General features: G+C 42.2%; 90 protein-coding genes (2 of these 90 cut by a window edge). 51 read left to right on the top strand and 39 right to left on the bottom strand.

Features of this window, described 5'->3' with window-relative positions; genetic code table 11:
• Positions 1 to 2,714: the 3' portion of a TonB-dependent receptor gene (locus FIU21_RS05135; protein WP_004360255.1), read on the top strand. 25 nt of this gene lie to the left of the window's left edge; 2,714 of the gene's 2,739 nt are visible here — the last part of the coding sequence; its start codon lies beyond the left edge, outside the window; it ends in the stop codon at positions 2,712 to 2,714.
• 571 nt (positions 2,715 to 3,285) lie between these two features.
• Here FIU21_RS05135 and fusA2 read toward each other — a convergent pair.
• Positions 3,286 to 5,448 carry an elongation factor G2 gene (gene fusA2 / locus FIU21_RS05130; RefSeq protein ID WP_004360256.1) on the bottom strand — a complete coding sequence of 721 codons (2,163 nt, stop codon included), beginning with the start codon at positions 5,446 to 5,448 and terminating at the stop codon, positions 3,286 to 3,288.
• Between the two features lie 204 nt (positions 5,449 to 5,652).
• Between fusA2 and hemW the strand changes: the two genes are divergently transcribed.
• On the top strand, positions 5,653 to 6,921 hold the full coding sequence (gene hemW / locus FIU21_RS05125; RefSeq protein ID WP_004360257.1) for a radical SAM family heme chaperone HemW: 1,269 nt from the start codon (positions 5,653 to 5,655) through the stop codon (positions 6,919 to 6,921).
• Positions 6,922 to 6,977: 56 nt separating this feature from the next.
• Positions 6,978 to 7,304 carry a hypothetical protein gene (locus tag FIU21_RS05120; RefSeq protein WP_004360258.1) on the top strand — a complete coding sequence of 109 codons (327 nt, stop codon included), beginning with the start codon at positions 6,978 to 6,980 and terminating at the stop codon, positions 7,302 to 7,304.
• Between the two features lie 614 nt (positions 7,305 to 7,918).
• Here FIU21_RS05120 and FIU21_RS05115 read toward each other — a convergent pair.
• The gene (locus tag FIU21_RS05115) at positions 7,919 to 9,139 is read right to left on the bottom strand and encodes a uracil-xanthine permease family protein (protein WP_004360259.1); all 1,221 of its coding nucleotides are present in this window, start codon (positions 9,137 to 9,139) and stop codon (positions 7,919 to 7,921) included.
• 202 nt (positions 9,140 to 9,341) lie between these two features.
• Here FIU21_RS05115 and FIU21_RS05110 point away from each other — a divergent pair, with 202 nt between their 5' ends.
• From FIU21_RS05110 to FIU21_RS05080, 7 genes are all read left to right on the top strand, one after another.
• Positions 9,342 to 10,646, top strand: a complete 1,305-nt coding sequence (locus FIU21_RS05110) for a serpin family protein (RefSeq protein ID WP_004360260.1) — start codon at positions 9,342 to 9,344, stop codon at positions 10,644 to 10,646.
• A 779-nt stretch (positions 10,647 to 11,425) separates the two neighbouring features.
• Positions 11,426 to 13,426 carry an ABC-F family ATP-binding cassette domain-containing protein gene (locus FIU21_RS05105; protein ID WP_004360261.1) on the top strand — a complete coding sequence of 667 codons (2,001 nt, stop codon included), beginning with the start codon at positions 11,426 to 11,428 and terminating at the stop codon, positions 13,424 to 13,426.
• Positions 13,427 to 13,652: 226 nt separating this feature from the next.
• Complete coding sequence (locus FIU21_RS05100; RefSeq protein WP_004360262.1) at positions 13,653 to 15,686, top strand: M13 family metallopeptidase; 2,034 nt, start codon at positions 13,653 to 13,655, stop codon at positions 15,684 to 15,686.
• Between the two features lie 367 nt (positions 15,687 to 16,053).
• Complete coding sequence (locus FIU21_RS05095; RefSeq protein ID WP_004360263.1) at positions 16,054 to 16,941, top strand: homoserine O-succinyltransferase; 888 nt, start codon at positions 16,054 to 16,056, stop codon at positions 16,939 to 16,941.
• Positions 16,942 to 17,085: 144 nt separating this feature from the next.
• Positions 17,086 to 19,224 (top strand): peptidase U32 family protein, encoded by a 2,139-nt coding sequence (locus FIU21_RS05090; RefSeq protein WP_036886265.1) that lies wholly within the window; start codon positions 17,086 to 17,088, stop codon positions 19,222 to 19,224.
• Positions 19,225 to 19,253: 29 nt separating this feature from the next.
• Positions 19,254 to 20,420, top strand: coding sequence for a zinc ribbon domain-containing protein (locus FIU21_RS05085; RefSeq protein ID WP_231291332.1), 1,167 nt, complete (start codon positions 19,254 to 19,256; stop codon positions 20,418 to 20,420).
• Between the two features lie 491 nt (positions 20,421 to 20,911).
• Positions 20,912 to 23,407, top strand: a complete 2,496-nt coding sequence (locus tag FIU21_RS05080; protein ID WP_036886268.1) for a TonB-dependent receptor — start codon at positions 20,912 to 20,914, stop codon at positions 23,405 to 23,407.
• A 430-nt stretch (positions 23,408 to 23,837) separates the two neighbouring features.
• Here FIU21_RS05080 and FIU21_RS05075 read toward each other — a convergent pair whose 3' ends face one another.
• The 4 genes from FIU21_RS05075 to FIU21_RS05060 form a co-directional block, all read right to left on the bottom strand.
• Positions 23,838 to 24,284 (bottom strand): NanQ anomerase/TabA/YiaL family protein, encoded by a 447-nt coding sequence (locus FIU21_RS05075; RefSeq protein WP_004360267.1) that lies wholly within the window; start codon positions 24,282 to 24,284, stop codon positions 23,838 to 23,840.
• Between the two features lie 151 nt (positions 24,285 to 24,435).
• On the bottom strand, positions 24,436 to 25,668 hold the full coding sequence (locus FIU21_RS05070) for an IS4 family transposase (protein ID WP_172891309.1): 1,233 nt from the start codon (positions 25,666 to 25,668) through the stop codon (positions 24,436 to 24,438).
• Between the two features lie 336 nt (positions 25,669 to 26,004).
• Positions 26,005 to 26,706 carry a hypothetical protein gene (locus FIU21_RS05065; protein ID WP_004360268.1) on the bottom strand — a complete coding sequence of 234 codons (702 nt, stop codon included), beginning with the start codon at positions 26,704 to 26,706 and terminating at the stop codon, positions 26,005 to 26,007.
• 39 nt (positions 26,707 to 26,745) lie between these two features.
• Positions 26,746 to 28,212, bottom strand: coding sequence for an SLC13 family permease (locus FIU21_RS05060; RefSeq protein ID WP_004360269.1), 1,467 nt, complete (start codon positions 28,210 to 28,212; stop codon positions 26,746 to 26,748).
• A gap of 127 nt (positions 28,213 to 28,339) precedes the next feature.
• On the opposite strand from FIU21_RS05060, the gene FIU21_RS05055 reads away from it, so the two are divergent.
• The 9 genes from FIU21_RS05055 to FIU21_RS05010 all read left to right on the top strand — a co-directional run bounded on the left by FIU21_RS05055 (position 28,340) and on the right by FIU21_RS05010 (position 38,458).
• Positions 28,340 to 29,470, top strand: coding sequence for an ABC transporter substrate-binding protein (locus FIU21_RS05055; protein WP_036886302.1), 1,131 nt, complete (start codon positions 28,340 to 28,342; stop codon positions 29,468 to 29,470).
• Positions 29,471 to 29,491: 21 nt separating this feature from the next.
• A complete protein-coding gene (locus FIU21_RS05050; protein ID WP_004360271.1) occupies positions 29,492 to 30,502 on the top strand; it encodes an iron chelate uptake ABC transporter family permease subunit in 1,011 nt (336 codons plus the stop codon).
• A 423-nt stretch (positions 30,503 to 30,925) separates the two neighbouring features.
• Positions 30,926 to 33,067 carry a M3 family metallopeptidase gene (locus FIU21_RS05045; protein WP_036886304.1) on the top strand — a complete coding sequence of 714 codons (2,142 nt, stop codon included), beginning with the start codon at positions 30,926 to 30,928 and terminating at the stop codon, positions 33,065 to 33,067.
• 63 nt (positions 33,068 to 33,130) lie between these two features.
• Entirely contained in the window at positions 33,131 to 33,754 is a 624-nt protein-coding gene (locus tag FIU21_RS05040) for a murein L,D-transpeptidase catalytic domain-containing protein (RefSeq protein ID WP_004360273.1), read from the top strand.
• A gap of 23 nt (positions 33,755 to 33,777) precedes the next feature.
• Positions 33,778 to 34,314 (top strand): hypothetical protein, encoded by a 537-nt coding sequence (locus FIU21_RS05035; RefSeq protein ID WP_004360274.1) that lies wholly within the window; start codon positions 33,778 to 33,780, stop codon positions 34,312 to 34,314.
• Entirely contained in the window at positions 34,311 to 36,995 is a 2,685-nt protein-coding gene (locus FIU21_RS13285; RefSeq protein ID WP_081445978.1) for a Tex family protein, read from the top strand. Before FIU21_RS05035 ends, FIU21_RS13285 begins: the two co-directional genes overlap by 4 nt.
• A 5-nt stretch (positions 36,996 to 37,000) precedes the next feature.
• Positions 37,001 to 37,504 (top strand): STM3941 family protein, encoded by a 504-nt coding sequence (locus tag FIU21_RS05020; protein WP_004360276.1) that lies wholly within the window; start codon positions 37,001 to 37,003, stop codon positions 37,502 to 37,504.
• 40 nt (positions 37,505 to 37,544) lie between these two features.
• Positions 37,545 to 37,823 (top strand): hypothetical protein, encoded by a 279-nt coding sequence (locus FIU21_RS05015; RefSeq protein WP_036886272.1) that lies wholly within the window; start codon positions 37,545 to 37,547, stop codon positions 37,821 to 37,823.
• A 137-nt stretch (positions 37,824 to 37,960) separates the two neighbouring features.
• A complete protein-coding gene (locus tag FIU21_RS05010) occupies positions 37,961 to 38,458 on the top strand; it encodes a hypothetical protein (RefSeq protein WP_231291333.1) in 498 nt (165 codons plus the stop codon).
• A 93-nt stretch (positions 38,459 to 38,551) separates the two neighbouring features.
• Here the strand turns inward: FIU21_RS05010 and FIU21_RS05005 are convergent, their stop codons facing one another.
• From FIU21_RS05005 to FIU21_RS04980, 6 genes are all read right to left on the bottom strand, one after another.
• A complete protein-coding gene (locus FIU21_RS05005) occupies positions 38,552 to 39,412 on the bottom strand; it encodes a hypothetical protein (protein WP_081445979.1) in 861 nt (286 codons plus the stop codon).
• Between the two features lie 234 nt (positions 39,413 to 39,646).
• The gene (gene rplT, locus FIU21_RS05000; protein WP_004360279.1) at positions 39,647 to 39,991 is read right to left on the bottom strand and encodes a 50S ribosomal protein L20; all 345 of its coding nucleotides are present in this window, start codon (positions 39,989 to 39,991) and stop codon (positions 39,647 to 39,649) included.
• A gap of 36 nt (positions 39,992 to 40,027) precedes the next feature.
• Positions 40,028 to 40,225 carry a 50S ribosomal protein L35 gene (gene rpmI / locus FIU21_RS04995; protein ID WP_004360280.1) on the bottom strand — a complete coding sequence of 66 codons (198 nt, stop codon included), beginning with the start codon at positions 40,223 to 40,225 and terminating at the stop codon, positions 40,028 to 40,030.
• Between the two features lie 117 nt (positions 40,226 to 40,342).
• Positions 40,343 to 41,023: a translation initiation factor IF-3 gene (gene infC, locus FIU21_RS04990; RefSeq protein ID WP_036886276.1), complete on the bottom strand. Its 681-nt coding sequence runs from the start codon at positions 41,021 to 41,023 to the stop codon at positions 40,343 to 40,345.
• A 308-nt stretch (positions 41,024 to 41,331) separates the two neighbouring features.
• Positions 41,332 to 41,424, bottom strand: a complete 93-nt coding sequence (locus FIU21_RS04985) for a smalltalk protein (protein WP_155716391.1) — start codon at positions 41,422 to 41,424, stop codon at positions 41,332 to 41,334.
• Between the two features lie 355 nt (positions 41,425 to 41,779).
• Positions 41,780 to 42,295, bottom strand: a complete 516-nt coding sequence (locus FIU21_RS04980; RefSeq protein WP_004360282.1) for an HU family DNA-binding protein — start codon at positions 42,293 to 42,295, stop codon at positions 41,780 to 41,782.
• Positions 42,296 to 43,262: 967 nt separating this feature from the next.
• Here FIU21_RS04980 and FIU21_RS04975 point away from each other — a divergent pair.
• The 10 genes from FIU21_RS04975 (at position 43,263) to FIU21_RS04930 (ending at position 52,699) form a co-directional block, all read left to right on the top strand.
• The gene (locus FIU21_RS04975; protein ID WP_004360283.1) at positions 43,263 to 44,210 is read left to right on the top strand and encodes a hypothetical protein; all 948 of its coding nucleotides are present in this window, start codon (positions 43,263 to 43,265) and stop codon (positions 44,208 to 44,210) included.
• Positions 44,188 to 45,123, top strand: coding sequence for a hypothetical protein (locus FIU21_RS04970; protein ID WP_004360284.1), 936 nt, complete (start codon positions 44,188 to 44,190; stop codon positions 45,121 to 45,123). Before FIU21_RS04975 ends, FIU21_RS04970 begins: the two co-directional genes overlap by 23 nt.
• Before the next feature lie 225 nt (positions 45,124 to 45,348).
• A complete protein-coding gene (locus FIU21_RS04965) occupies positions 45,349 to 45,708 on the top strand; it encodes a hypothetical protein (RefSeq protein ID WP_004360285.1) in 360 nt (119 codons plus the stop codon).
• A gap of 3 nt (positions 45,709 to 45,711) precedes the next feature.
• Positions 45,712 to 47,004, top strand: a complete 1,293-nt coding sequence (locus FIU21_RS04960; RefSeq protein WP_004360286.1) for an AAA family ATPase — start codon at positions 45,712 to 45,714, stop codon at positions 47,002 to 47,004.
• Positions 47,005 to 47,008: 4 nt separating this feature from the next.
• Positions 47,009 to 47,932, top strand: coding sequence for a DUF4435 domain-containing protein (locus FIU21_RS04955; protein WP_004360287.1), 924 nt, complete (start codon positions 47,009 to 47,011; stop codon positions 47,930 to 47,932).
• A 571-nt stretch (positions 47,933 to 48,503) separates the two neighbouring features.
• Entirely contained in the window at positions 48,504 to 48,914 is a 411-nt protein-coding gene (locus tag FIU21_RS04950; protein WP_004360289.1) for a hypothetical protein, read from the top strand.
• Between the two features lie 120 nt (positions 48,915 to 49,034).
• On the top strand, positions 49,035 to 49,304 hold the full coding sequence (locus FIU21_RS04945) for a hypothetical protein (RefSeq protein ID WP_004360290.1): 270 nt from the start codon (positions 49,035 to 49,037) through the stop codon (positions 49,302 to 49,304).
• A 79-nt stretch (positions 49,305 to 49,383) separates the two neighbouring features.
• Positions 49,384 to 49,629, top strand: a complete 246-nt coding sequence (locus tag FIU21_RS04940; RefSeq protein WP_254361429.1) for a hypothetical protein — start codon at positions 49,384 to 49,386, stop codon at positions 49,627 to 49,629.
• 88 nt (positions 49,630 to 49,717) lie between these two features.
• Entirely contained in the window at positions 49,718 to 52,033 is a 2,316-nt protein-coding gene (locus tag FIU21_RS04935) for a BT4734/BF3469 family protein (RefSeq protein WP_004360292.1), read from the top strand.
• 234 nt (positions 52,034 to 52,267) lie between these two features.
• The gene (locus FIU21_RS04930; protein WP_004360293.1) at positions 52,268 to 52,699 is read left to right on the top strand and encodes a DUF5675 family protein; all 432 of its coding nucleotides are present in this window, start codon (positions 52,268 to 52,270) and stop codon (positions 52,697 to 52,699) included.
• Between the two features lie 580 nt (positions 52,700 to 53,279).
• On the opposite strand, the gene thrS is transcribed toward FIU21_RS04930, so the two are convergent.
• The 5 genes from thrS to FIU21_RS04905 form a co-directional block, all read right to left on the bottom strand.
• Entirely contained in the window at positions 53,280 to 55,229 is a 1,950-nt protein-coding gene (gene thrS / locus FIU21_RS04925; RefSeq protein ID WP_004360294.1) for a threonine--tRNA ligase, read from the bottom strand.
• A gap of 414 nt (positions 55,230 to 55,643) precedes the next feature.
• A complete protein-coding gene (locus FIU21_RS04920; RefSeq protein ID WP_036886277.1) occupies positions 55,644 to 56,279 on the bottom strand; it encodes a tetratricopeptide repeat protein in 636 nt (211 codons plus the stop codon).
• Between the two features lie 4 nt (positions 56,280 to 56,283).
• A complete protein-coding gene (gene def / locus FIU21_RS04915) occupies positions 56,284 to 56,844 on the bottom strand; it encodes a peptide deformylase (protein WP_004360296.1) in 561 nt (186 codons plus the stop codon).
• 153 nt (positions 56,845 to 56,997) lie between these two features.
• Positions 56,998 to 57,417, bottom strand: coding sequence for a Holliday junction resolvase RuvX (ruvX, locus tag FIU21_RS04910; protein WP_004360297.1), 420 nt, complete (start codon positions 57,415 to 57,417; stop codon positions 56,998 to 57,000).
• Complete coding sequence (locus FIU21_RS04905) at positions 57,418 to 57,912, bottom strand: SPOR domain-containing protein (protein WP_004360298.1); 495 nt, start codon at positions 57,910 to 57,912, stop codon at positions 57,418 to 57,420.
• Positions 57,913 to 58,143: 231 nt separating this feature from the next.
• On the opposite strand from FIU21_RS04905, the gene FIU21_RS04900 reads away from it, so the two are divergent.
• Genes FIU21_RS04900 through FIU21_RS04890 form a run of 3 tightly spaced genes read left to right on the top strand, consistent with a single transcriptional unit; the run spans position 58,144 to position 59,036 of the window.
• Entirely contained in the window at positions 58,144 to 58,359 is a 216-nt protein-coding gene (locus tag FIU21_RS04900) for a YtxH domain-containing protein (protein WP_004360299.1), read from the top strand.
• 10 nt (positions 58,360 to 58,369) lie between these two features.
• Positions 58,370 to 58,723 (top strand): phage holin family protein, encoded by a 354-nt coding sequence (locus tag FIU21_RS04895; protein WP_004360300.1) that lies wholly within the window; start codon positions 58,370 to 58,372, stop codon positions 58,721 to 58,723.
• Between the two features lie 4 nt (positions 58,724 to 58,727).
• Positions 58,728 to 59,036, top strand: coding sequence for a hypothetical protein (locus FIU21_RS04890; protein WP_004360301.1), 309 nt, complete (start codon positions 58,728 to 58,730; stop codon positions 59,034 to 59,036).
• 610 nt (positions 59,037 to 59,646) lie between these two features.
• On the opposite strand, the gene FIU21_RS04885 is transcribed toward FIU21_RS04890, so the two are convergent.
• From FIU21_RS04885 to FIU21_RS04860, 6 genes are all read right to left on the bottom strand, one after another.
• Entirely contained in the window at positions 59,647 to 62,253 is a 2,607-nt protein-coding gene (locus FIU21_RS04885) for a zinc-dependent metalloprotease (RefSeq protein ID WP_081445980.1), read from the bottom strand.
• 26 nt (positions 62,254 to 62,279) lie between these two features.
• Positions 62,280 to 64,823, bottom strand: a complete 2,544-nt coding sequence (locus FIU21_RS04880) for a zinc-dependent metalloprotease (RefSeq protein WP_036886310.1) — start codon at positions 64,821 to 64,823, stop codon at positions 62,280 to 62,282.
• 52 nt (positions 64,824 to 64,875) lie between these two features.
• Entirely contained in the window at positions 64,876 to 66,312 is a 1,437-nt protein-coding gene (locus FIU21_RS04875) for a PKD-like domain-containing protein (RefSeq protein WP_004360304.1), read from the bottom strand.
• 147 nt (positions 66,313 to 66,459) lie between these two features.
• Entirely contained in the window at positions 66,460 to 67,176 is a 717-nt protein-coding gene (locus FIU21_RS04870; protein WP_231291334.1) for a DUF4843 domain-containing protein, read from the bottom strand.
• Positions 67,177 to 67,197: 21 nt separating this feature from the next.
• Entirely contained in the window at positions 67,198 to 68,652 is a 1,455-nt protein-coding gene (locus FIU21_RS04865; protein WP_036886313.1) for a RagB/SusD family nutrient uptake outer membrane protein, read from the bottom strand.
• Between the two features lie 69 nt (positions 68,653 to 68,721).
• Entirely contained in the window at positions 68,722 to 71,988 is a 3,267-nt protein-coding gene (locus FIU21_RS04860; protein WP_004360307.1) for a SusC/RagA family TonB-linked outer membrane protein, read from the bottom strand.
• Positions 71,989 to 73,049: 1,061 nt separating this feature from the next.
• Here FIU21_RS04860 and FIU21_RS04855 point away from each other — a divergent pair.
• Positions 73,050 to 73,367: a hypothetical protein gene (locus FIU21_RS04855; RefSeq protein WP_004360308.1), complete on the top strand. Its 318-nt coding sequence runs from the start codon at positions 73,050 to 73,052 to the stop codon at positions 73,365 to 73,367.
• Positions 73,368 to 73,807: 440 nt separating this feature from the next.
• Here FIU21_RS04855 and FIU21_RS04850 read toward each other — a convergent pair whose 3' ends face one another.
• The 10 genes from FIU21_RS04850 to mtaB all read right to left on the bottom strand — a co-directional run bounded on the left by FIU21_RS04850 (position 73,808) and on the right by mtaB (position 87,957).
• A complete protein-coding gene (locus FIU21_RS04850) occupies positions 73,808 to 74,815 on the bottom strand; it encodes a 4-hydroxy-3-methylbut-2-enyl diphosphate reductase (RefSeq protein WP_004360309.1) in 1,008 nt (335 codons plus the stop codon).
• A 209-nt stretch (positions 74,816 to 75,024) separates the two neighbouring features.
• Positions 75,025 to 80,571, bottom strand: coding sequence for an alpha-2-macroglobulin family protein (locus FIU21_RS04845; RefSeq protein ID WP_004360310.1), 5,547 nt, complete (start codon positions 80,569 to 80,571; stop codon positions 75,025 to 75,027).
• Between the two features lie 88 nt (positions 80,572 to 80,659).
• On the bottom strand, positions 80,660 to 81,280 hold the full coding sequence (locus FIU21_RS04840) for a radical SAM protein (protein WP_004360311.1): 621 nt from the start codon (positions 81,278 to 81,280) through the stop codon (positions 80,660 to 80,662).
• Positions 81,265 to 81,966 (bottom strand): peptidase associated/transthyretin-like domain-containing protein, encoded by a 702-nt coding sequence (locus FIU21_RS04835; protein ID WP_004360312.1) that lies wholly within the window; start codon positions 81,964 to 81,966, stop codon positions 81,265 to 81,267. Before FIU21_RS04835 ends, FIU21_RS04840 begins: the two co-directional genes overlap by 16 nt.
• Before the next feature lie 11 nt (positions 81,967 to 81,977).
• Complete coding sequence (locus FIU21_RS04830; protein ID WP_004360313.1) at positions 81,978 to 82,685, bottom strand: carboxypeptidase-like regulatory domain-containing protein; 708 nt, start codon at positions 82,683 to 82,685, stop codon at positions 81,978 to 81,980.
• Positions 82,686 to 82,696: 11 nt separating this feature from the next.
• On the bottom strand, positions 82,697 to 83,431 hold the full coding sequence (locus FIU21_RS04825; RefSeq protein WP_036886282.1) for a carboxypeptidase-like regulatory domain-containing protein: 735 nt from the start codon (positions 83,429 to 83,431) through the stop codon (positions 82,697 to 82,699).
• Between the two features lie 4 nt (positions 83,432 to 83,435).
• Positions 83,436 to 84,134 (bottom strand): carboxypeptidase-like regulatory domain-containing protein, encoded by a 699-nt coding sequence (locus FIU21_RS04820; RefSeq protein WP_004360315.1) that lies wholly within the window; start codon positions 84,132 to 84,134, stop codon positions 83,436 to 83,438.
• Positions 84,135 to 84,637: 503 nt separating this feature from the next.
• Positions 84,638 to 85,450, bottom strand: a complete 813-nt coding sequence (locus FIU21_RS04815) for a gliding motility protein GldB-related protein (protein WP_004360316.1) — start codon at positions 85,448 to 85,450, stop codon at positions 84,638 to 84,640.
• 123 nt (positions 85,451 to 85,573) lie between these two features.
• Entirely contained in the window at positions 85,574 to 86,611 is a 1,038-nt protein-coding gene (locus tag FIU21_RS04810) for a glycosyltransferase family 2 protein (protein ID WP_004360317.1), read from the bottom strand.
• Entirely contained in the window at positions 86,608 to 87,957 is a 1,350-nt protein-coding gene (mtaB, locus tag FIU21_RS04805) for a tRNA (N(6)-L-threonylcarbamoyladenosine(37)-C(2))-methylthiotransferase MtaB (RefSeq protein ID WP_004360318.1), read from the bottom strand. Before mtaB ends, FIU21_RS04810 begins: the two co-directional genes overlap by 4 nt.
• A 341-nt stretch (positions 87,958 to 88,298) precedes the next feature.
• Between mtaB and FIU21_RS04800 the strand changes: the two genes are divergently transcribed.
• Positions 88,299 to 88,484 carry a PG1828 family lipoprotein gene (locus FIU21_RS04800; protein WP_004360319.1) on the top strand — a complete coding sequence of 62 codons (186 nt, stop codon included), beginning with the start codon at positions 88,299 to 88,301 and terminating at the stop codon, positions 88,482 to 88,484.
• 726 nt (positions 88,485 to 89,210) lie between these two features.
• On the opposite strand, the gene FIU21_RS04795 is transcribed toward FIU21_RS04800, so the two are convergent.
• Entirely contained in the window at positions 89,211 to 90,077 is an 867-nt protein-coding gene (locus FIU21_RS04795) for a helix-turn-helix domain-containing protein (RefSeq protein ID WP_004360320.1), read from the bottom strand.
• 203 nt (positions 90,078 to 90,280) lie between these two features.
• Here FIU21_RS04795 and FIU21_RS04790 point away from each other — a divergent pair, with 203 nt between their 5' ends.
• The 6 genes from FIU21_RS04790 to FIU21_RS04765 all read left to right on the top strand — a co-directional run bounded on the left by FIU21_RS04790 (position 90,281) and on the right by FIU21_RS04765 (position 97,365).
• The gene (locus FIU21_RS04790; protein ID WP_036886317.1) at positions 90,281 to 91,552 is read left to right on the top strand and encodes a TolC family protein; all 1,272 of its coding nucleotides are present in this window, start codon (positions 90,281 to 90,283) and stop codon (positions 91,550 to 91,552) included.
• 19 nt (positions 91,553 to 91,571) lie between these two features.
• Positions 91,572 to 92,588, top strand: coding sequence for an HlyD family secretion protein (locus FIU21_RS04785; RefSeq protein WP_036886284.1), 1,017 nt, complete (start codon positions 91,572 to 91,574; stop codon positions 92,586 to 92,588).
• Positions 92,589 to 92,603: 15 nt separating this feature from the next.
• The gene (locus FIU21_RS04780) at positions 92,604 to 94,082 is read left to right on the top strand and encodes an ATP-binding cassette domain-containing protein (RefSeq protein ID WP_004360323.1); all 1,479 of its coding nucleotides are present in this window, start codon (positions 92,604 to 92,606) and stop codon (positions 94,080 to 94,082) included.
• 33 nt (positions 94,083 to 94,115) lie between these two features.
• Positions 94,116 to 95,174 carry an ABC transporter permease gene (locus tag FIU21_RS04775; RefSeq protein WP_004360324.1) on the top strand — a complete coding sequence of 353 codons (1,059 nt, stop codon included), beginning with the start codon at positions 94,116 to 94,118 and terminating at the stop codon, positions 95,172 to 95,174.
• Positions 95,175 to 95,180: 6 nt separating this feature from the next.
• A complete protein-coding gene (locus tag FIU21_RS04770) occupies positions 95,181 to 96,269 on the top strand; it encodes an ABC transporter permease (protein ID WP_004360325.1) in 1,089 nt (362 codons plus the stop codon).
• A 721-nt stretch (positions 96,270 to 96,990) separates the two neighbouring features.
• A complete protein-coding gene (locus tag FIU21_RS04765) occupies positions 96,991 to 97,365 on the top strand; it encodes a hypothetical protein (protein ID WP_004360326.1) in 375 nt (124 codons plus the stop codon).
• Between the two features lie 358 nt (positions 97,366 to 97,723).
• Here FIU21_RS04765 and FIU21_RS04760 read toward each other — a convergent pair whose 3' ends face one another.
• The 4 genes from FIU21_RS04760 to FIU21_RS04745 all read right to left on the bottom strand — a co-directional run bounded on the left by FIU21_RS04760 (position 97,724) and on the right by FIU21_RS04745 (position 102,099).
• Positions 97,724 to 98,236, bottom strand: a complete 513-nt coding sequence (locus FIU21_RS04760; RefSeq protein ID WP_004360327.1) for a hypothetical protein — start codon at positions 98,234 to 98,236, stop codon at positions 97,724 to 97,726.
• Positions 98,237 to 98,245: 9 nt separating this feature from the next.
• Positions 98,246 to 98,788 (bottom strand): hypothetical protein, encoded by a 543-nt coding sequence (locus FIU21_RS04755; RefSeq protein WP_231291335.1) that lies wholly within the window; start codon positions 98,786 to 98,788, stop codon positions 98,246 to 98,248.
• Between the two features lie 170 nt (positions 98,789 to 98,958).
• Complete coding sequence (locus tag FIU21_RS04750) at positions 98,959 to 99,219, bottom strand: SemiSWEET family transporter (protein WP_004360329.1); 261 nt, start codon at positions 99,217 to 99,219, stop codon at positions 98,959 to 98,961.
• Between the two features lie 189 nt (positions 99,220 to 99,408).
• On the bottom strand, positions 99,409 to 102,099 hold the full coding sequence (locus tag FIU21_RS04745) for a 3'-5' exonuclease (protein ID WP_004360330.1): 2,691 nt from the start codon (positions 102,097 to 102,099) through the stop codon (positions 99,409 to 99,411).
• A 208-nt stretch (positions 102,100 to 102,307) separates the two neighbouring features.
• On the opposite strand from FIU21_RS04745, the gene FIU21_RS04740 reads away from it, so the two are divergent.
• The 4 genes from FIU21_RS04740 (at position 102,308) to FIU21_RS04725 (ending at position 104,747) form a co-directional block, all read left to right on the top strand.
• Entirely contained in the window at positions 102,308 to 102,445 is a 138-nt protein-coding gene (locus FIU21_RS04740) for a hypothetical protein (RefSeq protein WP_155812498.1), read from the top strand.
• Positions 102,446 to 102,491: 46 nt separating this feature from the next.
• Positions 102,492 to 103,478, top strand: coding sequence for an acyltransferase family protein (locus tag FIU21_RS04735; protein WP_155812499.1), 987 nt, complete (start codon positions 102,492 to 102,494; stop codon positions 103,476 to 103,478).
• Between the two features lie 170 nt (positions 103,479 to 103,648).
• Positions 103,649 to 104,170 (top strand): DUF6155 family protein, encoded by a 522-nt coding sequence (locus FIU21_RS04730; RefSeq protein ID WP_004360332.1) that lies wholly within the window; start codon positions 103,649 to 103,651, stop codon positions 104,168 to 104,170.
• Positions 104,171 to 104,255: 85 nt separating this feature from the next.
• Positions 104,256 to 104,747: a 3'-5' exonuclease gene (locus FIU21_RS04725; RefSeq protein WP_004360333.1), complete on the top strand. Its 492-nt coding sequence runs from the start codon at positions 104,256 to 104,258 to the stop codon at positions 104,745 to 104,747.
• Between the two features lie 613 nt (positions 104,748 to 105,360).
• Here the strand turns inward: FIU21_RS04725 and pheS are convergent.
• A complete protein-coding gene (gene pheS, locus FIU21_RS04720) occupies positions 105,361 to 106,398 on the bottom strand; it encodes a phenylalanine--tRNA ligase subunit alpha (RefSeq protein WP_004360334.1) in 1,038 nt (345 codons plus the stop codon).
• Positions 106,399 to 106,539: 141 nt separating this feature from the next.
• On the opposite strand from pheS, the gene FIU21_RS04715 reads away from it, so the two are divergent.
• The 7 genes from FIU21_RS04715 to FIU21_RS04685 all read left to right on the top strand — a co-directional run.
• Positions 106,540 to 107,397 carry a DUF4348 domain-containing protein gene (locus tag FIU21_RS04715; protein ID WP_004360335.1) on the top strand — a complete coding sequence of 286 codons (858 nt, stop codon included), beginning with the start codon at positions 106,540 to 106,542 and terminating at the stop codon, positions 107,395 to 107,397.
• 75 nt (positions 107,398 to 107,472) lie between these two features.
• Positions 107,473 to 108,045, top strand: a complete 573-nt coding sequence (locus FIU21_RS04710; RefSeq protein WP_004360336.1) for a sugar O-acetyltransferase — start codon at positions 107,473 to 107,475, stop codon at positions 108,043 to 108,045.
• A 52-nt stretch (positions 108,046 to 108,097) separates the two neighbouring features.
• Entirely contained in the window at positions 108,098 to 109,108 is a 1,011-nt protein-coding gene (murB, locus tag FIU21_RS04705) for a UDP-N-acetylmuramate dehydrogenase (protein ID WP_004360337.1), read from the top strand.
• 317 nt (positions 109,109 to 109,425) lie between these two features.
• On the top strand, positions 109,426 to 110,220 hold the full coding sequence (locus FIU21_RS04700) for an MBL fold metallo-hydrolase (RefSeq protein WP_050759755.1): 795 nt from the start codon (positions 109,426 to 109,428) through the stop codon (positions 110,218 to 110,220).
• A gap of 802 nt (positions 110,221 to 111,022) precedes the next feature.
• Positions 111,023 to 112,273 carry a GTPase HflX gene (gene hflX, locus FIU21_RS04695; RefSeq protein WP_004360339.1) on the top strand — a complete coding sequence of 417 codons (1,251 nt, stop codon included), beginning with the start codon at positions 111,023 to 111,025 and terminating at the stop codon, positions 112,271 to 112,273.
• Between the two features lie 120 nt (positions 112,274 to 112,393).
• Positions 112,394 to 114,247 carry a DUF4954 family protein gene (locus tag FIU21_RS04690; protein ID WP_004360340.1) on the top strand — a complete coding sequence of 618 codons (1,854 nt, stop codon included), beginning with the start codon at positions 112,394 to 112,396 and terminating at the stop codon, positions 114,245 to 114,247.
• 47 nt (positions 114,248 to 114,294) lie between these two features.
• Positions 114,295 to 115,343: the beginning of a M16 family metallopeptidase gene (locus tag FIU21_RS04685; RefSeq protein WP_004360341.1), read on the top strand. The gene runs 1,882 nt beyond the window's last position; only the first 1,049 of its 2,931 coding nucleotides appear in the window; the start codon lies at positions 114,295 to 114,297; the stop codon falls past the right edge of the window.

Here is a 115,343-nt window from a genome sequence, read left to right as displayed (position 1 = left end):
TACTGATTATCTTTTGCTTAAAGATACAAGCTCAAACTGTCATTGAAGGCAGTGTGTTAAACGCACAGGGCAAGTCTGGAGATGCCATTGTTACTGTAACGTCAAAAGGGAATAGTAGAGTACTGGCATTTGCAGAGACAGACAGTAAGGGTGACTATCGTTTGGAGGTAAATTCACAATCCGATAGCTTAACAATTACCGCAGCTGGTATGTCTATAGGGCAGCAAGTTAAAATTGTTGCTAACCGTTCACAACGGTTGAACTTTCGAGTCACAGAAAAGGTACTACAACTTAAGGAAGTTGAAGTTCATGCTAAGAAGATACGACAAAACGGTGATACTCTTAACTATTCTGTTGGTGCATATCAACAGCAAGGCGATCGCACTATAGGCGATGTTTTAAAGCGTATGCCTGGTATAGAAGTATCAGATAATGGTAGTATAAAATTCAATGGGAAAAGTATCTCAAAGTTTTATGTTGAAGACATGGATTTGTTGCAAGGTCGCTATGGTCTTGCAACAGGAAATATCAATGCACAAGATGTTGGTTCGGTTCAAGTGCTCGAGAATCATCAACCAGTGAAAGCCCTACAGGGACGAACACCAACCGATGATGTTGCTATAAATCTGAAATTAAAAAATGCTGCTAAAGGTACAGTAGCAGTAAACACAATGCTCGGTGGTGGTGGTCAACAATCTGGTGGATGGGGATTCGGAATGCGTTCCCTATCTGATGGACAAAACCCTATTGGCAGAAATCCATTATGGACGGCAGAGGTTGTAGGTATGTACTTTGCAAAACGCAGGCAAAATATAACACTCTATAAAGGAAACAATATAGGTGATGATGTTTCCCAAGAATTAACTTCACATTATTCTGGTATCAATGATGTGGGGCTTGTTGCTTTCGCTCCACTGGGAGTTGTTACGCCATCTGGCAGTGGATTACCGCAGAAACGGACTTTTGACAATCAGTCACACATTGTATCAATGAACCACTTGGAGAAAATAGGCAAACAATCTGAAATAACTTTGAATATGTCATATCTCCATGCATCTATACGACAAGAAGGAATCTCAGAAGCCGACCGATTTTATAGTTCTAATCAACGACTATTGAGCAGCGAGTCGCTTATATTTATAACGCACATGAATAATCTTAGTACAAACTTAAGATACAATCGCAATGGTAAAAATAGTTTTATTGCCAATGTACTGAAGTTAGATGGAGAATGGACTAATGATAACGTACAGAGCCAACTTACCTCTGACCTAACAGGAGCTGTCCCCATCAACTATGGAGACAATCGGGTTTATCAATATTTCCATCGCCCTTCGCTAACAGTCAGTAACACAATGAATCTCATTCAGAATTATGGTAAACGTACACTTGACTTGCATTTCTCTGTTGGTTATGCCCAGCGCCCTAACACATTGATGGTTGATGTGGATTCGCTTTTGCCACAAACATCAGTCCATTATAATCAAGAATTGAAGTCACGCAACATAGCTGGTGACTTCCATACTAACTTTACCTTTCACTTAGGATCGTTCTCTCTGGACTATGGAATTTTAGCTAATGCCAGCTTGCATGGCATAAAGACCGATTTAAGCGGCTTTACTAATTTGACAGCAAATGGTAGTCAAAATCATACATCACAGTCGGTACTGAATGATTTATGGTATAACACTTATGAATTATCGCTAAATCAACAATACAAATTCGAACAGGCTGGCTGGCGCCTCTCTTTTACCTGCCCTCTAAACTTATACACACAAACTCTTGATGACCATATCACTAAGAACAGGAATAAATATACTCGCTTACTTGTAACACCATCGTTTACTGTAAATTATGAGTGGCGTGATTGGAGTGGTAACATCAATGCATCATACTATAAGAATGTCGGAGATCCTGGAAGTATTTATAGTGGTTATATAATGAACAACTACCGCACATTTCAGCGGTCGTATGTTAAACATTTATCGGAGACCAGTCGCTTCGCAACGAGTGTATCAGTTGGGTATCGCAGTGCTCTTACAGCTACCTTTTTCCGTATAAATGGTAGCTACGGGCACACTCGTGACAATCAAATTTATGGTTATGAGTATCGAGGTGCAACCAGTGTTGTACATGCTATTGATAAAAAAACATATACGGATAATTATGCTTTCGGCTTTGATGGTAGCAAAGGTTTTGATTGGTTACAATCAACCATTCGTGCTTTTGGAGGCTATAACTATAGTAAAAGTGAACGCCTCATTGCTCAGAATCTTTACCCCTTCCATTCTCGAACAATCAGTATTGGGGGCGGTGGTACTATCACTCCTCTTACATGGCTTAATATTGTTTTCACAAGCGGATATGTATGGAATGTGACATCCATAGATGCTATAAATAATAATTCTTCACAGACTGTTCGAACTGCAACTCAGCGTATCAAGTTTAATGTCTTTGTCACTAAGCAATTTACGTTTACTACTACAATAGAAGGTAATTACAATAATTTGACCGAAAAGAATAGGCACACATGGTTTGGAGATATGTTGTTTAAATACAAATTGAAACATATTGAATTAGACTTGCAAGCCAATAATCTTTTCAATCAACATCAGTACACAAGGGTTAACTATAGTGGTCTTGATATATATTCATCTACTTCGCAATTGAGACCTCTTAACATAGTTGGAACTATACGATTTAAAATATTATAGGAAAGGTATGAATAACTTGAATTATTCCTAATATACATTTATATTTGCAATAAAATAAACATCAGATTAATGGAACTAATACAAGGCTTATCTTTTTTAATAACACTCATTCTCATGCCGTTTCTATGCAGGAAACAACCGTTTCCTATTAAATTAATCTATATCACCTGCATGACCTTACTAACTCCGATATTCGGATATCCACTCTATCGGTACATTATAACTCACTAAAAGAAAGTTCTTTCTTTTATAGCAGTTTGTTTCTATATAAGGGAAAGTACTGCTATCTGGTAAAACTTAGCAACTCTTTTATATCGTGTTTAGTATGCGCACATGTGGTGCTAAGCCTTAGCACGATATGTGCGGGGCATCAACACAATATGTGCTAAGGCTGAACACAACAGCTAAAAATAGGCGGAGAAAGTCAACTTTGTAACAACTGAGAACCTATAAGCACATATCCATTATTCAATAATGACATACTAATAAACAGAAAAGAGGTTGATTCTAATGCTACATTGCATAGCCTTCGAATCAACCTCTTCGACTATATTAGTCTAAAATTGGAGAACTATTCTTCTTCTTCCTTCACTTCTGCCTCATGCTCAGCAATCAACTTCTGCTGAATATCATTTGGAACAAGCTCGTAACTTGCGAACTTTGTTGTGAAACTTGCACGACCACCAGTGAGAGAACTCAATGAGATACTATAGTTAGCAAGCTCCTTCAAAGGAATCTTTGCCTGTAACTTCTGATAACCTGCCTCAGAGTCCATACCCATAATCATGGCACGACGGCCCTGTAAGTCGCTCATTACGTCACCCATATAGTCACCTGGAACATACACCTCTAAGTCATAGATTGGCTCGAGAATCTTTGGTCCTGCAGCCTTGAAAGCATCTGAGAACGCATGACGAGCAGCCAAAGTGAATGAAAGCTCATTAGAGTCAACTGGGTGCATCTTACCGTCATAGACAATTACACGTACATCACGTGCATAGCTACCTGTCAGTGGACCACGCTCCATACAATCCATAACACCCTTTAAGATAGCTGGCATAAAGCGAGCATCAATAGCACCGCCGACAACAGAGTTGATGAACACGAGTTTACCACCCCAAGGGAGATCGCGCTCTTCACGTCCCTTGATATTCATCTTAAACTCCTGTCCGTTAAACTTATAGGTTGTTGGATCAGGCATGCCCTCTGCGTATGGCTCAACAATCAAGTGAACCTCACCAAACTGACCAGCACCACCACTCTGTTTCTTATGACGATACTCAGCCTTTGACTGCTTGGTAATTGTCTCACGATATGGAATCTTTGGTTCCTTGAAAGTAACCTGAAGTTTCTCATTGTTCTCCAAACGCCACTTCAAAGTACGGAGGTGGAACTCACCCTGTCCATGAACGATTGTCTGCTTCAACTCCTTACTCTGCTCAACAACCCATGTTGGATCTTCTTGACGCATCTTCAATAATGCAGCCATAAGCTTCTCTGTCTCCTGTGAGCTCTTAGCTTCAACAGCACGAGAGTATTTAGAGTTTGGATATTTAATGAAGTCAAAACGCTGGTCAGTACCCTTACCATTCAAGGTATTACCAGTCTTTACATCCTTCAACTTCACGGTACAACCTAAGTCACCTGCATTCAACTGATCAACAGGAATACGGTTAGCACCTGCACAAGCATAAAGCTGTCCCATACGTTCCTTTGAGCCACGGTCAGAGTTAGTCAAGTCATCACCCGACTTCACACAACCACTCATCACCTTGAAATAGCTTACCTCACCGATATGTGGTTCCATACCAGTCTTGAAGAAGTAGAGTGACTCTGGACCATTACTGTCTGGAGCAACCTCCTCACCACGAGTATTATGAATCTTAGGCATCTCATCAACGAAAGGAACAACATTACCCAAGAACTCCATCAGACGACGAACACCCATACTCTTACCTGCACATACGCAGAAAACAGGGAAGATAGAACGCGTTACAAGACCCTTACGGATACCTGTACGCAACTCATCTTCTGTCAATGTTTCCTCCTCAAAGAACTTCTCCATCAAGCCCTCATCATTCTCGGCAGCAGCCTCAACGAGCACTTTATGTAGTTCCATTGCCTTTGGCATCTGGTCAGCAGGAATATCCTCAATGATAGGTTCGCCACCTTCAGGCTTCCAGCTGTATTTCTTCATCAACAAAACGTCAATCAAACTGTTGAAACCAGGACCAGTCTCTATTGGATACTGTACAAGAACACACTTTGAACCATAAATCTCCTGCATAGTTGAGAAGATATTATCAAAGTCGCACTTATCTGAATCCAACTGGTTAATAAGGAAGATAACAGGCTTCTTGAGTTTCTCGGTATAGCGGAAATTGTTCTGTGTTCCAACCTCTGGTCCATACTGACCATTGATAAGAATAACAGCCTCATCGGTTACATTGAGGGCAGTAATAGCGCCACCAACGAAGTCATCACTACCTGGACAGTCAATGATATTCAGTTTCTTATTATTCCACTCAACATGGAATACTGTTGGGAACACTGAGTAGCCATACTCCTGTTCAACAGGGAAATAATCGCTAACAGTATTCTTTGCTTCTACTGAACCGCGTCGCTTAATGACACCAGCTTCGAACAACATACTTTCGGCAAGAGTCGTCTTGCCGCTACCGGCACTGCCAACCAAGGCAATGTTCTTAATCTCGTTTGTCTGATATACTCTCATATCTGATAGATTTAAGCTGTTAGTAATAATTTATTTCGTCTCAAGGGACAAGCCGTAGCTCATCAATTCTGCGGTCTAAGTTATACATTTTCATCGAAAGCACCAAAGTTTCTTACGAAAAAAACGAAATCTTTTAAAACTTATTAGTACATTTGCATTACTTCTTGTAAGGCATACATTAATATATACGCATATACACTTATCATGTTAGGATTATACATTCACATACCTTTCTGCGCCAGTCGCTGCATTTACTGTGGCTTCTATTCTACTGTGCCTACCAAGAAGAAGGACGAAAGGCTTTCTATAGAAGAACGCTATGTGAATGCTATCTGCCATGAGATGGAACTGCGTGCGGAGAAGAACAGCGACAGCTCTGGTGAAAGAATAGGCGGTTTGTCAACAATCTATTTGGGTGGTGGCACTCCTTCACAGCTTTCTTTTGAGAGTCTACAGAAGATATTCCAGACGGTAGACAAGGTATATCACATTGGTTTAGAATGGGATATAGCGAACAACACTTGTACCACAGCGACTCCTATCGAAGTCACAATGGAGTGTAATCCAGATGATGTAACGGAAGAGTTTGCACAGAACTTGCGTTCTCTTCCTATCAATCGTATCTCTATGGGAGCGCAGACTTTCTCAGATGAACGCTTACGCTTCCTACATCGTAGACATACAGCTGACGAGGTAGAAACTGCTGTCAAGCGTCTTAGAAGTGTAAATATCAAGAACATATCAGTAGACCTTATGTTTGGCTTTCCCAATGAGACACTTGAAGAATGGAAAGAAGACATTGAGCGACTGCTTGCTTTAGACATTGAACATATCTCTGCATATAGTCTTATGTACGAAGAAGGGACTCCCCTTTATCGCCTTCTCCAAGCGGGAAAGGTCAAGGATATGGACGATGAACTTTATCGTCAGATGTACGATACACTCATCGACCGCTTAGCCGAAGCTGGTTATGAGCAATATGAGATTAGTAACTTTGCCAAGCTCAAACTTCAAAGTTCAAACTTCAAAGTTCAAACCTCAAAGTTCAATGTTCAATGTTCAAACTTCAAAGTTCAAAGTCCCTACCGTTCTCAACACAATAGTTCGTATTGGCATAATGTCCCTTATATAGGCATCGGAGCCTCTGCCCATTCCTACAGCAATGGCAAAAGGAGTTGGAATATAGCAGATACCAAGGCATATATCGCTGCTATTGAGGAAGACAGACTCCCTTGCGAGGAGGAGATAATCGATGCAGACACACATTACAATGACATGATTATGACCGCCCTTCGTACATGTGAGGGAATAGATCTCTCAACGCTCTCTGCTGAATACCATACTTATCTCATGCGCCTTGCCAAGCCTTTACAACAACAAGGTTTGTTGAAAGAGGACAATGGTTGGCTCCATCTCACCCGTGATGGCATCTATGTTAGCGACTCCGTTATGAGCGATTTAATGAAAGTATAAGCCTATCATCACAATGCATCACCACCCATCACCCATCACCCAACACCCACAACCCCATGACCAACGAAGAATTTGAAAAGAAATGGGCAGAGAATCGCAAAGAGATTCTTGCCAACAACGAAGAGTATCAGCGTATTGCCCAGAGCTATAAAGGTTCGGGCTGGATTGATTATGTCATCTTAATAGCAGGTTTTGTCATCTGCGAGAACTATACCAAGACTATTGTCAACAGTATCGTACTCCAATATCTCCTTGCCCTTGTTGGCATGATCTTGATATGGTTGGGCTATCGCCTTATCAAAAGTCTCTTCAACAGCAAGCAAACCTTAGGAGAACTCGAAGAAAAGATAAAGCAACAATACAAAGATTCTATTAGTGATTAAACCACATACATGGTATGATTACCTCCAACAAGGTGGTTTTATAAAGGGGAATAAACTACATGACAAATGTAATTAGGTGCGACGTCTATCTGTCTTTTACAAACAGTTTATTCCCATACAATTGATTTATTTGTAAACTATTTTCGTACAGTTCAAAACCAATACATGCTCTTTTGGCTTCTTAAAGACGCCCAATTGACTTGCAAAAGATGCCCTTTAAGACCCTTATTAACGCCCTTTTGAAGTCCAATTAAGAACCTTTTATTTTACTGCTTTATAACCAATTGATTTCCTGCTGGTTACAAACCAGCTTCGTATATGTATTTTTGCCGTTAGCTATAGATGTTTTCCTCGAAATTATGTAATGATTTTTCAAATCCCATCTGCATATTTTCGAAGTCTAAAAAGAGATAATTTTCAATGTCAGAGGATGATAATAGGATAGAATGTTGACTATCTTAGCCAAGTTTTTGTTTAGTGAGTAACTTTGGTTCTTCCGTTAAAGCGAAACGAAAAGCGTCCACACATTTAACGGAAGAACCATGAATAGGACTTATAGATTAATCATAATTATGAATTATAGATTATGAATTTTGAATTAAAACCAATCATAATTATGAATTACCCTCGCTCTTTTTCTCCTTTGCAGGTGGCAAAATAAGGTTCAAGATAACGCCCACCATAGCTGAAAGACCAATACCACTGATAGAGAAGCTACCCTTCTGCAGCACAGCACCACCAATACCCATCGTCAGTGTAATAGATATGATAATAATATTACGTGTACGATTAAGGTCAACCTTATGCTGAACAAGGTTCTGAACACCTACAGAAGCAATAGTACCAAAGAGCAATAGCATGATACCTCCTAAGACTGCAGAAGGAATACTCTGCAGAAGCGCACTCAATTTTCCGATTACTGAGAAGACAATAGCTGTTGCAGCAGCAATACGGATTACCTGAGGATGAGTCACCTTTGTAATGCTCATCGCACCAGTTACCTCACTATAAGTTGTCACTGGAGGACCGCCAAAGAAGCAAGCAGCCAAACAAGCCAAGCCATCACCTAACATTGTACGATGCAAACCTGGTGACTTCGTAAAGTCTTTCTCCGCCACAGCACTTACCACATACACATCACCGACATGCTCAATCACAGGAGCGATCGCCACAGGAATCATATAAAGGAATGGTTCCCATGCAAACTGTGGTAACTGGAAATGCGCTAATGCAGGTGGAAGAGCGAACCAAGGCGCTGCCTCTACACCTGAGAAGTTGACAATACCCATTAGGGCAGCTACGCTATAGCCCACAGCAATACCGCAAATTACAGGTACTAACTTCATCAAGCCACGACCCATAGAGAGGACTGTCACAGCCGTTCCCAATGAGATAAAGGCTATAAGCCAGTTTGTTTTCGCCATGTCTACCGCTGCCTTTGACAGAGAAAGACCAATCAAAATGATTACCGGACCGATAACAACTGGTGGGAAAAGCTTATCCAATAGTTTCTTTCCTTGCCACTTAATCAGTGCTGACATCACAAAGTAAACAAGTGCAACACCAGCTATTCCTGCCAACGTTCCAGGCATACCCCACTGCTTTGATGCAGAGATAATTGGAGTAATGAAGGCAAAGGAAGAACCCAAAAAAATAGGAACCTTACCTTTCGTAACCAAATGAAAGATAAATGTTCCTAAACCTGCTGTGAATAACGCTGTTGCTGGGTCAAGTCCCACGAGCAAAGGGACGAGAACAGTAGCACCGAAAGCAACAAAGAGGAATTGTACTCCCACTATTGTCTTTCGCATCGGCGATAGTTGTAAATTACTCATGTATAGAATGATTTTTATTGGTATTTGTCAGAGATGTATTGCTACGCATTCAATTTGCAAAATTATAAAAAATGTATGTCATTGTGGTTGAAATAAGAGAAAAAAATGACTTTTAAGTAGAAAAAGAGTTCCTTTATGTATGATAGCACATTTTTTTTGTATCTTTGAGTCATCTTTTCTAAATCTAAACAGACAAATCGCAATGATGAAAAAACTTCTATATGTCCCTATCCTACTTTTATTAGTTTGTTGCACACAATCTAAAAAAGCTCTACATATACTTGAAAATACAGCTAAGGAGGCAACAACAAGTTCACAGCTGACACTTGAAGATGCTGCTAAAAAAGCCAAACCAGATTACGTTCTGTCTGAAGAGGAGACAAAGTTCGTCTCAAGTTCAAACACGTTCAGTCTGAAGTTGTTCCAACTATTAGCCAACAAGAACAGCAAGGAGAGTATAGTTTTATCGCCCATGGCTGTCGTTTATTCATTGGACATGATTAACAACGGTGCAAACGGAAAGACACAAGAGGTCATTTCGAAGGCACTTGGCTATACGGCTGATGACCTTGATGCCATTAACTCACTTAACAGAACAATGCTGATTGGTCAGAGAAAAGAGGAGACGAATGTAAATAATGAGTTGATGGGATATATGATTACTGCCAACTTCCTAATGCTACATGAGCAAACAAAGCTATTACCCGATTTTCAAGAAGCATTAGAACACTATTATTTTACCAATATTATCGACTCTGCCAACACTCCGAAGGGCAAAGAAAGTGCTAACAAACTTTGTAAAACAATCACCAAAGGTGAGATTCAATCCTTGCCTATCAACCTTACAGGACCTCGTGCCGCACAGCTTATCAATGCCGTTACAATTAAGACGGCTTGGACCTTACCGTTCGACAAAGATATCACAAAGCCTATGCCTTTCTTCACTGAGGATGGTAAAAGCAAGCAGGTCAATATGATGAGAAACTATGATACGATGCAAAAGTATCAAGGTTATACCACAAAGGATTATCAAGTGCTGCGTATGCCTTTAGAAAACGGCTTTAGTCTATATGCTGTCCTACCTCTAAAGAAGAATAACCTGCAGGATGTCATTCGCAAGTTAACAATCAAAGAATTGCATAAAATCTCTCAAAACACCAAAGCGTATGACTATGTAAACGTACTGTTTCCACGCTTTACCATCTCTGCGAATATTCCTATGAAACAGCTTTATGGTGAAATGGGCTTAGGTAATCTATTCTCTCGTGAAGCTGATTTTGGTAAGATGAGTACTCAACCACTTGCTGTTGACGATGTTTTCCAGCAAATAAACATGAATATTAACGAGGAAGGAATCAGTGCAAAAGCCATTCAAGTTATGCTATTTGCCAAATTATCAGCTATGGATAGTTCATCTACGTTCACCTTCAAGGCTGACCATCCTTTCCTTTATTACATCCTTGACAAATATAACAACATCTGTTTTATCGGGAAATATATGGGTTAAGGGTTCTTCCATTAAATACGTAGTTTGGAAATAGAAGCAAGGCTTACTCTTGCATGGTATGACTACGCTCAAATTAGATGGTCTTACAAGGGGGATAAACTACAAGGTGAAATGCAAATAGCCACGATGTCTATCCGACTTCTACCAACAACTTATTCCCACATTATGCCATTTGTAAACTATTTTCACACCCCACAACACCAATACATGCTCTTTTGGCTTCTTAAAGACGCCTAATTGACTTACTAAAGGTGCCCTTTTGAAGCCTTACTAACGCCCTTTTGAAGTCCAATTAAGCACCTTCCCCAACGCTACTTTATAACTTACAGACTCTCTGTAGATTACAAACCTACTTTTTATATGTATTTTCACCGCTATTCATAGAGGTTTTATTCGAAGTTATGTAATATTTTTTCAAAGCCTTGTCCAACTTTTGAAGTATTAAAATATTTGTCTTCATGAAAACAACTTGGCAATGATAACATTCTTGAGAAATAATATTGCTGATAATTACACAACTTCATTGCTTCTTTGTGTTATTTTTACTAACTTTGTACATTACATATAATGCAGAGAAAACATAGGTTTAAACTGACATTGTCATTAGAACCTATACATATTGTGGTCTGACAAGCGATTTGGCTTAAATAAACCTAAGATATGGTTTGTGAGGAGTTTAAAATAGTTCTTTATCCTTTAATATAAGGCTGTTTGGGAACTTTCTTATTCAAAAATAAAATATTATCTTTGCAAAGAACATTTAGGAAAGAAAAAAGAAAATGATATCAATAGACGGACTGACGGTGGAATTCGGCGTGAAGCCATTGTTTAAGGATGTTTCATTCGTCATCAATGAACGAGACAGGATAGCCTTAGTGGGAAAGAACGGAGCGGGAAAGTCAACGATGCTGAAGATTCTCTGTGGAATGCAGAAGCCTACGAGCGGCGTTGTGTCTGTACCAAACGATACAACAATCGGTTATCTACCACAGGTGATGAAGCTCTCTGACGATACGACCGTGAAGGAGGAGACGCGTAAGGCTTTCGCTGACAAGACGAAGATTGAGGAGAGGCTCAAGAAGATGGAGCAGGAAATGGCTGAGCGAACTGACTATGAGAGTGAGGGATACGCTGAGTTGGTGGAGCGCTTTACGACTGAGCACGAACGATATATGATGATGGGAGGAGAGAATTATGAGGCTGAGATTGAGCGTACACTAACGGGTCTCGGCTTCAGCCGTGATGACTTCGAGCGCCCTACACGTGAGTTCTCTGGCGGATGGCGTATGCGTATCGAGCTGGCGAAGATTCTTCTCCGTCGTCCTGATGTACTCTTGCTGGATGAGCCAACGAACCACCTTGACATTGAGTCAATCCAATGGCTGGAACAGTTCCTCTCACAGAGCGCCAAGGCGGTTGTACTTGTGAGCCACGACCGTGCGTTCGTCAACAACGTCACAAACCGTACGCTGGAGATAACCTGTGGACACGTGGAGGACTATCGTGTGAAGTATGACGAGTATCTTGTCCTCAGAAAAGAACGTCGTGAGCAGCAGCTCCGTGCGTATGAGAACCAACAGAAGGAGATTGCCGATACAAAGGCGTTCATTGAACGTTTCCGTTATCAGGCTACGAAAGCCGTACAGGTGCAGCAACGTATTCGCCAGTTGGAGAAGATTGTGCCTATTGAGGTGGACGAGGTGGACAATTCGGCTATGCGTCTGAAGTTTCCTCCATGCCTGCGCAGTGGAGATTATCCAGTCATTGCAGAGGGATTGGGGAAGACTTATCCAAGTAGACTACATAGTGACGGACCGGGTCAGACGGTCTTTGAGGGTGTCGACCTTATTATTAAGCGAGGTGAGAAAGTGGCTTTCGTCGGTAAGAACGGTGAGGGAAAGTCTACCTTCGTGAAGTGTATCATGGGCGAGATTCCTTTTGATGGTACGCTGAAGATTGGTCATAACGTACAGATAGGTTATTTCGCACAGAATCAGGCACAGCTGTTAGACGAGAATCTTACCATCTACGAGACCATCGACAGGGTAGCCACAGGCGATATGCGCTTGAGGATAAACGACTTGCTCGGTGCCTTTATGTTCGGTGGAGAGACGTCGGAGAAGTATGTCAAAGTACTTTCGGGAGGTGAGCGTTCACGCTTAGCGATGATAAAACTCCTGCTCGAACCAGTGAATCTTCTTATCCTCGATGAGCCAACGAACCACCTCGATATCGCTTCAAAAGAAGTATTGAAAGAGGCTATCAAAGCCTTTGACGGTACGGCAATCATCGTGAGTCACGACCGTGAGTTTCTCGATGGGTTGGTAAGCAAGGTGTATGAGTTCGGTGGAGGGAAGGTCAGAGAGCATTTAGGGGGTATTTATGATTGGTTAAAAAGCCCCCTCCAACTCCCCCGAAAGGGGGAGAGTGCAGAGAACCTCTCACTAACATCATCAAAATCTAATAATAACCAAAATGTTTCTCCCCTCCCTTCGGAGGGGTCGGGGGAGGCTTCTGGTGAGGCTTTGTCCTACGCTGAACGCAAAGAGCGACAGAAGAAGATTCGTAAGGCTCAGCGTGCTGTGGACGAGTCTGAGGCTAAGATAGCGAAGTTGGAAGCACGTAAGAGCGAACTCGATGAACTCCTGATGGCTCCTGAGAATGCCTCAAATATGGAACTCGTGACGGAATATACCAACCTTCAGCGTGAACTCGATGAGGAAAACGAACGATGGCTCATACTGTCGGAAGAATTGGAGACTTTGAACTTTGAACATTGAACATTGAGCTTTGAACTTTAAACATTGGACATAGAACATTTGTTTTGAACATTTGCTTTGAACATTGGACATTGCCTACATCGGTAATCATAATTATGAATTATGAACTTTGAATTATGAACTTTGAATTATGAACTTTGAATTATGAACTTTGAATTATGAACTTTGAATTATGAACTTTGAATTATGAACTTTGAATTATGAATTAAACCAAATATTTTTTACTATGCGTATCAAAAAACTTTTACCAATGATGCTCCTTGCATCTGCTCCCTTTACCGCTATGGCACAGGGTCAGGCAGGTATCAAGGCAGAGAACCTCGACAAGTCGGTACGTCCGGCTGACGATTTCTTCACGTTTGCCACAGGTGGATGGCAGAAACTCAATCCACTCCCTGGTGCTTTCTCACGCTTCGGCTCGTTCGACCAGCTACAGGAGAACAACAACAAGCGTATCAACACAATCCTCACTGATCTGCTAAAGAAGCAGGGTAAAGAAGGCACAACAGAGAGAAAGTTAGGCGACTTCTATAAGCTCGCTATGGACTCAGTGCGCCGTAACAAAGAAGGTGTGAGTCCTGTTAAGCCTCTGCTCAACGAGATGGAGAATGCAAAGAGTCTGTCTGACCTTCGTAGCCTTCAGCTGAAGTATGCAAGCTTCGGCTATGGTGTGCCAATGGGCTATTCCTTTGAGGCTGACGAGAAGAATGCGAAGATGAACATCCTCCTTATCTATCAGGACGGACTGAGCCTCGGACAAAAGGAGTACTATCTTGATAATGATAAGGCTACGACAGACATCCGTAATGCCTTCCGCCAGTTCATTGCTAATATGTTCCGCCTCTACGGATTCTCTGATGCTCAGGCAGAGGCTAAGCGTGATGCAGTGATGCGTTATGAGACAATGTTGGCTTTGATATCAAAGAGCCGTACGGAGTTGCGTGACGTTGAGGCCAACTATAATAAGATGACGCTCGCTGAGTTTAAGGAGAAGTATCCTAATATCCCACTTGAGCAGTTGGCAAACGCTGAAGGGATTAAGAGCGAGTATATCCAGACAATGGTTGTATGTCAGCCAGCCTTCCTTGCAGGTGTTGACAAACTGACATCTACAGAGACTGCTGAGGAACTCCGTGCACGTATGGAATGGAACGCAATCCTTGCTTCAGCTAACTATCTGAGTGATGATGTGCGTGCGGAATACTTCAACTTCTTCAGTAAGACGATGCGTGGTACAAAGGAAGACTATCCTCGTTGGAAGCGTGCTACACAGCAGGTGGAGAAGCAGATGGGTGAGGCGCTCGGCAGAATCTACTGTGAGCGTTACTTCCCAGCCACAAGCAAGAAGCGTATGGAAGACCTCATCAAGAACCTTGAGGTGAGTCTTGCTGAACGTATCAAGGCTCAGGACTGGATGAGTGAGGCTACTAAGAAGGCTGCACTTGAGAAACTCTCTACCTTCTATGTGAAGGTGGGCTACCCTAACAAATGGAAGGACTTGAGCCAGCTTACTATTGACCCTTCAAAGTCATATTATGAGAACGTGCTGACCTGTCAGAAGTTCTGGGCAGAGGATGCTATCAAGGAGAAGGCTGGTAAACCAGTAGACAAGGATAAGTGGCTGATGACTCCTCAGACAGTGAATGCTTATTATAATCCTACGACAAATGAAATCTGCTTCCCTGCAGGTATCCTTCAGTATCCATTCTTCGATCCTAAGGCTGATGATGCCTTTAACTATGGTGCCATCGGTGTGGTAATCGGTCATGAGATGACACATGGATTCGATGACCAGGGACGCCATTATGACAAGGATGGTAATATGACAGACTGGTGGACTGAAGAGGATGGTAAAAACTTCGAGGCTCGTACGGGTAAGTATGCTGACTTCTTCAGTGCTATCAAGGTATTGCCTGATCTCAATGCAAATGGTAAACTCACATTGGGTGAGAACCTTGCTGACCACGGTGGTCTTGAGGTGGCTTTCAATGCTTTTGAGAAGACACCAGAGGCAAAGAAGGGCAAGGTCATTATGGGCTTTACTCCAGAACAGCGTTTCTTCATCGCTTATGCAGGCGTATGGGCAAACAATATCACTGAGGCTGAAATCCGCAGTCGTGTGAAGAGCGATCCTCACTCTCTTGGCGAGTGGCGTGTGAATGGTGCTCTGCCTCATATTAATGCGTGGTATAAGGCATTCGGTGTGAAGGAGGGTGATAAACTCTTTATCCCAGAGAATGAGCGTCTGAAGCTTTGGTAAATGATGGGTGTTGGGTGATGAGTGTTGGGTGTTAGGTGTTGAGGGATTGACTCTTAGCTGATTATTACACCTATCTTCAATATTGCCCGTACCACTAAATCTATAAAATTAAAGGCTCACGGCTAAGCATTTCTTTCAGATTCGATGCTGATAGAAATGTTTAGAGTGAGCCTTTTGTGTTTATTTTGTTATAGGTTTATCGTGTCGGTTAGGATATGTGTGTACCTTATCCTATTTCTATTCATACTTTTATATAGGTAAGCCTTGTAGAATCTGTTATTAATTACTATCTTTGTAACCTATTTAAAGGAGAGAAAAAGAAGGATCGTATGCTTGTATGACCCTATAAAGATAAAGAAAACAGGATATGCCATTAAGATTGCCCGAGGGACTTCCCGCTATTGATATACTGAAGCGTGAGAATATCAACATAGAAGATATGCTTGCTAAAGAGGATGATAAGCGTCCACTCCGCATTGTCATACTCAATCTTATGCCATTCAAAGCTACGACTGAGACTGATTTCATACGTATTCTTTCCAATAGTCCGCTATTGTTAGATATCAACTTTATGAAGCTCAAAAGTCATGCTTCTAAGCATACACCTGCAGAACATATTGACCGTTTCTATCATACGCTTGAAGAACTCAGTGAGGAGAAGATTGATGGTTTGATAGTCACCGGCGCCCCTGTCGAGGGAATACCTTTCGAGGAGGTAGACTATTGGACAGAGCTACAGGAGATATTCAATTGGGCACGTGAGAATGTACGTTCAACGCTTTACATCTGTTGGGCAGCACAGGCAGGGCTCTATCATTTCTATGATATTCCAAAATATCCTTTGCCTAAGAAGATGTTTGGTATCTTCCCTACGATTCCTTTAAAACCCGAACAGCCTCTCTTCCGTGGCTTTGATGATGTCTTCCGTATGCCTCAGAGCCGTCATACAGAGGTAAGACGTGAGGACATTAAGCGGGTTGACGACCTTGAAGTTATTGCTGAATCGGAGGAGAGTGGAGTGTCTATCGTAAGGTCACGCAGTAGACGTGAGTTCTTTATCACTGGTCATTTGGAGTATGCCCCCAACACACTCGACACAGAATATCACCGTGACCTTGGTAAGCGTGACGATGTTGAAGTGCCAAAGTATTATTATCGTGAGGATAATCCAGATAAAGGTCCGCTTGTCACTTGGCGTTCACACGCTAATCTACTGTTTATGAATTGGGTGAGTTGGGTGTTAGATAGTGAATGATAGGTGATGATGAATGGTTGTTTTACTTAGCATCTATCACTCAAACAAAATGTAATCATCATCACCCAACAATTAACACTCATCACTCACCATCCTATAAACACTTCATCATCACCCAACAATTAACACCCATCACCCAACAATATGCAATCATCAACACCCAACACCCAACACCCGTCACCCAACACAATCGAACTCCTTGCCCCAGCCAAGAACCTCGAATGTGGAATGGCAGCTATTGAACACGGAGCTGATGCCGTATATATCGGTGCTTCCCGATTCGGAGCACGTCAGTCTGCAGGTAATAGTGTGGAGGATATCAGCAAGCTATGCGAGTATGCTCACCGTTATGGTGCCACGGTTCACGTGACTATTAATACGATTATCTATAACGATGAGTTTGAAGATACACTTACTTTGGTACGTGAATTGGTGGACGTTGGTGTAGATGCCTTCCTCCTACAGGATATGGGTTTGATGAGTAAGGTAAGGGAGATAGTGCCTGATACGGTAGCTCTCCACGCCAGTACACAATGTGATACACGCACATGGGAGAAGGCTCTATGGCTGAGTCAGCAGGGTTTTGACCGTGTCGTACTTGCTCGCGAACTGTCTGCTGAAGAGATAAATAATATTCATAAGCGTTTACCGGAACTTGAGTTGGAAGCCTTTGTACATGGAGCTTTGTGCGTTAGTTACAGTGGTGTATGTTATGTATCACAGTATAGTTTTGGGCGATCAGCCAATCGTGGTGCGTGTGCACAGTTCTGTCGATTGGCGTTTGATTTGAAAGATTCAGACGGAAAGACCATCGAACACCAGCGCCATCTTCTCTCATTGAAGGATATGAGTCAGATTGATAACCTCGAAACGCTTATGCGTTCGGGGGCTTGTGCCTTTAAGATAGAGGGAAGATTGAAGGATATCAACTATGTGAAGAATGTCGTTTCGGCTTATAGTAAGCGCATTGACGAGATTATCAGTAAGCATCCAGGCGAGTTCCGTCGTGCTTCTTTGGGACGTGTGCGCTATTCGTTTACACCCGATTTGAAGAAGACTTTCAACCGTGGTTATACGAATTACTTCCTCAAGGGTAGACAGGCAGATATCTTCTCACCCGATACCCCTAAGGCATTGGGCGAGTTTGTTGGTCGGGTAAAGGAGATAAGACGAGATAGTTTTAATGTGTCAAGTACTGCAAACTTTGCGAATGGTGACGGATTATGTTTCCTCTCACGTGACGCTGACAGTCAGTCGACACGCTTGGAAGGATTCCGTGTTAACCGTGCCGTTGGTAATAGGCTCTATCCTTTTAAGATGCCAAGAGGATTAAAGCCGGGTATGGGACTGTATCGTAATCAGGACCAAGCATTTGATAAGGAGTTGAGTGGTAAGACTGCTGAACGTAAGATTGCGATTAAGATTTGGTTTGGAGCCTCCCCCGACCCCTCCAAAGGAGAGGAGTGCCTAACGGATAGTCGTGGGACAATATGGGCAAAAGCAGAGGTGATAGATGATAGGATTAACCATATCTATCATAAATCGGAATCTAATGAATGTTCACAAGATTCTTCATCCACTTATAATTTTCACCAACGAATATCCAACGAACATCCCGTTAGGCTCTCCCCTTCCCTTGGAGGGGCTGGGGAAGGTCTTCAACTTGCCCAAAAGCCTCAACGTGATAACATCATACGTCAGCTCACTAAATTGGGCAATACGGTATATGAATGTTCTGAGGTAGAGATAGTTGACGGGGCTGACAAGTACTTCATCCCAAGCAGTATTCTTGCCGAACTTCGTCGTATGATGGTAGAGGAACTTGACAAACAGATACTGAATATGCAGCGTGTAACAATTCATCGGAAATCGGTGGATAAGGTGTCTGACCATAAACTACATATATTGATGGTGAATCCATCCCAATATCAGCAGTTACCTTATCTGTATAACATCTCCAATGATGCTGCCCGCAAGTTCTATGAACAGCAGGGATTACCCAAAGCAGAACCTGCTTTTGAGATTCAATATCCTACAGGTGCAACCAATGGTTCTGACTCATCAAACAAGGCATTCTCCATCAAGGGAGATAAAGAAGCGGTTTCTCACTTGTTAATGCAGTGCCGTCATTGCATCCGTTATTCACTCGGCTATTGTGTGAAACGTGGTGGACAGAAACCTACTTGGCGTGAACCGCTCTTCCTCGAACTCCCTGATAAGCGTCGTTTCCGCTTAGAATTCGACTGTAAGAACTGTCAGATGAATGTGTGCAACGTTACGTAATTGAAAATCATAACCCATAGTTTATCATCATGATTACGAATAAATGGAATCCCGAGGGAAAAGAACCTGCGCAGACTTCAATAACAAAGAAGACTAACAGCTGTGCTGGGCTACGCTGCGGTATCGTTGGAGGAATCCTCCTCTTACTACTTAGCTTCTTATTTACAGGTTGTTATCATAAGAAGACTCCTTCGTCTTTCCGCTTACCTGATAGTATTCAAGAGGCACAGATTTCTCGGCGAATAGAAGCAGAAGGCGACTCCATTTTGAAGGATAATGACAGTGATGACATAGAATGGAGTGGCACGCGAAGCAAGGTAGACTCCCTGGCTTTTCGTGTAAAACACCATTATTCGCAAGGATTTAACTTTATTGTAACGGCAGATTCATTGATGCTTCTTCGTCAACAACCAGAAGAGGCTGTAAACAAGATGGAAACAGATTCCTTCGCTGTGAAGAACGGAAAGGAAGTTGTTGTGGCTGATATTCGTATTCTTCCCATTGACAAGCAGGATTCTGTTTGGGTGCAGATTGCAACGGAAGACTATGCCTTTGGCTGGATTCATGAGTCTCGTTTGTTGAAACAAGTTGATCCAGCTGACCCTATTTCACAGTTTATCTCTACATTCTCGAACATTCACTTACTAATATTCTTGATTGTTATCTCAATCATGGGTGTAGGTTATTTGGCACGTAAGATATTGAAGAAGAACGCACATATCGTACACTTTAATGATATTAGTTCGTTCTATCCCACGCTGTTAGCCGTCATCGTGGCGCTTTCTGCAGCCTTCTATGCAAGCATTCAGCTCTTTGCCCCCGAGACATGGCGTGAGTTCTACTTCCACCCCTCTCTTAATCCCTTCTCACAACCCATATTACTCAATATCTTCTTAGTTCTTGTCTGGGCTATGCTCATCATCGGTATTGCTACGATTGACGATGTACGAAGACTTCTGAAGTCAGGAGAAGCCCTACTCTATCTTAGTGGTTTAGGTGCAGTATGTGCTGTGAATTACATCATTTTTTCTGTACTCACTTTATATTATATAGGCTATCCACTTCTCATTGCCTATATCTATTATGCCTTCCGCATCTATCTATGCAAGAGCAGCGAGACTTATTACTGTGGAAACTGTGGCGTACGCCTTCATAGAAAAGGAAGATGTCCACACTGTGGAGCTGTAAATGAGTAATAAAAAGTACGCGTTAGATAGAACTTTCAACAGACTTTACATCGGAAACAGACCTCCAGTAGTTTAGAATTTTATTTACATTTCGATAGCCGTTTTTACCTTATTCTTAGGGTAAAAACGGCTATTTTTATTTCCATTATAAGTAGCAAGCAATCAGATAGTTACAAAACAGCAAAGTAAAAGGTGCCTAATTAGACTTCAAAAGGGCGTTAGTAAGGATTCAATAGAGCGTCTTTAAGAAGCCTAAAGGGCATCTCTTTGAGCCCAATTCATCATGTATTGATTTTTACATAATGATAAAATCCTGACACATTTATAAGTGGTAGCTGATAGAATAAGTCCTTTCTTCATTCTAATCCAGTCCAACTTATATGGCTGTATCTCAACAGAATATTTGTAATATTCCTAATAAATTAGGATTGTTTATTATATTTTTTATGCTTACCTTTGTCATCATTAACGATTTATAAAAACATTAGAAATAAGATTATATGATTAAGTCTAAACTTAGTATTGCCCTTTTAATGGCGTCATCTTTACCGATAGGAATGCAAGCTAACAACATTATCGAAAGCGGAGATACTTCTCGCGTCTATGATATTGACGAAGTTGTCGTCATAGACCAACCAAAGGAGGCTTTCCGTCTGCGCCAGCAACCATTGAGCAGCACTTCTTTCAATGGTGATTTGATTCGTAGCCTCAATGTGCAGGATGTTCGTAATCTCTCTGTGTTTGTCCCATCATTCTCTATGCCTGAGTACGGAAGCCGTTACACATCTTCTATATATATGCGCGGTATCGGCTCACGTGTCTACTCACCAGCCGTGGGTATTTATGTAGATGGTATGCCAATCTTAAGCAAGAGTGCGTTTAATTTCCACACATACGATATCGACCGCATCGACGTTCTACATGGTCCGCAGGGTACACTTTATGGTATGAATACCGAAGGTGGACTGATTCGACTCTATAGTCGTAACCCTTTCCAATATCAAGGGACGGATGTAAAACTCTCTATTGGTTCGAAACTGCATCGTCAGATTGAGGCAAGTCATTATGAGAAACTGAATGATAAGATGGCATTCTCGGTAGCTGGCTTCTATGGAGGGCAAAATGGATTCTTCCGTAATCAGTATGATGGCTCACATGCCGACCTTATCAATGAGTTTGGTGGTAAGGGACGTTTCCTTTGGCGTCCAACAGACAGACTTAACTTTGACTTCATTGCTGACTATCAATATACTCGACAGAATGGCTTTCCATATGGTCAGGTGGTGACGGAAGACGAACTATCTTCTGCCACAATCACCTCACCACTTTATGGATTGAAGGTTGGTACGCAATCGCCTAACCAAAATCGTCAAGGCAATTACCGCCGTAATATCATCAGTACAGGGCTGGGTATTAAATATGCAGGAAACGGATTTGATATCAATTCGATGACTTCTTGGCAGTTCCTCCGTGACTATATGCTCATGGATATAGACTATCGTCCGCAGGACTTCATGCACCTTACACAGCGTCAATTAGGGAATACGGTGACAGAGGAACTTTCTATCAAGAGCCGTAATAATAGCAAGTGGTATTGGACCTTCGGTGCTTTTGGTTCTTATCAGTGGTTGAAGACAACGGCTCCTGTTTATTTCGACCAAGACATGAACAGCTACCTGTCTAAGAAGATTACCGACTATGCTTATAACGGTATGCTCAATGCGATGGCAAGGGGTATGGCACAGAGATTGATTGCAGGTGGAATGTCAGAGGAACTTGCCAATAAAACAGCACGTGCAAGCACGGCTGCAGCTATTGCTGCGGCAGGTGGAGTCAACATAAATATGACAATGGACCCTGTTCCGGGTGTCTTCCGTACGCCAACCCTCAACTTAGGTGTTTACCATGAGAGTAATATTGAACTTTCTGATCGCTTGATGGCGACTTTGGGGTTGCGCTATGATTATTCGCGCGTAAGCATTGACTATGAGACATCTGCACGTGTAGCATTGCAGGAAAGTGTGATGGGCATAACCATTAATCCTGTTATTACTTCAGCATTAAAGCATAGTGAGCATGATAATTTCAAACAGTTCCTTCCAAAACTTGGTTTGACTTATCGTCTTCAGGATGGTAGCAATGTCTATGCGACATGGTCAAAGGGCTATCGTGCAGGCGGTTATAACTTCGAGATGTTCTCTGATGTACTTCAGACTGAGACCTCACAAGCTGCCAATAAGGCACGTGCTGATGTGGATATTGCACATGATGAAGCTTACTATGAGCGCATTGCAAAGACAATCGAATATAAGCCAGAGACAAGCTGGAACTATGAGGTGGGAGCGCATCTCAATCTCTTAAACAACCAACTTCATCTTGACCTTGCTGCTTATTATATGCAGATTCGCAATCAGCAACTCTCTGTAATGGCTGGCAACTATGGTTTCGGACGTGTGATGACAAATGCAGGCCACAGTCATTCTTGTGGTTTGGAGGCAACACTCCGTGGTGTAGCCTTGGACAATAAACTATCATATGGTCTTAGCTATGGCTTTACAAGTGCTCAGTTTGATGAGTATAAGGACTCTATCGCTGGAGTAGGAACAGTTAATTATAAGGATAAGCGTGTTCCTTTCGTGCCACAGCATACACTGGGTGCCAATACTGATTACAGTATAGACGTTGATCCTGCAGCCTTGCTCGACCCATCAAATCGTTTCCATTTGCGTAGTGTCACAGTGGGACTCAACCTCTCTGCGCAGGGTAAGACCTACTGGGATGAACAGAACTCTATCGGTCAGAACTTCTATGCTGTCTTAGGTGCTCATGCCGATGCAGACTTTGGTCTGCTGCATGTCAACCTATGGGTGCGTAATCTGACAGATACGAAATACAACAGTTTTGCTGTTCAGAGTGCTGCTACTGGTACACGCTACACCTTTGCTCAGATGGGTAATCCATTCCAAATGGGTGTAGACTTTAGGGTGCATTTCTAATGAGAAAAAACCTCCCCCGACCCCTCCGAAAGGAGGGGAGGCAAATAGGACAAGGCTTGAAATAGGCTATTAAGATTTCAATCCTTGTTTTTGTAAAATCAAATAGGCAGGTTATAGATGTAAGGCATTAGCTCGTAACCAATTTATATAAAAGTAATTGACCTACAACTAAAGTACGAAGATTCACTCACTTTAGTTGTAGGTCAATTGTTTTTATTGCCAATATAAACCCTCCCAAACGTCAATTCGCTCTTATACTAATATCATATAAAGATGTGGTTAAGCCTCAACACCAAATGTGCTGAGCATTCGCACCAAGTGTGCTGGTCCTTAGCACCACATGTACGCAGCGTACATCCTTTTGAACTCCCCTCCCATTACTTCCCTTCGGTCAGTGACCTTCGGTTCGGAGGGGTTGGGGGAGGCTCCCCTACACCCTAATCTTCCCCACTAACTTTCTTTGTTTCCCTTCTCCAATGATAGGTGCATGGGCATCCTCTGGGAAGAAGATGGTGAATTGCCCTGGCTTAACATGGAAGTATTCCTTTGCTCCTTGTGTATAAAAGCCGCAATCTCGCTCAGGATTATAGGCAATATCAGGCTCATCTAAGTCAGATAAAGCTGTCCAGCCCATTGTCTCATCCTGTAATAAGGGTACTTGAATATCAATATAGTTCTTGTGGAACTCTAATCGTTGCGCTTCTTTACGCTTCAGTTCTACTTCGTCTAAATTGATGAAGAGGCCGTCAGCATCGAGGGTTATGCGTCCTGCTTCTTGTTGGCTGAAATCATGTTGGAGTATATACTCCAGCATTTCCTTCATTCTTGGATGTAAGCCGTAGTAGCGATGGCATGCGCTTAAATCTGCTATTATCATGTTCTTGGATTTACTAAATGTTATAGAAAACTGCTGCAAACATACGTATTTATTTTTATTGCTGTCCGATAAAACCTCCATATACTGCAATATCCTCTCTCAATCCTGCTGAAATAGGCATGATTAGTTCTAATTTCAAATTCCAAGCCCCCTAGAATAATGACAACTCTTCTGGTGGGGCTTTTACTTGGGTAATCAATCTATCCCAGTCTCTATGTGGCTGCTCAAAGAAACTTTGTATTGCGACATAACTCATAAGTAAAATTCTTATCATTGTTGCCAAGCCTGAGAAGCTCCAAGGTCTCTTTATTTTGTTCTTCACTAGGGTTATAAGCAGATTGGCTATAAGCGTAATCCATATTTGTATTTTTATAGCATTCGCACTCTCTCCATAGAAGTATCTTAGCGGGAAATTCTGTTTTATTTGTTTAAATAAGGTTTCTATTTGCCATCGTCTCTTATAGATAGCTATAATATCTTCTGCCGACATCTGAAAATCATTGGTCAGCAGTGATATGAATCTGATTTTCCCTTTCTTGGTCTTATCCTGATATGTGATTTTTCTTGCTTTATGGTAAATATCTTTTTCCTTTGTATGCTTATGGAAGAGAATGGTTTCTACGCGTACAACTCCATAATCTGTAGTCATCTGGTAATCCGTATCAGCAATCCTTTCAAAGCTAAGATTATTTTTCATCTTAGTTACATATATAACGCCTCTTTGAGTCAGTTCAGAGAACTTTTCATAGTTTATATAGGCTCTGTCAAAAGCAATCAGTTCCTCATTGGCGTATCGTTCTGGGATAAGTGCAAATTGATCATGACTAGCTGCAGATGTGAACTTGATATCGCTTGGAACATTCTCATTGGCAAATATCTCTGTATGTACTTTTATTCCACCCTTCTTCTTACCAGTTTTGGGATTACGTCCTACTCCTTTAAAGACCAGGTTAGAAAACAGACTGATTGTCGTAGAATCTATTATCTTTAGATTCTTCAGCCATTTGGGCTGTCCACAATTTCGGCTGTCCGAGTAAAGTTCATGGCGATATTTCTCATATAAGTTCATATAGATCGAACCGAATATCTCGGAATCTCGGCGTTTGTTTGCATCTGACAAGGTACTTCGACAAGGAAAATGCTTTAAACCAAGATGATTAAAGCGATTAACATTAGCAAAGAGAGAGGCCTTTATCTCACGCAGAGAGTCTAAACGCATCATTACTGCATAAAGCATGACGACAAGATGATGCCATGCATCAAACTTCTTTATATAGTGTTCACCTCCCTGAGCTTGGCTCAGAGAGAGAATTTTATCACGATTAAAATAGTTTAACAGTTGAACATATAGTGGCTGTCCGATAAAATGTGTACTTTTGTTCATCTTATTTCATTGTTTTATTTTGACAACTACAAAGGAAATAAGAAGGGCTGAATGTGCAAAACAATCAGCCCGTTTTTTTTATTATTCTGAATTAAAAAGATATGAACGCAAAAAAAGTTTTATCGGACACCAATAATTTATTTTCTGAAAACAAAGAATTAGCCTGCAAATAACGTGTATCTGAGAAATGAAAAAGGGGTACACAGAGCGTGTACCCCCTTTTGATAGGATATCTACAGATAGACGTCTTATCTTTGTGTGACGTCGTCTGACAAGTTTTATTGGTTGTAGCAGAGCTCAAGCGAATAAAATTCCGTCTTGCTTACTTACCCCTTACTACTTTTCCCAGCCATTCTTAGCGTACTTAGGATTGACAGAGAACTCCCCTGCCCCTACATCAAGGTCTCCGCTGTTCGGCACTCGGTATTGCCCCCATGCACATGGTTTAGACTTTTTTGTCTTGTTACTTTTCCATGTTCCTGCATATTGGTTGTTACAATAGGAGTCCGAATGACTATCAATATCATCATAAACGAACTTACCATCATTGGTTTCGTACCAATAGAACAGCAGATAACCAGTGAAGACACCGCTTCCCGTTTGGCTGGCTTCTTCTTCTAAATTATATTTCGCAATACTACACCCACGACGCGTGAACTGACCCTTCATAGAGTCGTCTACACCATACGTAGGATGTGTAAATTCCCTATTCTCAACGATATCAATGGTTCCACGGAAGTCACAACGATTGTTCTTGACAATGGTAATGCCGCTGACATCATATTGATTATCATCTATTCGTTGTACTTTTTGAAGGTCTATCGAGAACTTCTGATAGTCCGTTCCAATATAACCAATGTAAGGAACGCTCTTGTCAGACAATATATTTGAGAAGTCTGTCTCAGCACTTGTATTCTTACTATCACTTACCATAGAAAGAATCCACTTTGGAACATTAGCCTCCGCCTTCTTTTCTTGACAACTCGTGAAAGGTAATACAACCAAGAGTAGTGCTAAGTAATTAAACAACTTGCTCATAATATTCTGATATAAATATGATTATAGGGAGCGAAGACCTTATCCAAGGAAGTGTATCTGACCAATGAAATAAAGTAAGATGTAACCCAAGATAAGGGAAACAACACCGCTGGTCAGACCCACCTTAAGCATATCATTCTGCTTCACAAGTCCTGTTGAGTAAGCAATAGCATTCGGTGGCGTAGAGATAGGGAGACACATTGCAGTAGAGGCAGCAATGGCAATACCGATGAGGACAGTGCTTGTACCGCCAATACCATCGAGATTATGATCCATACCACGACATACTACAGCAAGGATTGGAACCAACAGCGCTGCAGTGGCTGTGTTTGAAATAAAGTTAGAGAGGAAGTAACAAATCAAACCAGAGATAGCAAGGATAACGATAGGACTCCAATTGCCGAATGGAATACTCTCGATAGCAGCATCTGCCAAGCCTGAACCGTTCATTCCCAAGCCAATAGCAAAACCTCCTGCAACCATCCAGATGACACTCCAGTTAATCTCCTGCATATCCTTTGCAGTGATAACACCAGTGATAGCGAAGATTGCCATTGGAATCATTGAAACAGTATTGGTGTCAATACCTGTGACATCCTTTGGAATTACCCATAGAAGGATTGTTACAATAAAGGTTATGATAACAACCCACATACGCCATCCACGGTGTACCTCACCATCAATCTTCAGATGAATAGTCTTCTGTGTGAATGGGAAGAAGTAAAGAATAATTCTCCATGACAACAAAAGCAGAACTATCACAAGCGGTGCCATGAAAGCCATCCAGTGCATGAAGTCAATATTCATATTAAGACCAGCTGGGTCATTGAGATATTTAATAGCAATAAGGTTCGGAGGTGTTCCAATCGGTGTTCCCATACCACCGAGGTTGGCTGCAATAGGAATAGACATTGTCAAGGCAATACGTCCCTTACCATTAGCAGGTAGCGCAGCAAAGACTGGAGTAAGGAAAGTAAGCATCAATGCGGCTGTTGCAGTATTTGAGATGAACATTGAGAAGAGTCCTGTAATAAGCAGGAATCCCAAAAGAACATTCTCACTCTTATTACCAAAAGGCTTAATAAGATTACGTGCCAAGAGCGTGTCAAGTCCCGACTTCGATGCCGCTATCGCTAAAATAAAGCCCGCAAGGAAGAGCATAATGATAGGGTCAGCAAAGGATGCCATGATTTCCTTTGAGTCAAGTAACTCACCTATACCGTCGCCTTTGAAGACTCCAAAAGCGTTTTTAGATACGGTGACGCACATGATAGACATAATACTCAGCGACGTTGCCCATGCAGGGATGCACTCTGTTAGCCACGATAAGGTGGCAAACACAAAGATTGCAATAACGCGTTGCTGTACTACGGTCAACCCATCAATGCCAAAACTGCTTGTGGGAAGATTCCAAATAATGGCTGTAACCACGAGGATGGCTAAAAGTTCCCAAACTTTTTTCATCTCAATGTGGTTACCAAGTTCGTTAGTCTTTTCTTCTGCCATGGTGTTAGTCGTTTAGTTTAATAGATTTAGATTGTTTAATAAATTTGTGGGCTAAAGTATAAAAAATATTCTTATCAAGCAAAAGAATCTTTCTTTTTTTGTATTTTTGCATGATAAATCTTTGTTTATGCGGCAATTATTAGTATTTACCCTCTCCGTTTTATTGTTTTTATCGTGTGGTAATCATCAAAAGCAAGTGGCTGATAAAAGCGATAAAGAAGAGAAAGGAGACAAAATAGAACTACAGTATGCTCGAAATATTACAATCGAACGTACGAAAGATTATGTAATTGTACGTTTGTTGAATCCTTGGAAAGCGGGAACCGTTCTACATACTTACTACCTTGTTGAACGCGGAAAGGATGTAAACGTTCCTGACGACGGAACAAAAGTGGTCATTCCCCTTCGCAAGAGTGTTATCTTCACGACAGCCCATGCAAACCTTGTTGAGATGCTTCATGCACAGAAAGCGATTGCTGGTGTTGCTGATTTGAAGTATATGATTATCCCTGATATTCAAAAACGTGCAAGAATAAGGGACGGTATTGTAGACTGTGGTGATGCGATGAAGCCTGATGTAGAGCAAATTATAGATCTAAATGCAGATGCAATACTACTTTCTCCCTTTGAAAACAATGGTGGTTATGGTCGTTTAGAACAGATAGGAGTACCCATCATTGAATGTGCCGACTACATGGAACGTTCTGCTTTAGGGCGTGCTGAATGGATGAAGTTTTATGGTATTCTCTTTGGGCGGGAGCAAGAAGCCGACTCCTTATTTGCTGTTGTTAAACAAAACTATAAGTCTTTAAGCCAAAAGGCAAGTCAAAGTAAGATTACTCGCAGTGTCTTACCTGACAGAAAAGTGGGTGCAGTGTGGTATCTACCAGGTGGCGAGAGCAGTGTGGGTTTACTATATAAAGATGCACATGGATGCTATGCTTATTCAAATGATAAGCATAGTGGAAGTCTTGCGATGCCTTTTGAAACGATTCTGGATAAGTTCGCACAAAGTGATTTTTGGATATTAAGTTATAATGGTAATTTCAATCGCCGAGTCTTATTGGCAGAATATCAAGGTTACGCAAAGCTAAAACCTTATCATACGAAGGAAATATATGGCTGTAAGGTAGATAGTAAACCCTACTTTGAGGAGGTCAGCTGGCGTCCCGATTGGTTGCTCTCAGACTTGATTCAACTTTTCCATCCCGACTTGAAGATTGCCCCACTGCGTTACTATCAGAAGTTAGAAGATTAATAGAACCGAAACGATAAGATAATGAAACGGAATATTCTTCTTTTTATATGCTTACCAACAAGTATCCTACTTCTATTTGGATTGAACCTTACAACAGGTTCTGTTCAGATACCCTTTGCTGATGTATTGGATATTCTGTGTGGTCGTTTTACAGGAAAGGAAAGCTGGGAATATATTATTTTAGAGAACCGACTCCCTCAAACACTCACTGCCATACTTTGTGGAGCATCGTTGTCAGTTTGTGGTTTAATGCTTCAAACAGCCTTTCGCAATCCTTTAGCAGGTCCAGATGTATTTGGTATCAGTTCTGGTGCAGGCTTAGGTGTTGCCTTGGTGATGCTATTATTGGGTGGAACTGTCTCTACTTCTATCTTTACTGTTTCAGGCTTTCTTGCCATTCTTACCGCAGCTTTCGTTGGAGCAATTGCTGTAACAGCACTCATCTTGTTCCTTTCCACTTTAGTGCGCAACAGTGTTTTATTACTGATAGTGGGTATCATGGTGGGATATGTTTCCTCTTCTGCTGTTTCTCTTTTGAATTTCTTTGCATCAGAAGAAGGTGTAAAAAGTTATATGGTATGGGGAATGGGCAATTTTGGAGCTGTATCAATGAATCATATCCCTCTGTTTTCTATTCTTTGTTTAATAGGTATTATTGCATCATTTCTATTGGTAAAGCCACTGAACATCCTACTCTTAGGACCACAATATGCAGAGAGTTTAGGGATTAGCACACGCCAGATTCGCAATATACTATTAGTAGTCGTAGGTCTGCTAACAGCCATCACAACCGCTTTCTGTGGTCCTATTTCATTTATCGGATTAGCTATTCCACATATAGCCCGCCTCTTATTCCGTACTGAGAATCATCAGATACTTCTTCCAGGAACAGTGTTGAGCGGTGCTGTAATCGCTTTGCTTTGCAACTTTATTTGTTATCTTCCTGGCGAATCAGGTATAATCCCACTTAATGCTGTCACCCCACTCATCGGTGCCCCCGTTATCATTTACGTAATTATTCAGCGTAGGTAATCGAATAAACTCAGAAGAATTAATGATAAAGTAAATCAATAATGTTCAAATTTCATAAGAGAAAATCAATATCGGAAGCTATTAACATTATACTATATGCGCTTTAAAGCTACACTTTATCATTCTTAGAGAGTACCTTATTCTGAATATTCTCATAAGGATAATGTTGGGTGGCGGGTGTTAGGTGTTAATGATGTGTAGATTCACAATGAACTTTATAGAAACCATTAACAACCAACATTCACCACCCAACACCCATCATTTCCCACCCCATTAATTTCATAATCTCGTTTTTTTTATGTAAGTTTGCGGTAAAATAGGTGATGAATGTTAGGTGGTAGGTGATAGGTGTTGATGATTACCATAATCTACACACCTTCAACACCCAACACCCATCACCCATCACCCACCAATATTATGAACATGAAACAGAATCTTAAAAATGTTGTGCTTGCCGCAGGACTTGCCTGCACAGCACTTACAGGTCAGGCACAGAAAGCAAGACCTAAGACCACACAGACGGTCAGCAATTCGCTTATGAAACAGAGTACGCTACCTTTCAACGCCCCTGATTTCAGCCGTATCAAGGGTGAAGACTATCTCCCTGCTATCAAAGCGGCTATCGCTGAGCAGAGAGCTGAGATAAAGAAGATTACAGACAATAAACAGAAACCTACCTTCGCCAATACCATCTTAGCTTACGAGCGGAGCGGAAAGGATCTGGAACGTATCTCAAACATCTTCTATGCGCTGGTATCGGCTGACAAGACACCTGAGATTGAGAAGGCGCAGGGAAGTATCGTACCACTGATGACGGAGTTTGAGAATGAGGTTAAGTTCAACCAGAAGTTCTTCCAACGTATCAAGTATGTCTATGACCATGAGTACAAGACGCTCAAGGGCGAGGATAAGAAGTTATTAGAGGTTGTCTACAAGGACTTTACGCACGCTGGTGCTCTCCTTCCAAAGGAGAAGATGGCACGTATGCAGGAGATTAACAAGGAATTGGCAAAGCTTCAGCAGGAGTTTGGCGATATGCTTCCTAAGGCTGCCAATGAGGCTACCGTATGGGTCAGTGACGTAAAGGAATTAGCAGGACTCAGCGAGACGGATATCGCTCAGTGCAAGAAAGATGCTGAGAGCCGTGGAGGGAAGGCACCTTACTGTATCGTGATTACGAATACCACTCAGCAGCCTATCCTTGCAAGTCTTGAAAACCGTGGCTTACGTGAGCGTGTCTACAACGCTTCTATTCATCGTACAGACGGCACAGGTGCTTACAACACCTTCCCTGTCATCGTGAAGATAGCTCGCTTGCGTGCGGAGAAGGCTCAGCTAATGGGTTACAAGAACTATGCTTCTTACTCGCTTTCAAAGACGATGGCAAAGAATACGGATAACGTCTATGCCTTCTTGCGTCAGATGATTGAGGCTTACAAACCTAAGTCGGAGACTCAGACAAAGGCTATCGAGGAGTATGCTCAGAAGACGGAGGGTGCTGACTTCCGCCTCCAGCCTTACGACCGCTTCTATTATTCGGCTAAGATGAAGAAGGATCAGTATAGTTTCTCAGATGATGACGTGAAGCCTTACTTCAATCTTGATTCCGTACTCGTGAACGGTATCTTCTATGCGGCTCATCGTGTCTACGGACTTAGCTTCCGCGAGCGTAAGGATATCCCTACTTATCACAAGGATATGAAGGTGTTTGACGTGATAGATGCTGACGGCAAGCAGTTGGCACTGTTCTACTGTGATTACTTCCGCCGTCCAGCAAAGCGTGGTGGTGCTTGGATGAGTGCTTTCCTCAAGCAGAGTGGCGACCGTCAGCAGAAACCGCTGATTTTCAACGTTTGTAACTATGCCAAGGCTCCTGAAGGTCAACCAACGCTCCTTACTTGGGATGAGACTCAGACGATGTTCCACGAGTTCGGACACGCCCTGCACGGTATGCTTTCTAACTGTAAGTATAACACACTGAGCGGTACTGCAGTATCACGTGACTTCGTGGAGATGCCTTCACAGTTCAATGAGTCGTTCGCAAGCATACCAGAGGTGTTCAATAACTATGCACGCCATTACAAGACCAACGAACCGATGCCAGATGCCCTGCGTGAGAAGATGTTGGGTTCGCTCAACTTCCTTTCGGCTTACGCATTAGGCGAGAACCTTGCTGCTACCTCTGTGGATTTAGCTTGGCATTGCCTCTCACCTTCTGAGGTTCCAACAGCTGAAGAGGCACCAGCCTTCGAGAAGAAGGTATTGGCTGATATGGGGCTGTTGAACAATCAGATTCCTCCACGCTACTCTACTTCTTACTTCAACCACATTTGGGGTGGTGGATATGCAGCTGGATATTACAGCTATCTGTGGAGTGAGGTATTAGCCGCAAACATTGCTGATTACTTCGAGGCTCATGGTGCACTGACACGTAAGGTGGGTGATGACTTCCGCCAGAAGATTCTCTCACGTGGTAATACACGCGACTTGATGCAGATTTTCTCTGACTTCACTGGCCTCAAAGCTCCTGATACAAAGGGATTGCTGAAGGCGAGGGGGATGTAAAGCCCCACCCAACCTCCCCGAAAGGGGAGGAGTGTTTTTCGTCACTTGCAAAAAAATACAGCAATGAAAAGCAAAACACAATCAAAAGGGGGGAGAGGCCGCTTCTTCTTTTTCTTTCTTCTCTCTCTTCTAATCCTCAACTTTAGCATAAAGGGCTATTGGAAAATAAAACCCTATTCATTCCAAAGCTATTTCAAAGATGTATGGGAAATCTGTCACGAAAAGGGGTATAACGAAGACTATTGCATCCTCGTAGACTTTTCGCGCCCATCGGGTGAGGACCGAATGGCTATCATCGACCTAAAGGCTTCATCCGTGCTTGACACTGGTCCTTGCGCACACGGTAGAGGAAAGGGAAACAGTGCATGGAAACCTGTTTTCTCAAATAAGGAAGAAAGCAGATGCTCAAGTCTCGGAGCTTTCAAGATTGCAGAGAAAGGCTATTCCGCTACTGTCGGGTTGCGTTTTGCCCTTGATGGGTTGGATGCATCAAACAGCAATGCACGTCGAAGAAACATTCTCATCCATAGTTCCCGATACGTGGGCATTATGCACCATCTCACATCTTATCTCCCACTCTCCGATGCTTCGTGGGGATGCTTCACTACAAGCCCTGCTATGCTGAAGAAAATCGAAGCCCTTTGTGACAAGAGCAAGAAGCCTATCCTGCTTTATGCATACGAATAATCTTGACAAACAAAAAGATTATAATGGAACTGAACCTGAAAAGAATCCTGACTTGTATAATCCTGACTGTGCTCACCACTCTCAGCACACATGCGCAGACCTTATGTGTCATTGACGGCACTCCCCTTCCCGACTCCCTCCTGCACGTCACCATCGACGAGATGCGGTCGGATTCGGCCAAAGAGATTGTGGCAAAAAGACTGGGACTTATTCCGCCCTACGCCATCGAATCCATACAGACATTCGTAGCAGAAGAGCAGATAAAGCAAGGGAAGAACATCACATTCTGTAAATCACCCAAAGATATCATCATCATGCGAACCAACTCGCTTGCAGAACTACAATGGGTAATAAACGGTAAACTAAGGAAACCACGAAAGAAGTTGACTATCATTGATTACAAACTCTCACCCCAACGTATAACGGAGGCTTTGCCAAAGGGTATTAAGCCCACGGACATAGGCTCTGTCAACATCATTACTTATGTAAACGATCCACGGATGGAAAAACATCCAACAATCGTGATTAAGACAAGACATAAATCTGTATCTAAAAGATGATTAGACAAACACCATACAGCAAGGAAAACGAACAAAAGAATAATAGCGAACACTCAGCAAATAGGGCTCTCCCCCTTTCGGGGGAGCCGGAGGGGGCTTCTGGTGCTTCCTTCATCTCCCACTCGCTTTCCCTTCCCCTCCAAAGCGTATCGGCAGTTCTCACCTTACTAAACGAGGGCTGTACGATTCCCTTCATCTCCCGCTATCGTAAGGAGCGGACAGGGGGGCTTGATGAGGTTCAGATAACTGATATCAGCGAACTTTATGACCGTTTGAAGGAACTCGGAAAACGTAAGGAGACCATACTCAAAACAATCCGCGAGCAAGAGAAACTCACACCAGAATTAGAAGCAAGAATCCACGCTTGTATGGATTCCACAGAGTTGGAAGATATCTACCTACCATATAAACCCAAACGCCGTACACGCGCGCAGATTGCCCGTGAACAAGGATTGGAGCCGTTAGCGTTGGCGATAATGAGAGAAGCCCAAAAACCTACAGCCCCCTCCGCCTCCTCCGAACCAACGGTCACTGACCGAAGGGAAGTAAAGGGGGGAGGAGCCCCACCCAACCTCCCCGAAAGGGGAGGAGTGCCTATGCGCACACGAGAGAATAAGGGCACTTTGAATCTTCCCCAACACCTCAGCAAAGAACTTGCAAACTTGTCTCTCCCCCTTTCGGGGGAGTCGGAGGGGGCTTTGGACATCATTGCCGAGATTGTCTCCGAGAACCAGCAAGCACGCAATACCGTCCGCACAGCTTACCAGCATGGGGCTGTCATCACATCAAAGGTCATCAAGAAGATGAAGGATACCGACGAGGCGCAGAAGTTCGCTGATTACTTCGATTTCTCCGAGCCTCTCCGCCGATGCAATAGCCATCGACTGCTCGCTATGCGTCGTGGCGAGGCACAGGGCGTGCTACGTGTAAGCATCACGATTGATGGCGAGGAATGTATCTCACGCCTCACTCGCCAATTCGTGCGTGGACACGGAGTTTGTCAGACCCTCGTCACTCAAGTCGTTGAAGACTCTTTCAAACGTCTTATCAATCCGAGCATTGAAAACGAATTTGCTGCCTTGAGCAAGGAGCGTGCCGACGAAGAAGCCATCAAAGTCTTTACCGAGAACCTCCGCCAGCTTCTCCTCTCTCCCCCACTCGGTCAGAAACGTGTCCTCGCCCTCGACCCCGGTTTTGCCAACGGATGTAAGATTGCTTGCCTTGACGAACAAGGTAACCTCCTTCATCATGAGATTATCTATCCACATCCACCACGTAATCAGGTAAGACAAGCCACGGAAGCCCTGCAAAGGATGATAAACACTTATAAGATTGAGGCAATCGCCATTGGCAATGGTACGGCAAGCAGGGAGAGTAAGGAGTTTGTGGAAAAAATAACGACCGAAACTACAACTACGACCAGCCCCTCCCCCTCACCCCTCCCCCATAGGGAGGGGAGTGATTACCGTCACTTGCTTGAAGAAAAACAACAGCAATTTACAGATAATACGTCTCCAATTAATAGCAAAACACAATCAGCAGGACATACTACTCCCCTCCCTATGGGGGAGGGGTCGGGGGAGGGGCCAGTTGGGCCAGTAGGGTTCGCGTCTTCCTTGTTCATCTTCCTTGTCTCTGAGGACGGTGCCTCCATCTATTCCGCCTCACCCGTGGCTCGCGAGGAGTTCCCCGATGAGGATGTAACCACACGCGGAGCCATATCTATCGGTAGACGACTTATGGACCCACTCGCTGAACTCGTGAAGATTGACCCGAAGAGCATCGGTGTTGGACAATATCAGCACGATGTCGACCAATCAAAACTTAAGCATTCACTCGACCAAACGGTGATGAGTTGTGTCAATCAGGTGGGAGTCAACCTCAACACGGCTTCCCTCCACTTACTCACCTACGTCAGCGGACTCGGTCCTGCCCTTGCCCGCAACATCATTGATTACCGACGTGAGCATGGTGCCTTTACCTCACGTGCCCAACTCAAGAAGGTGAAGCGTCTGGGTGATACTGCCTACCAGCAGTGTGCAGGCTTCCTCCGTATTCCCAATGCCAAGAACCCACTCGACAACTCCGCCGTTCATCCCGAGAGCTATCACATCGTTGAGCAAATGGCAAAGGACTTGAAATGTACGATAAAGGATCTCATTGGCAATAAGAAACTCTTGGCAGAAATTGATGTCAAGAGATACCTCACCTTCCCCCCCCCTCTCCGAAAGGAGAGGGGGAGTGCTGGAAACGGTTCGCTGAAAGATGGAGATAAATTAAAAAAGTCCTTACCCTCTTGTGAGCGCCTATGCGCTCCCCTCCTTTCGGAGGGGTTGGGGGAGGTTTCCCTCCACGACATCCTCACCGAGCTTGAGAAGCCTGGGCGCGATCCCCGTGGAGAGGTTGAAGTCTTCGAATTCGACAAGAATGTCCATACCCTCTCCGACCTCATCATAGGAATGGAACTCCCCGGTATCGTGACGAACATCACCAACTTCGGAGCCTTCGTCGACATCGGTGTTCATCAAGACGGACTCGTCCACATCTCTCAACTCTCCGACCGCTTCGTCACCGACCCCACACAAGTCATCCGCCTTCATCAGCACGTCCGCGTCCGTGTCGTTGAAGTCGATATGCGTCGCAAACGTATCGCATTGAGTATGAAGAATATAAAACAATAAAATATATGAATCAGACAAAGAAAATCCTTGCCTACTTAGGTTGTATCGCGTTTACCGCCTTGGGCGTATGGCTCCTTACCGTAAAAGACCCCACCACAAGTTATCCACTATGGACAATAAGAGTTGCTGGCATCCTCTCCATCATCTTCTTTGGTGGTGGCGGTTTGTTTATGGCTTATAAAAAGGTAAAACTTCTCATAAACCATAAGAAAGAAATAGAATTTACCGATAGAGGTATCTCTATCTGCGGAGCTGAGGAAATATTATGGAACGAGATAGCCGACTTCTCCCTAATACGTTTTAAAGGTAACAGGTTGATAACCATTCAGATGAAAGACCCTGAAAAGGTTATCGCAAACGAATCTTCATGGATAAAACGCAAGACAATGGAGTATAACCTCAAGACTATCAACGCCCTCTACTCCTTCCCTGCCTATATGATGGATGGGCGAGCTGAAGAAGCACTTACGCTATGCAGACTGAACATGGTAAAACATCAAAAGCCATAACAATTAACAACTCCCAACAGTTAGTAATAAGCTCTATAATATGGATGAAGATATATTACTATACATCAGCTCTATTATCTGCGCACTCCTCACAATCTATCAGATATTCAATCGCCAGAAAAGAGCAGGTATCTTATCAGCTATTGTATTATTAGGTTACTCTCTCCCACTCTATTACCTCTTCTTCTTTCATTCAGAATATGGAGCAGGTCTCACATGGTGGTTTTATCTCCTGGTACTAAACCTCATATACATTCTCTCAACAGCGATACACTTCATTTTTAAGTATATCAAGGGAAGATTGCTCTTCTCCCTTTAAAATAATCAATAAAACCTATGGGAATGCTTTTTGTTCTTATTTTCTGGGCAATCGTTTTTGTAGTTCTATCCCTTATATTAGGACTGATAACGTTACCTTTCTCTTACTTCCTTTGCAAAAGGCAAAGGAAGAGAAAGATGGTTCTATCATTCCTCACACCAGGAGTATTTATCGGGATATACGCTGTAAGTAGTTTTGTGTGTATGATTATCATTGCTATCATTCTTGGTTCTGACATTGGTATCGGTGATGGCTGGTGTATCCCACTAAAGAATGGTTATGAACTTACCTCCGTTGATACGCCCGAGTATGCTAACATCAATAGTAGAAACGATCCGTTGAAAGAAAACCTCATTGATGAGATTACACATATACAAGTGGTTGGAGACTCTGTCATAGGAAAAGAGGCTGATGGGAACTACTTCATCTTCAACCTACAAAATGGTGACAAGGAAGACAATCTAAGCTATCAAAATCTCACAATAAAAATGAAATCAAGATCCATTACACTCGTTAATAATAATACCTACTATTGGGAACAACGCAAAGTACCCTATATAATTGCGGGCATCTTTTGCCTTCTTATAACCATTTTAGCAATAAAAACTCTTTGGCGAATAGCTCTAATTTACTAAGCTTTTATTTCATATTAGTATTCACCATTTACTACATTTAAATCAGAAAAAGTATAAGCAACGACCTTTAATTTTAAGATTCTTTCTATATTATCATTTGACAATCTCAATCAGCGAAGCTTTATATCTTCCTTTCGGAATCCTATCTATCACCGCTTCTTTATATCCAGTAGGTAGAAGTCCACCTGGAAGCCATAACACATTCGCTCCGACTTCGTTACCCGACGGCATCCTCAACCTGAGTTTCTTTGGTTTGGGGATGTCAATCCTTACTAATACCCGATGTTTCCACGCACCTGCAGGGATTCCCAATTCATGTTCGATGCGCGACAAGTCGCCATGACTTCTCATCAATACACTATCCATCTCCGACTTCATCATGATAAACTGACTATTATCAGCCTTTCCGATAGAGTCGCCATGATGCCGTTCTAACAATTCTTTCGAAACGATACACGATGCACCTGCCTTAAAATTCTTCAGATGTCGCCTTATATATCTTCGTTTCAAATAGGTTTCGGGTGCAGGTCGTTTACCCTTAGGAATCATCAGTATGCCCTTTCTCGACATACCCCTGCGAAAGTATTTGTCAATAAGACTTACAGTATCAGCACGATAAGAACTCCTAAGCTGCCCATCAACTTTCTGCCCAAAATTATCCGACAACAAAGAATCCTGCTTCGTCAGACACCTCGCAGTCTCTTTCGTTATCACATATTGCGCATGCGCCCCCTGCCCCACTCCTACAACGAGCAGCAGAATCGCCACAATGTATCTGAACAAGAGCCTCACCCCCTTCTCCGAACCAACGGTCACTGACCGAAGCAAGGTAATACAGAGGGGGAGTAAGCACTGAGACACCCCCAGCCTCACCCCCAACCCCTCTCCGAAAGGAGAGGGGAGTAAATAGCGAGATACCCCTATGTTCAGGGACTTCTTCTTTGCTTTTTTCATTTTTACCACAGAATCATCTAATTATATAGGGATAACACGCTGTTCACGCCCCTCTCCCTTCGGAGAGGGGTTGGGGGTGAGGTTTCTTCTTTCCCTTCGGAGAGGGGTTGGGGGAAGACTGCTCCTCCCCCTTCGGGGAGGTCGGGTGGGGCTTTCTAAAAAAAAGCCGCCACCCTTTCAGGCGACAGCTCCATTCCGTTATAACGAGTGCCCACGTCCGTGAGCGTCATTAATTTACTTTACCTTGTCAACAATAGCCTTGAAAGCTTCCTGATTGTTAGCAGCAAGGTCAGCGAGCACCTTACGGTTGATCTCGATACCAGCCTTGTGCAATGCACCCATCAACTGGCTGTAGCTCATATCATAAAGACGAGCAGCAGCATTGATACGCTGAATCCACAATGCGCGGAAGTTACGCTTCTTGTTACGACGGTCACGATAAGCATAAGTCAAACCCTTCTCATAGGTATTCTTTGCTACCGTCCAAACATTTTTACGGGCACCATAGTAACCCTTAGTCTGCTTCAGAATTCTTGTTCTCTTTGCTTTTGAAGCAACATGATTGACTGATCTTGGCATAGTTTTTCTTTCCTTTTAATTTGTTTGACTAATGAATTAACGGAGATTGAGCAAGTCGCGTACCTGCTTCAAGTTTGTACCATCCACGAGCGTCTGGTGAACAAGATTTCTCTTCTGTTTCTTTGTCTTCTTAGTCAGAATGTGACTGTGGTAAGCGTGATGACGTTTAATCTTACCAGTACCGGTGAACGTGAATCTCTTCTTCGCGCCGGAATTTGTCTTCTGTTTTGGCATTTTTTTTAAATTTTAAAATTGTTATTTATATTCATCTGTGGCAACGTATATACCAAGACGTTACGCACAGGTTGCCCATTTCGCCCCCCTCTTACCGAGGAGACAGCCCAACGGGCGTTAGTCAATATTCAGTTTCTTCAATGCGTCAGCACCATTCTTAGCGTTGGCGAACAAGCCGCCATCCGTCTTTGGCTCCTCGCTGACACCCTCAGCACCTGCCTTTGCGCCAGCCTCTGCCTCCTCACGGTCGCGCTTCTGCTGACTCTTCTTGGCAACACCTGCCTTCTTAGGTGCAAGATAGAGGAACATCTTCTTGCCTTCGAGTTTCGGAAGCTGCTCTACCTTTGCAAGCTCCTCAAGATCGTTGGAGAAACGAAGCAATAACACCTCGCCCTGCTCCTTAAACAGAATCGAACGACCACGGAAGAACACGTATGCGCGTACCTTATTACCTGCATTGAGGAACTCCTGCGCATGCTTGAGCTTAAACTTATAGTCATGCTCATCCGTCTGAGGACCGAAACGAATCTCCTTCACCTCCTGCTTCACCTGCTTCTGCTTCATCTCCTTCTGATGCTTCTTCTGCTGGTAGAGGAACTTAGAATAGTCGATGATACGACAAACCGGTGGCTGTGCGTTAGGAGAAATCTCCACAAGGTCAACTCCCTCTCTCTGAGCCAATTCCAACGCTTTTCGCGTAGGCATAACCTCAGCTCCATCATCACTTACCACACGTACTTCCCGAACGCGAATCTGCTCGTTCACGCGGTACTTCATTTTCATTTTGTCATTCTTCATTCAACTATTTTAATGTGTTTAAATTCGCTAAACGCGTGCAAAGTTACTATTTTCCAACCGATTATCCAAGCGTTTTAGTTATATTTTTTATATAAAGAGGAAAAATAAAAGAAGAAGCCCCACCCAGCCTCCCCGAAGGGGGAGGAGGAGCCTCCCCCAGCCCCTCCGAAGGGAGGGGAGTGCCTATGCGCACATAAGAGGATAAGAACTTTTGACTCTTTTCACAGATAATTTCTGCAAAATACTTGCAAACTTGCCTCCTCCCCCTTCGGGGAGGTCGGGTGGGGCTGTAGAGGTCGGGTGGGGCTTTACAAACAGCTCGACATACCCAGCGTTGTAGCAATGGCAGTGAGCACAGAGATAATCACATTAATGATTGTTTTCCATTTTTCGTGTTTCATAAGGCAACTATTTTTTACTTTGAACTTTGAGGTTTGAACTATTAACTTTAAACTTTGAGGTTTGAACTTTGAACTTTATGATTTCAACTATTAACTTTGAACTATTAACTTTGAGGTTTGAACTTTGAACTTTATGATTTGCGACTACGAATTTCTCTAATTACGCTAAAATTATTGCTAAGTAATTCGTAATCCCCCTTTGACCCTTGAATAGAACTTTAGGGGTATCTCGCTAATCACTCCCCTCTCCTTTCGGAGAGGGGTTGGGGGTGAGGCTCCTTGGGGGGTGAGGCTGCTCCTCCCTTTTACTTCCCTTCGGTCAGTGACCGTTGGTTCGGGGAGGTCGGGAGGGGCTTTACGCGTGTCCACCCTCACTCGTCGCCGTAGACTCGCCAGGCTCAGGTCCCGAAGGCGTAGCCCCACTGGCTGGGTGCTTACCCTTCTTATTACCCTTCCTGCTATCCTTGAGCGACTGGTCATACTTATCGTACTCACGCAGGCGCACAGAATGCTTCAAGCGAGCCGTCATCAGCGAACCAGAAGCACGAGCACGCAAGTGAGGCTGATAGATATCCCTTGCCGGAGTAAAATCTTCCAACTTCTCCACACCCTGACTGCGAATGCCTGCCGAGAAGATAGCCAAGTCGGGGATTTTCACTGCCACACCCTCCAGTACCAACTCGCGGATGCAAGCCACCATATCGGTCAGCACACCAGCAATAGCACCCTTAGAATAAGGTGTGTTATGGGCAGACATATACTCCGCCAACTTCTCCAAATCGTAGGTCTGATCGACCACCGCACGCGCATACCAATATCCCTTACGCTTACTGGTCTTACGCTTGTCCTGATAAATTTTGTAATGAATCATAGTGTATTAACTTTGAGGTTTGAACTTTGAACTTTATGATTTGAACTATTAATTTTGAACTTTATGATTTGAACTACGAATTTCTCTAATTACGCTAATGCTTATTGTGATGTAATTCGTGTCATTCGTAGTTAACTTTGAGGTTTGAAATTTATGATTTGAACTATTAACTTTGAAATTTGAAAATTTAAGATTGAACTTTGAAATAATTATTTACTAATGCTATACTATAAGTTTGAGAGCACTAATCTTTACGTTTAAGAGCGCTAATCTTTGCGTTTAAGAACTGCTATCATCACGATAGGGGTATCTCGCTAATCACTCCCTCTCCATTCGGAGAGGGGTTGAGGGTGAGGCTCCCTCCTCCCCTTTCGGGGAGGTCGGGTGGGGCTTTTCTGTTTGCAAAGTTACCCATGATTACCTAAAAAACCAGCATTTTTCGGGCTACAAAGACTGCAAGTTCTGCATCTTACCTTGTAACAATCTAATTTACAGAGTGTTTACAGAGTGTGAACTTACCACAAAGAGGTGCCCCGCCTATCTACCTTCGCGACAACTAAAAAGGACGAGATAACAAAGAGGGGTGCGGGGGCATTACACATATTGCAGAAAAAAATAATCACACCAATCATAAATCATAAAATCATAACAAGGAATTGCAACGTAAAAGAAAGGAATTACATATAATATAATACCTTATTAATAAATAATAATATATAATGAGCCGTTCTGATAGCAGTAAAACACGAAGGTCCTTAATATGACTGCGTGATTACGTGATTGTGATTTTCTCTCCTTTTATTAACAATTTGTAAATATTTATTTGTAAGTTTGCAGATGCAATCCTGAGAAGTCATCAGAGAAAAGCACAGCCGTAACTATTGTCTGACGATTTACAGAACTGTAAAAACTGTTCATAACAGAACTAATATCTTTACTGAAAACCAAAAAATACGACATAACGGAAATGAAATTTTTTGCCCTTTACAACTACATGTTTGAGAAGTGCATCGACACTGACGACATTTTTAACGACAAAGAACGACTGCAAGAAGTAGAAGAAAACTTTGCCCGACGACAGGCGTGTTTTGACGACGTGCTTGTTGACGACTATACCAAGACACAGCGCATTCACTTCACAAACGCAAGAGGTACGCAGTATCTCCACCACTTCCTCCTCGAGCCATTCAAAGAAGAAGGTGTCTACGTGCTGAGAATTCTCAAGAACTGCCGTGGCACACGACACGATGAAAACTTCAAGTCGATTCCCTTCGACGACTATCGCAGTTGCATCATCATCATCGACAATCGTCCTGGCGTACAGGTAATTGCAATTGAGAATTCAACCTCCGCCTTCCAGTCGCTCAAAACCATCGAAAACATCGTCGAAAGAACGCTCTCACACGTTATGCAACGACGTTTCTCGCTCAAACTGAGCATCAAAAACCTCTACGACTCATCCCGCTTCTGGAATATTGTACAGGACAAGAAGAGTTATCCAAGGGGCTTTCGAAAGGTAGAATTCACATGGCCAAAGCCCAACCTCGAACACCTTGCCAAGCGATTCGAGTTCATACAAGGACTCCGCAAGAGCACTGAAGGTGCACTGACACTTGCTTCCGATGCAGGGGCAGGAAAATGCGTAAAGTTAGACCCTGAAGACCAATGGACAAAAGACATTGTAGAAGCGGCAAGCGACATAGGTGGCGAAGGCTCAATCAGTCTGACACCCACTGGCAGCAGGCGCAAAATAAGCGTTGGAAAGGACAGCTACAGATATATTAATTTCAAAGATGCTACCTTCACCAACATGAGTCCCGACAACCCACACCTCTTTCCGAAAGACCACCTCGCAATATTCACAAACGAAATTGAGAAACACGTACTAAAAAATGGAGATTCTGACAGACCGTGACAGCGAAATCTATAGAACGCAAGTGCTGAACTCGCCTGAAGCGTCAATCTTCAAGCATTGGGCATCGCCACTGAACCGCCTACAAAGAGAGGCGGGAGAACTCTCAGCAATGGACATCTGGCAGACGAGCACACGCTGCATTGATGAACTCAAAAAAGCAGGGAGCAACAAGTTAGATGAAGTCACCTTCATCTATACCACGCTGATAAAAGACTGCGAAACCATCAAGCAAGGAAGGCACACCACCACCCGCACAAGGGCTGAGGCAGAATCTTCAGCCCAGCTCATCATGACCGTAACCGCCACGAGAAGCCTTAACTACATCGAACCAGGACACGAGCAGGACCCAATGAGCGAGAACGACGGTATCTTGAAGACTATAATGGACGAAATCGGGGATAACGCTTTCAACCGATACGTCAACCTCTTCTTTGCAAAGAAAAGAAATGTTTACGGAGAGAAAATCGTCATCGAACCCCACAACCCCCTTGCTGACACAGACGACACAGACTCCCCTGCCCTACAGAAGGAAGCACGCCAGAAAGCCGTCCTAACAAAAGTCCTGACCAACACACAAGGACTAAAAAAGCTACTGAATAAACCCGGCTACGACGACCTAACGCAATGTTTCGAGACCATCTGCCGTGACGACGCCCTCCTCTCCCGCTTCGAAATGATAAAACCCAACGGCAACAGCTGGGGCATAAACCGCAAGATGGCACTCAACATCATCGCCCTCTTCATAAAGCTCCGAAAGCTAAACATCCCCATGAACCAAATCAACACAACCATCGGCGGAAGTAACAACAACACTTACCTCACCCACCACCGCCCTTACAACGACAACCGCACCGCCTTCGGCATCACCACCGAAGAATATGATGCCATCGTAGGAATAATTGAGGGGGTGTGAGAGGTGAGCTGCACCACGTATAAAGCGTTACGAAAAGAGAAAAAATAAACACAAATCATCGGTGGGACTGACTGCGTCCCATCCCTAAACTTTTAATAACAAAAAAATATTCTGCAGACAGCAAGGATATTTTGTTTGTTATTTTAGTAACAAAAACAAAAATAATTAGTATCTTTGCAACATAGATAGACATTCAACAAAATTGAATGTCAAAAACTTATCATTATGACTGACGAAGAAAAGAAAGAATATTGTTGGAATCATGCCCAGATTGTAGAGGGTTATGATAAAGACTCTATAAGAAAAGATGCATGCGGTGCGTGGATCTTCAAGGCTCATTATGGGATGAGAGATTCTGTCTTCGGATGGGAAGTTGACCATGTTTTCCCTGTTATTCTGGGGGGTGATGACTTTAAAAGAAACCTTAGAGCTATGCAATGGAAAAACAATGTATCCAAAGGAGACGATTATCCGGAGTATATGTCTGCAATCCAATCAGAAGGCAACAAGAATATCGAAAAAGAAGCAAGCTATACAGTGAACGACTCTCTTCAACAAGAGTTAAGTGAATATTATAATAAATAAACCATGCAAATTTCAAGACTACAAATCAAAAACCTTTACGACCAATATAACTATGATATAGATTTCAATAGCGAAGAGAAAGAACAGATAACTATTCTCACAGGTCCTAATGGATATGGCAAGACTACCATTCTACGAATTTTAAAATCCCTTAATCCTAAGTCTCTATATTATTTCTATGTTATTAAATTCAGCGAAATAATAATCTCTTTTGATAATAATACTGTATTAAATATCACTCAGAATTATAAAACAGAAGCAGAAAGTAAATCTGCTATTGACTATAAGGACGAGTTAGAAAAAGAGGTCAGATTTATCTGGAACAAAGCTACGGGGGAACCACTCACTCATTTCGTATATAATAGAACAAACGTAAAAAGAGCACTCCGCTCATACATACATCTATACGATCCATATAGCAGACGTAAGTCTTTTAATAGTTTATCAGATAGAGAAAAAGAAGATGTCTTATTAGATAATGAAATATTCAACGAATATATTTCGGAATCAAATGGTCAGGAACAGTTCCTGATGCAGCTCAGAACCTTACGTTCTTACTACATACCAGCAAACCGAATCTATAATGAAGCTCATGAAGAGAATGATGAGCTCCCAATTGAGAAAGTTTGTGAAGCATTGAAGGCTGAATTGAAGACCGCTCAACAAGACTATCTGCGATATTCACAAGAAGTCGATTCTAAATTTATCAAAAAAGTATTATATCCAGATTATGAAGATTGCCCTCAGGCTTCATACAATAAGCTGAAGGATGAAGTTGAGAGCCTGATGAAGACAATCGTTAAATATAAGCTTGCATTTAAAGTAGAAATTCCAGAATATAACGAAAAAAACAAAGCCGTACTCTTTGCGTATCTTAAAGGACTCGAGGAGAAGTTCAGCAAGATTTCAACAATCTCGAAAAAAACAGAATTATTTCATAAAATGCTGACCTCTAAGGGCTTTGCACACAAATCTGTAGAAATCGCTCCTCAGCATGGTTTTATGTTCAAATCTGATAAAGGTGATATTCTGAAGGCGCATCAACTTTCCAGTGGTGAACAGAACGAAATCGTTATGCTATACCGCTTAGTATATGAAGTACCTGATCAGAGCTTATTGCTGATTGACGAACCAGAAAACTCGCTTCATGTCGCATGGCAGAAGACAATCGTAGATGATATGAAGGAAATAGCTGATATCAAGCATCTACAAATCATTATTGCTACTCATTCGCCAAGCATAGTAAGCAAAGGATTTAGTATGACCAAAGACCTTTATTACTTAACAAACAAATGATACAATGAAAAATTCCGTATTGGAGGAACTTGAGCCCCAATCTTTCGTAGAAGAAAATAGAATAATAGGTAACACCGTATTGGAGGCGAACGATTCCCCAAATATCGTAGCAGATATAAGGCTAACTATACAACATCCTGATCATAAGGAAGTAATAATTGTCGTTGAAGGGGAAGACGATGAAAAAGCTTTGAAGCAGTTCTTTAATATACAGGTCGTAGAATTCTTTTTGGCTGAAAATTGCCTAAAAGTAAAGAATTCTATGCGCATTGTAAGCAAAGATGAGCAGCTCAAAGATTGCGTCATAGGCATTAAGGATGCTGACTTTGATCATATAAATCAAATCAAACATAACATTGCCAATCTTATGATAACTGACACCCACGATATGGAAACTCTGATGTTGACTCCAAAAGTCTACAGAAAAATTTGTTTGTACACAACAAATAAAGAATATCCGGAGTTATCAGCCAAAGCAATGAAAGCTCTGAAAAACTTCTCATATCTCCGCTATTATAATGATAAAATGATTTTAAATAGAAAAGATTCTGATAAAGAAGGAATAAATTTCAAGGGAATTAAAATTGCTGACGTAGCATCTCACAGTGTACAAGATGTACTTCAACATGTAAAAGATAATGGTGGAAATTATAAAAAGACATCATATCCAGACTTGGATACAATAAACCTATTTATAAGTCAAAACCCTATCGATGATAAAGATCTTACTTTATTCACAAATGGACATGATTTGGTTTATGCTATTCGAGATATACTTCATAAAGATGAGGCGGCAAAAGCTTATAGTGATAAAAGTATTGCAACTATGATTAGAATAAGTTATAGCAAAGAGGAATTTGAAAAAACAAAATTGTATAAAGACATAGACAACTGGAATAATAATAGATTCAACCTTTGGGCTGTATAATAATAAAAGCTACAGCAAATAGCTTGAATCGCATAGAGAGTAATGCGGGATTGCCTTTCAACAGGCAGTTCCGCATTTTCTTATTCATCGAACAGCTAAAAAGAACAACCACAACTATATGAAACGCACACAAAGAATTCGTAATAGCAATATAAGATTTCAAGGAAGCAACGGAAATTATAAACTTTCTATAAACGAATTATAAAGATTCTCATAACATGCTGATTATCAGTTTATAATTTTTTGATAATAAAAAGATAACTTTTTTATAAGCCGTCTGTAAGGCTGAGATTCTTGCAAATGGCTCTACGCTATAACTTTGCACCCACGTCACGGTCAGAACGACCTTGGCGTGGGTATTCTCTTTTTCCGATTAGGTGCGGAGTGATGGTCAATTCCGATTGTTCCATGCGCTGCACAAGGCGCCAGACACAAGGCACAGGGACCGAAAAGGAGATAATGCCACTGAAAATAAAGAATGTTTCACCCGAGCGGAGTGGGCAGGAGAAATCTCATGAGGTAAAGCTGCGCAGCGTTTCCCGTGCTTTCTCTTCTCACAACCCTTGGGAGAATGAGAAAAAAGCATTACACACGACAGCGTGTGCAGCATCAGCGCAAAACAAAGCGCAGATACCCTTTTGACGAGAATACAATGATGTGCGAACTGTTCAGACCGGAATACTTCAAGCGTTTGGACGTGCTGACCGACCAACTGCGACCCTATTTATCCAATGACGTGAAGACATTGCGGAGAGAAAAAGGATTGTTCTTATCGACGGAGGGGATAAAGAACGTAAAACGCACGTGGCTCTATGCTCTCATTGCCCTGATGATAGCACCGGGAGAGCAGGGAGAGAGTCCGCTGAAAGTGGCAAAAAGCATCTTCTTCAGATACCTCTCAACCAGCGAACACAGCAATATTCGTCTTTCTGAACCAGCGTTGAAAGCCTCTGTAAACAAGGTACTTAGAAAAGATAATTAAGAGATTTTAAGAAACCGCAGATTGTTTCAGAAACTTGCATCAGCTGCAGAAGTGCGATAACTTTGCAAACATAAAAACAAACCAACGGCACTGTTGCCTGAGGAATAACAAAACAAAATTATGAACAACATTTTTAAGATTACCGGACTCGGAGAAATCCGCCAGTACACCAACCAGAAAGGAATCACCTCGCACTGCCGTGACATCCAGCTACAGCAGCTTGGAGGCAAATTTGCCGACCGCTTCACATCAACCCTCTTTGATGCAGAGGCGGAAAGAGAACTCGAAGTGGGTGCGCTCGTCGCAGCACAGCTCTACTTCTACACAACGGAGTATAACGACAAGGTGTTCCAGAACGTGAGTATTTCAGAAATCCAGACAATCAATTAAAAATCATAAGATTATGCAGATTAAAGTAATTATGAGTGACGCTGATTATCAGCGCATCATCGCCGCCAACGGCAAGAGAGTGAGAGGTTCTATCGCAATGAACTCGCCACAGGAGTTTGATTTCCGTGCTTTTGCAACTGAAACACCTTCAACACCAGCGCCCAACCGCATACTGAACATGAAGCACGGACGGGCAACAGTGGCACCCGACCGCGTCAGACTCTACATCATGGTGAAGCGAGCAGACGAGGCAGCTCCCATTGATATTGTTTTCGACGAGAGCCAGCAGGCAATTAACTTTATGGAAGGAAATCTGCTTGCATAGCAATAATTCCACACGTGGGACTGTCCCTGACACATCAGCAACAAGCGGACAGCCCACGCTTTACATAATCATAAAAAGATAAACAAAAATGTTCGACTATATACAAAATATCCGAGCCCAACACACTGTTCCCTGCACGGCTGACATCTTAGATGTGGTAATACATTCGACCATAGTAAACGACATCTGCGCTGAACTTGCCGACTACAGCGAACAAATGCTGCGTGGCGAGATGAGTCGTGACGACTTCGCAACAAAGAAAGCGGAGTTAAAACGACGTTTACCAGCCTTCTGCTTTCATGCACACTTCAAGAATGGTCGTCGACTCAACGCTGAGGCAATTCCCTCAGGACTGTCTATTCTCGACATCGACCATATCCCTTCGCCCAAAACCTTCTACAACGAAAAAGTAAAAGAGCGTACGAAGGAGTTAGGCATCGTATTGGTGCACATGACGCCATCGGCAGAGGGACTACGCATTGTCTTCATGCTTCCGCAGAAGAAGACTTTAGCGCAGGGACAGCAGTGGCTTGCAGGAAAACTGGGGCTGAAAGATTTTGATGAAGCTTGCAAGGATTACGCACGCTGCTCCTTTGCCGTGCCAGCCGATTACATCTTCTTCATCGACAAGGAACAGTTGTTTGCCACACCAACGCCACAGAAGACAGATACGGATACGTCTGAGACCGTTGCCACACCTACTATCAACCAGCAACATCCACAGCCTACGGAGGAGACAGCCGCCACAAGCAACGAAGCTGTTGACATCGACCCCAACACGGAGTTGCTCTTCGACGCCTTTGTGGCGGCATCAGGCTTGGCACCCGCTGCACTCAACAACAAGGGTACACGTCATAACTCGCTCGTCTCGCTGCTCTCTATGGGCATTTGCCGCCTCATACCGCAGGAGCAGCTCAGGGCTATCATCGCATGCCGAATGCCAGCATACGCACGCGAGAGTGACTGCCAACAGCTGATTAAAGACTTCTATGAGAAATACACCAACACCAACCGCCCTATGTCGTTTCAACTGAGAAAGATATACACGGAATCACTCAGGAACAAGGCTGCCACGACAACACCCTCAGAAAACGACATTGAATTGTTTGAGGAAAAAAGAGAAACAGAGCAGCAAGCGCAAACTGCCTGCACAAACAACATCCTCAACACGCTGCCACTAGTATTGCGCAAGACGCTCGAAGGTGTGCCCGCAAATATGCACATGCCCGTCCTCTGCTCCGTCCTCCCCCTTGCCGCTGCCTACGCTGACGGAGTACAGGTAAGATACTGTGATGGACAGCTGCACAGACTTAACTTAATGTCGGTTATCGTCGGTCCACAAGCATCAGGAAAGAGTGTGTGCAAGTCAAGAGTCGACCTGTGGATGAAGCAGATGCTTGAAGACGACGCACGTGCACGTGAGATTGAAGATAAATGGAAACAAGAGAAGAAGCGACGCAAAGCCAACGAAAAGGCACCCGAAGACCCTTGTGTGCTGATACGTTCAGTTCCCATCACAATTAGTTGCTCTACGTTATTGAGACGCTTCAAGAACTCACGCGGTCACACGCTCTTCTCCTTTGGTGAGGAACTCGACACGCTGCGCAAAACAAATGGTGCAGGCTCGTGGTCGCAGAAGTATGACATCTATCGCCTCGCCTTCGACAACGGAGTATGGGGACAAGATTACAACTCAGATCAAGCAGAAAGCGGAGTAGTCCCTGTGGCTTATAATTTCTCAATCCTCGGCACATATGGTGCACTGAAGAGATGTTTCAAGAATGACAACGTTGAGAATGGACTCTCCTCGCGCATCTTTATCGCTGAAATGCCCGACGGAGCTTTTGCTCCAATGCCTGTCTACGGAAAGGAAGCCGAAGGATTGGCGACTGACATTGACACTGCTGTAACATCCCTGCGTGCACGTCAAGGCTTCGTTGAAACTCCCTTGCTGAGACAAGCCATTGGTGAATGGGTAGAGAAGAAAAGAATAGAGGCAATGGCAGATGGTGACATCGTTAAGGATACCTATCGCAAACGTGCTGCCGTCATGGGCTTTCGCTGCGGAGTCGTTGCCAGTCTGTTAGAAGGAGAAGAAAACGAAAAAGTATTGTATTTTGCCCGACTGACTGCCGAATATATACTGGAGAAACAATGCAACTTCTTCGGTGAAGCTCTACTTAGCGAATATAAATCGGCTGAACAAGAAATGGTAAGGCAGTCGAGAAATGGTTTCATCTTCGATAAACTTCCACCCGTATTCACTTTTAACGACCTACAGAAAGAAAAAGGGGCTAATGTAAGCAGAAATGTAATCAACAACATCATCTACAGATGGAAGAAAAGCGGATGGATTGAAAAGAAAGAAGATGGTAAATGGATGAAGACTCGCCAGGATAAGTAAGAAGGTAAGATAGCTGCCACAGCTTATTAGAAGAGTAAAAAGCCACTTCTAACAGCCTTATAGAGTATCTATAACAAGGGTAGACATATCTTATAGCGTTATAGAACACCTGCTACACTACAGTCAATCACACAAATCACAAATCACAAAATCATATTAAGGTTACTGATTAAAACACACGCTACGGAAATGAAAACTCATAAGAAAATATTACCAACCTAAAACGTACATGCTATGGAAATAAAACTCATAAGAAAATATTACCAAGCGAAATACACCATCGGACGCTTGTATGTCAACAACCGCTTCTTTTCAGACTGCCTCGAACCGCCCTCACTACATCTTACAGAACGAAGCGCGTTGGGGACAATCCTAATTGCAAAATACAAGGGATACAGAGCTATCCCCACTGGGCGTTATCGCATCCTCATCACACGCAGCCGACGGTTCGGACGATGGCTGCCGCTGCTGATGAATGTGAAGGGGTTTGAGGGGATAAGGATTCATGCGGGGAATAAGCCAGAAGATACACGGGGATGCATCCTCCTTGGCTTCAACCGACGCAAAGGATATGTGCTCGACTCTACCCGCTGCGTGCTGACACTCGTTAAGATGATAACGGAGGCAATAGCGAAAGGAGAAAAGGTGTTTGTGGAAGTGAGGTAAAGCCCGACACACAGCCTCACCCCCAACCCCTCTCCGAAAGGAGAAGAAGGAGCCTCACCCTCAGCCCCTCTCCGAAGGGAGAGGGGGGTGATTAGCGAGATACCCCTAAAGTTCTATTCAAGGGTCAAAGGGGGAGACTGCGAATTACGCGAATGACATGAATTACTTCGCAATAAGCATTAGCGTAATTAGAGAAATTCGTAGTCGGTAATTGTTCAAAGTTAATAGTTGAAATCATAAAGTTCAAAGTTCAATGCTCAAAGTTCAAAGGGAAAAGAGTTCACAAATAAAAAGCGGCACCCACTAATGGATGCCGCATAAGGGATTCTCCTTCCCTTGATTAGAAGAGAAGGAAGACCACGAGGGTCATTAATATGTTAGCCTCTAAAAGCGAAGGACTTCCAACTTCTGTTCTCCCCCTGCAAATAAGTGATTATCATTCCACTATATACCCAACATTATAGGGATGTCGCGGTATTCACTCCCCTCCCTATGGGGGGGCAAAGGGGAGGGGCTGGTTGTTGTTATTGTTGTTGTTGCACTCCTCCCCTTTCGGGGAGGTCGGGTGGGGCTTTCTTTATTAATCCAACCCTTTCAGCTGTTCAGCAACCTCGTTGTTGATACGCTCTGCGAAGGCTTCCATTGTCATAGTAGCCTGCTCGCCACCGCCCTGCTGACGCATTGACACAAGACCTTCGGCAGCCTCTTTCTCACCAACGATAACCATGTAAGGAACACGCTTGAGCTCGTTGTCGCGAATCTTGCGACCAATCTTCTCGTTGCGGTCGTCCATGATTGAACGTACGTCGTGAGCATCGAAGTAAGCCTTCACCTTCTGAGCATAGTCGTTATACTTCTCAGAGATTGGGAGGATAGCAACCTGATCAGGTGTCAACCAGAGTGGGAAGTGACCTGCTGTGTGCTCGATAAGAACAGCTGTGAAACGCTCGAGTGAACCGAATGGTGCACGGTGAACCATCACTGGAGTCTTCTTAGAGTTGTCTTCTGCGGTATATTCGAGCTTGAAGCGGTTAGGGAGATTATAGTCTACCTGGATTGTACCGAGCTGCCAACGACGACCGATGGCATCCTTCACCATGAAGTCGAGCTTAGGACCGTAGAACGCTGCCTCACCAAGCTCTACACGAGCGTTGAGACCCTTCTCTGCGCATGCTTCCTTAATGGCTGCTTCGCTCTCTTCCCATACCTCGTCAGAGCCGATATACTTCTCCTTGTCCTCTGGGTCGCGGAGGGAAATTTGCGCCTCGTAGTTATCGAAACCAAAGGTCTTGAACACCTTGAGGATGATATCGATATTGTTCTCAAACTCAGCCTTTACCTGGTCAGGACGCACGAAGATATGTGCATCATCCTGTGTGAAGGTACGAACACGTGTAAGTCCGTGAAGCTCACCACTCTTCTCATAACGGAACACGGTTCCAAACTCTGCGATACGCAGTGGAAGATCTTTGTAAGAACGTGGTTTGTAAGCGTAAATCTCACAGTGGTGAGGACAGTTCATTGGCTTAAGCATATACTCTTCGTCCTCCTCTGGTGTGTGGATTGGCTGGAAAGCATCCTTGCCATAGTGAGCATAGTGACCAGAAGTAACGTAGAGATTCTTACCACCAATACCCGGTGTGATAACCTCCTGATAATTATATGGACGGAGGAGACGACGCAAGAGCTCCTGCAAGCGCAAGCGCAGCTGTGTTCCCTTTGGCAACCAGATAGGAAGACCCTTACCAACACGGTCAGAGAACATAAAGAGTTCCATCTCCTTACCAATCTTTCTGTGGTCGCGCTTCTTAGCCTCTTCGAGCATCTCGAGGTATTCGTCGAGCATCTTCTTCTTAGGGAAGGTGATACCGTAGATACGTGTCATCTGCTCACGCTTAGCATCTCCACGCCAGAAAGCTCCAGCAACGCTGGTTATCTTGACAGCCTTGATAGCACCTGTTGAAACGAGGTGAGGGCCACGGCAAAGGTCGGTGAAGTTACCCTGCGAATATGTTGAGATAGTGCCATCCTCGAGGTCCTCTACGATGTGCTCCACCTTGTATTCCTGTCCATCGGCAGTGAATTCCTTTACGGCATCAGCCTTAGAGACGTTACGACGAACGACTGGCTCGTTCTTCTTAGCAAGCTCACGCATCTTCTCTTCAATCTTTGGGAAGTCATTCTCAGAGATTGTCTGACCCTCTGCAGGCATCACATCATAGAAGAAGCCGTTCTCAACAGCCGGTCCGAATCCGAACTGAATGCCTGGGTAAAGCTCCTGCAAAGCCTCAGCGAGGAGGTGGGCAGAGGTATGCCAGAAGGTGTGCTTACCTTCTTCGTCATCGAACTTGTAAAGTGCGATGCTTGCGTCCTCATTGATAGGACGGTTGAGTTCTGTTGTTTCGCCATTTACACCGCAAGATACAACGTCACGGGCGAGAGCCGGCGAAATGCTCTCGGCGATTTGAAAACCAGTTACGCCCTGCTCGTACTCACGAACGGAACCGTCTGGGAAAGTGATTTTAACCATACTACAAATTAGTTTTATAAATCAAATATGTGGCAAAGGTAATACTTTTAATTCAGAATTCATAATTCATAATCCAAATATAATTCAAAATTCATAATTCAGAATTCATAATTGTGATTACTACAATAATTCAAAATTCAAAATCCAAATATAATTCAGAATTCATAATTCATAATTGTGATTACCGATGTAGCTTAAGGGTTAAACGCAAATCAAAAAGTTAACTGCGAATTACGCAAATGACACGAATTATTTAACAATAATTTTAGCGTAATTAGAGAAATTCGTAGTCGGGAATTGTTCAAAGTTAACTACGAATTACGCGAATTGTACGAATTATTTCGCAATAAGCATTAGCGTAATTAGAGAAATTCGTAGTTCAAATCATAATGTTCAAAGTTCAATGCTCAAAGTTCAAAGGGAAAAGAGGGGCTTATTCTTCATTGGGTTTGACTTGCCTTCACTTTCAATACGAAGACTCGGTAGCTTGTAAAAATACGGAGTGTTAGACTTCATGGGCTGCTGCTTTGGCTTCCTACCCGCTACGATGTCGGCACGAAGCTGGGAGGCTGCATCGAAGGGCTTCCATCGCTTGAGGATATAATCAAGTTGCTGAAGAGCAGCCTTGCTATCGCCCACTTGATAGAGACAATAAGCACGATTAAACCAATAGTCACGATTGTCGGGGGTTATGTCAAGCGCGTGGGTAAAGGCAACGATAGCACTGTCGTAACGCTCCACATGGATATTAGACATACCATAAAGTTCGTAGATATCAGCAATATAGGGCTGTAAAGTCAAAGCACGGCGACAATCATCACCAGCACCCTTATAGTCTTCAAGGTGATACTTTGACAATGCCATCAAATACCAAGCCTCGTATAGATTTGGTTTGAGGGCAACGATACGGGAGAAAATCTGCATGGAAGTAACGTAGTATCCCTGATCAAGCGTCCGCCTCCCCTCCTCCATCATCTTCTTGACGTTGTATTGGGCTGCTGACGGTAATGCCAATAGGCAAAGCAAGGATACTACGATACCACGCAACATAGGCTTACTTACGTGGAGCCTTCACACGATAGTGGCAGCGAACTTTTCCCTGTAGAAGGGCTTTGAGCTTGCTATTAATCATCTGCTTGCGGAATGCCGAGAGACGATCAGTGAAGACACGACCTTCGAGGTGATCAAATTCATGCTGGATAACTCGAGCAAGATAGCCATCAATCCACTCCTCATGCTCAACGAGGTTCTCGTCATACCACTTTACGTAGATGCGCTTTGCACGTGTCACACTCTCGTGAATACCTGGCAGAGAGAGACATCCCTCTTCCAAGGTCTCCGTCTCAGAGTCATCATACTCAAGGATGTGACCATTGATGAATGCATGACGATAGTCTTTATACTCAGGGAAGGTGTCTGAGAGCACATCCAAGTCGACAACAACGACACGGATAGACTTACCAATCTGTGGTGCTGCCAAACCTACACCATCGCTGGCGGTGTTGGTCTCAAACATATTTTGTATCAGCTCTTGGAGGTCGGGATAATCGAGGGGGATATCTTCGGCTACCTTTCGCAACACTGGCTGACCATATGTGTAAATGGGTAATACCATATTCTTTTCTTTCTTTTAAACTTAATAGGTGTCCAACACGTTTAATCATCAAATAGCGCAAAACTCTATCAGCTTAACAATCAAACGGTTCAAGGCTTCAAGGGTCTGATTTCCAAACGTTTCAAAGCTTAATAAACATAAGCTTCAAACGGATTAAAGCCCCTTGGACCTCATATAATCTTGTAGGATAATTGTTGCCGAAATCTCGTCAACAAGTCCCTTATCTTCACGGCGGGTCTTCTTCTTAACCCCACCCGCAATCATTGCTTGATGAGCGATAACCGACGTAAAGCGCTCGTCATAATAATCAATAGGCAACTCTGGGTGTGCCTTGCGCCAACGATTGACAAATTGCTCCACACGAGCGAGGTTCTCACTCGGCTGACCATTGGGCTGTATAGGTTTGCCAATGACAAGCTGACTGACCGCTTCCTTTACGATATACTGGTTCAAAAACTCAAAAAGTTCAGACGTAGGAACAGTCGCCAACCCATTGGCGATGATGCACAATGGGTCGGTGACTGCTAATCCTGTACGTTTTTTACCGTAATCTATCGCTAAAATTCTACTCATTTATCGAGAGAGCAACCAAGCATCAGCGTAAGTAGCACGGAGCTGATTGCGACTCTGAACAGCTGAAGCCTTGCTGTCGTAAGTAGAAGCAACAACGCGATACATATTGTTACCAGCATTGTAAGCAACCTGAGCATCGTAGCCAGCATTCTTCAAACGCTGCTGCAAGCCCTCAGCATTAGACTTAACTCCGAATGAACCAACAACTACGCTGTAAGCCTTCAAACCAGAACCATTTACAACAGAAACAGTCTCGCGACGTACTGGCTCATTGTCGTAATTATCAACAACAGGAGCCTGAGTAGCTGGCTGAGTCTCTACTGGAGCTACCACAGCATCCTGCTGAGTTGTGTTGTCATCATTATTCGTAGTAGTATTCTGCTCCTGAGACTTAGCCTTCTCGTAAGCCTTCTTGTATGCACTCTCGCTTGACTTACAGCCAGTGAAAGCCATTGCCACACACATAGCTGCGCCCAAAACCATAAATTTCTTCATAATCCCTTAGTTTTTATTGATTATACTATTAATTTACTATGTAATTATCGTGCGAAGTTACAAAATAAGAAGCAGAAGTAAGAAAGCAGCGTCAATAAAGTTTGTTAAATAAACTCTTTGTAAGATTTTTAACACAAAAATACTTCCTATCTATTGCTATTATGCGAAACTTTGACTATATTTGCCATTGATAAAGAAAGAACTATTCATTAACAATAAAAAAAAGAGATTATGAAGACATTAGGTTATGTTTGCGCATTCCTCTGTGGTAGCATCACAGGCGCAGCTCTCGGACTTCTTTTGGCTCCAGAGAAGGGTACAGACACACGTTCAAAGATTTCTGATGCTGTTGACGATTTCTGCAAGAAGCATGATATCAAGCTCAGCCGCAAGGAAGCTGAGGATTTCGTTGAGGATATCAAGGATGCAGCTTCAGACGCTATCTAAATTACAAAGGATGTTCTCAAACGATAAGAACGTAGAAACAATAGCACAACTCGTAGAGGTGCTAAAGCATTATATCGGGCTTCAGTCAGAGTACATGAAGCTCGATGTAATTGAAAAGGTCGTGCGATTACTGACCGTGATTACAATCATGGTTGTTTTCTGCACTATCTTATTAATTTCCCTAATTTATCTCTCCTTTGCTGCAGCCTTTGCATTGCAGACATTGGTGGGTTCACTTATTTGGGCTTTCCTCATTGTTGGTGGTAGCTATTTGCTATTACTCTTTTTCTTCATCTTACTACGTCGCAGTCTTATTGAACGCCCATTGGTAAGATTCTTGGGAAGTCTCTTAATGTCAAAATAAGCTTATGACTGAACAGACCACTCACTTTGGAACCAATTATAGGTCGCTGAACGACATTCGCTTGCGCAAGGCACAGCTGCGTACAGACTTGACCAAGGATAGCAACAAGATTGCGGGGTTGTGGAATGAGCTTATGCATAAGCCGAAAGACAAGAACACGCCTACCCAGCGCTTCTCTGGTGCATTCAATGTTGGTGCGGGCGTATTGGATGGACTTATCCTTACGTGGAAGCTCTATCGTATGTTTGGCGGTAAGCAATCTTCAAGCCTCTTTAATAATAAGTTCAGCTTATTCAAAAAGAAAAAGAAATAAGCAAGGAGGCAGCTAAATAAGTTGTGGAAACTTCCTGCTGATAAGCATTATTTCTATCACTAATAAGCGTTATCACTATTATTAAAATGAGAGAAAGCACGTCTTTCATCCTCTAAAATTACTTGCTTTCTGCAACTTTTACGAGCGATAATAAAAGTCTCGTCCATACAAAAACAGAGATAAAGAAGATGTCTTTGTCCTGTTTTTTCATATCTTCGTTTTCAATCTACGCTCTTTTGCACATGAAAAGATGCCTTATAGCACTTCTAAAGGGCGTTAATTGAAGTCTTACTAACGCCCTTTAAGAGTCTTAGAAAGCACCTTTACGCACACCGTTTCACAACCACTTGATTATCTTTTAGTTACAAAGGCGGAAGAAAGACCCTTTTCTTATCTTTTACTTACGCAGACCTTGAATTTATGTAAACATTTTTCTGAGCATGATTCTGCTCATTTCCCACGTAAGATTTAATTGCAAACTATAAGTAAACTCTGTGTACTTTATAATATTAGAGCTTAGTTTATCACTTCATATTCCGAAAGAACAAAAAACTCCCTATAATTATGAGAATTATAGAGAGCTTTAAGTTTATCGAATTGAAGAATTCTATTATTTCAAATACTTCTTCAAACGCTTTTCAAGAAGCATATAATGTGCTTTCAGATCAGGAGAAGAAACACGTGGAATGGTTGTTTCCAACAAAGAAAGTAACTTCTGCGCATACTCTAATTGGAACTCTGAAGTGCGATTGACAGTTGTTCCCCACAAAGGTTCTGGCTCACCATAGCCATTACCGAAATTAAGAAAATGAGTATCATCATCTAAACTTCGTTGTCTGTCTGCCAAATAACTACATTCCGTATGCTCTTTTTCAGCCTCGTTTCCTCGTAACATATTAGTGATAACACTATTTACAGAAGTCAAAGGCATCTGAAGATTATGAACATTAGGTGCTTGCTTCATATCTGAGACACCCTCTTGCAATAAGTCAACATAGAGTCGTTGCATAGAGAGGTCAGCCACTGAAAGATTCTCTTTACCGGCAATCGTCTTGCCAAAGACATCTTGATAAACATCCTCCATATACTCAATTGGCGAATAAGAGGTAGAGTCAAGATAATAAGAAATAGCAAGTTTTGACGTTGCCATCATAGCAAGCGACTGCACATCACGAGCTAAAATCTTAAAAGGCTTGTTTGCTCCGAATGGTAGTTTCTTCTCGATTGTATCGTTACCCAGCGTTGCAAACGTACGTGCTTGCTTCAGAAGCCATTGTACAGACTCTTTTTGCTTAGCCTTAGGCACAACTTTATAGCGTGGTAAGGCCGACTTCTCGCTTGTTTGATAGAGGTAGATGCCAGGAACATTAACACTAACATTACGTACATAATGCATAGCTTGAGACAACACCTCATTATATAACTCAGCCTTACGACTATCACCATCCTCATCACCAATCCAATGATCAAGGTTCTTGAGAATCATTCGAAGATTGTCCATACCATAGGTAGACGACTTTACAGGGTCATCACCGAGGTCTTCCTCAATAGCAGAAGGGTCATACTTCGTTCCCGTTTGCTGTAAGCCATAACGATAGAAAGGGTCGCCTTCATGCTTTTCAGCCAATAATCGCAACTGTTTCGCATCATCCTCAAACCCCTTCGAACCAGGGAAAAGCTTGTAAGCCCACTCAACAGCATAGTAGTCATAGACGCCAAGACGCGGTGGAGTAAGTTTAACGCCGTGGTCAGTAGGTTGTGCAACATAATTAAAACGTGCATAATCCATGATTGAAGCCGTTGTACCATACTTTTGCGTGAAGGCAGGAGAGCGCAGCGAGTCGGTTGGAAGTGCTGCAGATGCTGCCATGTTGTGCATAAATCCAAGCGTATGACCAATCTCGTGCGCAATAATATACTCGAGTGTCTCCTCTATAATACTGTCAGGCATCTGCGCTCCACGTGCACGAGGGTCAATCTGTGCCGTCTGAACAAATCGCCAGTTGTTGATAGTGTTTACAACATCATTATAAACAAGAACAGTTGCATTGATAACCTCTCCTGTTCGAGGGTCGGTCCACGAAGGTCCCATAGCATTCTCGACGTCAGTAGGTAAGTATCTGATACAAGAATACTTGAAGTTATCAGGGTCGAAATTAGGGTCGTTCTCAGGGAAGTCTGCCACCTGCATGACATTCTTAAACCCAATACGTTCGAAAGCCTTATTCCACCATAGAACACCAGCTTTGATAGCCCGTTTCCAAAGTGGAGGGAATGTATTCTCTACATAATAGACGATTGGCTTTGCTGGTTCGCAGAGTTCGCCTGCAAAGTAGGCAGCCGTATCCTTCGGTACAAGTCGCCAACGCTTAACGAATGTTGCTTTATCAATTGACCCATCCTTCTTAAGAACATCTTTGTTCATAAGAAACATTCCCACACGTGTATCACTCAAACGAGGTGTCATCAAGTCGTTTGGTAACAGAGCTAACGTAAAGTTTACGCCAATCGTTACGGGATAGTTGGTGATAGGCGAACCCTTCTTACCAGAGAGACTAATGATGTAATGCCTATCCATACCGACACAGGCATTCTCATCGAAGACTTTTAGTTTTGTCACCCTTGTAAGATTATCTTTCAAAGATGAGTTTACTGTGTACGACCCTACATTCTTTGCAATCACTGGGAAGAAGCGATTCTCCTTGAGAATAAAGGACGAAGCATCGAACAGCACGGCTCCAGTGGAGTCGTTGTGTGCCTTGATAGGAAATGAAAAGAAATCAAGATTATCATAATTCAGCCTTGCAGCAAGCGTAGCTGAGGGCTGATTCTTTGGTACAAACAAGTCGGTATTTACCACCTGCATCACCACAGAACTATCTTTCTCAATGAAGCGTACATGCACTAAGTTGGAATTCTTAAAGCCTAAGTCGCCCATCTTAGGATTTGACACTGACGAAATGGTTACGCCAATAATCATGTCGCGACCCAAAGACTGCTTCGGAAGCTCCATCAATATACGTCCGTCAGTCTTATGAAACGAGACAAAGCTACCACGCACCGACTCCGTTAATTGCTCGGTGAGGGCACGCTCGTAAGCCGATTTCTTTTCTGTTTGTGTGCTCTGCGCCTTCTTCTTACGTTTTGAAAACGGGAAAGCCGCTCCCGATGTTGCGACCAGAGAGAAGAGAAGCAGAAGTAATAGTATGCGACGCATTAACTGATTAGCTATTAATGAATATTTCATTGACCATCCTCCAAAGCTTTGTTCACCTTAAAGAGCAACATAGAATAATGTGAGTGCGCATCAGGTGAGAGGTTTGCTTTGACACACTTCTCCAACATTGGCTTTAGCTTCAACAGTGAAGTGTAGAAGTAAATAGCCGAGCCGTCTAACAAAGCAGCATCAACTGTTGGTGCGAGTGAGGCTGTAGGGTTACCATAGGCAGTGCTACTCGTCTGACTGCCGTTAACCAATGTAGACTGAAGTGCTGCTGGACCATTACCACCCTGCTTGTTAGCCTTGTCGATAACCGCACGTGAATACGTTAGATAAGCACGTTGTAACACACGCTCCTCCTGAGATGGAGCCTTACACAATTGTGCACTTTGGAAGAGTGAAGAGAAAAGGTCGTCGAAATATTCTTTCTGACTATAACTCTGTGATGACAGATGTGATGCTACTGCCAAGCGTGTACGAACACCAAAGAGGTCATATCCAATAAACTCTAAGAGCTGGTCGTAATAGCTTATAGCCATAAATCCCTTACGTTCAAAGTTTGGGTTAGCATATTGCTTAAAATGCTTTGCCTGATTTAAGCACCATAACATCGCCTGACGCTGACGCGCTTTAGGTACCACCTCATAGCGAGGAACACCCGATGTTACTTTCATATCGTTTAAGAAGATACCACCAACATTGCTCAACACACGTTTGAAAAAAGCATATCTCTGCTGAGAGATTGCCAGATATAACTTCTCTTTGATGCGACTATCATCATCGTCTTTCACCCAGTTATAAAGGTTGTTTTCAACGATTTGCATATTACGCAATCCATATTCGCTTGCCTTAATCGCATCATTGCCCAATGCACCTTCTTGTACACGTGGGTCCCAAATCAATGAAGAGGTTCGGAAGAAACGATAACGAGGATTCTGTACACGCTTATCAACCATCTTCTCAAGTGCATCGGTCTCAGCACTTAAACTTGTCTTTGATGGGTCGAAATAACGATAAGCCCATTCGATAGCATGCTTATCATACTGTCCAACACTCTCTGGCATATAAACAACACCCTTATCACTTGGCTGAGCAACATAATTAAAAGGTGTATTAGCCATTATTGATGCTGCAAGATTGTTGGCATGTGTGAATGTGCTATTACGAAGTGAGTCAACAGGATAGGAATACGATGCTCCTATATTATCAAGCAAACCAAGGCTTCGCCCTACTTCGCATGCAACCATATACTTCAAACCCTGATTGAACTTGTCTTGTGGAAGATGAGAAGTACGCATTGTGGCATCTGATGCTGCTGAACCTAAGAATAACCAACGGTAAATCTGATCACCGACATTGGCAGGAACAAACACAGACGCATTGATGATTTCTCCTGTTTGTGGGTTCGCCAAAAAAGAAGATGTAACCTTTTCAGCTGTACTTGGCACGTATCGAATGCAAGAATAGGCAATATCATCAGCATCGAAGTTATGGTCATTCTTTGGGAAGTCTAAGGCTTCAATAGCCTTTTGATAACCCGCTTGTTCGAAAGCCTTATTCCAAAGTTCTACTCCTTGCTTTATCGCATTCTTCCATTCAACAGGGAAGGCATCATCAATATAAAAGCATATTGGCTTAACAGGCTTTGATAACTTACCTTGTTCGTAAGCCTTTAGATTCTGTGGAACGAGGTTCCAACGTTGTGCTATGAATGTTTGCTTACTTTTTGCTATGTTATTATCGAAGGTGAGTTTAGATACAGATGCAATACCAACACGCGAATCAGTTACGCGCTGGCGCATCTTACTATCTGGCAATAATGCTAAACTATAGGTAACACCTACGGTCGTTGGAATCTCACTCGCAACTGGTAAAGACATGAGTGAGGCAGTGAGTAGATAGTTGAAATCAACGTTTATCGTTATATTACGATCAAAACTCTTAATCGTTCTAACATAAGACATTTCGCTCTTAGGCGAAGCTGACAATGCTAAATCACCCGACTTCTTTGGAATAATGGGTAACATACTGTTAGGACGTGCCAAGAGATCTGTTGCATCTATCACGATAGCCGAACTATCATTGTTGTAAGCAGCAATCTTAAAGCCCATCAAGACTGGGTCACGATAGCTAATCTTCAAGGCTCCTTGCATCTCAGCGCTTGCACTACCATCTGAATAAACCACACTGTTAGGTGTCTTCATAACCAAGCTGCTGTCTTGAACTTCAAAGAAGAAATGCAAAGGAGTGAAGCTCTTTGTACCAATGGTCAGATAGGTAGGGTCTGTTGTTGAGGAGATACCACCACCCAACAACATCTCTTTATGCAAGTATTTGACAGGAACCTCCAAGTAGAGTTTCCCATCACTCTTATGTACAGTGATAAACTTACTACTTGCAGTTTCCTTCTTCTTGTCCTTAAATAGTTTATCGTATTTTGTTTCCTTCTTAGCTTTTTTTTCTTCGTCGCCTTTTTTATCATCGGCAAAAGCCCTAACATTAACGCACAATAGTAATAAGCCTATTCCTATTGTGCGCAGTGTTGCCATTATATTGTTTGTTTTCATGTCGGAATTATGGTTTGAATGTGGCATGTAATCTCCTTACATGCCACGTTCATTATTGTCTGTATGTAATGCTCTTGATACGTCCAGTAATATTCTTTTTCGCCCAAAGCAATTTGTTTTCGTTCATATCAAAACAGTAAATGCTTCCCACAAGCTGACCTGAAGCCACATTTGTAGCTACATAAAGTTTATTGCTTCCTTCTAAAATGAACATATCAGCGATAGTCTCACTGGAATCTCCAAAGGTTGTTAATGCGCTTTGTGGGAAATTACCACCAGACAATACGTTGTAAGCATACAGCTTATTACCAGCAGAATAGTAAACTAAGTTCTTCTCTGCAGATACGCGTACAACTGATTGTGTGGTCAAACCCGCAGTAGCTGGTACAACAGCCTCATCTTTTACAACTGCTGCCTCAACCTTTGTAGCTGTAGAAGGATAGAAGCCTGGGAAGATATAATAGCACTTAAACTTTGATGAAGTAGCATTCCATGTGAGTAAAACGATGTTACGCTCGTTGTCAACAGGTCCCATACCAACAAGTGTTTCACCCGTAAACTTACCTTTCAATAACTCAACAGGCACCTTACCTGTAGCCTGTACCTTTTGTGCGACCAATCGTCCTTCAGCATTATCAAACATTACGTAGCCTTGTACATAACGTAGGTCTTGCTGCTTCCAAGCTGTAGCAGCATCAGCTAAAGATATGTCGGAACCTAAAGCATCCTTTATTGACTTACCTAAGTTGAAGGGTGTTGTCTCTGAGAGTGTCAATCGGTTTGGCGCATGATTTACCATTGTCAGCATTGACTTTGGATATGTCAAGGCACTCTTTCTAAGATATGTAACATCGCCTGTACTATTAGTAGTGAAGCGCATATTCATCAGATTACCGTCGAACTCATAGATAGTACTTGGACTTCCCACGGCAACAAACAAGAGTGGAGTCTTGTTATCACGTGCTAACGCATAATCAATTCCCTTAGGTTCTCCTGTGAAATCAATGCTTGGGTTATTCTTTTGCAGAACATCTAAGTCAAAAGTCTTTGTACTTCCTTCCTCTGGCAGATAAGAAACAATTGTCTTTCCGCTATTGCTTGCTAATATGTAAAGACCATCAACATAAGAGTATTGTACATTTAGTCCAAACTCATAATATTGAATATTATCTCCATTGCTCACCTTTAATCGACATGGGAAAGTGCCGAAGTCCTTACAAACATATTTAAGAGAAGCATCGGTCGATACAACCTTACCATTTACTTCCCACTCATAGTCAATCTTCTTTTGCTCATTTGTCTGTACGACATTAGGCGAAATCTTCAATGTATCCCATCTATTAAGGGTGTATTTCTCCTGTAAGTTCTGTGCCAATGACAACTTAGACGAATTGCCAGAAGGACCATAAGACTCGTCTTTTATACATGACTGAAATGACAATGCCACTAATGGGAGTGCCAAGAGAAGATATAAATATTTCTTTATCATCTTATTTCTTATTTATCTGTTTACCAATATTCATTCTATCATAAGGTATAATCATCGTTTTATCGTAAACCAAAGTTCCTTATTGAAACGATACTCAGTGTACAGTCGATTATACCTTAAGACAAGTAACAATACCTATCCTACTTTTTACAACTCATCTGGATGCGCTGCAAAGTAAGCAACTACCTCTTGTACATGCTGATACAGATAGCCTTGTGCCGTTACATCAGAGCCTTCTATGATATCTCTGATAGTAGCCTCATTACTGTCATAATAAGCAAGTAACTTACGATACTTGTTTTTGGTAAAGGCTCCTAAACCCCAATAACTCTCCATCACTTCCCAGAAATCAGGCTTAGAGAGTACGTTGTTAAAGGTTATTTTTACCGTATTGTTCTTGGTAAGTCTTGTTCCCAACTTATCCTTCCCTACTAAATTCAATACCAATCGTATTGAATCATCCTTATCTTCTGACAAGTTAGCACGTATCAACGTTACAGGAACATAGGTACGATAAGCATTAGGAGCGAAACGCAAGGTGTCAGCGTTAAGTGTGTAATGCTTCCCTGCAACAGCTGTTGTACCCTTACCTACTTCTACACTGAAGGGTTGCGCCTCAGCAGAAAGATTACCTACGAGCTGCACGGGGAGATAAACCACGTGTGTAAGTGTATCAACAGGCTTTACTCCGAATGAATAATTCACAACGGTATCACCTGGTTGTGCATAATAGAAGCTAACTTGATTTGTTGGTTCAAACATGCCGTCAGAACTATGTTCACCATCAAAGTCGACGTTGCTGCATGCTGCAAACATGGTTACACCAGCGCAAACAAGTAGTATATTTCTTATTGTTTTTTTCATTTTCATAAAGTGTTTAATAACTTACTGTCCTCCAAACTCTTTCTCCGTTTCTGGCCAAGGCAAGACGAAGATGGAATTAGATGGCTGACGTGTGGTAATACCTCTAAAGTCAGTAAATGCTTTGTTATAGTGCTTCACCGCATAGAACGTTTGTCCTTCTCCAGGCATCTCACGCATACGCTCACGCAACATCTCCTTATTGAAAGCCTCGCGTGTTGCTACCTTTGCGCTATCAACATCCTCTAATCCACGACTTTTTCTCACTTCATTGAGTAATCTAACTGCCTCTGCCTTATTACTATCGTATGTACATTCGCTTAAGATATAATACATCTCTGGCAAACGGATTAGCGTCAAGCCCTGTAAAGGATTGCTATTCACCTGTGCATCACTCTCTAAGAATCTTACAAAAGAATAGGTCTTCAAACCATCTGGTGTAGTATTCTGTCTGTAATAACCAGTGTAACGCAAGTCTGTACTTGTAGCCGAGAAAGCTGATGTTTCATACAGATTCTCAAGATCTCTACGTCCTTCAGTGAATGTACCGCGTGCAGTCTGTGATAAGAAAAGCGTAGAGATAGTGCTTGAAAGCGTATTGTTATACAAACCGAAGATCAATTCTCCTGCTGCAGGGAAACGCTTTACATCACTCAATGAGCTATACTTCTTCAATGAGAAGTTATTGGTTGCATCGATTACCTGCTTAGCATACTTAGCCGCATTCGCCTCGTCACCCATAGCATAGTAAACTCTTGCCTTTGTAGCAGCCACAGCATACTTATTAAAGAACACAGCACGTCCTTTTAGATAGTCACTGGAAGCTGTTGTCTCAACGTTTACTACATTATCGTTCTTCAAAAGTTCTTCAGCTTTATCCAAATCCGACAATATCGCCTCGTACGTTTTATACAAAGTCAATAACTTCTTATTATTGAGGTCGAAAGACGTTGAGTATGGTATACCACGTGTTGACGCATTGCTTTGACCATAGTCTTCAGCAAAAAGACGAACGAGGTCGAAGTGCATAAAGGCACGTAAGCCATAGCTCTCACCACGCATCAAAGGCAGCTCTGCATGCTCAAACTTAGCATTCTCTGTTTGATAAATTATATTGTTGACGTATGATATTGCTTGATATTGCTTTGTCCAGATGGCATCAACAATAGAGCGCACATCACTTCGCATATAATCGTATTGACCTACGAAGTAGCTTGTCTCTGACGAGTTATCGTAACCAAATATCTGTCCTAACTGGTCTATGAAACCAAAGCCTAAGTTGCCACCATATAAGTCTGACGTTGCCATGCTACCATAAACACCAAACATCGCATTACGGAAACCACGGATAGATGAGAACTGCTCTTCCTCATCAACTTGTCCTGCTGGTTGAACATTTATAAAGTCGTTACACGATACCACAGATAGCATCATGACAGCACCTACCAATAGTTTTGTATAATATGATATTCTCTTCATATTCATTTCTTTCTTATTGTTACCTAAATAGTCTTTCACAATTATATTAATGTGTCAGCCATCATCGGTTTAAAATCCAAGTCTTACTGAGAACTCTACACTTCGCTCATAAGGATAACTTAATCCGCGCTCACGTTTTACAGATGAGAGGTAGAAGAGGTCATTAGCCAACATCTCCAAGTGTAAACGCTTCAAGCCATATCGCTTAATGAATGTCAATGGAACTTCGTATGCCAGTGAGAGACTGCTCAGCGTGATATAATTATTTGTCTCAACAAATCGTGATGTCTGCATAGGTACGCTTGAATCGCTAATTCGCTTGTACTTTGCTTGCTGACCTACTTCTTTCCATCTGCTGCTAAATACGCGTTCGTCAGCATTATAGCGTGGGTCGGCACCCTCCACCTTACTTGCTAACGTCTGGTTATAGACAACTCCACCGAAAGAATAACGCATAGACATTCCCATTGAGAACTGCTTATAGGTAAGGTAAGAACCGATTGAACCCATACCGAATGGTGTGGTATCGCCATAAACGACCTTGTCATTAGGATCGTAAACGAACGTAAGGCTGCCATCACGCTTAATGAAGACCTCATTACCCGTAATAGGATCGATACCAGCTGAAGAAACTACCTTCAATGCTGTCAACGACTGACCTTCCTCATAAATAGGCAATGGTGTCACACCACCCTTTGCTTGGTTCTTCTCGTTTTGTTCACGAAGAGCGTTACTAATCTTCTTAATCTTATTCTTGTTGTAGGCATAGTTAAGGCTCAACGACCACTCCCAATCCTTATTCTTAATAGGAATAACACGTGTCTGGAACTCAAATCCATGGTTCTCTACCTCTCCAACATTCTCACGTGACGTGGTAATACCCAATGATGGAGCCTTAGTAATGTCAAGCAACAAGTTGTCTGTATTCTTTACATAAACATCTGCCGAGAAGTCCCAGCGTCCCTTGAACATTGTGAGATCAAGACCGAGGTTGGCACTGAGTGTTCTCTCCCACTTAAGGTTCTTGTTTCCAATACCCATTGGTACGGCACCAATACCTTTTATATAGTTAAGACCTGCCAAACTGGTATACATTGTCAACGCCTGATATGGCTCAAACGAGATGTTTCCAAGATAACCCAAACTTGCACGAAGCTTTAACAACTGGAAAGGTGAACCTTTAAGGAACTTCTCATTATGAATATTCCATCCTGTTCCCACACTCCAGAAAGGTGCAAAACGAGAGTTCTTACCAAACTTAGACGAACCCTCATAACGATAAATCACATCTAAGAAGTAACGGTTATCCCATATTGTGTTAAGGTTTACGAAGAAACCTGCACCATTATACTTATTGTCTACACCACCTGGTTTACCTGTTGGATAGTTTCCTGCCAACAATGGATGGGCTACGTTGTCTGAATAATAACCTACAGAACCATACGTACTACCATCGACAGAGTTTGACTCGATCGTTGCACCAGCCATCGTGGTAAGGAACAACTTACTAAATATATAGTTATTGTATGACACCATCAACTTACCCTGATAAGTAGTTGTACTGGTGAAAGTCTCTTTCAGTAGTCCTCTGCGTGACACATCGGCTACGTTCTTAATCTGATCTGCCGAGAATGGTGACACAAAGTTACGTCCTTCATATTTCGTCTTTTGTATTGAGAAGTCTCCATCAATTCTGAACTTCTCACCCAACCATAACTGAAGTGTTGTTGTGTTTAATACGTCGAGCGTATTTCCTCTGTTGAAACTACCTAACGATGCCTCATACAAAGGGTTAGAGAGGTCATAATTCAACTTTGGTTTCAATGCGCCATACTCATCATATGGATATTCATATGGGTTCTGCTTCACCCACTCAGAGAAGTCACCATATGGCGACTGAGTTGATTTTACAGATGAGATAGTAGCCGTATTACTGATAAAGAACTTACCAGAAAGGTTATATGAGAGTTTGAAGTTTGTTGACAAACGCTCACGACTCGAACCCTTCATTACACCTTCCTCATCTCCATAACGCACACCTAAGTTATATCGTGCGTGCTCATCACCTCCATCGATACTTACACTATGCTGTGAAGAAACCGCATTACGCAGTGGCTTCTTAATCCAGTCGGTTGTTACACCGTCTTGAATCTGGTTGTAATAGGATGCATACTTGTTTTGCAGCGCATATTGGTCCGCTAAGTTGGTCGCTGTGTAAAGACCTGCCAAACGCTCGTACTCAAGCTTTTGTGATGCTGAAAGTAATTTATAATCGCTCAAATCTGGAGTTGACAAACGTAATGTTCCGTTATAATTAAATCTCAACTTACCACCCTTGAGTGCCTTCGTTGTGATGACGATAACACCTGCAGAAGCCTTCGCACCATAGAGTGCTGATGCCGACGCATCTTTGAGTACGGTGATAGACTCGATATCATTCATATCCATATCATTGACATAGTCTACCTTTACCTGAGAACCGTCAACAACGAATACAGGTAAGTTAGCTTGACCTGAGAAGGTAGCGCGTCCACGAATATTGATATCAGCAATCTTATTTGGGTCAGATCCGCCAAGGTTATCTTCTAACACGCTAAGACCTGGCACAAAGTTAGCCAAACTCGTAAGTACATTTTTTGTACCAACAGACAACAATTCGTCTTTCTTTATAGATACTTGCGAACCAGTAAAACTGTTTCTATTCTTTGTAGCAAAACCTGTTACGACGACTTCACCCAACTCACCAACGTCTTCCTGCATCGTGAAGTTACCAGCCGTACCATTCTTTACCTTTTTTTCTAAAGGCTTATATCCTATATAATTAAAGGTGAGCGTAACCTCTGGCAAGTCGGTATTAATTTCATACTGACCATCTAAATTCGTAATATAACCGCCATTAAAGCCTTTCATTCGGATGGTTACACCAGGCAGAGGCAGACCGTCTTTATCGGTTACCTGTCCATATACTCCCTTCCGTTTCTCTTGTGTTGGTTTACGAACAAGTTTCACGCTGTTGCCATCAATACTATAGCTAAAACCAGTCTTATTAAAGACTTGTCCTAACACGGCACGAACAGGCTGCGCTTGTGCGTCAATGTTAACTTTCTCCGCTTGAGATAGTAGTTCGGGAGTCACATCAAATTGTAATCCTGTTTGCTTTGACACTTCATCTAAGAAGGTCTTCATTTCTGTTTGCTTCATAGACAGCGTCACCACCATCTTATCGACATCTTGTGTTTGTGCCGATACGGTTGACCCTATACTAAGCATTAACATCAGAGCCAGTACTGCCCAAATTCGTAATACGAGATTACTTTTTTGCATTTCTTTTCTCATTTCCCCTCTGGTACTTTAATGTTTAGAACTATTCTTATAAATTAAAAAAGTAGAATACAAATTATACTGATATTCTTTTTTATTAAAGCCGCTTTTTAACAGCGAATCTACAAAAGTACACAAAAAACAAAAATCTTGCAAATATTTTTTAAGTTTATATATTAAAAACATATCATTTCATAACATCTATCACAAATATTTGATTGAAACTTAAAAAATATTATTTCTTTGCCTATTCTTTACATTGTCTTTCTGCCATTTATGCCTTCACTTAGCCACAACCGACAAACGTATGTAAATATTTTTCGTACACCTTGAATTTTATATATGGTCTTTAGCCTTCGAAAAGAGGCTTAATAGGCTTCTAAAAGATGCCCTTTTGAAGTCTTACTAACGCCCTTTTGGACCCTCAATAAGTACCTTTTAAAATACAGGTTAGTAACGTACTGTATACCTGACAGTTACAAACACATTTAGAAATTCTATTTTATACGCATGAAAAGGAGATTTAACCCGAAGTTATGTAAAGATACTTCGTAATAATAAAAGAAAAGGTAGATTCAAGTACCAAGTGCGAAATCAAAATTAATCCATGCAGTCATTAGAACCTAAACATATTTTGGGGTCTCCAGGATTTTGGAGTGATAAGGTTTGCCACTTGAGTTTAGAGTTTGAAGTAATGTCATACGGAGAAAAGGAGAGGACGGAGGATTATTAAAACAAAGCAATGGAAGTCACGGAGGCACCGTCGGTGCATAGAGCGACGGAGCTTGTTTGCCAATTCAATTAGCAATTTATATACAAAGCGTTTATCCCAAAATAGTTATCAAAAATCTGTACGCTACACCTCCGTCGCTCTTTGTGCCATCGGCACCTCCATTGACATTGCATTTACCTCCGTCCGCTCCGTGACTCTGTGTGCCTATTATATAAGACTTTTAGTTTGATTGTGTCCGATAACAGAGTTAGAAATTCAAAAAACATCCCTTATTATTTGCTTTTTATAAACTAATGCGTTAATTTTGTAAACACTATAAATTTAATTTAAAACCTACTTGTATATGAGAAAAAGGGAAATATTATTGGGGTTTTTAGCTTTTGTTACCATTTTCATTTCTTCTTGCTCTCAAGAATATGTTGTGAATAATACTAAGGCTTCTTCTCTGGAAAGTCTTAAAGTCGAAAAAATGAAGAACTTATTCAAAAAACACAATTGGAATCTTGATACCACTATTCCTGAAAAAGAAAGAAATAACCTTATTCTTCAGATGGATTATGACAAGGTGAAAAGTTTCCTTGAAGATTTGGATAATGGAATTAAGTTTGAAAAGAAAGATACTCTTGTTGGTTATGTGAAAAAGGGGACTTCAGGATTTTGAGTGATAAGGTTTGCCACTTGTGTTTAGAGTTTGAGGCAATGTCACACGGAGGCACGGAGAGGACGGAGGGTTATTAAAACAAAGCAATGGAAGTAACAGAGGCACCGTCGGTGCATAGAGCGACGGAGCTTGTTTGCCAATTCTATTAGCAATTTATATACAAAGCGTTTATCCCAAAATAGTTATCAAGAATCTGTACGCTACACCTCCGTTGCTCTTTGTCATCATCACCTCCGTAACATTGCGTTTACCTCCATCCACTCTGTGACTCTGTGTGTCATATTATATGAGCGTCTTAGTTTATCAGTCTATATTACGGGAGGAGCCAACATCATACGTTTAAAAGATAGTATACAAAAAACGGGATTACCTTCGTAAAGGTAACCCCGCTATATCCTTTTTATAGTAACTTATATATCCAACAAGAAGTAATAAAAATACTATTTTGTACGTCGAAGTATCTCATCACGGCATTCTTCCATCAGCCATTTTGGCGTACTCGTAGCCCCGCAGATGCCTACTGTTTCGACTCCATCAAACCAACTCATGTCGATTTCGTCTGCACTCTCAACCTGATGGGAGTTTGGGTTTACACTCAAACATTCGTGAAAGAGGACCTTACCATTTGAACTCTTACGGCCTGCCACAAAGAGAATTAAATCGTGTCGAGCAGCAAAGGTTGAAATGTTCGGCATACGATTAGCAACCTGTCGGCAGATGGTATCAAAGCTTTGGAACTTTGCTTTGGGTGAGATATGACTTTGAATGTATTCTATAATCTTATGAAACTCATCCAAACTCTTTGTCGTCTGTGAGTAGAGATAGATATCATTATTAAAGTCTAACGCCTTAACATCTTCAAACTTCTCTATCACAATCGCCTGACTATGGGTCTGACCAACAAGTCCAAGCACCTCGGCATGACCATTCTTTCCAAAGATAACAATGGAAGAGGAGGCACTAAGCTCTTGTCCCTCGCCTACTGCAGGAGGAAGAGAAACAGAAGAAGTAGAGGTTTCCACCGCTTCATTCGTTACTGGCTTAAGGCTTGAAAGTTCATCAACAGCAGCTCCGCCCTTTGACGATATCATATAAGAAGGTTGACGACCTTTCTCATACTGTGTCTTAATACGACGCTGAAGGGCAAGAACCACAGGGCAAGTAGCATCGATAATCTCAATGTTATTACGTCTTGCAAGTTCGTAAGTCTCAGGTGGTTCGCCATGTGCACGCAGCAAAACCTTCACGTTATGAAGTTCGCGCATCTGCTCATGATTAATCGTGATGAGTCCTTTCTTTGTGAGGCGTTCCACCTCCATACTGTTATGTACGATATCACCTAAGCAATAGAGCTTTGTACCCTTTGCCAATTCTTCTTCGGCTTTCTTAATGGCAGTAGTCACACCGAAGCAAAAACCACTACCGTTATCTATCTCTATTTGAAGCATTTCTTTTTAAGGAGTTAAGGAGTTGTGAAGTTAGGGGAGTTAAGGCAACACCCCTACTCCACAACTCTATCAAATAACTTGTTTACTCGTTTACTTGTAGACTTGTTCACTTGTCTACTCATCTACTTGAAAATGAATAGAGTTAGAACAATTCTTTGACTCGACAACTCTATCAAATAACTTGTTTACTTGTCAACTCGTTTACTTGTCTACTTATCAACTTGTATAACCTCCGCGCCAGTACGTCCACTATACTCTGGTGCATATGCACATTGCGCAGTGCAGGTTCCTGTCTGATAAACACCTGCTCGGTCAAGATAATATTCTGTCTCAACGACATGCTTACCCTTAGCCATCTGGTCGAAGTAGTAATTAGTGGTGTAATCCTTTGGAGCAATGTAGTATCCCCAATGATATCCACTCAACTGACTAACAGGCTCAAGGCAGGCAGCACGCTTATCAACAACTTGTACGAAGTCGTAATCACGGTCAGCAATGATCGTCAAACGGATACGCACCTTGTCACCAACTTTAAGAGTCTTCCCCCTCTTCAACAGTACACTATCAACCATGACCTCACGCTTAATCTTCAAGCCAGATGAAGCATCAGAGATATCTGTTGACGGCTGGAAGAACTGTGCATAGACAGCACCCCAGCTTGTGCCAGTGCTTGTCTTGCTGATAACCAAATCATGATTCTCAGACGAGTGGAAATCAACTGGCTGTGTAGCCTTCACATAACCCAAACCTGCCGTAGGCTGTGTTGTCTGCAATGGCTTATTATCAAGCATCAATGTAGCATGCTCTCCATTCTGCATCAACCAATTGCCATTGTTCATAAATGCCCAAATAGCATTCACCGAGTTCAATGGTGTATCCCAAGCCTGCGTACGCTTCTCCTGCAAGAGCCAACGCTGCATCTCAACAAGCGTCTTACCATCAGCAGGAGTAATCGTCTTTATCGCCTCAATAGCAGCCACCTCTGTTGGAATCTTATAATCACGCCAGCTGTAATAAGCGTTTTTAGAATCGAAGTAACGTCCCTTCTCCTCCGTATAAACTGTATATTCCTTGATACTCTGCAGGTATTCACGTGCCTTTTCCACCTTACCATACTGCTGAAGGATTACTGCTGTATTCGCTTTACCATAGATAGTCAAGTCCGTAGGCTTCTTGGTCAGGCGGTCGATGAGGTACTTTATATCATTTGTAGATCGGTCATGATAGAACAAAGCATTGGTGTAAAGATAATCACAAAGCTCATCAGATGGGAAGAGTATCGTATTATACTTCTTCTCATCACGCTTCATTTCAGCCACACACTTAGCTACCTTCTTATCCATAAAACGGAAAGAAGCCTTAATCATGTTTGTTACTTCTGGGCTTGGACTTGTAAGGTTCTGCAGACGAGCGAGTGTCTTTGCCACCGCAACCGTCATATACAGACTGCCCTTCATTCCTGGCCACCAAGAGAATGAACCATCAGAGTTTTGCAGTTTCTTTAGACTTGAGAATGTTGATGTCAATTTGTTCTGCAACTGATTCTCATCCAAGAAACGCACGAGTTGCTGTTTCTGTTCGCTTTCATTCTTAGCATCCATCACCCAAGGAGTCTCGTCAAGTGTCAAAGACTTGAGTTCTTGATTCTTCTCCAAAGCCGACATCATTGACGTTTCCTTACCCGTTTCCTTCTTCCATTGCTCAATAGTCTGCTTAATCGATGGGGAAGTACTCATAATCTGCTTACCCAAACGGTTTGCATAATAAGCCGAAACAAGACTGATAGCATTCTTTTCACTTGCATCTGCGACATAAGGCAATGCCTGAATCATCAGCCAATTAGGGTTATTGGTGTACTCTACTGTCAGTTTCTGGTCCGTACTTTTCTTTGGGAAAAGCTTACCAACATTAATCGTCTTCACCCCAGCATCATTCTGTGTGAATGGATAGGTGTTTGTTACATACTCCTTATTCTGAAGTACTGAGAGGTAATGTTGCTCACCATCAGAGAAACCATCGCCCTCAACCGTGAAACGAACAACAAGCAAGGACTGGTCAGCTGTAAGTTTATTTGCATTCTTTACCAATAATGAAGCTAAGCTATAAGTTGCTGAGCCACTCCCCTGTGCCTTCAAAACAACAGCTTTACTATCCGTAAAGAGAACCTTTTCAGTTGCAGGGTCAAGGATTTCAACCTTTGCTTTTGCATTGATATCCTTCTCAGATTGGTTGAACAAACGAGCAGATACCATTGCTTCGTCACCCAAACGAACAAAGCGAGGCATATTAGGCTGCACCATCAAGGTCTTCTGAGCTACGATGTCATCAGAAAGAAAACCATTGTTCATATCCTCATCGTGTGCCAATCCCATGAAACGCCAAGTAGTAAGGCTCTCTGGAAGCGTAAACTTAATACTAACATTACCCTTTCCATCCGTCTGCAACTGTGGATAGAAGAAGGCAGTCTCATTGAGATTCTCACGCATAGAAGGCTTTACATTCTTCGGTTCGTCCTTCTCTTGTTTTATCTCCTCATCTTTCTTTACTACAGGAGCAGTAAATTTCGCTTTCGTTTCCTTAGTAGGTCCAAATCCAACCTTAACGACCTCATTCATAGAAGACTCCTTTGCCAAAGCCATTGACTTAACGGCACGTGTCATGCTTACCATTCGGTCTGATGTTACTGAATAAATATAAGCATCTGACGTATCATAATCTTCTAAGAAGCGACTATCAAATCTCGAGAAAGACAACCAGTCTACATCAAAAGGTTTGATATTAGCTTCCCATGAAAGACCCAAACCAGAATAGTCAGGACTCTCCCAATTAACAGATGTATAGTTAAGCGAGAAGAAGTTGCCCAAGTTCCATGAATTAGACAAGAACTGATCAAGACTCTTGTCATAAAGCGTTGCCATCAGTTGAGCATTGGCAGCCTTGCCATCAGGACGATTAATGGTTACTGTCCATTCCTCCTGCTGACCAGGGATAAGTTTATTACGGAAAGTCTTCCATTTCACAATTAAGCTCTTATCTGGTAACGGACGCATAATCCTCTCTGAATGAGCATACAGAATGCCATTCTTTACCCAAGCATAATTAAGAAATATCTCATCACCATACTCTTCCTTATAGACAAACTTGCGTGTCTGTATACTATTGCTTTGATTGAAAGAACCTGTCTCAATCACTTTATTACCTGAGAAGATAGAATAAACAACATACTGATTCTCATCACTTGAGCCCACCTGCATATAGATAGGACCACCATCGCGAGGGAATTGGTTTCCACTCAGATAGAACCAATCATGTGTCTCAATAACAGGACGCTTATCATCAAAAGAGAAGACGACAAAGTCCTCATCTATCGTATCTGTTCCGCAAATAGCATGTAGGCGATAAGCACCAGAAGACAAACCCTTTATAGCAACATTCTCATTTGCCTTTGCGGTCTTGTAATCGCTATAAACATAATTATTCTGATCCATCTGCTGTGGTACAATTACATACTTCACTGTTCCATCAACAGGAGATCCTGCAGCGTTCAGATAATTAAACTTAATCGTTTTAAGACTGTCACGCAGATTCTTCTCAGCAATATTGCAAGAAAGACTTGCCTCCTTTGTCCCTAATGGCAATGAAGTAAAACCGTCATGTGTTTCACCTGCGGCATCAGTCACCGAAGCCTCAACTCTAAAGTTATAGAAAAGTGAACGATAACCCTTACCAGACTTCAGTTCTTTCTTGGCTTTATCAGATAAGACAAAAGGTACGGTAACAACAAACTCTCCCTTGTCGTCTGTGACAACATCTTGTTCATTCACTTCCTCACTGCCTTCATAGAAGCGACACCAATAGCTTATATTACGTGTAACGACATAATGCACCTTTGCACCTTGTACAGGTACACCAGCAAAACTCTTGGCACGACCAATCAACTTGATAGAATCACCGACAGCATACTTCTCCATATACTCGTCGAAGTTTACATCAAACGTTGGACGCTTATACTCATCTACTTGGAAACGCTTAGATCCTTTTGTTCCAAAATCAGCATAAATAGAGAAACTACCTGTCAGTCCACTTGTTGGAAGATTGAAGTCTGCTGCAGCAGTACCGAAACGGTCGGTGGTTACTGACTTACGTCCTATCTCCTTATAATTGGCATCTTTCAAAACCATATCGAAGGTTTGTCCGCCTGCAGCCTTAGTTTTATAGTCTTGCTTTGTGTTCTGATAAGCAATGACAGATGCATGCACCGTCTGCCCAGGACGATAGATACCTCTATCCGTGAAGACCTGAGTTACCATCTTGTCATAGTTCACCTTGTCGTAGTCATACGACCCCTCCAGTTGAGTTTCTTCAAAGGCTTTATCCTTATTCGTAAAGACATAGATGTCAGGGGTAGTTCTTTCCGAATCAAAAACTACCTCTCCACTCTTGTTCGTAACCAGCTTCTTGACGATAGAAGGTTTATCATTATAATTTGGATAGGTAGCCTGAACCGTTACATTTGCTACTGGTTGACCATCCACAACATTGACAACAACATACCGTGCTTTCTTCTCTGGCTGTAGTTCGCTCATGACATAGAGGTCACTAACATAGTAGAAAGCATATTCTGGTGTAAAATTCTTTTTAGGCGTCTCTACCTTAATGAGGTAAACACCCAAAGGTAATGTAGGCATTAAGAAAGAGTCTTTCACCTCTTCATAATCCTTATGACCAGTGAAAGTACGGGTTATCGTCTGCGTTGTCGCAGGCAACAGACTTGCCTTCAACTTAGCCATGTCGCCTTTATCTCCAAGACTGAGAGAATGATTACCTGATAGTTTCGTACGCGTGACCGTTACGACTACATCTGATACATTGCGCGTATTCAGCTTAACCCAGTTATTCTTCTCTGTCGAACTAACATTACACTTATTGAAACTCACTTCAAACATCGGTCTTGTCAGTTCTGCACGAGCATTACGTAATGATATGATTCTATTCCATGATGCCCAACGGACAAGGGCATTATCAATATAGGCTATCTTTTCCTCAACCGGAGTATCTTCTCCCATACAAGCATAACGCTTCAACGCAACTTCTCCACATATCGGTAAGTCGCTATATGCCTGCATGAGTGAGTCGAGCTTTGGAATACTCTCTTTCTCTTCCTTTATCCCCATCAATGCCGTGTAACAAGCAGCCTCACGGTTTCCAACGCTTTTATAATAGCTATGTAATTTGTCGTAGTTACCCACTTGCATACCAATAACATGCAACAGGTCACCCTTAAAGATATCATCGTTCTTACCTATCTTTATCAAAGGCTTAAAGTCAGCTGCTTTCTGACTTGCCAGTAGAGAAGGATTAGCAAGTGCCTTCTTGAAGTATTCGTCAGCATTTCCACTTTCTTCATTCCGTCCTATCACACCCAAGATACAGTTGTAGACAGCCGACAAGACTTCATCCTTCCCTTCTACCATCTTTGCCTTTGCCTTCAATCGCTTTAACTCCACCTCAGCAGAGTCGGGTGCAATCTCTGTCTGTAACCTTGATACTAACAGACTTGCTGCCAAGATTTGCCCATAGGCTTTCTCTTTCTGTGCTTTCTGTTCAATCTTCTTTAACAAGCTGATTTGTGTCTTTGGTAAGTCCTTTTGCTCAGCTTGATTTACTTGTTGCCATAAGGCGTCGAAGTTCTGTGCTGTTACTGTAATTGGCAACAACAGAAATATAATTGATAAAATGATAAGTGGTTTCTTCATACTCTCTTTCTTTTATTAATTGCAAAGATAATGCTTTTAAAGTAAAAAACGAAAGATGAGCTATGTATATTGTATAGGATGAATGCTACTACCGCACAATATAATTAAACTTATCAAAGTTTGTAAAGCCCATCTCTTCCAACTGTTGTTGGCTTCGCTGGCGGTCTTCATCTGTGTTATATTCAGGTATCAAGGGTAGACGGATGATTACCTTATCAGCATATCCATTCGCTGCTAACCATTGAAGATTACTGATTACCTGCTTATTCTCTTTACATCCATATGCTTTGTAGATATTAGGGTTCATATCCTTAATATCTACATACCACATCTGCACCAACGAGGCAATAGCTTTGACATTCTCAAGCGGTACGTTAAGCGATGTCTCTATTGTCAACTTCCATTCAGGATTCATTATCTCGGCAAAGGCTTTAATGAAGTCTGAACGTAAAAGGGGTTCACCTCCGCCAAAACAGATACCGCCACCCGTTGCCATAAAGTAAAGGTCGTCTATCTCCACCTCACTATACAACTCACCGGGCGTCAGCCTGCACCATACACCATCAGCCTGCAAGCACTGCAGATTTAAGCAGTACTGGCAATGAAGCGGACAACCATGAAAGGCAACCAATGTTGTTACGCCTTCCCCATCAGTGGTGAGCCTGTGCCGATTAATGGCAATAAACGGTGCTGTTACTTCTGATTGCATTTCTCTTTATGTGATTGCGGTGCCGTGCTGTCGGATAACTCTTTCTCTAAATAGGCTCTATCTATCTCCCCTACTACGTCAAGAGAAGGTTCTAAACGGACAACCATATCATCAGGATTACGAATAGACTTCACTGCTATCACCTTATCTTCAAATCCATAAGATGAAAACACGAGGGTATCATTATGATTAACCTGCAATACAAATCTTCCATCTTCGCCCAAAGGCAGCCTCTTCTTACCTCCTAATAGCATAACATTAACTTCAGAAGCAGCCTTACCAGTAGAAGAGTCGAGCACTCGTCCACTAATAACGATAGCGTTCTTCAAATCAGCTGTGAGTGCTTTTGGTATAACTACTTGTTCCCCCATAACTGGCATATCAGTAGAGTCCAGAACTTTATTCTCAACGTTACAGCCCTTTGGGGTATTCTGACACGATGTAAGCGGAACAGTTGCAACACAAAGTCCAGTAGCCAAACCAGCCACCTTCATACTCCATCCCTTGCGTTTCCGTTCTCTTAACTGCGTCTCTAAATAGCGTATCTCCGCCTCACAAGCAGGGCAAGTACCCGCACACTCCCCTTCGTAATGACACTCTTTAGGCTGATAGCTGATACCATTCGCATCCGCTATCTGCTGCCGAATACCTTTCAGTAGTTTACAAGTACTTTTTCCTTTTGTCATAATGCTAATCTTTACTTACACTTCTTTTTATTCTTCTCCTTATGCGACTTCGGCTTATAAGTCCTATGACCATACACATCATCGTAGTTTGGTGAAACAGATCCAATTCCTCCTACTATCACCGACACATCATAGGCTTCCAGTACAATAACATTATTATCAGAACGCAAAAGAGAACTTACACTAACCGTTTTCTGCTTATAACCAATGAATGAGACTACCAATGAAGTATCTGGTGGTAACTTCAAAGCAAACAAACCATCTATATTTGTTGCCACACCCTTGTTCGTTCCCTCTATTAAGATAAAAGCTCCTATCAAAGGTTCCTTATCATCACCGCCTATTACCATTCCACGTACAACCACAGGTGATGCACAACCTTCAGAAAGGTCTACTACCTTTACAGAATCTTTCTTAGCTGTATGTACAGAACGATTAGCCGTACTATCAGGCTTAACACCTTGCGCAGCAGTAGTCATCGGTATAACCGTAGCGCAGATACCTGCAGCAATACCAGCCACCTTCATACCGAAGCCATTACCCTTACGTGCCTTTAACTCACGTTCAAGATAACGTATTTCTTCCTCACAAGCAGGACAAGTACCTGCACAATCCCCCTTGTGGTGACACTCTTTAGGCTGATAGCTGATACCATTGGCATCCGCTATCTGCTGCCGAATATCCTTCAATAGCTTACAAGTACTCTTCCCTTTTACCATAATACTAATCTTTACTTACACTTCTTTTTATTCTTCTCCTTATGCGACTTAGGCTTATCAGTTCTACGACCACTCACGTCATCTTTATTACCTTTATTTTCATCTTTACAAGTAGGTAGTGTAGCTATTGTTACAATGCCATCTAACATTGCATCTCTATCTTCCTCAAGCACTATAACATTATTATCAGAATGCAAAAGCGAACTTACATAAACCTTTTGATTCTCGTATCCTATTAAAGAAATAACCAACGAAGTGTCTGGTGGTAACTTCAAAGCAAACTGTCCATCTACATTTGTTGCAACGCCCTTGTTTGTTCCATCTATTACAACAGAAGCACCTATCACTGGTTCTTTATCATCACTGCCAATGACCATTCCACGTACAACCACAGGTGATGCACAACCATCAGAAAGGTCTACTACCTTTACATCACATTTCTTAGCTGTATTTACAGGACGATTAGCCGTACTATCAGGCTTAACACCTTGCGCAGCAGCAGTCATCGGCATTACCGTAGCGCAGATACCAGCAGCAATACCAGCCACCTTCATACCGAAGCCATTACCCTTACGTGCTTTTAACTCACGTTCAAAATAACGTATCTCCTCCTCACAAGCTGGACAAGTACCTGCACAATCCCCCTTGTGCTGACACTCCTTAGGTTGATAGCTGATACCATTGGCATCCGCTATCTGCTGCCGAATATCCTTTAGTAGCTTACAAGTACTCTTCCCTTTTGCCATAACTTTATTTCTTATTACACTTCTTTTCCTTATGCGACTTTGGTCCTTTCTTCGTCTTATGCTTCCCGAACATTTTATCGCATCCACCCAAGACTACAATTTCATTCATCATCGCCGAGTCCTCAGTGATATAAATATCATTATTCTTTTTATCTAAGAGTTCTTTAACTGTCACATTCATTTTATAATAACCAATACCTCTCACCTCCAGTATATCAGTTAGCAGAGTTTTCACTGCATACTCGCCCTCAACATCGGTAACAGCTCCTTTTTTTGTGTCCATCGACTCAACAACGGCTCCAATAATAGGCTCCTTTGTCTTTGTATCGAACACCTTCCCACGTAATAGCACAGCATCAGGATTACCATTGGTCAGGTCTACCGCTCTTATAGAATCATTCTTTATCGTCTTAGCCTTAAAGTCAGGACTAATCTTACTCTCTGTTTGTACCATAGCAGCCACTGGCAATACAGTCACACAGACGCCAGCAGCGATACCAGCCACCTTCAAGCCTAAACCGCTATGCTGCTTGTTATTCAGTTGTTCTTCAAGGTAACGGATTTCTTTCTCACAGCCAGGACACGTACCTGTACATTCGCCCTTATGGTGGCACTCCTCAGGATGATAGCTTATTCCGTTCTCATTTGCAATCTTCTGACGGACATCCTTCAAGACCTTACAAATAGCTCTACCCTTGTCCATAAATTATTATTTAAGCGTTAGTAAATAAAAGACTTTGCTACAAAAATATAAAAAAAAAGAAGATAAACAAAAACAAACTGACATTTTTGTTATTACATGGCGACAAATTTAAACGTTCACAATAAAATGCACATAAAAAATATTAGCTTATCAACAGATGACAACATATTTACACTGCTTACTTAAAACATCCCTTGTATATCTGCTTAATTGTATCTTGCCACAAATAAAATGATAGTTACAACGTTCACCAGCCCTATTCAAACCTCGTGTTGATGCTCCGCACATGTGGTGCGGAGGCTTAGCACCGCTTGTGCTGAGGGCATATTACCTTATAATATATAGCTTAGGTAAAAATGATTTAGCCTTAAAAAGACCATTGGAGATAAAATGCTATAACCTATTAGATACGATTATCCCCTCTACAAAACCTTTCATACGGTCATTGCCGTTGGTTCTGAGAGGGGATAATATATTTCTTTTGATTTCTTAAACGTTCTCCATTAATTCTCCATAACAGTAAATTTGGAGAAATCTGTCATACGAAGCAGTTCCTCGTAAGTAGTCTTAGGATTCTTCTTCATATAGTTGTCTACAGCTTCCTCATACCGACTGTGATAGGTTCGCTTTGTCATTATCTGATTGACAATCCATTGTATCTTTCCAATCTGCAAGTCACGCTCCACTTGCGGACGCGATTCGAAATGCTGTAAAGGGTAGATACTCATCAAATAGAATGTCATACAATCTGGAAGGATGTATTCACGTGACATCTGCTTACGCTGTGTTGGCGAATAGAACTTCGCATACAAAGGATAATTAGGACCGAGATACTTGTCGAGCGAGATACCGATAGTACCATTACCCACGACAACACTCTGGTCTAAAGCCGATATCTGTGCATAGACTCTTGGGATTGTAATGTTCGGCAAAGCCTGCTTTAGTCGTCTGAAAGCTCCACTAAACTGATGATCAAGGTCCTCTGTATTGGCAAACTCCGACTCTACAGCAGCAATGACAGACTGTAAGGTCATGTCTTGATAGAACTTCAAGAACTTTGTATTGATGTCAGGATCGGTTATCTCACCAATCTTTACGACATCCTCTATCAGTGTGCGAGTTTCAATCGGATACTCTGTATTCATCTGCTGGAGCGCAGAGAAATCACCTGTTGTCAAGTAACGATATTCCAAACGGTCATAGCGATCTATCTCTAATAACAGTGAATTTTTATTCATGCCATCAGATGAAAGTTTGAACTGACAGCCTACACAGGTGAACAGAACAACTAATAATATACAATAGAGATATCTCACAGGCTATTACTGACAGATTGTTTTTACAATATTTGAGTATTGATTGCAAAATTACTAAAATATATTTTAAAACGCAAGTGTTCTGCTAAAAATATTAAAATAACATGCAAATATAACCCATTTTCATTCAGTTAAGGAGCTAAACACCTTACGACCCTTCACGTAGTATTGCCAAAGAAGGGCATATTTCTTACGCCCATCATTCGTACAAGAAGGGAGGTTTTTTCGATGTTTTACCGCTCCATCAAGACGAATAGGTAATCTCTCAAACTCATGTCGCCACTTTTTAAAGGCCCTACGTGCTGAGAAGATTGCCTTAAATTCACTCCAATTATGATTCAGAATCAGCGTTTGAAACGCAGCTAAATAGTCTAAAAACCATCTTACGCGCATGACATGTTTCAACTCATCTTCTGGTAAGTTCTTCCATAACATGGTCAAGTTATTACGGAAGTTCAGGAAGGTTTTACGTGGATTTGACTTAGGCAATGTGCCGCCTCCAACGTGATAAACATAGCTTTCAGGGAAACAGAAGATGCGCTTACCCATCTGATGCAGACGCCAACAGAGGTCGATTTCTTCATTATGAGCAAAGAATCTGCCGTCTAATCCACCTGCAGCCCAATAGTCTATGGCACGTATCATCAAGCAAGCTCCTGTTGCCCAAAGTATCTCTTCACTGTTATCATACTGCCCATTATCATCCTCTACCGTGTCAAAGATGCGTCCACGGCAGAACGGATAGCCATAACGATCGATGAAACCTCCCGATGCACCGGCATACTCAAAAGCATCAGGATTGGCAGCGGAGAGCAGTTTTGGCTGGCAAGCTGCTATGTCCTCATGGGCGTCCATCTCCTCGATGAGGGGCGTAAGCCAGTGGTGCGTCACCTCAACATCACTGTTTAATAACACGTAATATTCGCTGTCTACCTGCTTTAGCGCACGATTATAGCCTTCTGCAAAGCCGTAGTTCTCAGCTAATTCTATCACCCGAACATGTGGATAAGTTTCTTTCAACCAAGCGACAGAGTCATCTGTTGAAGCATTGTCGGCGATGATAACCTCTGCCTCATCTCGTGAATAATTCAGCACAGAAGGGAGATATTGCTCCATCATGCTTCGTCCATTCCAGTTCAATATGACTATCGCTACTTTCATAAGAGTTCTGCCTTTAATGAACTTTGATCGAAATTAAACTCTCCCAATCGTACTCGGAGAATCTGGTTGTCATATTCTTCCTTTGCCTGATCAGGCGACAGTTCCACACGAATATAGTTATCTGTAAAGCCGTGCATAGCCTTTCCGCGTGCCGCTTTCTCAAAGAGGACGTCTGCTTCTTGCCCTATATGCGCTGCATAGAAGGCACGTGTCTTCTCATCAGAGAGCTTCAATAGCTTATGCGCACGGTGCTTCTTCTCACGGTCATCTACCACATAAGGGATTGACAATGCCGCTGTTCCTGGACGTTCTGAATAAGGGAAGACATGGAGTTGGGTGACTGGAAGGGAGTCGAGGAAGTTATAACAATCCTCAAAATACTCTGGTCGCTCGCCACGAGAACCTACCATCACATCCACACCGATAAATGCATCGGGCATCTTTTCCTTAATAAGTTTTATCTTACGAGCGAAGAGTGCTGTATCATAACGACGGTGCATCAACTCCAACACCTCGTCAGAACCACTCTGAAGTGGAATGTGGAAATGTGGCATAAACGCTCGTGATTCTGCACAATACGCTATCAACTCATCATCTATCAAGTCGGGTTCCAGCGAACTAATACGGAAACGCTGTATTCCCTCTACCTTATCTAATGCTTTTACGAGGTCTAAGAAACTCTCACCTGTGGTCTTACCGAAGTCACCTATATTAACACCCGTCAACACAATCTCCTTTCCACCCTCTCTTGCAGCCTCTTCTGCCTGCGCAACAAGCGACTGAATAGTCGGGTTACGTGAGAATCCACGCGCAAAAGGAATCGTGCAATAAGTACAGAAGTAATTACATCCGTCTTGCACCTTTAGGAAGTAGCGTGTACGATTACCACGTGAGCAACTTGCTTGGAAACTTTTAATATCCTTCGTCTTTACAGAGTGATACTCTCCCTCTGACGTTTCTTCTTTAGCTGTATCAACCTTGTTCCATGCATCACTAAGATACTGTACGAGGTCGGCCTTCTCATTACTACCCAATACAAGGTCAACACCTTCTATCTTAGCCACAGTTGCACTCTCAAGCTGTGCATAACAACCTGTCACGATTACGAAAGCACCAGGGTTCTGGCGCACCATACGATGGATGATCTGACGGCACTTATGGTCAGCAACCTCAGTAACCGAACAGGTATTAATCAGACATATGTCTGCCTGCTCAGTCTTCTTCGCTTCACGCACGCCCATATTATATAAGGTACGCGCGAAGGTACTTGTCTCTGAGAAGTTGAGCTTACAACCCAACGTATAGAACTTGGCTGTCTTGCCTTGAAATGCTGCTGTATCTATCATATAACTTGCAAAGTTACAGTAAAATGAAGACAAAACCAAAGAAATAAGCCCGTTTGCTCATCAGAAAAAACAAGAAAAAGACTGAAAATAAGATTTTACACGCTAAAACAAGGCTTTAAAGCCGCTAAAAAGAAAGGGTTTTTAAATTGTGTAGGCACACATTAAAATCTTTAACATTTATTTAATATTCATATCGTATTGACTATCAACAGATTACGAATTTGTTACAAAAGAAGAACAAAAAAAGTTCTAAAAATATTATTGCCGTATAAAAAAAATACTTACCTTTGCATCGTTTTAACAAACAAATGATTGTTTTACAGATTTAAAAAGCAAAGAAAATGAAGAAATTAGTTTTAATGTTCGTAGCTATCGCAGCTATCTCTTTCGCATCTTGTGGTAACAACTCTAAGCCAGCTGCTAACGCTGACTCAACTGCTGACTCAACTGCAGATTCTGCAATGGTTGATAGCGCTAACGCTGATTCTGTTGCTGCTGATTCAGTTGCTGCTGACTCTGTTAAGTAATCAGAGAACGAACAGAAAAAGAGAGAAATTGGCCGCAGGACATTGTCCTGCGGTTTTTTCGTTTATAGACATGAGGTAATCAGAACCATGATTTATCTAATGCAAAATTCATAATTCATAATTCATAATTATGATTACTGCTTTTGCTGTAGATAAGATAACTAAACCACTTTGAGACAAAGTAAGATTAAGACTGGGTAACAGAAGAACAAAGACAGGATAAAATAAAGACAAAGTAACAGAAGAACGTTTCTTTGGTTGACAAGGTAACGAGTTGACAAGTTAACAAGTTACTTGTAAACAGAGTAAATGAAAGACAAAGTAGAAGAACAAAAGTTGAATTAGATTAAGATAGGAGAACAGAAGAACAATTGCTTTTCACACAATTATGCCTTTTAAATTCTTTTTCCCGTTTACAAGAAGAATGGTTTTTGTAAATAAAATTCTAAGACTGAAAACAAGAAGGGCGTAAATTGGCTTCCAATTAACGCCCTTTTGGCTTGCTAAAGATGCCCTTTTGAAGTCCAAGTAACGCCCTTTTGGAATCTTACTAAGCACCTTTAAAAACGCAATTATGCAACTATCTGATTCTATGCAACTTACAAAAGCAGTCTTATAGCTCGTTTTTTCGCCTTTTAAAGCTCAAAAGTATCTTTGTTTTGTAAATAAAATTCAAATTCATTCCCGTATTTTTAGCTTTGAAAAATAGGACTCAAAACATCTTTCTTATTTATAGGTTGTTTCCTGATAAGCACGAGGTGTCAAGCCTGTTTCGCGTTTAAAAAACTTAGAAAAAGCAGAAGCACTGGGGAAATTCATGCGATTTGCAACTTCATAAGCCATCATTCCGTTAGTTTTCAGCAGTAGCTTTGCCTCTTGTATGGTGGCTCGATTTATCCAAGACATCACACTCTGCCCACTTGCCTTCTTTATCGTCGCAGAAAGATGATGTGGCGTTACATGCAGTTGAGAGGCATAATAAGGAATTGAGCGTTCCTGCATACAATGCTGTTTTATCAGCCGTTTGAATTGAAGAAAGAGTTCCTGAGTACGCGTAGAGCCTTCATTCTGAACGTTTTGTGCCACCACCTCGTTTAGTTCTTGCACATCTGCAACAATCGTTTTAGACAAATATTGTACGGTTTTTCGACGATAAGGAGCAAGGTGTACAACATCCCATAAAAGATAGTACATCCTCAGTAATCTGTCAAATTCTGCAGGAGAGGTTTTGTATACCACCTCATCAGACATCTCAACACTATCCCTAAACACAACAGCCATCACACGAGCATCGTCAGAAATCTTATTAACTTCAACGATTGTATCGGCAGGACTCAACATAACATTTCCTTTTTCAATATGATAATCCTGCAGATTGATACAGACCTCTGCACTACCTTCCAACAAAAGAATGAAACGCGGCTCTACCATCTGGTAGATTTCTTCTTTACTAAAAACAGGAATCCGCTGTACACTTCCATTAAGGATAAGAACCAAATCGTCGTTGACAAAGAACTTATCCTGCTGGCTAAGAACTTCATTTAAATTCAGATTATCTACCGAAAGATGGTTTATAACTTTCGTAGTACTCATAAAATGTCCTTTTTGTATGATTTAATTGCAAATTTACTATTATTCTAATGAAATAAAGAATAATCTTAATACCAATCGTACAAAAAGACAATTTTATCTAATCTTTGGATAATCAGATAACAAGAAAGATATAATATCTTTGCATCGTTCAGATAAAGAAGGGATTAAACCACAGTAAATAAGCTTAAAATAAAGATATGAATATGAAGAAAATAATGATAAGCCTTGCCTTAATAATGCTATCTTCCGTTAGTCGAGCACAAACATTGGAAGAGTGTCAGCAGGCAGCAGAGAAGAATTATCCTCTTATCAAGCAGTATGGATTGATTGCTAAGACAACGCAACTGACGGTTAAGAACATTCAGAAAGGGTGGCTTCCACAACTCACGGCATCAGCGCAAGCAACCTACCAGAGTGCTGTTACGGCTTGGCCAGAGAGCATGCAGACTATGTATCAGCAGATGGGACTCAATATGAGAGGACTGCGTAAGGATCAATATAAGATTGGTGTTGACCTCCAGCAGACAATCTACGATGGCGGTGCTATTAGCAGTCAACGCAACATTGCACAGCAAGAGGGAAAAGTACAGGAGGTACAGACGGAGACAAATCTATATCAGGTGCGTCGACGTGTCAATGAAATGTATTTCTCATTGCTGTTACTGAACGAACAAATCCAACTCAATGAGGATGTAAAAGCCCTGTTACAGTCAAGTGAGAAAAAGCTTTCTGCCATGGTAAAAGGCGGTACGGCTGCTACAAGCGACCTCGACAATGTGCGAGCAGAACGACTCAGCGTAGAGCAACAGAATGAGAATCTAAAGCAACAAAAGCTAATGCTACAGCGTATGTTAAGCGTATTCTGTGGTTTCGAGGTGAACAATACACAGAAGCCTAAGCCTATCCAGATAGCTTCGTTAGTAAATAAACGTCCTGAGATGCGCCTATACAATAGTCAATTAGAACTTACTGAAGCTAAGGAGAAGGCCTTAGACACACAGCTACGACCCAAGTTAGGACTTTTTGCACAAGGCTTTTACGGCTATCCTGGACTGAATATGTTTGAGGATATGATGAATCGCAAGTGGAGTCTTAATGGTATTGTTGGTGTCAAATTGTCATGGAATGTAAGTGCACTCTACACGCATAAGAACGACAAAGCAAGGCTAAACGCCCAACAAGAAATGATAGAGAATGCTCGGGAAGTATTTCTTTTCAACAATAAACTGGAGGAGATACAGCAATCGGAGAATATCAATCGTTATCAAACAATGATGAAAAGCGACGATGAAATCATCGTATTGCGCACGAATGTACGTAAGGCAGCAGAATCAAAACTTACTCACGGAATCATAGACGTCATTAGCTTGCTGCGAGAGATAAACAATGAGAATGCAGCTAAGACACAACAGACCATCCACGAGATTGATATGCTCAAAGAGATGTATAACTTGAAATATACAAACAACGAATAAAAACAACCAAACAAAGGATATGAAAAAGATCGTTTTATTAACAAGTCTTGCCATTATCATGGCATCTTGCGGAAAAGATAAGAAGGATTATGATGCTACAGGAACATTCGAAGCAACTGAAGTAACGGTATCAGCGGAGTCTACTGGTCAACTGATAAGCTTCAATATTGCTGAAGGACAACTGCTTAACAACGGACTAACAGTTGGCCAGATTGACTCCCGCCAACTCTCATTAAAGCGTGAACAATTGGCTACAAGCAACGAACAACTAACTGCAACACATAGTCAACTCGAGGCAAATAAACGTCAGTTAGAGGCGAATAGACAAGCAACAGCAAGCAGACAGTTAGACCTTGAGAAGCAGGTGGCATCTATTCGCCAACAAATTGCTAATCAGCAACGTGAGCGTGAACGCTTTTCTGAACTCTTAAAAGACGGTGCTGTGCCACGTAAACAGGTTGATGACATTGATTATCAGATACAAGTACTACAGAAACAACTCGTAGCTACGCAGGAACAGATTGCCAGTCAGAATACATCTTTAGCCGAACAGAATAAGGGTTTGGCTGCTCAAATGGACGGAATAAGCTCACAGCAGACCGGAGTAAGCGCACAGCAGGCGGGAGTTCGCAATCAGCAAGCCCAGATTGACGACCAAATTGCTCACACCTTTGTGAAGAGTCCGCTCACAGGAACAGTCTTAGAGAAGTATGTTGAACAAGGAGAATTTGTCTCTGTAGGCAAGCCTTTGTTCAAAATTGCAGACACCAAGCGTATGTACTTACGCGCATATATCACCTCTGAACAGCTTAAAAACGTCAAGTTAGGACAAAAGGTAAAGGTGATAGCAGACTATGGTGGCGGCGAGAAAAAGCAATATGATGGTGTCGTTACATGGATTTCAAGTCGCTCAGAGTTCACTCCAAAGAGTATTGTCACCGATGATGAACGTGCCGACTTGGTCTATGCTATCAAGATACAGTTCCAAAACGATGGTTATGCAAAGATTGGAATGTATGGCGAAGTGAAGTTTTAAAGCAAGAAATAAACGATGACTGCAATAGAAGTAAACAACATATCAAAGTATTACGGGAAGGTACAAGCATTGAAGGATGTTAGCTTCTCGGTGAATAAAGGTGAGATATTCGGTCTTATCGGACCTGACGGAGCTGGCAAGACTTCTATGTTTCGCATCCTTTGTTCGCTGCTTTTGCCTAAGACAGGAACCGCTACAGTAGACGGATTTGACGTGGTCAGCCAGATGAAAGAGGTACGTAAGCGGGTCGGTTATATGCCTGGAAGTTTCTCACTTTATCAGGATTTGACAATAGAAGAGAACATTAACTTCTTTGCTACGCTCTTCAATACAACGGTAGAAGAGAACTATGATACCATCAAACCTATCTATTCACAGATTGAACAGTTTAAGAATAGGAAGGCAGGAGCACTCTCAGGCGGTATGAAACAGAAGTTAGCACTCTGCTGTGCATTGGTCCATCAGCCAAGTGTTCTCTTCCTTGACGAGCCGACAACAGGTGTTGATCCAGTCAGCCGAAAGGAGTTTTGGGAGATTCTCAGCCAACTGAAGGAGCGCGAGATAACCATCGTTGCCTCCACGCCTTACCTCGATGAGGTGAGAAGTTGCGAGCGAGTAGTCTTCCTTTCAGAAGGAGTAGTACAAGGAATAGGCACAGCTGACGATATTCTTACAGCATTTAAAGACATCTTCAACCCACCAGCTATCGAACGAACAACGAACGATAAGGCGATTAACGATACAAACAAAGAAGCTGAAAAGGTCATTGAAGTAGAACATCTTATCAAGGCTTTCGGTTCATTCCACGCTGTAGACGATATCTCCTTTACGGTGAAGAAGGGCGAAATCTTCGGTTTTCTCGGTGCTAACGGAGCCGGAAAGACCACCGCTATGCACATGCTTACGGGCCTCAACCAGCCTACTAACGGCACAGGAAGGGTTGTTGGGTTTGATATCCGTACCGAATATGAGCAGATCAAACGACATATCGGCTACATGAGTCAGAAGTTCTCGCTATATGATGACCTCACCGTTGCCGAGAACATCAGCCTTTTTGCTGGTATCTACGGTATGAAAGACGACGAAATACGCCGTAAGACGGATGCGTTATTAGAACGTTTGAACTTCTCAGAACACCGCAATACGTTGGTAACTAACCTGCCTTTAGGCTGGAAACAAAAGCTTGCTTTCTCTGTAAGTATCTTCCATAATCCTGGTGTTGTGTTCCTTGATGAACCTACAGGAGGCGTCGATCCCGCCACACGTCGCCAGTTCTGGGAGCTTATCTATGATGCTGCAAGGCGAGGGATAACGGTCTTTGTGACCACACACTATATGGATGAAGCTGAGTATTGCGACCGTATTTCGATCATGGTAGACGGTAAGATAAAGGCTTTGGGGACACCCGACGAACTAAAGCGGACGCTCAATCAACCCGATATGGACCATGTATTTACTTATCTGGCACGTCAAGCAAAGCGCAGTTCAGATTAAGATTACCTATCCATTTAAAACAAACAATTATAGATGAACCCATTTTTTTCATTTGTTATCAAGGAAACCAAGCATATTCTTCGCGACAAACGCACGATGTTGATGCTGTTTGGTATGCCCATCGTAATGATGCTTCTCTTTGGTTTTGCCGTCACCAATGATGTGCGAAACGTACGCATTATTGTCGTAATGAGCAATGCTGACAATGCCACTCAGCAAGTAGCTGACCGCTTGGCAGCCTCTGAATACTTCACATTGACAAAGGTTGTGACGACTCCTAATGAAGCCGAGAAAGCTATCCGTGACCAAAAAGCCGACATGGCAATCGTCTTTTCACAGGATTTTGCAAGTAAGAAGTCGGGCTATCAACTCATTGTCGATGGTGCAGACCCCAACATGGCACAGCAATGGACCATCTATGCCAATGCCGTTATCAATAATACAGAGGCAAAGGCGGTGAACACAAAGCTACTTTACAACCCTCGGATGAAGTCTACTTATAACTTCGTCCCTGCCATTATGGGTACGTTGCTGATGCTCGTATGTGCTATGATGACCTCTATTTCCATAGTCCGTGAGAAGGAGAAAGGGACCATGGAGGTGCTGCTTGTATCGCCAACAAAGCCCTTAATGATTATTGTTGCGAAGTTAGTACCCTATCTTGTGCTTGCCTTCACCATCCTTTCAATCATCTTACTCATGTCGTCCTTCGTATTAGGCGTACCCATAAAGGGTTCCTTGGTCTGGATATACGTGGTTTCAACTATCTACATCCTATTAGCGCTATCGTTAGGAATCCTTGTGTCAACAATAGCCGAGACACAACTCGTTGCCCTCCTCATATCAGCGATGTTATTAATGATGCCTGTCATTATGCTCTCTGGAATGATGTTCCCAATAGAGTCAATGCCGAAGATATTACAATACATCTCAGCCATTGTCCCTACTCGTTATTACATCAGTGCGATGCGTAAACTGATGATTATGGGTGTCGGAATTGAAGAAGTTTACTTTGAAGTGTCCATACTTATAAGTATGCTCATAGCCTTGATGTCGCTTGCACTGGCTAAGTTTAACAAACGATTAGAATAGAAAACTATGATACTAAAATATCTTCTAAGAAAGGAATTCACCCAGATACGTCGTAACTCCTTTCTGCCAAGACTTATCATTACCTTCCCGATAATGATTATGTGCGTTATGCCGTGGGTAATGAATATGGAGGTTAAGAACATTGTTGTGGATGTTGTCGACAACGACCGCTCTACCCTCTCACAACAATTAGTACACGAGATAGAAGCAAACAAATACTTCATCTTCCATGGGCAGCAGCCTACCTACGCACAAGCACTCAAGAATATAGAACATTCTGAGGCGGATGTTGTGGTTGTTATCCCCCAGAACTACAGCCGTGATTTAAACTCAGGACGTGTTCCACAGGTCCTGATTGCGGCTAATGCTGTCAATGGAACAAAGGGAGCACTGGGTTCGGGATACCTTTCTCAGATTGTTTCTGCAAATGTCTTGCCCTCTACAACAGCCATAAAGTCAAAGATTGACACGCTTTATCTCTACAACAAACATCTTAACTTCAAGGTTTTTATGATTCCTGCACTGTTGGCTATGGTGATGATGATGATAACTGGTTACCTACCAACACTTAACATCGTCAGCGAAAAAGAGAAGGGAACAATTGAACAGATAAACGTGACACCCGTGAGCAAATGGACTTTCATACTTTCGAAGTTGATTCCTTATTGGATGATAGCTTTCTTCATCGTGACGGTTTGTCTGTTGTTATCTTGGCTTCTCTACGACATCACCCCTGTAGGGAATATAGCCCTCATCTATCTCCTTTCGATGTTGCTTGCACTGTTCTTCTCATCCTTTGGACTGATTATTTCTAATTACTCCGATACCATGCAGCAGGCAATCTTCGTGATGTGGTTCTTCATGGTTATACTCCTGTTGCTCTCAGGACTATTCACCCCGACACGTTCGATGCCACCTTTTGCTTATCTTTCCACTTATATCAACCCTGTGAGCTACTTCATTGAGGCGATGCGTACAGTATTCATCCGTGGTGGAAACATCAGTAGCATAGCTCATCAGCTGCTTGCCCTCTCGGGAATAGGTCTCTTTATGGGAACTTGGACGGTAGTGAGTTATAAGAAGAACAAAAGATAGAGTAACGTTTATTTAGTTGACAAGTTAACGAGTTGACAAGTTGACGAGTTGCTTGTAGACAGAGTAAATGAAAGACAAAGTAACAGGAGAACGATTATTTAGGTGACAAGTTAACGAGTTAATTGTAGACAGGGTAATTGAAAGACAGAGTAATGGAAGAACGATTCTTTAGTTGACAAGTTAACGAGAAGACAAGTTAACGAGTTGCTTGCAGACAGGGTAATTGAAAGACAAAGTAACAGGAGAACGATTATTTAGTTGACAAGTTAACAAGAAGAGAAGTTAACGAGTTAATTGTAGACAGGGTAATTGAAAGACAAAGTAACAGGAGAACGATTATTTGGTAGACAAGGTAACGAGTAGACGAGTTAACGAGTTGCTTGTAAGCTGGAGAAAAGAAAGACAGAGTAACAGGAGAACGATTGATTTTCGCATACTTCTGTCTTTTAAGTCCTCTATAGTTCCTGTAAGAATGTGGGTTATTGTAAAGAAAATTCTAAGACTGCAAACGAAAAGGGTGTAATTTGTAAATAAAATTCAAACACTAAAGAAGTGTTTTACGACTTTTGTAATCATCAAAAGAAAAACATTCTACAAAGCAATTTTATAATAGTGACGGCGTTTATATCATAAAAGGGGTATAGACTATAATTCTGTTTTGGTCAGCCTTTTAGGGCATATGCACTTATCCTGATTGTTGATATTGGTAAAATCGTGAGGTATGAGATACTACTTACTTTCTATTCTCTTGTCTGTTTTGCTCGCTGCTTGCGGCAGAAACGATGGACCCGTTTACCCTAAAGAATTTATAGGGAATTGGGTTGGTGTGGAAAAGACAAACATTGGTATGCGTCCAACACTCGACGTGACGGATTCTACTGTTGCATTCGACCCAGGTGCAGGCGACACTTGCAAGTGGTTTAATAGTTACCACTTTGTGAACGACTCGCTTTTTTTAGTCTATGACGAGAATGACACTAACCGCTGTAAAGTCATGGAGTTACACGATAGCATACTGACTATCAAAGGTTTGTTATGGTACGAGGACAAAGAAGTTAGCTTTGTGCGACAAAAAAAAGGGTATTCAAGACTTTAGAGTGATAAGGTTTGCTACTTAAGGTTAGGTTTCTGAAGAAATGTCACACGGAGGGACGGAGAATACGGAGGGATATCAAAGTAAAGCAATGAAAGTAACGGAGGCACCGTCGGTGCATAGAGCAACGGAGGTTGTTTGCACACTTTTTTAGCTACTTTATGCCCAAAGCATTTATCCCAAAAGTTATCAAGAATCTGTAGGCTACACCTCCGTCGCTCGTTGTGCCGTCGGCACCTCCGTGACATTGCGTTTACCTCCGTCCCCTCCGTGACTCTGTGTGCCTATTATATAAGACGCTTAGTTGAGCACTCCATATTTCGGAAGAACCAAAAATAAGTATAACGTGTTTAAAATCGTCCTATTCATTTACGATAACTCCTTTATCCAAGTTTATTATAAGCCTCTTACGCTCCTTCCCAAGATCTTTCAGAAACCTGAATTTCACCCTATAGTCTTCACGAGTAATCCCAGCAACACCCTTTTGATAGATGACTCTATAATATGAAAATAAAGCAACATCCGCCATCAAAACACCCTCTTTCTTATAACCTAAGTATTGCTGAAAATAGCAGTCAAAGGGAAGAAACTCATCTTGATGCCTATGAATATACTTCCTTACGACAGCTTTAGCGACTTCAAACTCCTTATCATTCAGTTGCTTCGGAACCTCTGTCCTAATCTTACCAAACAATGAGTCTCCATTAGCCGTTACCGCCTTCTCGGAAATAACATTGTATATCTTTTGCCCCGTCTCATCCTTTGCGTAGACATACACAGTATCATATGGAGAATGAACGGTTGTTACTTTTCGCGTCTTTGTTGTGCAACAGAATAGAAGGAGACAAGAAAAGATAAGTAGTATAGTCTTCATACGCTTCGATTAATTGTTTTTCAACGGAATATCCCCTACAAAAATCCATACAGATTGACTCCTTCCGTTCTCACTTTTTATTAAAGGTGAGAAGATACTATCACCATTTTCTCGTGCAATGGGGTACCGCTTATTCATAAACCAAACAGCATCCTTCGTGCGATAAAGCTTCATCTTGATATAAGGTTTATCCGAAACATAATAGCCACCATATTCTTTCAAAAACTCATAATTGGGGAAGTCTTGCACCAAGATACCCTCTGTCAGTCCCTCACTTGTTATGGTATGAGAGAGGACTCCATCGGTATATACCCATCCGCGCAACAGTGTAAAGAACTTATTTCCGATACCTATTGGAGCCGTGTTGAAGTCGTAATCTTCACATTTCATGATGACAATGTCGTCCTTGAACGCCTTTAGATGTTCCCTCTGGTCAGGAAAATGACCTACTGCGACACCCGAATCCTTCTGCCCACCAACTGTTTTTGTCTTGCAGGCAGTCAGTAGAAAGGAGAGAAAGAGCAGTGTTAGAGCTACTTGATATCGTTTCATACGCATCGTTGTTGTTCGTTTGTAGTGTTCGAAAATAGGTGCTGTTAGCTACGCCAAAGATAATAAAAGTTTTGCATACAACAATGTAATTCTACTGATTTTCAGCCTAAAAACAAAAATCCCCTTCACACGAAAGAATGAAGAGGAAGCTTATTTTATATTGTTATGACTTACAATGCAGTAAAAGCTGCTACAAAACCAAAGATGATACCCGGTGTGTTAGCAATCGCCAAAGGCCAGTCACGCTTCTCTTTGAACAATCCGTAAGCAACCCATAAGGTACAGTTTACACCTGCCATAAATGGCTGAATGAAGGTTCCCTTCTGCCCTGCTAAGTTGTTTTCTATCTGTGGAATGTAGAATACATACATTAAAACTGATGTTACCATACCAATCCATCCCATAGAGGTGAAGAACTTTTCTTTTGTCATATTATTCTGATTTTATTTGTTTATGAATACAAGAAAGATTTAGTTTATATCTTTTCTTTACCTATCTAACATTTCATTTTAACGCTACAAAGATACAAATCATTTCTTTTTTAAACAAATGATAGACAAAACATATCGTTTCATCTATTACTTTCTTGTCTTATATCAGTTATTTGATATAGCTGAATCCTAATTAAAATACTTTTGAATACTATCCATTAGGGGTGTCAGATCACGATTGAAAACCCTTCTATGACGGTCAACTTTCTGCAGAGCATAGGCTATGAAAAGCCTACGTTTAGCACGTGACATGGCTACATAGAACTTACGAGCGTCTTCCTCGTCTTGCTGTTTGGTCTTGTTATAGGTGTTCGGATAGCGCCCATCGGCTGCATCAAAGATGATAACATTATCAAACTCCAGTCCCTTTGCCTTGTGAACGGTCGTCACATAGATGCGCTCAAGAATACTCTTACTATTACAGAAGTCGGCTTCTTTCAACGTATTAATATCCATTACATACTGCGAGAGCTGTGGTGCAAGGGCATTAGCTACCGTCTCATCCGTCAGCATATCTATGCGGAGATAACGGAGGATATAGTCTAATCGGGGGATGTCATTGATCAAACCATCGGAATGAAAGGCGTTATAAGCAGCGGAGAGCTCGCTGACAAGGGCTGGCTCATGGTCGGTTGATAGCTTATAAAGTCGGTTGACAGCCTCTCGATAGCGTTCGCCATAATTGCTACGCAGCACGTTGGCAAATGGTTTCACCTTCGGATGGTGGATAAAAGCCTCTTGTTGTGCTTGCTTCTCACGTGCTTTCTCAGCACAGAGGCGCACAAGACTGACCGTTGCCTTCACATCATCAATTGCCTGATGACTATTAACACCTGCCAAATGGAAGGTCTCGAGAAGGCTTTCCAACTTATAAGAATGAAGGCTCGGAGCCAATAGTCTTATCAGTTTGAGCGAGTCGAAGCAACGAATATCATGTGCCTGCATCGTGTCCTTACAGTAACGTTGCAGATTATTGTCCAATATGTTGTAATCATAGTTGGCATTATGACCGAGGATAGGGCTGGTCCCAACGTAGGCAAGGAAACGCTGTAAGGCATCAGAAGGAGAGAGTAATTCGCCTGTAGACATCTTCTCATGATAGATAGCATACATCGGATTCTCCTTGTCTCCGAGCATTGGTAGAATCGGTTTATCGGTCTCTATGTAGAGATCAAGCGGTTCGCCAACCACTTCCCCACCCTTAATTCGGATGGCAGCTATCTCTATAATGTCATCTTGAAAGACATTTAAGCCTGTTGTTTCAGTATCGAAGACAACGATTTCTTCCTCGTTGTAGGCACGAAGAAACTCTGCAGTGTAACAGCTTTCGGGATAGAGAAGGAAGTCGGATGGCAACAGTGCCAACTGCTTTAGCTTCCAATTAAATCGGCGAGCAAGGGCATGAGAAGGGAAGGCATGCACCCCTTTCATGATACGTGTCCACGCTATAGAATTATGTTCATTAGAGAGTACACTCAAATGTGCCAACAATAGCTTGACATCTGGTGTATCGAAGAGGTCGCGACCAGACACCTTAAAGTGAGTCAGCCCTGCTTCCGTCATAGCTTCACTGATACGATCAGCATCCGAATTAGCACTAACGATGACGGCTGTACGCTCTTCCTTGTTCTGCTCATAAAGGGAGAGTGCCTCAGTGGTAATATCCTTATGTTCAGCTTCTATCGTACTACTATGTATGATTCTCAAGTCTCCCGACGTAGCCTTAGTGTCATTATCGGAAAGAGGAAGCAGTTCGCGGTCTATCTTCAGTTGCTTTTCTGCATAGTCATTGAAGACATCGAGCAAGTATTTTGGCGAACGGTGGTTACGCTGCAGATGATGTATATTACCCTTACAGCGCATCTTCAAGAGAGTCAGTGTTTCCACTTTCGCCCCCATAAAAGAGAAGATAGCCTGCTGTTCATCGCCTAAGTACATCACCATCGGGTTGTCCTCTGCTGTCAACAAGTCGATGATAGCAAGCTGCATACCGTTAAGATCCTGCACCTCATCCACTTGTATCCACAGATATCGTTTACAGGTAGGGTCAGAACGATAGATATCGTAAGTATAGAGCAGTAAGTCTTCGAAGTCGAAGAGGTGATTCTCCTCCTTGTATCGGGCATAACAGCCAGCGTAATACATCTTCCAAAGCAGTACACGAATTCTATCTGCCGTCTTCCCATCAAGCCCTGGCGCATTCGCCTCGTCCATGTATTCCTGTGCATGGTGATAGATATTCACTACCGCCTGCTCGTCATATTCAATCTTTTGTGAGGCACAGATGTGCTTTACTGCTTCCCTATCATCATCCGTAAAACTCTCTGGATGAAGGTAATACTTCCACGGATGCTGGTGTTCCAACTGATAGATGAAATGCTGAAAGAAGATAATCGTTTGATAACCTTTGTATCGGTTGAAGTCTCTTGTCACTCCTTCTTCATCTTCATTGCGGTAATCAGCGATAATACTCACCGCCTCTTCGTCGTCAATAATGGCAGAATCGGCTGGTATACGTCCCTGTTCAAAGAGGAACTTAGAACAAAAACGATGCACATTACCCACCATCAGTTCGGAGAAATCACCTCCCACCACCTTCTGAATACGGTTGGTCATCTCTCTTGCAGCACGGTTGGTGAACGTAAGACAGAGCATATCCTCATACTTCACACCCCTTTCTCGTGCGTATCTTATCCTCTCTGCGAGGATATGTGTCTTTCCACATCCTGGCGATGCCAGCACAAGATGATATCCCTGACTTGCCTCAACGACAGGAATCTGATATTTATCTAAACTTGATGTGTAATTGTTTTCTCCCATAGAAAGTATTCTTTATAGCAATAGATGCTCCTTCTGCAAAAGTAAGAAAAAGATTGGAAATAACTCGTTATCAACCTAAAAGAATAGAAATAAAGTTGTAACTTTGCAGTCGGACTTGCTGTGCAAGTGTGTACGCAGTCCTATTTTGTGGGTTAATAATTTAGCGTTTGCTATTTATTCAATAACGTTCAGGAAACTTGGCGGTAGAATGAACAACAAGAATGAATGGATTAGTGAACGTCCACGATATCGTGGACGTCTTTCATCTCTTGTTGTAGGTTTCCGCCAAGTACCTCTGAACGTGGATGAAAACGTCCACGTTTTTCATGTAGGTACTTGGCTATAACTTTCGTAATTTGAGTATAAAGCATCGCATTAAACTTTTTAATGCAATGACAAAAGAAGAAACCGTAATGCTTAAAGGAGTTGCTCTCCTTATGATGTTAGGTTGCCATTTGGGATCTGGATTTGGTATTAATCTTATTCATATAGGAGGAGTTCCTCTATACGATATTATTAATAAAATAGATGTACCTGTGCAGATATTCACCATTCTTGGAGGATATGGTCTATTCTATGTTTTTCAGAAGGGTGATAAGCATCATCTTAGTAGAATCTTCAAACTTTATCTTCATTATTGGGTTATAATCTCGATATTTGTAACCATCGGTCACTTCGTAGGAGATAGTTCTAAATATCCTGGAAGTATTAAAGACATCATACTGAATTATAGTTCCTTTTATTCAAGCTGGAACTATGAATGTTGGTTTCTTTTTCCTTATTCATTACTATCTCTATCTTATCCTTTTTTATTTAAACAAATGTCTCGCATAAAAGCAAGATACGTATGTTTAATTACATTTGTTATCTTTCTCATTTCTGGTCTACTAATTTCAAAACTTGGTATACAATATAAAACTTCTTCACCTATTCTTTATAACCTGCTGTACTTAGGTTTCCTACTATTCCCATTCAGTTTGGGGGCAATGCTAAAACGTACAGAGCTATTTTCTAAACTTAACGTATTAGTAGCAAAAAAATCCTACGGAAAGTTTCTTGTTTTTGCCATTTTAGTAATAGCATCGATTATAAAGTATTATATACCTACCGCCCTATTTAGCCCCTTTTATGCAATAACATTCATTGTTTCATTTGTTCTTTTGTCACAAGGGAAGGCTAACATTCCTATACTCTCTGCTATTGGTCGTCATTCAATGAACATATGGATGATTCACACGTGGTTCTTATATTATCTCTTTCCTTCTTTTATAGCAGGATTCAAATATGTATTCTTGGAGTATATAGCACTACTATTTGTGAGTTTTATCATTTCATTTGTTATTAATAGAATTGTTAACTTGATGCCTCTTAAATTTTAGGAGTAAGTTAGGTTGTTCTCTTTTACGATAAAAGAAATATGCATGAAAGGTTTAGAGAATCTTTGTAATTTACTTTACGCTAACATTTTCATTTTTCGCTGGAAAGCTATACCTTTGCAGACATGGAACTTTATGTTACTTGTAAATGCTAATATAGAGAGGACTCTGATATGACCAAATTAAAACTAAAGAAGCATCTGGCAGTACTACCTAAGGAAGACGTAATGAACCTTGTGTTGAGTCTGTATGATGCAAGTGCAGAAGCGAAGATGTATCTGGAAATGTATCTTACACCTGATTATAGCGCTGCATTGGAAAAGTATAAAAAGATTATTCGCAACGAATTCTTCCCTGCTCGGGGCTTTTCAGACAAGCCTTCATTTGCAACTTGCCGCAAGGCAATCTCCGACTTCAAGAAGTTGAAAGCTGATGCCATCAGTCTTGGAGATTTAATGCTTTACTATATAGAGTTGGGATGTGAATACACAATGACCTTCGGTGATATGTGGGAACAGTATTATACTACATTAGAAACGAATTTTGAGAAAGCCTTGAAGCATATTTCCGACCATAACCTTGAGGAGCATTTCAGACAGAGAATTGAAAGTATGCTTAATTCAACACAATGTGGTTGGGGTTTTTCCGATACCTTATGGGATATGTACTATGACTATTATGGTTGTCAAGAATGAACAAAGAGACTTTGTCTAAACAAACATAGAGCCTCATCTATAGATTTAAGATGTAGCCAACGACTAATAAATTTATAAAGAAACTATGCAGGACTTTGCAGCGATTGACTTTGAGACAGCTAACTTTGAACGGTGTAGTGTTTGCTCGGTAGGCTTGGTGATAGTAAGAGGAGGAGAGATTGTTGACAGTTTCTATTCGCTTATACAGCCCGAACCGAATTACTATCATTGGCGATGTACGCAGGTGCATGGGCTTACGTGTGCAGATACTGACGGAGCACCCGTATTCTGTGAGATATGGAAACAGATAGAACCTATGATTGAAGGCTTACCACTTGTAGCCCATAATGCATCTTTCGACAAATCTTGTCTGAAGGCTTCCTTCTATACCTACCAAATGGATTACCCTGATTATGAGTTCCTTGATACGCTGAAGGCTGCACGACGCCACTTCCCACACCTTCCCGACCATCAGTTACATACAGTTTCATCTGCCTGTGGCTATGAACTAACTGACCACCATCACGCCCTCGCTGATGCGGAAGCTTGTGCGTGGATAGCACGTGAAATATTGTAGGGTGATGGGTGATAGGTGTTGGATGTTAGGTGATGATGGTCACTTGGGTGGTAGGTGGTGGATGTTAGGTGGTGATGATATGCTACGTGAGAGGTGTTGGTGATAACTATGATAGGCTTTTTCGAGAGGGTTAGTCATCATTGTCTTTATATAAAGAGGATGTCAATAACAAGGCTCACACCCCTCTTGAACGAACGTACAGAGCCTCCGCACGTGTTGTGCTAAGGCTCCGCACATATAGTGTTAAGGCTTAACAGTAATCTTATTAGACAATGAATACATAAAAGAACAGCGTCAGTACGAATGCTATATGATGTTAGAAAGAATTTAGGATAGCCTTAGGGAGTGAGAAACATCTGATAGATTCGGGATTATCCGTTATCAGAGACGGACCATTAAGCAGAATAGAGAGAGACGAAAATGGGTGTTGACGAATTGTTTAAAACTTCATCAACACCCATTACTTATTATCAAAATCTATAAAGTCTTTACTTTTACAACGTATAACTCAAAGATATCAAGTATAGAAAGGGCAAATCATCAACACCCAACACCTAACACCCAACACCTAAGTGCCCATCAACACCTAACACTTAACACTCATCACCCAACACTACGCTCCCTCAAACTCGCGAAGGAAGCGGGTATCGTTTTCAGAGAAGAGGCGGAGGTCGCTTACACGGTACTTGAGGTTAGCAATACGCTCAACACCCATACCGAAGGCATAACCTGTATATACGCTTGAATCAATACCACAAGCCTCAAGGTCGTGTGGGTCAACCATACCACAACCAAGAATCTCAACCCATCCAGTGTGCTTACAGAAGCCGCAGCCCTCACCGCCACAGATGTTACAGCTGATATCCATCTCTGCGCTTGGCTCAGTGAAAGGGAAATAGCTTGGACGAAGACGAATCTTTGTATCTGCACCAAACATCTCACGAGCAAAGGTGAGAAGCACCTGCTTTAGGTCGGTAAAGCTAACATTCTTATCAACATAAAGACCCTCTACCTGATGGAAGAAGCAGTGTGCACGAGCCGAGATAGCCTCATTACGATATACACGACCTGGGCAAAGAACACGGATTGGAGGTTCGTGTGTAGACATATAGTGTGCCTCATCATTAGAAGTGTGGCTACGGAGAAGAACGTTCTTCGTAACGTCCATCGTACTACTGCGCTCAATGAAGAAGGTATCTTGCATATCACGTGCAGGATGATCAGCAGCAAAGTTCAACATAGTAAACACGTGCTGGTCGTCATCAATCTCAGGACCTTGATAGAGAGTAAAACCCATACGAGCAAAGATATCAATAATCTCGTTCTTTACAAGTGTCAACGGATGACGTGTACCGAGGTTAATAGGATAAGCAGTACGTGTCAAGTCGATATCATCACTCTGTGCCTCACTTGTTTCAAGCTGGTCCTTGAGTTCGTTAATCTTGTCCTGTGCACTCTGCTTAAGTTCATTAATCTTCATGCCGACAACCTTCTTCTGGTCGGCTGCCACATTACGGAACTCGCTCATCAACGCATTGATTTCACCCTTTTTACTAAGGTATTTCAGACGGAGTTGCTCCACATCATCAGCACTCTTTGCCGTGAGTGCGCTCACTTCCTTGAGAAGTTCTTCTATCTTGTCTAATAACATAGTTCTTGATTATTTTCCTGCAAAGGTACAATTTATAATCGTAACGGAGAAATTACCCTAATATAAATTTATAAAAATCCTATCTTATTAGAAATAAATATTGTACATTTGCAGGAAATTTGAGATGAATAAAAAGAGAGTATGAAAAAAGCTTTTTTACTTATTGTGTGTGTTTGTGTAGCTATGGTAGCTGTTACTACAGGTTGCACAAGCAAGAAAGTTGATGGCGATGACAGTACAACTACTGATTCTACAGCAGCAGAAGACACTGACACTGTAGATAGCGTTGACTCTGCCACGGAGGTGATTGCTGCTACTCCTATGCCAAAGGCAGCAGACCAATTGTTTGATGACTTCTTCTTTAACTTTATTGCTAATAAGAAGTTGCAGATGAATCGTATTAAGTTCCCACTGCCTGTAGTCAATGGTACAAAGACTACGGAGCTGACACGTGGAAACTGGAAGATGGATTATTTCTTCCGCAAACAGGGCTATTACACGCTTATCTTTGATAATGAGAAACAAATGAAGTTCTCTAAGTCTACCGACTTGGATAGTGTCATCGTTGAGAAGATACATTTAAAGAGAGGTACGATAGAGCAGTATTGGTTCGATCATCAGGATGGAAGCTGGAAGTTGAATCAGATTCGTAACATCACATTCAAGGATAGTTATAACGCATCTTTCTATACCTTCCTGTCACACTTCTTCGCCAATGGTGGTAAAGGGGCTGTGAAGAGTTCATTAGCTTATTCAGGTCCAGACCCTAATGGTGAGGAGACAAATGTAGTCAACACGACTATCCCTGCCGAAGAATGGTCATCATTCTTACCAGAACTTCCACAGGAAATGATTTATAACATCCTTTATGGTCAGAAGTATTCAGACACTGACCGCAGGATTGTTACCTTCCGTGGGTTGTCTAATGGTGTTGAAACGCAGCTCATCTTTAAGCAGAATGGTAAGAGTTGGCGCTTAGAGAAGGTTGTAGCTTATTAACGAACAGACCCCTGCCTACCTTGGTAGTGGGTCTTTCTTTAAGCAATATACTCAACAATTTAAAACCTTTTGCTTATGAAAAGTGAACGTCAGAAAGCCTTAGATGGTGAGTTTTTTAATGCTGTTGACCCAGAATTGCAGCAGATAATATTACGTACAAAACGCTTATTGCGCAAGTTGAACGATTGCGACTATGCTGACCACGAAAGCAAGCACAGGATTTTTGAGCAGTTGTTTGGCTCTATCGGTGAGCAGATTCATATCGATGTGGATTTTCATTGTGAGTATGGTGTCAATATCCACATGGGGAACTGGGTTGTTATCAATATGAACTGTACGTTTGTAGACAATAACCGTATTGATATAGGCAATCATGTTCTAATCGCTTCAGACGTGAAAATCTATACAGCAGCGCATCCTGTCACTGCCAAGGAACGAATGATTCCTAGTGGAGGATGGAATATCTATGCCCAACCTGTCAAGATAGAAGATGGCGTGTGGATTGGTGGAGGAGCAATTATCCTACCCGGTGTGACGATAGGTCGTAATGCTGTAATAGGCGCAGGAGCAGTTGTAACAAAGGACATTCCTGCCAATGCTGTTGCTGTCGGCAGTCCGGCAAAGGTTCTCAGAAATCAGGAAGAATAAATCCTTGTTATAAACAGAAACAAAGGAAAACGCAAAAACGATATAAGTTAAAATGAGAATAGAGTTTAACTATAGTCTACTAAAACATAATACCTTCGGCATTGACGCTAAATGTCAGCGTTTTGTTGAATACGAATCAGTAGAGGAAGCACAGGAACTTGTACGCTCGTTGAAGGAAGACGACTATCCACTACTGATTCTCGGTGGGGGTAGTAACCTTCTACTCACTGGTGATTTCAAGGGAACCGTACTCCACTCTGGCATCTCCTTTATCGAGCAAATCGACGAAGAACGTGTACGTTGTGGCTCTGCTTACGTATGGGATGACTTTGTAGACTATTGTGTTTCTCACGATCTCTATGGTGCAGAAAACCTTTCTATCATTCCGGGTGAGTGTGGTGCGAGTGCTGTACAAAATATCGGAGCCTATGGTGTGGAAGCTAAAGACTTGATTGATGAGGTTGAAGCGGTGGAGATTGCCACTGGTGAAGTGTATCATTTCAAGAATGCTGATTGCGAATACAGCTATCGACAGAGTAAGTTTAAGCATGAATGGCGCAATAAGTATCTTATCACATCGGTGACCTATCACCTTTCTAAGACTTATCAACCTAAACTCGATTATGGTAATATTCGTGCGGCATTGGCTGAACAAGGTATAGAGAATCCTACCGTAGCAGAACTTCGCCAGACGATTACTGACATCCGTAATGCGAAACTTCCTGACCCAAAGAAGATTGGTAATGCGGGTAGTTTCTTTATGAATCCTATCGTTCCTAAAGCTAAATACGAGGAGTTGGCAGCGCAATATGAACGGATGCCCCACTATACTATTGATGCTGACCATGAGAAGATTCCAGCTGGTTGGATGATTGAACAATGCGGTTGGAAGGGTAAGGCATTAGGTCCTGCAGGCGTTTACGACAAGCAGGCTTTGGTATTGGTGAACCTTGGTGGCGCAACAGGTGCTGACGTAGTCAGACTCTACCAGACAATTCAGCATGATGTGAAGGAGAAGTTTGGAATTGAGATACATCCAGAGGTGAATACTTTTCCCAACTAAAGCCTTTCCAAACTAAAGCTTCCCCCAGCCCCTCCGAAAGGAGAAAGCCTCCCCCAACCCCTCCGAAGGGAGGGGAGTGCTAAACAAACGAAGCCTCCCCCAGCCCCTCTGAAGGGAGGGGAGTGCTAAACAAAAGTAACTACTTCTTTAGGTTGTGGTATGGTTTAATATTAATACTTATCCTAACAACTGCGACATCCAACCATAAACACTCGTTATAAATAAGCTTTTAATTAAGAAATGCTTATAAAGCATCAAACCAACTTTTAAGAACATATCCTTTGAATCAAGAAGAACATATAAGCAACGAACGACCGATAAAGGACTCCCCTCCCTTCGGAGGGGTCGGGGGAGGCTTCACCTTCCTCGGTACTGGCACCTCCAATGGTGTTCCAGTACTTGGCTGTAGCTGCGATGTTTGTAAGAGTAAGGACCCACGCGACAACCGATTGCGCACCTCTGCTTTATTGGAAACGGCAAAGACGCGTATTGTCATTGACAGCGGTCCTGACTTCCGCCAACAGATGTTACCACAACCTTTCCGTAAGATTGATGGCTTATTGATTACGCATATCCACTATGATCATGTAGGAGGGATTGACGACGTGCGCCCTTATTGCGCCTTGGGGAATATAGAAGTGTATGCCAACGAAAATACTTGTGACGGCTTACGTCATAATTTCCCTTATTGTTTCACAGACAATCCCTATCCAGGAGTTCCAAAACTGAACCTTCATAGTATTCAACCGCATGTAAAGTTTATGATTGGTGACATCGAAGTGATGCCTATCTCGGTAATGCATGGCGGACTACCCATCCTTGGTTATCGCTTTGGGAAACTCGCTTATATAACAGATATGAAAACTATTAAGGATGAGGAACTCCCTTATCTTGAAGGTGTTGAGACACTGGTTGTAAACGCTTTACGCTGGGAACGTGAGCACCACTCCCATCAGTTAATATCTGAAGCCATTGATTTCAGTCGAAAGATAGGAGCAAAACGCACTTATTTAACCCATCTCACCCATAAGATTGGCTTACATGAAGAGGCACAAAAACTTCTTCCAAATGATATTTTCTTTGCATACGATGGTTTGAAGATTCACGTTTAATCTTAGTCGTATTAATGAACATACAACTACAAAACAAGTTTATTTTTAGTTTCCTGTCACTTTTAACATTTAAGGTTATATCATTGTAGGATAGCCTGTTAAGCATCTGAAAGGAGTGACAACAGTGACAGGAAACGTAAACTTTAATATCTTTTTTTCTCCCCTTACCCAAAACCTAAACCAGTAATTAGTGTCCCCTGAGTAAGATACGCCCAAAGATAAAGAAATTTATTTACAAAACATTCGAAGAAAAGGTAGAAAAATGAGGTAAACATGAGATATTTTAATACCTACATAAGTTACTTGTTTTCAAATAGTTGCAAAGAGGCAATCCAAAAGGTGCTTAATAAGGGCTCAAAAGGGCGTTAGTAAGACCTCAAAAGGGCATCTTTTGCAAGCGAAAAGGGCGTTAATTGCAAGCCTTTTGATGGTCTTTAAAAAATCGATATGTGAAAAATTCAGACAAAAAGGATTCTCCAGAAGTTTGGATTGACAAGCTCTGCCTTTTGTGTTTAAGATATTAGAAATATCTCACAGAGCAAATCTATGTTTCTTGCTGCAAACTTAGAGTTGCACTGTGTGCCTTATTATAATAGCTTTTTATCATTCCATATTTCAGAAGAAGCAGAATTATACACATTGTGGGGGCATGAGATTTGGGTTAAAGGACATAAAAACAGCGTTTTTCATTAGCATTTTTCAGATTTTATGAGTAACTTTGCCATGTGGCAGTGTATACCTGTTCGAACAATAGGGAAGTACACTTTTCAACACAAAAATAAGCAATAATAGAAATTACTGAATGAAAGAATTTATCATATCTGACGTCAAGGCGGAAACAGCCATCCTTGTGGGTCTTATTACAAAGGACCAGAACGAGGACAAGACGAAGGAATATCTTGACGAATTAGAGTTCCTCGCTGATACAGCTGGTGCTATCACTGTGAAGCGATTCACACAGAGGGTGACAGGTCCAAGTGCTGTTACCTATGTCGGCAAGGGTAAACTTGAAGAAATAAGAGATTACATCAAGATGAAAGAAGACGAGGAGGAGCCTATCGGTATGGTAATCTTCGACGACGAGTTGTCGGCAAAGCAGATGCGTAATATCGAACAGGAACTCGGTGTGAAGATATTAGACCGTACCTCTCTCATCCTCGACATCTTTGCTATGCGTGCCCAGACAGCCAACGCAAAGACACAGGTAGAGTTGGCACAGTATCGCTATATGCTCCCACGTCTGCAACGTCTGTGGACTCACTTGGAGCGTCAGGGTGGTGGTTCAGGCTCTGGTGGCGGTAAAGGTTCGGTAGGTTTGCGTGGTCCGGGTGAGACCCAGTTGGAGATGGACCGCCGTATCATCCTGCAGCGTATGACCCTTTTGAAGCAAAGACTTGCTGAGATTGACAAGCAGAAGGTAACACAACGTAAGAACCGTGGGCGCATGATTCGTGTTGCCTTGGTGGGTTACACGAACGTGGGTAAGTCAACCACCATGAACCTCTTGGCTAAGAGTGAGGTATTTGCAGAGAACAAACTCTTCGCAACACTCGACACAACCGTACGCAAGGTCGTTGTTGACAATCTTCCTTTCCTATTAGCTGACACCGTTGGATTTATCCGTAAGTTGCCAACCGACTTGGTTGATTCGTTTAAGTCAACACTCGATGAGGTGCGCGAAGCCGACCTTCTCTTGCACGTTGTGGACATCTCACATCCTGACTTTGAGGAACAAATACAGGTAGTCAACCAGACTTTGTCTGAACTTGGTTGTGCTGACAAGCCTTCGATGATTATCTTCAACAAGATTGACAACTATCATTGGGTGGAGAAAGAGGAAGACGACCTCACACCTGCCACCAAGGAGAATATCACTTTGGACGAACTGAAGAAGACGTGGATGGCTAAAGAGCATGACAACTGTCTATTCATTTCAGCCAAGGAAAAGGAGAATATTGACGAGTTCAGGGAGGTGCTTTACAAGAAAGTACGCGAACTCCACGTGCAGAAGTATCCTTACAATGACTTCCTTTACAATATCGAAGAGGAATAAAGACTATTGGGCATATTTGCCTTATTGGGCTTATTAGGCTAATAAGGCTAATGGGCCTAATAAGCCTAATAAACCCAATAAGCCCAATAAGGCTAATAACAACAACTAAAAGAAAAGTTTATGCAATATCGTTCCCTTACCTTTGAAGAGATTGAGATACTCGAGAGCAATAGCTGCTGGGCAGAAGATTGGAGTCGAGTAGAGGTTGCGGAGGACGGATTTCAAGCGAAATTCTTCCACCGTGTCATGTTCTATGGTGACGTACAGTTGGGAAGTGTCCAGAAAGAAGTCGAGATAACAAAGGGCTTCGTCAAGCATTCTGGTATCAATGATGCAACCCTACGTAATGTGACCGTTGGTAACGACTGCCTGATAGAGAAGGTAGGGAATTATATTAATAACTATACCATCGGTGACGACTGCCTCATCTCTAACATCTCTGTCATGGAGACTACGGAGGGTGCTACATACGGGGAAGGTAATCTGATATCTGTCCTTAACGAGGTAGGTGATGGAAACGTGATCTTCTTCCACGACCTTAATAGCCAGTTTGCAGCCTTTATGGTGAAGCATTTCAACGACAAAGACCTCAAGAATGCTATCCGAAGACTAATTAAAGAGGAGATTGCCCGCACAAATCCTGAACGTGGAACGATTGGCAATAAAGTGAAGATTGTCAATACAAAGGAGATTACCAACACCGTCATTCAGGACGATTGCGAGATTTCTGGTGCAAGTCGATTGAGCGATTGTACCATTCTCAGCTCTGAACATGCCAGTGTCTACATTGGCACAGGTGTCATCTGCGAGAATTCTATCATATCAGATGGCTCCAGCATTGTGAACAGTGTGAAGATGCAAGACTGCTTCGTGGGTGAAGCCTGTCAGATAAGCAATGGCTTTACAGCCTCACAGAGTGTCTTCTTCGCCAATTCCTTTATGTCAAACGGTGAGGCGTGCGCTGCCTTCTGCGGTCCGTTCTGTGCCTCACATCATAAGAGTTCGCTGCTAATCGGTGGTATGTTCTCTTTCTATAACGCAGGTTCTGGCACTAACTTCTCTAACCATGCCTATAAGATGGGACCAATGCACTGGGGTATCTTAGAGCGTGGAACGAAGACAGCCAGCGGTAGTTATCTGCTCATGCCAGCAACGATCGGTACGTTCTCCGTATGTTTCGGTAAGCTGATGCACCACCCGAATACGACTGCCCTACCCTTCTCTTACCTCATTGCAGAGGCCGACAAGATGTATCTCGTGCCGGGTCGTAACATTACAACGGTTGGTCTTTATCGTGATATACGCAAGTGGCCAAAGCGTGATATGCGTCCACAGCAGACGCAGAAGAGTATTGTCAACTTCGATTGGCTATCACCTTACTCTGTTGGAGAGATTCTACAGGGAAAGAAGATACTTGAGAATCTGCGACAGGCAAGTGGCGACAATGTTTCGTCCTATAACTATCATGAATACGTTATCAATGCTACCAGTCTGCGAAAAGGTATCAAATACTATGACATTGCATTGCGTATCTATATGGGTGCCGTACTGAAACGTGCGCACAAATGGGGTTTCTTCGGTAAGCCACAGACCGAAGTAGGACTCGGACGATGGGACGATCTCTCTGGTCTTCTACTCCCTGTATCAGAAGAGCGACGCCTCATAGAGGATATCAAGAGCGGTAGTCTTGAAACGATAGAAGAGGTGGTTAACCGCTTCCGAGAGATTAATGACAATTATCGTATCTATCAATGGGCATGGACCTATCGCATGATTCTGGAATACTACGGCATTAATGAGATTTCTCCCGAGGACGATGCACGCATCAAACAGGATTATATCGAGGCACGGCGTGCATGGATTGCAGAGATTAAAAAGGATGCCGAGAAGGAGTTTGAGATGGGCGATGTAGACAGAGAGGTCTTTGAATCGTTCGTTAATAGCCTTGATCATGAGGTTGATTTTGAGAATTAATCATTACATTCTCTACCCAATTATAACAATAAACAAATACTGATTGTATGAAAAAACATTTCCTTAACAGTACCCTCATGCAGGGGCTAAGCTTAGGACTATTGTTCCTATTTGCATCTGTGGCAGCTTATGCGCAGCGTTACAGCTATGAGAGCATACCGAATGACCCGATGCAGACACGTATCTACACACTGAAAAACGGTCTGAAAATCTATCTTTCTGTTAACAAAGAGAAGCCACGTGTACAGACATATATCGCTGTGCGCACGGGTTCTCGCAATGATCCAAAGGAGACAACAGGTCTTGCACACTACTTAGAGCACCTTATGTTTAAGGGTACAACCCACTTTGGTTCATCTAATGTAGAGGCAGAACGCCCTTACCTCGACTCTATTGAGGCTCGTTTCGAGCAGTATCGTCATATCACTGACCCAGCTGCACGCAAGCAATGGTACCACCAGATTGACTCTATCTCACAACTTGCGGCTCGTTACAACATTCCAAACGAGTATGACAAGATGATGACAGCCATCGGTAGTGAGGGTACAAACGCTTATACTTCTAATGACGTAACTTGCTATGTAGAGAATATTCCATCTAATGAGATTGACACTTGGGCAAGAGTTCAGGGTGATCGTTTCCAGAATATGGTTATCCGTGGCTTCCATACAGAGTTGGAGGCGGTGTATGAGGAGTATAACATCGGTCTTTCAAGCGACTGGCGTAAGGTCTATGCAGCCCTCTTTGCAAAGCTCTTCCCTACCCACCCATACGGTACACAGACCACTATCGGACTTGGTGAGCACCTGAAGAATCCTTCAATCACCAACATCAAGAACTATTTTAACAAATACTACGTACCAAACAACATCGCTATCTGTCTTTCAGGCGACCTCGACCCAGACAAGACAGTAGCTTCGATTGAGAAGTATTTTGGCGATTGGAAGCCAAGTGCACACATCGACGTACCACAGTTCCCAGCTCAACCAGCCCTCACAGCACCCGTTGATACGACTGTTGTTGGTAAGGAAGCTCCTATGCTCTTCATGGGTTGGCGTGCAGACGCAAGTAAGTCTTTGCAGTTAGATACATTAGA

It is taken from the genome of Prevotella melaninogenica (assembly GCF_013267595.1).
GTDB lineage: Bacteria > Bacteroidota > Bacteroidia > Bacteroidales > Bacteroidaceae > Prevotella > Prevotella melaninogenica_D.
The sequence above is the reverse complement of the archived record's forward strand: the minus strand, read 5'-3'. Positions and strand labels throughout refer to the sequence as shown.

Bases quoted from the DNA above. Each gene is read 5' to 3' on its own strand.
- FIU21_RS13285 (WP_081445978.1), top strand. From the start codon at position 34,311: ATGATTAGACAAACACCATACAGCAAGGAAAACGAACAAAAGAATAAT.
- FIU21_RS05120 (WP_004360258.1), top strand. From the start codon at position 6,978: ATGACCAACGAAGAATTTGAAAAGAAATGGGCAGAGAATCGCAAAGAG.
- FIU21_RS05090 (WP_036886265.1), top strand. From the start codon at position 17,086: ATGCAATCATCAACACCCAACACCCAACACCCGTCACCCAACACAATC.
- FIU21_RS04855 (WP_004360308.1), top strand. From the start codon at position 73,050: ATGAGAAAAAGGGAAATATTATTGGGGTTTTTAGCTTTTGTTACCATT.
- FIU21_RS05060 (WP_004360269.1), bottom strand. From the start codon at position 28,212: ATGGCAGAAGAAAAGACTAACGAACTTGGTAACCACATTGAGATGAAA.
- rpmI (WP_004360280.1), bottom strand. From the start codon at position 40,225: ATGCCAAAACAGAAGACAAATTCCGGCGCGAAGAAGAGATTCACGTTC.
- FIU21_RS05110 (WP_004360260.1), top strand. From the start codon at position 9,342: ATGATGAAAAAACTTCTATATGTCCCTATCCTACTTTTATTAGTTTGT.
- FIU21_RS04970 (WP_004360284.1), top strand. From the start codon at position 44,188: ATGGAGATTCTGACAGACCGTGACAGCGAAATCTATAGAACGCAAGTG.
- infC (WP_036886276.1), bottom strand. From the start codon at position 41,023: ATGAAGAATGACAAAATGAAAATGAAGTACCGCGTGAACGAGCAGATT.
- FIU21_RS04955 (WP_004360287.1), top strand. From the start codon at position 47,009: ATGAAAAATTCCGTATTGGAGGAACTTGAGCCCCAATCTTTCGTAGAA.
- FIU21_RS05115 (WP_004360259.1), bottom strand. From the start codon at position 9,139: ATGAGTAATTTACAACTATCGCCGATGCGAAAGACAATAGTGGGAGTA.
- FIU21_RS05005 (WP_081445979.1), bottom strand. From the start codon at position 39,412: ATGAAAAAAGCAAAGAAGAAGTCCCTGAACATAGGGGTATCTCGCTAT.
- FIU21_RS04850 (WP_004360309.1), bottom strand. From the start codon at position 74,815: ATGCTTCAAATAGAGATAGATAACGGTAGTGGTTTTTGCTTCGGTGTG.
- FIU21_RS04950 (WP_004360289.1), top strand. From the start codon at position 48,504: ATGAGAAAAAAGCATTACACACGACAGCGTGTGCAGCATCAGCGCAAA.
- FIU21_RS04985 (WP_155716391.1), bottom strand. From the start codon at position 41,424: ATGAAACACGAAAAATGGAAAACAATCATTAATGTGATTATCTCTGTG.
- FIU21_RS04715 (WP_004360335.1), top strand. From the start codon at position 106,540: ATGAAAAAAGCTTTTTTACTTATTGTGTGTGTTTGTGTAGCTATGGTA.
- FIU21_RS04920 (WP_036886277.1), bottom strand. From the start codon at position 56,279: ATGTTGCGTGGTATCGTAGTATCCTTGCTTTGCCTATTGGCATTACCG.
- FIU21_RS04890 (WP_004360301.1), top strand. From the start codon at position 58,728: ATGACTGAACAGACCACTCACTTTGGAACCAATTATAGGTCGCTGAAC.
- def (WP_004360296.1), bottom strand. From the start codon at position 56,844: ATGGTATTACCCATTTACACATATGGTCAGCCAGTGTTGCGAAAGGTA.
- FIU21_RS04735 (WP_155812499.1), top strand. From the start codon at position 102,492: ATGACAAAAGAAGAAACCGTAATGCTTAAAGGAGTTGCTCTCCTTATG.
- FIU21_RS04905 (WP_004360298.1), bottom strand. From the start codon at position 57,912: ATGAAGAAATTTATGGTTTTGGGCGCAGCTATGTGTGTGGCAATGGCT.
- FIU21_RS04795 (WP_004360320.1), bottom strand. From the start codon at position 90,077: ATGAGTACTACGAAAGTTATAAACCATCTTTCGGTAGATAATCTGAAT.
- FIU21_RS04895 (WP_004360300.1), top strand. From the start codon at position 58,370: ATGTTCTCAAACGATAAGAACGTAGAAACAATAGCACAACTCGTAGAG.
- FIU21_RS04785 (WP_036886284.1), top strand. From the start codon at position 91,572: ATGAAAAAGATCGTTTTATTAACAAGTCTTGCCATTATCATGGCATCT.
- FIU21_RS05080 (WP_036886268.1), top strand. From the start codon at position 20,912: ATGATTAAGTCTAAACTTAGTATTGCCCTTTTAATGGCGTCATCTTTA.
- FIU21_RS05070 (WP_172891309.1), bottom strand. From the start codon at position 25,668: ATGAACAAAAGTACACATTTTATCGGACAGCCACTATATGTTCAACTG.
- FIU21_RS04725 (WP_004360333.1), top strand. From the start codon at position 104,256: ATGCAGGACTTTGCAGCGATTGACTTTGAGACAGCTAACTTTGAACGG.
- FIU21_RS05075 (WP_004360267.1), bottom strand. From the start codon at position 24,284: ATGATAATAGCAGATTTAAGCGCATGCCATCGCTACTACGGCTTACAT.
- pheS (WP_004360334.1), bottom strand. From the start codon at position 106,398: ATGTTATTAGACAAGATAGAAGAACTTCTCAAGGAAGTGAGCGCACTC.
- FIU21_RS04840 (WP_004360311.1), bottom strand. From the start codon at position 81,280: ATGCAATCAGAAGTAACAGCACCGTTTATTGCCATTAATCGGCACAGG.
- FIU21_RS04965 (WP_004360285.1), top strand. From the start codon at position 45,349: ATGACTGACGAAGAAAAGAAAGAATATTGTTGGAATCATGCCCAGATT.
- FIU21_RS04875 (WP_004360304.1), bottom strand. From the start codon at position 66,312: ATGATAAAGAAATATTTATATCTTCTCTTGGCACTCCCATTAGTGGCA.
- mtaB (WP_004360318.1), bottom strand. From the start codon at position 87,957: ATGATAGATACAGCAGCATTTCAAGGCAAGACAGCCAAGTTCTATACG.
- FIU21_RS04800 (WP_004360319.1), top strand. From the start codon at position 88,299: ATGAAGAAATTAGTTTTAATGTTCGTAGCTATCGCAGCTATCTCTTTC.
- FIU21_RS05050 (WP_004360271.1), top strand. From the start codon at position 29,492: ATGAAACGGAATATTCTTCTTTTTATATGCTTACCAACAAGTATCCTA.
- FIU21_RS04835 (WP_004360312.1), bottom strand. From the start codon at position 81,966: ATGACAAAAGGAAAAAGTACTTGTAAACTACTGAAAGGTATTCGGCAG.
- murB (WP_004360337.1), top strand. From the start codon at position 108,098: ATGAGAATAGAGTTTAACTATAGTCTACTAAAACATAATACCTTCGGC.
- FIU21_RS04885 (WP_081445980.1), bottom strand. From the start codon at position 62,253: ATGCGTCGCATACTATTACTTCTGCTTCTCTTCTCTCTGGTCGCAACA.
- FIU21_RS04980 (WP_004360282.1), bottom strand. From the start codon at position 42,295: ATGATTCATTACAAAATTTATCAGGACAAGCGTAAGACCAGTAAGCGT.
- FIU21_RS05055 (WP_036886302.1), top strand. From the start codon at position 28,340: ATGCGGCAATTATTAGTATTTACCCTCTCCGTTTTATTGTTTTTATCG.
- fusA2 (WP_004360256.1), bottom strand. From the start codon at position 5,448: ATGAGAGTATATCAGACAAACGAGATTAAGAACATTGCCTTGGTTGGC.
- FIU21_RS04880 (WP_036886310.1), bottom strand. From the start codon at position 64,823: ATGAAAACAAACAATATAATGGCAACACTGCGCACAATAGGAATAGGC.
- FIU21_RS05040 (WP_004360273.1), top strand. From the start codon at position 33,131: ATGAAAAGCAAAACACAATCAAAAGGGGGGAGAGGCCGCTTCTTCTTT.
- FIU21_RS05085 (WP_231291332.1), top strand. From the start codon at position 19,254: ATGATTACGAATAAATGGAATCCCGAGGGAAAAGAACCTGCGCAGACT.
- thrS (WP_004360294.1), bottom strand. From the start codon at position 55,229: ATGGTTAAAATCACTTTCCCAGACGGTTCCGTTCGTGAGTACGAGCAG.
- FIU21_RS04900 (WP_004360299.1), top strand. From the start codon at position 58,144: ATGAAGACATTAGGTTATGTTTGCGCATTCCTCTGTGGTAGCATCACA.
- FIU21_RS04750 (WP_004360329.1), bottom strand. From the start codon at position 99,219: ATGACAAAAGAAAAGTTCTTCACCTCTATGGGATGGATTGGTATGGTA.
- FIU21_RS04775 (WP_004360324.1), top strand. From the start codon at position 94,116: ATGAACCCATTTTTTTCATTTGTTATCAAGGAAACCAAGCATATTCTT.
- FIU21_RS04935 (WP_004360292.1), top strand. From the start codon at position 49,718: ATGTTCGACTATATACAAAATATCCGAGCCCAACACACTGTTCCCTGC.
- FIU21_RS04780 (WP_004360323.1), top strand. From the start codon at position 92,604: ATGACTGCAATAGAAGTAAACAACATATCAAAGTATTACGGGAAGGTA.
- hflX (WP_004360339.1), top strand. From the start codon at position 111,023: ATGAAAGAATTTATCATATCTGACGTCAAGGCGGAAACAGCCATCCTT.
- FIU21_RS05095 (WP_004360263.1), top strand. From the start codon at position 16,054: ATGCCATTAAGATTGCCCGAGGGACTTCCCGCTATTGATATACTGAAG.
- FIU21_RS04945 (WP_004360290.1), top strand. From the start codon at position 49,035: ATGAACAACATTTTTAAGATTACCGGACTCGGAGAAATCCGCCAGTAC.
- FIU21_RS05035 (WP_004360274.1), top strand. From the start codon at position 33,778: ATGGAACTGAACCTGAAAAGAATCCTGACTTGTATAATCCTGACTGTG.
- FIU21_RS04820 (WP_004360315.1), bottom strand. From the start codon at position 84,134: ATGGACAAGGGTAGAGCTATTTGTAAGGTCTTGAAGGATGTCCGTCAG.
- FIU21_RS04770 (WP_004360325.1), top strand. From the start codon at position 95,181: ATGATACTAAAATATCTTCTAAGAAAGGAATTCACCCAGATACGTCGT.
- FIU21_RS05105 (WP_004360261.1), top strand. From the start codon at position 11,426: ATGATATCAATAGACGGACTGACGGTGGAATTCGGCGTGAAGCCATTG.
- FIU21_RS04860 (WP_004360307.1), bottom strand. From the start codon at position 71,988: ATGAGAAAAGAAATGCAAAAAAGTAATCTCGTATTACGAATTTGGGCA.
- FIU21_RS04830 (WP_004360313.1), bottom strand. From the start codon at position 82,685: ATGGTAAAAGGGAAGAGTACTTGTAAGCTATTGAAGGATATTCGGCAG.
- FIU21_RS04930 (WP_004360293.1), top strand. From the start codon at position 52,268: ATGGAAATAAAACTCATAAGAAAATATTACCAAGCGAAATACACCATC.
- FIU21_RS05100 (WP_004360262.1), top strand. From the start codon at position 13,653: ATGCGTATCAAAAAACTTTTACCAATGATGCTCCTTGCATCTGCTCCC.
- FIU21_RS04870 (WP_231291334.1), bottom strand. From the start codon at position 67,176: ATGAAAAAAACAATAAGAAATATACTACTTGTTTGCGCTGGTGTAACC.
- FIU21_RS04760 (WP_004360327.1), bottom strand. From the start codon at position 98,236: ATGAAGACTATACTACTTATCTTTTCTTGTCTCCTTCTATTCTGTTGC.
- FIU21_RS04745 (WP_004360330.1), bottom strand. From the start codon at position 102,099: ATGGGAGAAAACAATTACACATCAAGTTTAGATAAATATCAGATTCCT.
- FIU21_RS04825 (WP_036886282.1), bottom strand. From the start codon at position 83,431: ATGGCAAAAGGGAAGAGTACTTGTAAGCTACTAAAGGATATTCGGCAG.
- FIU21_RS04690 (WP_004360340.1), top strand. From the start codon at position 112,394: ATGCAATATCGTTCCCTTACCTTTGAAGAGATTGAGATACTCGAGAGC.
- FIU21_RS04960 (WP_004360286.1), top strand. From the start codon at position 45,712: ATGCAAATTTCAAGACTACAAATCAAAAACCTTTACGACCAATATAAC.
- FIU21_RS04740 (WP_155812498.1), top strand. From the start codon at position 102,308: ATGAACAACAAGAATGAATGGATTAGTGAACGTCCACGATATCGTGGA.
- ruvX (WP_004360297.1), bottom strand. From the start codon at position 57,417: ATGAGTAGAATTTTAGCGATAGATTACGGTAAAAAACGTACAGGATTA.
- FIU21_RS04865 (WP_036886313.1), bottom strand. From the start codon at position 68,652: ATGAAGAGAATATCATATTATACAAAACTATTGGTAGGTGCTGTCATG.
- FIU21_RS04790 (WP_036886317.1), top strand. From the start codon at position 90,281: ATGAAGAAAATAATGATAAGCCTTGCCTTAATAATGCTATCTTCCGTT.
- FIU21_RS05010 (WP_231291333.1), top strand. From the start codon at position 37,961: ATGGTTCTATCATTCCTCACACCAGGAGTATTTATCGGGATATACGCT.
- FIU21_RS04755 (WP_231291335.1), bottom strand. From the start codon at position 98,788: ATGAAACGATATCAAGTAGCTCTAACACTGCTCTTTCTCTCCTTTCTA.
- FIU21_RS05015 (WP_036886272.1), top strand. From the start codon at position 37,545: ATGGATGAAGATATATTACTATACATCAGCTCTATTATCTGCGCACTC.
- FIU21_RS05045 (WP_036886304.1), top strand. From the start codon at position 30,926: ATGAAACAGAATCTTAAAAATGTTGTGCTTGCCGCAGGACTTGCCTGC.
- FIU21_RS04845 (WP_004360310.1), bottom strand. From the start codon at position 80,571: ATGAAGAAACCACTTATCATTTTATCAATTATATTTCTGTTGTTGCCA.
- FIU21_RS04710 (WP_004360336.1), top strand. From the start codon at position 107,473: ATGAAAAGTGAACGTCAGAAAGCCTTAGATGGTGAGTTTTTTAATGCT.
- FIU21_RS04810 (WP_004360317.1), bottom strand. From the start codon at position 86,611: ATGAAAGTAGCGATAGTCATATTGAACTGGAATGGACGAAGCATGATG.
- hemW (WP_004360257.1), top strand. From the start codon at position 5,653: ATGTTAGGATTATACATTCACATACCTTTCTGCGCCAGTCGCTGCATT.
- FIU21_RS04765 (WP_004360326.1), top strand. From the start codon at position 96,991: ATGAGATACTACTTACTTTCTATTCTCTTGTCTGTTTTGCTCGCTGCT.
- FIU21_RS04975 (WP_004360283.1), top strand. From the start codon at position 43,263: ATGAAATTTTTTGCCCTTTACAACTACATGTTTGAGAAGTGCATCGAC.
- FIU21_RS05065 (WP_004360268.1), bottom strand. From the start codon at position 26,706: ATGAGCAAGTTGTTTAATTACTTAGCACTACTCTTGGTTGTATTACCT.
- FIU21_RS04730 (WP_004360332.1), top strand. From the start codon at position 103,649: ATGACCAAATTAAAACTAAAGAAGCATCTGGCAGTACTACCTAAGGAA.
- FIU21_RS05020 (WP_004360276.1), top strand. From the start codon at position 37,001: ATGAATCAGACAAAGAAAATCCTTGCCTACTTAGGTTGTATCGCGTTT.
- rplT (WP_004360279.1), bottom strand. From the start codon at position 39,991: ATGCCAAGATCAGTCAATCATGTTGCTTCAAAAGCAAAGAGAACAAGA.